Origin of the sequence: Pseudarthrobacter sulfonivorans (genome assembly GCF_024391045.1) — a bacterium.
GTDB classification, from domain to species: Bacteria; Actinomycetota; Actinomycetes; order Actinomycetales; family Micrococcaceae; genus Arthrobacter; species Arthrobacter sulfonivorans_B.
Genome location: NZ_JANFCZ010000018.1, coordinates 1 through 91,949 on the forward strand (window position 1 = coordinate 1; position 91,949 = coordinate 91,949).

Genomic DNA, 91,949 nt, shown 5'->3' on the forward strand with positions numbered 1-91,949 from the left:
CGTCTTGCCCTGATCCACTGCGGCGTTGGCCGGGTCGCTTTGGTCCGTCACCCGGCCGGCCTCGACTTCCGAGTTCTCCACTTCCTGGACGTTGGGTACCAGGCCAAGGTCCTTTAGCGCGGCTTCCGCCTCCGCACGGGTGCGGCCGCGCAGCTCGGGCATGGCCACCTTGCCGGTGGACACCACGATCTCCACCGTGCTTCCCGGGGCAACCGTCTGGCCCGGTGCGGGGCTGGTGGTGATGACCCTGCCCCTGGGCACCGTGGCGCTGTTGGTTTCCGTTGTTGACGGGGCCCCCACCAGGCCGGTCTGCCGCAGGATATCCCGGGCCGCGGCCTCCGTCTGGCCCGGCAGGTTGTCTGGGACTTTCACGGCGGCGGGGCCATCCGAGATATTCAGGATCACTTCGGCATTGGGATCCACTGACGTTCCGGCGGCCGGATCGGTACCGATGGCCGTTCCCGCCGGGACGGTGTCATGTTTGACGCGCTGGCTCCTCGGACGGAGTTTGGCGCCGAAAAGTTCCTGCAGTGCCGCAGATTCCGTCATGGACGTGACCGCGGGTATCTGCACCTTGACGGGTGGCGGCGGAGGCTGGTTCATGATCTGGAACAACCAGAGGCCGCCGCCGGCCAGGACCAGCAGCGTGAAGACGATGAGCGTGGCGATCCACGTACGACGGCGGGACTTCTGCCGTGCGGTGCGCTCACGTTCCGGCGGGAGGCCCAAGGGCATCTCGTCCTCGACCCGCGGCTCAGCGAACGACTGCACGGGAACTGTTATGCCGCCGTCGTCGATGTCCGTGAGTTCATAACGCCCGGTGGGGGCGTCGTCGAGGAAACTGGCACCGGTTACCGAAAACGCCTCGGTGGCGGGTGCGGGCATCGGCGTGGGGACGTGGTCGTTGGGGTCGGTGGGCGCCTCGGAGGCCGGGAGCGCGGCCACCGCCACCCCTGCCCTGGCCGCACGCAGTGCACGTTGGAAAGCTGCGGCATCCTGGAAGCGGTCGTCGCGGTTTTTCTGCAGGGCCTTGGCCAGTACGCTGTCGAGAGCGGGCGTCACGTCGGGGTTCAGGCTGCTGGCAGGCTCGGGGATCTCGCGGACGTGCTGGTAGGCCACTGATACCGGGCTGTCCCCAACAAAGGGCGGCCGGCCGGTGAGCATTTCATAGAGCAGGCACGCCGCTGAGTAGAGGTCGCTGCGTGCATCCACCGTTTCGCCGCGGGCCTGTTCCGGCGAGAGGTACTGGGCGGTACCCACCACGGCCTGGGTCTGGGTCATGGTGGCGGCCGAATCGGCCATGGCGCGGGCAATCCCGAAGTCCATGACCTTGACGGAATTGGATCCCTCGCAGTACATCACGTTGGCGGGTTTGATATCGCGGTGGACAATGCCGGCTTTGTGGCTGTATTCGAGTGCCCCGAGCACCCCGAGGCAGAAATCGATGGCCTGGTCGATGCTGATTTCCTTGGCCCGGATCAGGTCGCGGAGCGTCTTGCCCTCCACGAACTCCATCACGATGTAGGGCACCCGGACACTGTCCTCGGAACCGTCCTGAACGGCGTGCTCACCGGTGTCGTAGATGGCGACAATCGACGGGTGGTTCAAGGCGGCCACGGACTGCGCCTCGCGCTTGAACCGGGCCCGGAACTGCGGATCCCGGGCCATATCCGGGCGAAGCATCTTCACTGCCACGGTGCGCCCAAGCCGGGTATCCAGCCCCCGCTGGACGTCCGCCATTCCCCCGCGGCCGATCAGCCCGCCGAGTTCGTAGCGTCCACTCAGGACACGCTGGTTATCCACCGGGAGGCTGTCCTCACGGTGTAGCGGTGTGCGGGGTGAATCGTTCACGTGTGGTTCCAGCGGTTACGGGGCGCAGGTAGGAGGAGTTCCCGGCAGCTGGCCGGGGTTGCAGGTGGCCAGGGCAGGAGCTGCCGAGGGCGACTGGGCAGTTGTCGGACGGGGCGCCGGAGTGGTCTGCGTCGGGATCGGAGCCGGCGCGACGGCGTAGGTGATGGTCACCGGAGTCCCGACTTCCACCCGTCCGGTCCGGGACAGCGCGATGACGGAATCCGGCGTGGAGTTGGGGTCAATCTGGGACTGGATGGTGACGTCCAGATTCATGGCGGACAGCTGCGACTGCACCGTCCGGTAGTCCTTGCCGAGATATGCCTCGGGAATGATATTCACCGTTTCCGGGGTGGGAGTAGGCGTGGCGCTGGACTGGGTGGGCGTGGGCGTCGCGGACTGTGAGGTCCTGGTGGGGCTGGCACTGGGGGACGGCGCGCTGCTCGATGCAGAGGTTGTGGCGGTGTCCTTGGCCGGGGAGAAAATCCCCTGCTGGGTCAGGAAGAATCCCACCAGGGCGAACAGCACCAGCACGATCAAGGCGATCAGCGGCCAGGTCCAGGGACTGCGCCCGCGACGCTCGGGCTCGTCGGCCGGCTCGTCGTCGTACGTTTCTTCTTCCTGCACCCAACTGCGCTCCGCTGCCAGCGCGTCCGCCCGTGACAGCGTGCTGCCGGCTCCGGTCATGGCGGTGGTGGCGGGGCCGTCTTCAGCCGCGTCGGCTGCACCTGCCGCGGCGGCACCGGCGGCGGCTCCAGCGGCCGCGGCGCCAAGCACCGGAAGTGCGGAAGTCGACGTCGTGCTGTTGTCCTTCTGGCTGATGACACCCGTGGGTGCGGTGGCAATATCCACCGGTGCGGTAATGGGGCCGGTGGCTGCTTCAAACAGCAGCATGCCGGGAACCGCGGCGTGTGCGGCGCTGATATCGCCGTTCCGGATGGCCTCGGCGGCCTCGGAGAGCTTGATTGCGTTGGCCGGGCGGTTCTTGGGATCCTTGGCCAGCATGGACATCAGGAGCGCGCGGACGGGCTTGGGCAGGGACTCAGGCAGCGGCGGCGGGGCGTCATTGACCTGGGCCAAGGCGATGGCGATCTGCGATTCACCGGAGAACGGCCGGTGCCCTGTGAGGCACTCGTAGCCGATCACACCGAGGGCGTAGATATCCGAGGCGCCCGTGGCCACCTGGCCGGTGGCCTGCTCCGGGGCGAGGTACTGCGCGGTACCCATCACCTGACCGGTCTGGGTAAGCGGCACCTGGTCGGCAAGACGGGCGATGCCGAAGTCGGTGACCTTGACGCGGCCGTCCGGGGTGATCAGCAGGTTGCCGGGCTTGATGTCGCGGTGCACCAGGCCCTGCGCGTGGGCTACTGACAGGGCACGGGCGGTCTGGGCGATCATCGACAGCGTGCGGTCCGGAGACAGGACCTGTTCGTGTTCGATGATGCTGCTCAGCGGCTGGCCCGGGACCAACTCCATCACAAGGTAGGCCGAGCCTTCCTCCTCGCCGTAGTCAAAGACGTTGGCGATGCCCACGTGGTTCAGCAGCGCAGTGTGCCGTGCCTCGGCGCGGAAGCGCTGGAGGAAGCCGGGATCCCCCGTGTACTCCTCCTTCAGCACCTTAATGGCGACGATTCGGCCCAGGACGAGGTCTTTGGCCTTCCAGACCTCTCCCATCCCGCCGATCGCGATCCGCGTGGTCAGCTGGAATCTGCCGCCGAGGGTGATTCCCGTTGTTGGCCTCACTTATTCAACACCGCCTCAAAAATCTTCTTCGCATTCGGACTCGTTAGCTTTGCGCCGGTGGCGATGTCCACGCCTTCCATGGCGATGGTGACACTCACCTGCGGGTTGTTCGCGGGGGCAAACCCGGTGAACCAGGAGTTGTTCAGCCCGTTCCCCAGTTCAGCGGTGCCGGTCTTGCCGGCAACCTGGACACCGGGGACGCTCGCGCCGCCGGCGATGCCTTGGCTCACCGCGCTGGCCATCCATTCGGTGATCTGCTTGGCGATCTCCGGACTGGTGGAGGTGCGGAGTGTTTCCGGCTTCGGCTCATCGATGACCCGCAGATCCGGGGACCGCAGCGTCTTGACCAGGCTGGGTTTCATCTGGACGCCGTTGTTGGCGATGGCTGAGGTCATCATGGCAATCTGCAGCGGCGTGACCCGGACGTCCTTCTGGCCGATGACCGATTGGGCCAGTCCGGGTGCATCCAGGTTGTCCGGGAAGCCGTTGCCCTTGGCATACCCGAGCTTGAGCCGATCGCCTACGTCCTGGCCAAAGCCGAACTTGGTTGCCTGCTCGGCGATGGCATCCCGGCCAAGATCGAGGGCGATGCTGGCGAATGGCGTGTTGCAGGACTGTTGCAGGGCGAACGCAAAGGTGGCCGTGTCCCGGGTGTAGCAGTTGCCGCCGGCGTAGTTGGGCAGCGTGTAGCTGATTCCGGGGAAGGGCAGCTGGGCGGGGTTGGGCAGCTCGCTGTCCTTGTTGTATTTGCCGGAGTTCAGGGCCGCCGCGGTGGTCACGAGTTTGAAAACGGAGCCCGGGGCGAGCAGCTCACCCGTGGGGCCGCTGACGTTCTGGTTCAGGTTGATGCCGGGAACCTTAAGCAACGCATTGATGTTGGCTTCTTCCGCGGTGGGGTCCTGCGTGGCGATGAGGTTCGGATCGTAGGACGGTTTGGAGGCCATGGCGAGGATGGCGCCCGTCTTGGGATTGGTGACCACAATGGACCCGCGCTGGCCGTCCGGGATCAGGTCGTATGCGAGTTTCTGGATGGCTGGATCCACGGTGAGCTCCACCGAGGCGCCTTTCGGCTGGTTGCCCAGGAAGAGCTGGCCCACGCGGTCCAGGAACTGTTGGTCGGAGCTGCCGGCCAGTTGGTCGCGCATGGCCTGCTCCAGCCCGGTGGCGCCGTAGTTCTGCGAGAAGTATCCCGTGAGGCCGGCGTAGAGCTGAGGCTGGGGGTAGGTCCGTTGGAATCCGCATTGTTCGGACCCCGGAACGGATTCGGCCACGGGGCTTCCGCCGACGATGATGGCGCCGCGGTCGTTGCAGTAGTCCTGCAGGATGGCGCGGTTGTTCCAGGCATTGGCTTTGAGATCATCCGCGCCCACCACCTGGACGTAGCTAATGGCGCCGAACAGCAGCGCAAACAGCGCGATGGCCGCGACCCATGAGTTCCTGATGGCCTGGTTCACAGGGGTTTCACCGCCTCGGTTGGTTTGTCTTTTGCTTCCGCTTCCGTCTCGTTCCCCGGGGGCAGGGGTGTTGTGTCGACCGGGCCGCGGGCAGAGTGCGAAATCATCAGCAACAGGCCCACGATGATCCAGTTGGCCAGGAGCGAGGACCCGCCGGCCGCCAGGAACGGAGTGGTGAGGCCGGTCAACGGAATCAGCCGCGTGACACCGCCAATGACGACGAAACACTGCAACGCCACCGCGAAGGACAGCCCGCAGGCCAACAGCTTTCCGAACGCGTCCCGCGTACCCAGCGCGGCCCGGAAGCCTCGGGTGAACAGCAGCACGTACATCATCACGACGGCGAAGAGCCCGATCAGGCCCAGCTCTTCGCCCAGCGATGCAATGATCATGTCGCTGTTCGCGAAGGGGACGAGGTTGGGCCTGCCCTGGCCCAGTCCGGTACCCACCAGGCCGCCGCTGGCCATCCCGAACAGGCCTTGCACGATCTGGAAACTGCTGCCGAACTGCCGTCCGTACACCTCATCGGTGAATGCGTTTAGCCAGCCGTCGATCCGGAGCGCCACGTGCGAGAAGACCTGTGCCGCTACAAAGCCGCCGCCAAGCAGCAGGGCGACGCCAATAACCACCCAGCTGATGCGGCTGGTAGCCACGTAGATCATCACGATGAACAGGCCGAAGAACAGCACGGAGGACCCGAGGTCGCGCTGGAAGATCAGCACGCCGATGCTCACCAGCCATGCGGTGATCATGGGGCCCATGTCCTTGAACCGGGGGAACTGCAGGGGACCGATTTTGCGGCCGGCGAGGAGGATGAGGTCCCGGTTGGAGGAAAGATACCCGGCGAAGAATATGGCCAGGGTGATCTTGGCAATTTCGCCGGGCTGGAAAGTCATGGGGCCGAGCCTGATCCAGACGCGCGCGCCCAGGATCTCTCCGGCGGAAATTCCCGGCACCAACGGAAGGATCAGCAGGAGGGCGCTGACAGCGAGGGAGATATAGGTGAAACGGCGCAGCATGCGGTGGTCCTTGAGGAACCAGATCACAGCGATGGCCACTGCCATGGCGATGAGGGTCCAACGCAGCTGGTTGTTCCCTGTATCGTCTCCGGGGGCGTCCAGTCTGTGGATCATGGCGAGGCCCAAACCATTGAGTGCCACCACCAGCGGAAGTATTACCGGATCGGCATATTTTGCGCGAATGCGCAGTACCACGTGGAACGCCAAGGCAGCCATGGCCAGAAGGCTGGACTGGAACCAGAAATCCGAGTCGAACGCTTTTTGCTTGTCCACGCCCACCATCATGTTGGCGCCGATGCCGACGGCAAGGGCAAGCAGGACCAGCAGGAGTTCCACGTTGCGTCGTGGCTTGGGAACGGTGTTGAGCTGACTCACTGACCCACCCCGCAGAGGGCCGTCGGGCTGGCGGATGGGGACGGGGTGGGCGCGGCCGCCGGATTGGAGGTATCCGGAGACGGCGCCGGCGGGGTGGCTGTGGCGGGGGCCGTTGGTGCGGCACTTGCCGTGGGCGATGCGGTGAGGCACTCATCGGCGGGCGCGATGGTGCCGGTGCCCTCGAGATTCTTGACGATCCGCTGCGCGTCATAAAGGTCGCGCGCCGGAACTGTCTGGCGCACGCGCTGCTGGGAGAACTGGGGCAAGGAATCCATCCGGATCTCCGTCACGGCCTCAAGGGTTGAAAGCTGGATGGGTCCGAGCCGCTGCGAGACACCGTTGTAGATGGCGACACGCGAATCGAACTCCCCGATGTAGTAGCGGGTCTGGGTCCAGGCATAGCCCAGCCAGAGCCCCACGGTCAGCACCAGCAGGACCGAGGCCGCGATGGACCAGGTGACCCAGCGCCGTGGCTTGGCCGGTTCCAGGATTTCCTCTGCGTCATCGGTCGCCGGGGTGTCGGCCTTGTGGGTGAGGACGGTGGCCGCGCGCCTGGCCACGGTTCGGCCCGCGATGGTGGGAATGGAGCCGGACGCCGCGGCGGTGGCTGCCGCGCCGACGAGTTCGTGCGGCCGTGAAGACAGCTCCTGGCGAAGCACCTCGGCTGAGAGGTGTTCACCCAGGTGGGGGTCTGTGGATGTCGACTGTTCAGCAGCGTCCGGCTTCCCGGCGGCAGGCTCCGCGGGCCGCGGGGCTTCGCCCTCGGCAGCGGCTGCTGCGGCGGTTTCGACGGCACTATCCGCGGTAGCGGCTTCCATGACCGGAGCGGGAGGTACCACGTCGACGGCGGCAGTACTGACGTCGTCGGGCGTTTCTTCCACAATTTCCACCATGACCACGGTGACGTTGTCCGGTGAACCGGCCTCAAGGGTGAGGTTGACCAGGGTCTCAACGCATTCGCGGAGGTCTTTGGTCTCCCTGACGGTGCGCTCCACCACATGTCCGGCCACGTAGTTGAGACCGTCCGAGCAGAGCAGCCAGCGCTCCCCGGGCTTCACGTCCATGGTGTCCACGTCGAGTTCGGGGCTGGCATCCACATCCCCAAGGACCCGCATGAGGACGTTTTTGTGGGGGTGGGTTTCGGCTTCCTCGGGCCGCAGCCGGCCTTCGTCGATGAGCCGCTGGACGAACGTGTGGTCCACGCTGACCTGCTCAAATACGCCGTCACGCAGGCGATAGGCGCGGGAGTCGCCAATATGGGCGATATGCAGCTTGCCCTCGGCGAGCAGCAGCGAGGTAACGGTGGTGCCCATGCCGGCCAGTTTGGGATTGATGTGCACCAGTTCGGACAGCAGCGAGTTGGCCGTCTGGATTTCGTCGGCAAGAACGGTGACAGCATCGCCGTCATAATCGCCGTGGTCCAGATGCAGCATGTCCAGTACCGTGGCGGCCGAGGCGACGTCGCCGCCCGCGTGGCCACCCATGCCGTCCGCGACCACTGCCAGATGCCGGCCGACGTAGGCAGAATCGTCATTCTTGGCCCGGATGCGGCCCACATCCGAGCGTGCCGCATAGCGCATGATCAGGGGCCGCTGTGCGGGCTTGGCCTCATCTGCGGGGGTTTCATCGGCCATTGGCTATGGCCTCAATTCAATGACCGTCTTGCCGATTCTCACGGGTACGCCAAGCTCAACGGGCAGCGCCCGGGTAAGTTGCTGGTCGGCCAGGTAGGTGCCGTTGGTGGAACCAAGGTCCTCGATGAACCAGCGGCTGCCCTGCGGGAATAGCCGCGCGTGGCGGCCTGACGCATAATCGTCCTCCAACACGAGCGTCGCTTCCTGCGCGCGGCCCAACAGGATGGGGCTGGCGGCCAGGGGGAGCGTGGTGCCTTTGAGGGGTCCCTCGATAACCACCAGCTGGTGCGCCTGCTGTTTGACCGGCTGCGGGGGAGCCTCGGCCAGGTCCGGATTCTTGCGGACCTGACGCGCCGTGGGCGTGCCCGCGGCAGCCTTCCGGCCCACCATAAGATCGCGGCGCATGGTCGAGACGATGCTGAAGATCAGGACCCAGAGCAGGATCAGGAAACCAAACCGCAGGGCGGTGATGGTCAGTTCACTCATGTCGCTCATGGGCGGCCACCAGTGCTGGCGGGGAGCAGGCGGAAGATGATCTTTGTCCGTCCCATCGTGATCGTGGAGCCGTCGGTCAGTTCGGTGCTGCCCGCCACTTTGTGGCCGTTGACGTAGCTGCCGTTCGTGGAGCCGAGATCGACAGCGCTTGTCACGCCGCCTTCGGTGCGGATCTCCAGGTGGCGCCGTGAAACGCCGGTGTCATCAACCAGGATGTCGGCCTCCGAAGAGCGTCCCAGGACGATGGACGGGGCGTTCAGGGAGTATCGCTGGCCGTCAATGTCCAGGACGGGCTGCATCCGGGTGGGTTGGCGGGTGGGCGCGGCCGGGAGATGGGGCCGGGGCGCAGGGGAGCCGGAGCCGCTGGAAGACTTCTCGGTGGACGAGACAATTTCGAAGTCGCCGGCGCGCAGTTCCTCTGCCCGTCGGAACGAAATCCGCACTGGCCCCTGGAGTGTGTAGCCCTGGCTGCGGACGTGGTTGATGACAACATCGCAGAGTTCCTCAGCGAGAGGGGTGCCCCACTCCTGTGCCCTGCTGAAGTCGTTATCGCTGAGTTGGACGTCAAACACGTTCGGGGCCAGCGTGCGGCCGGCCGAAACGGTGAGGGACTTGTGGTCCAGTTCGCGGCGGAGGCGGCTGGCGATTTCGACCGGTTCAACCTGCGCCCGCGAGCCGGTGGAGAAGACACCGCGGACGGCTTTTTCGATGCCACGCTCGACCTTGTCCAGCAATCCCACTGTGCTTCTCCTTTCCCCCCGGCTACGGGGCAGTCTTCGTTCCGGAACTCAACCGGCAGCGCAGGTAAGTACTCGGTGCTCCGCAATGCAGCGGCGGGCACTACTACATCAGATACTACTGGGCAGCCCTGAGAATGACCTTAATCGCCATCGGCCGGGCGGCCGGAAAAGTTCGTTTTTCCGCGGCATCCGGGGCTTGTAGGAAGTGCGTTGCGGGGGCCGTTCGGGCTCAATTAGTGTTTTGCGGCAGACATCCGTTATGCTTGATCTCGCTGCTTTTACAAGGTTGCGGATCCGGGAAACCGGCCGCGATTCGAGGAAAAGAAGTTGCGCGCGAGTGGCGGAACGGCAGACGCGCTGGCTTCAGGTGCCAGTGTCCGAAAGGGCGTGGGGGTTCAAATCCCCCCTCGCGCACGCAATTGATATACAGAGAACCCCGGTCTTCGGACCGGGGTTCTCTTGTTTTTTTGGCTTGCCGACTTGCCGGCTCTGCAGGGCTTCCGACGTCGGCGCATCCCGTTCAGGCGCCGGCGTCGGCGTGACGCGGCGTTCCTTCAAGAAGTAGACCAGCGCAGGCGGGCTCAGGCCTCCACGGCCGTCAGGACCGTCCCGTCAGCTACGAACTGACGCAGGTTGGCCAGGGTGAGTTCGGCCATGGCCGCCCTTGTTTCGTGCGTGCCGCTGCCCAAGTGCGGGAGCAGGACCACGTTGTCGAGGCCCAGGAGGTCTTCCGGCACCTTGGGCTCGTCCGCAAAGACGTCCAGTCCGGCTCCGGCCAGCCGCCCGGCCAGCAGGGCCGCCACGAGGGCGTCCTCATCCACCACCGAGCCCCGGGCGATGTTGATCAGGTAGCCCTGGGGCCCGATCGCTTCGATGACTTCGGCGTTGACCAGCCTGGCCGATTCCGGACCGCCCGCCGCCGCGACAATCAGGACATCGCAGCCTGCGGCCAGTTCCACGGGGGAGGCCTTGTACTCATAGCCAACACCGGCCACTGGATTCCGGCTGTGGTAGCTGATGTCGCAGTCGAAGCCTTCCAGCCGGCGGGCGATGACCCGACCGATCCTGCCCAGCCCGAGGATGCCCACCCGCTTTCCGCTGGCCTTCGTTGCCAGCGGGTAGTTGCCCTTGCTCAGCCAGTCACCGCGGCGGACGAAGCGGTCCGCCGCGCTTACCTGGCGCAGGACGTCCAGGTAAAGTGCGACGGCGGTATCCGCCACGCAGTCGTTGAGGACATCGGGAGTGTTGCTCACCGTGATCCCGCGTGCGGCTGCCTGCGCAACATCGGTGGTGTCGTAGCCGACGCCGAAGTTGATGACCGCGCGGAGGTTGGGCAGCGCGCCCATCAGCTCCGTGCCGACGCCGAACTTCCCGGACGTGACCGCGATCTCGACGGACGCGCCCTGCTGGTGGAGGAATTCCTCCCGTTCGGTCCCGGCGTCGGGGAGCCGGAGGGTGTTGTACTCGCTCCGGATGGAGTCTTGGACGGCTGGCATGAGGGGCCCTACCTGGAGGACGGCGATGTTCTTCATACCTGCACCCTAGGATTCCCATCCATACGCGTCCAACATGCAAATGGCATGGATCGATGCCCATAGTGGATTGATGGTGCGAGTCCGCCGGAACCGCGCGGAATTCCGGACCGAGTGGCAGCAGTCACAGGGACGTTGAGCCCGGGTCCACCTCTCCACGGCGGTGTGGGGGCCGCCCTGAAGCCTTGTGATGCCTCCTGCCCTCAATTAGCTTGAGTCCAGCGCGGCCTGAAGCACCCGTTCCGGCGCCCCATCCAATCGGCACCGAAGCGCCCCGCTGCCGCAATCAGCCAACCGGAGGAATCCAATGATGTCTTCTTCAAAGCCCAAACTGACCGCCGCCCTGCTGAAGTGGCCAGCCCTGGCATCCGTTGCCGTGCTGGGCCTGAGCGGCTGTTCAGTAGCAAATTCCGACGCCGGCGCGGCCTCGAGCACCACGGTGCGCGTGGTGCTCGGCCAGGAACCTCCCACCCTGGAAGCCTGCGAATCGAACCTGACCTCCACCGGTGTGGTGGTGCGCTCGAACATCACCGAGCCGCTGATTGAGCGGAACCCCGCCACCGGTGACCTCGAGCCCAAGCTCGCCACCGAATGGAAGGCCACCAGCGATACGGAGTGGACCCTGAAGCTCCGGGAAGGCGTGAAGTTCCAGGACGGTACCCCGTTCAACGCCGAGGCCGCCGCCTTCACCATCAACCGTGCCGTCAACTCCAAGCTCGGCTGCAACGTGGAGGGCTACGTCTTCGGCGACGCAGACCTCGCGGTAAACGCCGTGGACGCCACCACGCTGACCGTCACCACCCCCAAGCCCGACCCCATCCTGCCGCTCCGACTCTCTTTCCTCGAGGTTGTTCCGCCGTCCACCAGCACCACGGCCAAGGTCCGCGAACCGATCGGCACCGGCCCCTACAAGATCGAGAAGTGGGACGCGGGCCAGAAGATCACCCTGGCAAGCTGGGACGGCTACTGGGGAGACAAACCCGCCTACGCCAAAGCGGAGTACCAGTGGCGTTCCGAGAGTTCGGTCCGCGCAGCCATGATCACCAGCGGCGAAGCTGACGTTGCCATGGGCCTCAGCCCCGACGACAACATCGGCGACCTCGGCGTTGACTACCCCAACAACGAGACCGTGGCGCTGCGCCTGGATGGCAACCAGGCACCGCTCAACGACATCCGTGTCCGCCAGGCCATCAACTACGCCATCGACAAGGAGGGCATCGTCAACTCCCTCTACCAGGGCAAGCACAAGGTGGCCGCACAGCTGGTCCCCGAAGGTGTAGTGGGGCACAACTCCCAACTCAAGGGCTGGCCGTTCGACCTGGACAAGGCCAAGTCACTGGTGGCCGAAGCCAAGGCTGCGGGAGTGGACACCTCCAAGCAGATCTCGCTGGTGGTCCGGAGCGCCCAGTTCCCCAAGATCACCGAGCTGGGCCAGGTCCTGCAGGAACAGCTCAGCCAGGCCGGCCTCAACGTCAAGCTGAAGATGCTCGAAACCAGCCAGCACCTGACCTACCAGGTCCGCCCATTCGCCGCAGATGAAGGCGCCGTGGCACTGATGACCCAACACGGCAACCAGGCCGGCGACGCCGCCTTCACCGTGGACCAGTACATGCTCTCCACCGGAGCCCAGAGCTACTTCGGCACGCCGGAGTTCGACGCCATGATCAAGAAGGCGGACGCCGCCTCGGGTGACGAGCGGCAGAAGGACTTCGAGAACATCTTCGCCTACCAGAACGACAAGATTGTCCAGTTCGCCCATATCTCGCACCAGACCGGCATCATCGGCAAGGCCAAGTCCGTCAACTACAAGCCCAACTCTTCCAGCGGCGACGAGCTGCGTGTCTCGGAAATGACCCCGGCCAGCTAGCCCGGCCCCCCGGAAGAGAAGGACAGCCATGCTGATCTACTTGAGAAAGCGGATTACCTCCAGCGCACTGCCCCTGGTAGTGGTGATCGTCGGAGTGTTCGCCCTGGCACGCATGACCGGAAACCCGGCCAGCCTGTACCTGCCGCTGAACGCCACCCAGCAAATGCGGGACGACTTCACGGCCCGCAACGGCCTGGACCAGCCCCTGCTGGTGCAGATGGCCGACTACTTCGGCGGAGTCCTGCGGCTCGACTTCGGGCAGTCCCTGCGGACAGGCCAGGATGCGGCGGCCATGGCGCTGCGGGCATTCCCTGCAACCCTGCAGCTGGCCGCCACCACCATGCTGCTAGCCATCCTGCTGGCGCTGGTGGTGGGCTGCTGGGCGGCGCTGAAGCCGAACGGCGTCGCGGACCGCATCTCAAGTTTTATCTCGATGGCCGCCGCTTCCATTCCGGACTTCTGGCTGGCGATCGTGGGCATCTGGGTGTTCGCCATTTCCCTGGGCTGGCTCCCGACCTCCGGGGTGTCGGGGGCCACAGCCTGGGTACTGCCGATCGCCACATTGCTCCTGCGGCCGTTCGGGGTCTTGGTCCAGATTGTCCGCGGCTCCATGGTGTCCGCCCTGTCCGAGCCCTACATCAAGCTGGCACGGAGCCGCGGTGCAGGTGAGTTCCGGGTGGTGACCCGCCACGCACTGCGCAACGCCGGGGCGCCGGCACTGACCGTGGCCGGCGACCTGACAGTGGGCCTTGTTAACGGCGCCGTGGTGGTGGAAACCATTTTCGGGTGGCCGGGGATTGGAAAACTGATGATTGATTCCATCCTGCAGCGGGACTTTGCCGTCCTGCAGGCTGCGGTGCTGCTGACCGCCGTCGCCATATTTGCCCTGAACATCCTTATCGACATGGGGTACGCGCTGCTGGACGCACGCGTCCGGCCGGTCACGGTCAAGGCCTAGGAGTAGCCATGCAGAATTCAATGACGAAGGGCACGGCCGCGGAGCAGCCGCCGGAAGCCCGGGAGGCCACAGCCGGCATACCCGCTGCCCAACGGAACAGTAAGGAGAGCAGCGACCAGGACCGGAAGTTGAGCCTCCTCCGGCTCCTGCTCAAGGACCGCTTCGCCACCGTCTCCGCGCTGGTCCTGGTCCTGGTGGGCCTGACCGCGCTGGTTGGCCCCGCACTGATGGGCGACCTGGCCACCAAGCAGAACCTGCTGTTTGCCAACATGGCCCCGTTTACGCTCGCCCACGGGTGGGAGTATTTCCTGGGCAGCGATTCCCTGGGCCGCAGCATGCTGGCCCGCCTGGTGGTGGCCAGCCGGACCACACTGTCCGTTGCGCTGCCGGCCGTGGCCGTGGCCCTGGTGATCGGCTCGCTGTGGGGTGTGTGGGCCGGTTACCACCGCGGGTGGCGCGAGAACGTCTCGATGCGCATCGCCGATGTGATCATGAGCTTCCCGTCGCTGCTGCTCGCCGTCGTGGTCCTCTACGTCTTCAACCCAAGCGCCGCGAACATCGTTCTGATCCTGGCACTGACCCGCATCCCCATCTACCTGCGCACTGCCCGCGCCGAATCGGCGGAACTGCAGAGCCGCACGTTTGTGGACGCCGCGCGGACATTCGGTGCGCAGCCGAACGCGATCATCGTCCGGCACGTCATTCCCGTTGTGCTCCCCACCCTGCTGACCCTGGCCACGCTGGAATTCTGCTACGTCATGCTGGCCGAGTCCTCGCTGAGCTTCCTCGGCATCGGGATCCAGCCACCGGACGTCAGTTGGGGCCTGATGGTTTCCCAGGGCCGGCAGTACCTGCAGACAGCCTGGTGGCTGTCCATCTTCCCTGGTGTTGCCATTGTGGTGACCACCATCGCCGCGAACGTCCTCGCCGCCTGGCTGCGGATCGCCACCGACCCGGCCCAGCGCTGGCGCCTGGCCCTTCCCCGCAAGCGGCTGATCGCCCGTATTCCAGCCAAGGAGGCACAGCCGTGAAATCAGCTACCGAACAGGCCCCGGCCCGGCACGGAGAGTCCGCGGCCGGCACTGCCCCGGTGCAGGCGAAAACCCACGAGGTGGTCCTGCAGGTCCGGGACCTCGCCGTGGACATCCGGACACGCCGCGGCGCTATCCGGGCAGTCAACAGCGTGGCGTTTGAGGCCCGCGCCGGGGAAACCCTCGCCCTGCTGGGCGAATCCGGCTGCGGCAAGTCCATGACCGCCAAGGCCCTTGCCGGGATCATGGATCCGGTCTGCGACCTTGCCGACGGCAGCATTGTCCTCAACGGCACCGACCTGGCCGCGCTGACCGCCAAGGAGCGGCTGAAGTTTGCCGGACCGGAGCTGGGCATCGTGTTCCAGGACGCCCTGACCGCACTGAACCCGGTGTATCCGGTGGGCACCCAGCTGGGTGAGGCGTTCCGGATCCACCGCGGAATGAACGCCAAGCAGGCCCGCGCGGAAGCGATCGACCTGATGAAACGCGTGGGGATCCCCGAGCCGGAATCCAGGGTCAAGTCCTACCCGCACCAGTTCTCCGGCGGTATGCGCCAGCGCATCCTGATCGCCATGGCGGTGGCCCTGAACCCTAAGCTGCTGATCGCCGATGAGCCCACCACCGCCCTGGATGTCACTGTCCAGGCGCAGATCATGCAGCTCCTGCGGACCCTGCGCGAGGAAAGCCAGATGGCCGTCATCCTCATCACCCACGACCTGGCCGTGGTGGCTGAGGAAGCCGACACCGTGGCCGTGATGTACGCAGGAAACGTGGTGGAAAGCGGTCCCGTGGCCGAGGTCTTCACCGACCCCCGCCACCCGTACACCCAGGGCCTGCTCGAATCGGTGCCGGCCCACCTGGAACGCGGCGCCGAGCTCAAGTCCATCCCCGGCAGCCCGCCGGAACTCCACAACATCCCGGCCGGCTGCGTCTACCAGTCCCGCTGCCCCCTGGTCCAGGACATCTGCCGTGCCCAGCGCCCTGAACTGCGGCAGGTGGGCGGGGCTGCGGACGGAACGAACGGAACAGTCACCGCGGGCGCCGCAGCGAACGACCGCGGCGCAACAGTCCGCGCGGCCCGCACCGTGGCCTGCCACTTCAGCGAGGAGATCAGCAATGCCTGAACCGCTTCTGGCCATAAACGGCCTGACCAAAACCTTCCACGTGGCCAAAAGTGCCAGCGGCAACACGAAACTCAAGGCCCTGGACGGCATCAGCCTGAGCGTGGGCCGCGGTGAGACCCTGGGCCTGGTGGGTGAGTCCGGCTGCGGCAAATCCACCCTTGCCCGGACCCTGATGATGCTCGAAACACCCGACAAAGGCACCGTCACCTTCGAGGGGACCGACCCGTTCGGGCTCAAGGGCAAGGAACTCCTCGCCTGGCGGCGTCGGGTACAAATGGTCTTCCAGGACCCGTTCGCGTCGCTGAATGCGCGGATGAGCGCCGGCGACATCATCGCCGAACCCTGGGCCACGCACCGCAGCCTGTACCCCACGGCACGGGACCGCGAAGCCAGGGTTAGGGAACTGCTGGAGATGGTGGGCCTGCGCCCGTCCGACGCCCGGAAGTCGCCGCAGGAGTTTTCCGGCGGCCAGCGCCAGCGGATCGGCATTGCCCGCGCCCTGGCCCTCAACCCGGATGTGATCATCCTCGATGAGCCGGTTTCCGCCCTGGACCTCTCCGTCCAGGCCCAGGTCCTGAACCTCCTCAACGAGCTGCAGAAGGAACTCGGCGTCTCCTACATCTTCATCTCCCACGACCTGACAGTGGTCCGGCACGTGGCAGACAGGGTGGCCGTCATGTACCTGGGCCGGATCATCGAAACCGGCGAAACCGAGGAAGTCTTCGACCACCCCCGGCACCCCTACACGGCGGCCCTGATGTCCGCCTCACCCAAACTCGACGTCACCGGCGCCAAACGCGACCGGATCGTGCTCACCGGCGAGCTGCCCTCACCGCTGGATCCGCCGTCGGGCTGCCGCTTCCGGACCCGCTGCTGGAAGGCCCAGGACGTATGCGCCCAAACCGCGCCCGAACCGCAGGTCCTCACGGCCCCGGACGGGCGGCGGCACCTGGCCGAATGCCACTTCCCGCTCGACAGCATCAAGGGCCTCACCGGCGTCGCGGCAGCCATCACCGGAGCCACACCCGTCGCCGCCCGGTGACGGGCGCCGAATACGGCATCATCGCCGCCGCGATCTTCCTGGCGGCCTGCCTGCAGGCATCCAGCGGCTTCGGCATGGGAATGCTCGCCGCGCCAGTGATCGCCATGGTGGATCCGACGCTGCTGCCCGCCACCCTGATCCTCCTGGCCCTGCTCCTCACCGTGATGGTCACCGTCCGGGAGCGGCAGAGCCTGGACCTGCGGGGGACCGGCTGGGCCCTGGCGGGCAGGATCCCCGGTAGCTTCCTCGGCGCGTGGCTGGTGACGGCATTGTCCCGGGAGGGGCTGGCCTGGGTGGTGGCGGGAGTGGTGCTGGCCGGCCTGGTGCTGGCGCTCCGCGGCTGGGCGCCCCGTCCCGTCCCGGCCACCCTGATCGCTGCGGGTGCGGCCTCGGGAATCATGGGCACGGCAACCTCCATCGGCGGCCCGCCGATGGCCCTGGTCTGGCAGGGCCATGACGGGCCCAGGCTGCGGGGCACCATGAGTGCCTTCTTTATGGTGGGTTCGGCGATTTCGATGGGGATGCTCTGGATCAACGGCGCCGTCACGTCGCACATGCTGGTGCTGGCGCTGTGGATGGTTCCCGCCGCCGTCGGCGGCTACGCGGCCTCCCGCTACGTCAACCGCTTCCTTAATGCCACACGCCTGAAGGCGCTGGTACTCGGGGCATCCGCCGTGGGAAGCCTGCTGCTGGTGGCGCAGCTGATCCTGGCCGCCGCGTAGCGGCAGCCAGGCAGCTACTTTGCCGGGACCGGCCGGCGCACCACGTTCTGCAGTTCCCCGCCGCTGGCCAGCAGCGCGATATTGGCGGCGATGTCCGCAGCCCGGCGCTCGAACGTCATGCGGGCGTGGCCGGAGTGGTGCGGCGTCAGGACGGTGTTCGGCAGGGACCCGAAGGGCAGCTCGGCGGGCGGCACCACACCGTCCGCGGGCAGCCCCCACCAGACGTCCAGGCCGGCGCCGGCGATGTCCCCGCCCTTCAAAGCCGCGTACAGGGCAGCCTGGTCCACCACGGGTCCGCGTGCCACGTTAATAAGGAACGCCGAGGGCTTCATCGCGTCCAGTTCGGCCCGCCCGATCATCCCCTCCGTGCCGGCGTCCAGCGGCACTGTCACCACCACGACGTCGGACGCGGCCAGCAGTGCGTGGAGTTCGTCATGGCCGCCCACCCAGTCGGGGCTGACGCCGGGCGGAAGGGGCGCGGCGGGGTTGCGCCGGACAGCGCGGACCTTCATCCCGAGGCTGCCCGCCACCCGGGCCACTTCGGCGCCAATGGACCCCAGGCCCACCAGCCCCAGCGTCAGGTCGGCAAGGACGGGATGGAAGGGCACGCCGCCGTCCGTGGCGATGGTTTTCCATTGCCCGTTCCGGAGTGCCCGGTCGGAGGCAGCCACGTTGCGGGACAGCATCAGGGTGACCATCAGGACGTGTTCGGCGATGGGGCGCGCGTGGTGGAAGGTGTTCGCCACCGCGGCGGCGGGGGCCAGGTGCGGGAAGGAAATCTTGTCGTAGCCCGCGCCTGTGACGTGGACCAGCCGTGCCCGTTGGGCGGCCGCCGCTTCTGCGGCGTTAAGGGATGAGCAAACCACGACGTCGGCACCCGCCAGGGCGTCCAGCTTCCGTTCCGGAGTCCAGGCCGCCGCCATGTCCCACCGGTGCGCGCCGCCGTCGGACTTTAATAGGTCTTCAAACCTGCTGATGATGGGGTCTGTGACCACCACCCGAAGGGATTCCGTGCCGTCCGCGACGGCAGCACCGGTGCCCGCCGGGGAGCGGACCGCTACCACCGCGGGCTCTGCAGGACGTAGGAGGGGTGCAGCCGCTGCATGTAGCCGGTGTCGTCCCTGCTGGTGAGGCCGCAGTCCAGGTACTGGCGGTGCAGCCGCGCCAGGGCGTCGCGGTCCAGTTCGATGCCCAGTCCGGGGCCGGTGGGCACCTTCACCGCGCCGTCCTCGAAGGTGAACACGCCGCCGGCAATGACGTCCTCCGACGGGTCCTTCCAGGGCCAGTGGGTGTCGCAGGCGTAGTCGAGGTTGGGGGTGGCCGCCGCGAGGTGCACCATGGCGGCGAGGCTGATGCCCAGGTGGGAGTTCGAGTGCATGGACAGGCCCAGGCCGAACGTCTCGGTGATGCCGGCCAGGAACTGGGTCCGGCGGAGGCCGCCCCAGAAGTGGTGGTCCGAAAGAATGACGTCCACCGCGCCCGCCGCCACAGCGGGGGCCACATCCGCGAAGCTCACCACACACATGTTCGTGGCCAGAGGCATGCCCACTTCGCGACGGACGGCCGCCATGCCTTCAATCCCGGGCGTGGGGTCTTCCAAGTACTCGAGGACGCCGTCGAGCTCCTTCCCCACGCGGATTGACGTCTCTACGGTCCAGGCGCCGTTGGGATCGATGCGGAGCGGCAGGTCGGGGAATTCCGCCCGGAGGGCTTGGATTGCCGCGATTTCCTCTTCCGGCGGGAAGACTCCGGCCTTCAGTTTCAGCGCGCTAAAGCCGTACCGCGACACCATGGTCCGCGCCTGCGCCACAATCCCTGCCGGGTCCAGGGCGGCGCCCCAGGCATCGTCGTCCTGGCCGGGGTGCCGGGCCCACTTGTAGAAGAGATAGCCGCTGAACTGCACCGAGTCACGGACGGCACCGCCGAGGAGGTCGCTGACCGGCCGGCCCACCAGTTTGCCCTGGATGTCGAGGGCGGCGACGTCGAACGCGGACAGTACCCGGTCAGCCGTGCTGGAGCCGGTGACCATGCCGCTCATCCCGTGGCCGCCCTGGATGGTGTCCTCGTCCAGTGCCCGGGTGATGAGGTTGCGCATGGCGTTGATGTTGAAGACGTCGGTGCCGGGCAGGGCAGCCGCGGCGAGCCGGAGGCGGGCCAGGTGGCCGGCGTCCCCGTACGTTTCCCCGTAGCCCGAAACGCCGGCGTCGGTGTGGACCTCCACGATGGCGCGCAGGGCGAAGGGTTCATGGACGCCCACGGTGTTCAGCAGCGGCGGATCCTTGAACGCCACCGGCGTGATGGTGACACCGGTGACGGTGGCCTGGTTGATGTGCTGGGCGGGATCGAATGCGTGGTCCACTGCGCTGTGCTCCTCGGTGGGCGGGGGTTGATTTAGCGGCTCTGTTCACCGACCATAAGGGGGGTTATCAATCCAAGTCCAAGCCAATTTATGCACTCAACAATCCAGTAAGGGTATGGATGTTCACACTGCCCCAGTTAGAAGCCTTTGTGGCCGTGGCCGAGGAACTGCACTTCGGTGCCGCGGCCGAGCGCCTCAACATGACGCAGCCTCCGCTCAGCCGCCAGATCCAGATCCTGGAAAAGAAGCTGGGGACGCAGCTGTTCGGCCGCACCAGCCGGAAGGTGGAACTCACCGCTGCCGGGGCCACCCTGCTGCCGCGGGCGCGCCAGATCCTGGACATGTGCATCAAAACCGACCTCGATGTGCGGCGGGTGTCTTCGGGGGAGGCGGGCACCATTACGGTGGGCTACACGGCCATCGCCGGGCAGAGTGCACTGCCGCTGATGCTCCGCCGGGCGGCCGAGGGGATGCCGGGGGTGTCGTTCGTGCTCCGCGAGCTGGTATCCACGGACCAGATGGACGGCCTGGTGAAGGGAAGCGTGGACATCGGCCTGCTGCGGCCCATCGTGGCCCGGCCGGGGGTCACGTCCCGGTCCCTGATGAAGGACCGCCTGGTGGTGGCGCTGCCGGAGGGGAGCACAATGCTGGGGACCATGGGGGCACCGGCCGGCCAGCCCCTCCCGCTCGGGTCCCTGGACCGGCTTCCCCTGCTCATGTACTCCACCAAGGAGGCCCGGTACTTCCACGACCTGGTGCTGCGGCTGTTCGCCAGCGCAGGCGCGCACGCCAACATCACCCAGTACGCCAGCCAGGTCCCAGCCCTGCTGGCGTTCGTCCAGGCCGGCCTGGGCGTCACTCTGGTCCCTGCCTCGGCCATGGGCTTCGCGCCAGCGGGCGTTGAGTTCCGAGAGATCGACGGCCGGCACGGCATGCAGGAACTGAACCGGGTGGAACTGGAGCTGGCGTGGAATGAAGAGACGGCCAACCCGGCGGTCCTGCGGCTGCTGGAGCTGATCGACGTACCCTGATCCACGGCTGCTGGCCCTGGCCCGGCCCCGGGCCTGGCTTCCGGCGCTCAGGCGGGCGGCCGCACCGAAGCCTTGAACCGGCGTCGGGAGTTTGCCAGATGGCTCCGCATGGCGGCGGCAGCGGCTGCCTCGTCGCCGTCGGCGATCGCGGCGGCAATGGAACGGTGTTCGTGGACCACCTGGTCGAAGTGGTCCCGCGCGTAATGTTCGACGCCGGTCATCAGACGGGTGCGCGGCATCGCGATCATCGTCTGGCCCAAGGCAGCCACGCAGTCGGAGAAAAAGGGGTTGCCGGAGGCGGCGGCGATGGCGCGGTGGAATTCGAAGTCGGCCTTCATGGCATGGCCGGGGTGGTCCGCGCTGGCCGCGAACTGTTCCAGGGCCGAGTGCACAGCCCGGAGCTGGCGGTCGGAGTGGTTTCGGGCGGCCAGGGCGGCGGCTTCGGCCTCCACGCCCAACCGGAACTCCAGCAGGTGCAGGCGGTCCTCGACGCTGGCCACCGGGCGGCTGCCCGGAACCGGCTGGGGGCCGTCGTCGGGCGGGGTCAGCGCGAAGCTGCCCCGCCCGCGTTCGGTTTCCACGAGACCCTCGGCCTGGAGCCGCGTCAGCGCCGAGCGCACCACCGTGCGGCTGACGCCGAACTCGCCCATCAGGGCGTTCTCGCTGGGAAGCTTGTCGCCCGGCTGGATGGCGCCATCCACAATGCGGGTGCGGAGGTCGGCGGCGAGGTCCGCGGTCAGGTTCCGGGTCATGGAGTCAAGGTTACTGGCCGAACTCCACCGTCTCGGTGGTCCAGGCGCGTGCCTGGTCGCTGAGTGTCACGCCCAGGCCCGGGCGGTCCGGCACGATCATCCGGCCGTTCTTGGTTTCGAGGCGTTCGTTGAACAGCGGGTCCAGCCAGTCGAAGTGTTCCACCCAGGGCTCGCGCGGGTAGGCGGCGGCCAGGTGCAGGTGGATCTCCATGGCGAAGTGCGGGGCCAGGCCCAGGCCGCGTTCGTCTGCGAGGGAGGCCAGGCGCAGGAACTGGGTGATGCCGCCGACGCGCGGGGCGTCGGGCTGGATGATGTCGCAGCCGTTGGCGTTGATGAGGCCCTTGTGCTCGGCCACGGAGGCCAGCATTTCGCCGGTGGCGATGGGGGTGTCCAGGACCTGGGCGAGGTGGGCGTGGCCTTCGAAGTCGTAGGCGTCCAGGGGCTCTTCGATCCAGATGAGGTTGAACTCCTCGAGCTGGCGGCCCATGCGCAGGGCCGTGGCGCGGTCCCACTGCTGGTTGGCGTCCACCATCAGGGGAACGTCCCAGCCGATGTGTTCGCGGATGCCGGCCACGCGTCGGAGGTCCTCGGCCGTGTCCGGGAGACCCACCTTGATCTTGATGCCGCCGATGCCCTCCTCGAGCAGGATGGTGGCGCGGGCCTTGACCTCGTCGAGGGAGGCGTTGAGGAAGCCGCCGGAGGTGTTGTAGGTCTGGACCGAGTCGCGGTAGGCGCCGAGTAATTTGGCCAGGGACAGGCCGGCCCGCTTGGCCTTCAGGTCGTAGAGGGCAATGTCGATGGCGGCGAGGGCCTGGGTGGCGACGCCCGAACGGCCCACGGAGGCGCCGGCCCAGAGGAGCTTGGTGTAGATCTTGCCGATGTCGTTGGGGTCCTCGCCGATCAGGCCCTCGGCAACTTCCTTGGCGTGGGCATACTGGGCGGGTCCGCCGGCGCGCTTGGAGTAGCTGAAGCCAAGGCCGGTGTGGCCCAGTTCGGTGGTGATCTCGGCGAACAGGAACACCACTTCGGTCATGGGCTTCTGGCGGCCTGTGAAGACTTTGGCGTCGCTGATGGGGACGGCCAGCGGGAGGCGTGCGGTGGAAAGTTTGACGTGCCGGATGAAGTCAACGGTGCTCATGTGGGGGTCTCCTGGAAAAGTGGTGGGCAACATCGCCTGACACTTATTCTATAAGCTGACAACTTGTATTACAAGAGTTAGCCCACCAGCCACGCCACCACCATCAGCGCGCCCACGCTGAGCACGGTGGTGCACAGGATGACGTCCCGCGCCACCGTCATGCCGCGGCCGTAGGGCGACGCAAAGAGGAAGACGTTCTGCGCCGTTGGAAGCGCTGCCATGATCACGCTGGCCAGAAGATGCTGCCCTTCCAGCCCGAAGACAAACCGGCCCAGCACCCACACCACCAGCGGCATACCGACAATTTTGAGGAACGTTGCCACGAGGGTTTCCACCCGGCCGTCGCCCTTCTGCAGCGGCGCACGGCCAGCCAGGGACAAGCCAAAAGCCAGCAGGACCATGGGCACAGCCCCGCCAGCTAGCATGTCAACGGGCTTCTGGAGGAGATCGGGAGCGGTCCAGCCGGTCACGGCCACCAGCACGCCAAGCGCCGAGGCAATGATCATCGGGTTCGCGAACGGGGTGAAGAGCATCTTCTTCCACGAAACCTTGTCACCGGAAGCCATCCCCATCACCGTGAGGTAGAACGGCGCCATCACCAGGAGCTGAACCAGAAGCACGGGCGCCACGTGCTGCGCGGTGCCCACGGCATAGAGGGAAACGGGGATGCCGATGTTGTTCGCATTGGCGTAGCTGCTGGCCATGGCCCCAACAGCGGTCTCCGCCACAGGGCGTCGGAAGAAAAGGAGGCTGGCCAGGGCATACAAAAGCCCCACTACCGCTGCTGAAAGCAGCGCCAGCGGGGCATCGGTGCCCAGGGCGGCGCGGATATCGCTGCCAGCCACCACGGTGAAGAGCAGTGCCGGGTTGGTGACGTAGTAGGCCGTCCGGGTCAGGGCGCCCTGGACTTCAGGCCCGAGGATCTTCAACCGCGCAGCAAGGTAGCCCACAAAAATGACGGCGGAGACAATCAGGATTCCGGATACAACGCCGCCCACAAATGCGCCCTTCTATTCAAATGTTGGAGTTCCGCACGGCCGTCTCCCGTTGGGAGGAGGACCGGCCGTGCGGAAGTATCTTGATGCAGACGGGCCGTCAGCGCACCAGCTTCCTAGCGCACCAGGTCCTTAGCGAACCAGGCAGGGGCGCTTCGGATCGAAGGACCAGCCGTCGATGTAGTACTGCATGCCCACGCTATCGTCCCGGGCGTCGAGTCCGTGCTGCAGGTAGAGCGCGTGGGCCTTGTCCAGGGCGTCCCGGTCCAGCTCGATGCCCAGGCCCCGAGCGTCGGGAACGGCGATGGCCCCGTCCCTGATCTGCAGCGGGTTCTTCGTCAGGCCCTGGCCGTCCTGCCAGATCCAGTGCGTGTCCAGCGCGGTGATTTCGCCCGGTGCGGCGGCGCCCGTGTGCGTGAACATGGCCAGGGAGATGTCGAAGTGGTTGTTCGAGTGCGAGCCCCACGTCAAGCCGAATTCGTTGCACAGCTGTGCCACCCGGACGGAGCCGGACATGGTCCAGAAGTGCGGATCGGCCAGGGGGATGTCCACGGCGTTGCTGCGGATGGCGTGCGACATTTCCCGCCAGTCCGTGGCGATCATGTTGGTGGCCGTCTTCAGGCCGGTGGCGCGGCGGAACTCCGCCATCACCTCGCGGCCGGAAAATCGACCCTCGGCGCCGCAGGGATCCTCGGCGTACGCCACCACACCCTGCATCCGCTTGCCCAGCCGGATGGCTTCCTCCAGGAGCCAGCCGCCGTTCGGGTCAAGGGTGACCCGGGCATCGGGGAAGCGCTCGTGGAGCGCGGTGACCACATCCACTTCGTCGTCGCCGGACAGCACGCCGCCCTTGAGTTTAAAGTCGCTGAAGCCGTAACGTTCCTGCGCCGCTTCGGCCAGGGCCACAACAGTCTCGGGCGTCATGGCCTCCTGCCGGCGCAGCTTCTCCCACCGGTCCGACGGCGCGTCCTCCACCAGGTAGGGAAGATCCGTCCGGGCGTGGTTGCCAATGAAGAAGAGGTAGCCGAGCATGGGCACCGACGTGCGCTGCTGCCCGTCGCCGAGCAGCTCCGCAACGGGAACGCCAAGGAACTGGCCGTGCAGGTCCAGCAGGGCGGATTCGACGGCGGTGACCGCATGGACCGTGGTGCGAAGGTCGAACGTCTGCAGTCCGCGGCCGCCGGCGTCGCGGTCGGCGAACTCCGCCGCGACTTCGCGCAGCAGTGAGCGGTAGCGGGCCACCGGCTTCCCCGCGATCAGGGCGCCGGCTTCCTCAATGGTGGCCCTGATCTTCTCGCCGCCGGGCACCTCGCCGAGGCCGGTTCGGCCCGCGGAGTCGGTAATGATGACCACGTTGCGGGTGAAGAACGGACCGTGCGCGCCGCTGAGGTTCAGCAGCATGCTGTCATGGCCGGCTACCGGCACCACTTCAATACCGGCGATGGTGGGCTGGGCGCTCATGCGCTGACCTCGGCATCTGCAGGAACAACGGTGCCGTCAATCCGGCGGTTAAGCTGCCAGGGGTTGGCGTCCCGCAGTGAAGCCGGCAGCAGTTCCTGCGGCAGGTTCTGGTAGGCGACGGGCCGGAGGAAGCGGTTGATCGCGAGCGTGCCCACGGAGGTGGTGCGCGAATCCGACGTGGCGGGGAACGGGCCGCCGTGGACCATCGCGTGGCCCACTTCGACGCCGGTGGGCCAGCCGTTCACGATGATGCGCCCCACCTTCTGCTCGAGAGCGGGGATCAGGGGAGCCGCCGTCGCGTAGTCCGCCTCGGTGAGCTGCAGCGACGCGGTGAGCTGGCCCTCGAGCCGGCCGATGGCTTCGAGCAGTTCCCCGGTGGAGGCGTAGCGGATCACCAGCGATGCGGCGCCGAAGATCTCCTGATGGAGCACATGGTTGGTGACGAAGTCCCTGACCTGGGTGCCGAAGATGGTGGGCGCGGGGGCATTTTCGGTGGGGCCTGCGGTGCCCTGGCCCACCACGGTGACGCCCTCCGCGGAGCCCAGTGCTATTGCCCCGGCGTTCCAGGAGCCGGCGATGCCTTCCGTGAGCATGGTCTGTCCCGCGCAGGCGGCAACAGCGCGTCCGACGGCGGCAGCGAGTTTGTCTCCCAGCTCGCCTGCGGGGGCGAACAGGAGTCCGGGAGACGTGCAGAGCTGGCCGGAGCTGCCGGTGACAGCGGTGACGTAGGCGGCGGCGAGGGCGTCAATTTTCCCGCCGGCACCGCTCAGCGCACCTTCGAAGACAAACACCGGGTTCAGCGAGGACATTTCCGCGTAGACCGGGATGGGCTCGGGCCGGGCGGCGGCGGTGCGCATCAGGGCGATGCCGGCGGACTGGGAACCGGTGAAGCCGACGGCCTTGATGGCGGGGTCGGCCACGAGGGCCTGGCCGATGCTGGAGCCGGGGCCGTAGATCAGGGAGAACACGCCCGGGTGCAGGCCGTGGTCCTTGACGGCCTTGGCGATGGCCTGACCCACGAGTTCGCCGGTGCCCGGGTGGGCGTTGTGGGCCTTGAAGACCACCGGGCAGCCGGCGGCGAGGGCGGACGCGGTGTCTCCACCTGCCGTCGAGAATGCCAGCGGGAAGTTGCTCGCGCCGAACACGGCCACCGGACCGAGCGGGATCTGCCGCTGGCGGATGTCGGCCCGGGGCAGGGGCGCGCGGTCCGGGAGGGCGGGGTCGATGCGGACGCCGCGGAAGTCGCCCTGCCGGACCACCTCCGCGAAGAGGCGCAGCTGGCCGGTGGTGCGGGCGCGCTCACCGGTGAGGCGGGCGGCGGGCAGGCCGGTTTCCTGGCCGGCGCGGACGATCAGTTCCTCGCCGATGGCTTCGATGTTGTCCGCGATCGCGTCCAGGAACGCTGCGTGGGCTGCGGGGTCCAGCGTGCTGAAGGACGGGTAGGCTGCTGCGGCGGCGGAGGTCGCCGTCGTCAGCTGCTCTTCGGTGATCAGCGAGTACGCGGGCTGGAGCTGTTCGTTGCTGGCCGGGTTGAAGCCGAAGGCTGTTTTGCCGGCGCCGACGACGGTCTGGCCGGCGATCAGGGAATGTCCGGTGAGTGTCACAGTGGTTACTCCTTGGAGTGGGTGGATCAGGAGATGTTGTCGATGAGGGCTTTGAGGTCCGCCAGGTCCTGCGGCGCCAGGTTCTGCAGCGGGGGACGGACGCCGCCGACCGGGCGGCCGATGGCCTCCAGGCCGCCCTTGACGATGGACACAGAGTAGCCCTTCACGCGGTCGCGGATATCCAGGTAGGGGATCACGAACTCGTTCAGCTTCTTGTTGACGGCCACGCGGTCGTTGTTGCGGACGTCCTGGTAGAAGTCCAGGGCGAACTGCGGAACGAAGTTGTACATGGCGCTGGAATAGGTGCTCATGCCCAGCTGCAGCAGCGGGAGGGCGAACGTCTCAGCCGTGGGCAGGCCGCCGAGGTAGAACAGACGGTCGCCGAGCTTGGCGTAGACGCGCGCATCGTGTTCGAGGTCGCCCACGCCGTCCTTGAACCCGATGAGGTTTTCGTGCCGGTCGGCCAGGGTGGCCACGGTGGTGTCCTTGTAGATGGCGTTGGCGCGGTTGTAGATGATGACGCCGAGGGACGTTGAGGCGCAGATGGCGCTGACGTGGTCCACGAGGCCGGCCTGGTCGGCTTCGGTCAGGTAGGGCGGGAGCAGCAGGATACCGTCGGCGCCGGCTGCTTCGGCGGCCTTGGCGTTTTCGATGGCCTGGGCCGTGGAGCCGCCTGCGGAGGCGAGCACGGGGACGATGCTGCCGACTTCATCGACGGCGGCGCGGACTACGCGCTCGGACTCTGCAGGGGTGAGGGAGAATCCCTCGCCGGTGCCGCCTGCGGCAAAGAGGCCGGCCACCGGGAAGCTGGCCTGCCAGGCGAGGTGCTTGCGGTAGTTCTCTTCATCGAACTGCAGGTTGGCGTCGAAAGCCGTCACCGGGAAGGACAGCAGGCCTTCCTTGAGGGTGTCTGCCAGTTCCTGCGGGGTGTACTTTGCCACGATGTTGTCCTCTGTCTGAGCGCCGCGGTGTGAGTGGTGCGCGGCGGCTGGTTGTGGTTCCTGATCAGGGTAGGCAGAGGACACGATGCCTGTCTAAGTGTATTTGTGTATGGATTGATGCACGAATGGCATCGTGCAAAGGGTGCATGTTTTCTTCATTCGGTGCGGAACTCCAGATCCTGCAACAGGCGACGCAGCGCGGGGTTCGATGCTTGCCGGAGCCAGATGGCATGGAGCTCCACCGGCTGCTCGCTTTCCATCCCGGCCAGCGGCAGGTATTCCACACCTTTGACCGCCAGCAGGGTTGCCGAGCGCGGTACAAAGGCCACGCCGCGGCGCGCCGCCACCAACGAAACCATGGTGAGAATCTGGCTCACGGTGTGGATGACATTGCCGTGTTGGATGGGAAACATCCTGACCACCAGGTCATAGAAGTAGGTCGCCTTGGTGGGCGAGTGCATGATCAGGGGTTCGTCGGTGAGATCCGCGGGGCCGATGGGCCGGGAAAGCTCCCCGAGTCGATGGCCGGCCGGGACTGCCAGCATCAGGGATTCGTTGTACAGCAGGTGCGAATCGAAGACCTCCCGGTCGAAAGGGGGCCTGGCGAGGCCCAGATCCAGTTCGCCGGTGAGGAGCCCCTGGATCTGTTCGCCCGTGACAAGTTCCTGGAGGTCGACGTCCACCTCGGGGATGATTTCCGAGATCTCCTCCAGCAGCGGGCCCAGGATGCTGAAACCGCTGGCGGCGGTGAAGCCCACCCGCAGGTGGCCGGAGCGGCCCGTGGCGATCCGTCGGGCGGTGACGGGGGCGCGGTTGGCCAGGGCCATCAGGCGCCTTGCTTCCTCGAGAAAGGCTCCACCGGCCGGGGTGAGCTGAACCTTTCGGTTGTCGCGTTCCAGTAGTTCGGTGCCGATGATCTTTTCCAGTTTCTGGATCTGGCGGCTGAGGGGAGGCTGGGTCATGTTGAGGCGTTCAGCCGCCCGGCCGAAGTGCAGTTCCTCGGCGACGGCGATGAATCCGGCCAGTTGGTCAAAGGTAAACATGATGCCTTCCGGGTATCACCTGATGCTTATAAGGGCTTAGACATGCATCATAACGGCTCCCTACACTCGACTAGCGAGCCGGGGTGATTCGGTTCACACGCCCTCCGGGTCTGCCCCGGAATTCTACGAGGAGTCCCAATGACGCACTTCCCCGCCCGCCGCACCGTCCTCGGAGCGGCATCCGCCCTGACGCTGCTGGCTCTGACCGCCTGTGGAAACGTGGCCGGCGGCCCCGCTGATTCGTCCAAGTTCCCCACCGGTCCCGTCAACCTCACGGTAGGCCAGGCTGCCGGCGGCAGCACCGACCTGATCGCCCGTGCCCTGGCCGAAGGCGCCTCCAAGACCCTTGGCAAGCCGGTCCCCGTAGTGAACAAACCCGGTGCAAACGGCGCCCTCGCCACCAAGGAAGTTGCCGGCAAGCCTGCGGACGGCCAGGAGCTGGTCCTGCTGACAGCCTCCCTGATCACCATTACGCCGCTGGCGGTCTCGGCGGACGAAGCGGTCAACATCGACGACCTGGACATCATCGCCGGCCTCTCCCAGGACGACTACGTCCTCGTGGCCAGCCCCGGCTCGGGCTTCAAGAGCTTCAAGGACGTGACCGCCGCCGGCCGGAACATCACCTTCGGCACCACCGGAGTGGGCACCGGAAGCCAACTGGCTCAGAAAGTGCTGTTCAAGCAGGCCAACGTCACCGGCACCGACGTTCCGTTCGACAGCGGCAAGCCGGCCCTGACGGCGGCCCTGGGCAACCAGGTTGAACTCACCACCATCCAGCTTGGGGAAGCAATGCCGCAGATCACGGCGGGCAAGGTTGCCCCGCTGCTGGTGTTCTCCGAGGCGCGCAACACCTTCCTGCCGGACACCCCCACGGCCAAGGAAGCCGGCTACGACGTTCCGGTGGCGCAGTACCGGGCGGTCGCCGCGCCGAAGGGCACCCCGCAGGACGTGAAGGACAAGCTTCTCGCCTCATTCCAGGAGACGTTCAAGACGGACACCTACAAGGAATTCAACAAGAAGAACATGCTGACCCCCAAGGAGATCTCCGGTGAGGAAGTCGCCAAGGAATGGAAAGGCTACGCAGCCAAGTACAAGGAACTCGTGGCGAAGTACGACATCAGCCTGAGCGGAAATAAGTGATCCCAGTGAAAGAAACTCCCGCAGAGTCCGCCGTCACGGAGGACGCCCCGGCGAAGGACACCCCGGAGGCGGATTCGCCCGAGGTGGACGACCTGACGCCGGAACAGCTCGCCGCCCAATGGGAGGAGGAAAAGCCCCCGGCGGCAGGGGCTCTTGCCAACGCGGCCTCCTCCCTGGTGGTGCTCGGCGTGGGGATCGCCGCCGTCGTCCTTTCCGTCGCTATGGGCCTCGGCACCCCGGCCAGCCCGCAGCCCGGCCTCTGGCCGTTCCTCATCAGCTGCGTCATGGTGGCCCTGGGCCTCTTCCAACTGATCGCGGGCCGGCACAACCGGGACGCAGAGAAGTTCACCCGCATGTCCACGGCTCCGCTCACTGGACTGGTGACCCTCGTGGCCATGGTGGCACTCATGCCGCTCATCGGCTTCGAAATTCCTGCCCTGGTGCTGTGCATCATCTGGATGCGCTTCTTGGGCGGCGAAACCTGGCGCTCCACCCTCGTCGTCAGCGCAAGTGTGGTCATTGCCTTCTATGGCATCTTCGTCCTGGCGCTCGGCACATCAATTCCCCACCTCTTCTAGGAGAACCCCGTGGATTTTCTAAATCCCGTCATTAACGGATTTGTGGTGGTCCTGGAGCCGACCAACCTCCTGTACTGCCTGATCGGCGTTGTCATCGGTATGCTGATCGGTGTGCTGCCCGGACTGGGGCCCGCGGCAACCATCGCCATTTTGCTTCCGCTCACGTACAACGTTGAGCCCGTCACGGCCATCATCATGCTCGCCGGCATCTTCTACGGCGCCCAGTACGGCGGCACCATCACCTCGGTGCTGCTGCGGCTTCCCGGCGAAGCGTCCTCCGTGGTCACCGTCTTCGACGGCTACCAGATGGCCAAACAAGGCAAGGCCGGCACGGCGCTGGGCCTGGCGGCCATCGGTTCCTTCATCGGCGGCACGGCAGCCATCATCGGACTGACGTTCCTGGCCCCGATTGTGGCCGGCTTCGCCCTGGACTTCGGACCGCCCGAGTACACCGCCCTCGCATTGCTGGGCATCCTCCTCGTGGCCACTATCAGCAACGGATCCAAGGCCAAGGCGCTCATCGCCGCGGCCCTGGGCCTCCTGCTCGCCACTGTTGGCCGGGACATCTTCACCGGCGAAAGCCGCTTCACCTTCGGCAACCTGCAGCTGGCGGACGGCATCGACTTCGTGCCCATCGCGATGGGCCTCTTCGGCCTCGGTGAGATCCTCTACAACCTGGAGGAGCGGCACCGTGCCGCGAAGGCGCCGTCGAAAGTCACCAACGTCTGGCCGTCCCGGAACGACCTGAAGCAGGCGTCCGGCGCAATCGGCCGCGGTTCCGTGCTGGGCTTCTTCCTGGGGATCCTCCCGGGCGGCGGCGCAACCATCGCCTCGATGGCTTCCTACGCCATGGAGAAAAAGCGTGCCAAGCAGCCCGAACGCTTCGGCAAGGGTGCCCCCGAGGGAGTGGCTGGGCCGGAAACGGCAAACAATGCCGCGGCGACGTCGTCGTTCATCCCGCTGCTGACCCTCGGCATCCCCGCAAACGCCACCATGGCCCTGATGTTCGGTGCGCTGCTCATCCAGGGCGTGACCCCCGGCCCGCAGCTGGTGGAGCAGAACCCGGAGCTCTTCTGGGGCGTGGTGAACTCCATGTACATCGGCAACATCCTGCTGCTGATCATGAGCCTGCCGCTGGTCGGCATCTTCGTGAAGATCCTGCGCGTCCGGGCCGCCATCCTGGCACCCGTCACCGCGCTGATCACACTGCTGGGCGCGTACACCATCAACAACAGCATGTTCGACGTGACGCTGGTGGTGGTGTTCGGCATCGTGGGTTACCTCATGAAGAAGTTCGGCTTCGAGCCCGGGCCGCTGGTCCTGGCCTTCGTGCTGGGCGAGCTGCTGGAAAGCTCCATGCGGCGCTCCCTGCTGGTCTTCGGCGGGGACCCCACCGGTTTCTTCGGCCGCCCCATTTCGGCCACCCTGCTGGTGGTGTTTGTCCTGGTGGCCGTACTGCCGGTCATCCGCGGCACGCTCGCCAAGCGCAAGGCCCCGATGCAGGCCGTCCCGGCAGCCTCAGAAATCAAGGAGAAGGTATGAGCATCATCGTTGGATTCGTCCCCACCCCGGCGGGTGAAGCCGCCTTGGTGGCGGGCATCGCAGAGGCCACCCTCCGCAAGGAGGACCTGGTGATCGTCAATTCGGCCCGCGAAGGCGCCCTGGTGGACAAGTCCGTGGCGCCGTCGGACCTGCTGGCTGACGCAGCGCGCCGGGCGGAGGACGCCGGGGTCACGGCAACCGTGATGCAGCCGCCCTATCTGAACGACCTGGCCGACGAGTTCCTGGAAGTGGCCCGCGAGGTGGATGCGTCCCTTATTGTGATCGGGCTGCGGCACCGTTCGCAGGTGGGCAAGTTCATCCTCGGCAGCCACGCGCAGCGGATCCTGATGCAGGCCGACCGTCCCGTGCTCGCCGTCAAGGCCGGTAACTCCCACTTCTGAGGGGCATTTGCACCGAATTTTGCTGCCGCCGGGTAGATATGAAGCATGCTTACCAATAGGCTGGGGCGAGGGAACTTCCCTTTCGATCAGAACGAGGTGAGAGCATGACGGACACTGAGGGCATCAGCAAAGTTACGGACATCATCAACGATTCCCACATCGGGATGTTGACCACCATCAACGAAGAGGGTGCACTGGTCAGCCGCCCCCTTGCGGTCCAGGAGGTGAAGGAGGACGGCGATCTGTGGTTCTTCACCGGCCGGGGCACCTCGCAGGTGGCGCACGTCCAGGCCGACCCGCGGGTGAACGTTTCCTTCGGAAAGCGCACCGAGTGGGTGTCCGTTGCCGGCACCGCCGAGGTGGTGACCGACCGCGCCAAGATCCACGAAATGTGGAACCAGACCGTTGAGGCCTGGTACCCGGACGGCCCGGACACTCCCGAAGTATGCCTGCTCCGGGTCGACTCGGACTCCGCCGAATACTGGACCAGCCCCGGCGGCACCGCAGCCACGGTTCTGCAGTGGGTGAAGTCCAAAGTGACGAACAGCCGGATGAGTGTGGGCGAAAGCGGCACCGTAGAGCTGTAGGAACAAGCGCAAAGGCCGCCCTCGTCGGGGCGGCCTTTGCGCTGTCCCCCTGGCCCTACTGCCGCGCCGTTCTACCGCCGCGCCGCCCTACTGCCGCGCCTTCTACCGCCGCGCGGCCCTACTGCCGCGCGGTCAGCGTGGCGAGGACGGCCGGCAGCAGCACGTCATTCCGTCCCCAGAGCGGGTCCAGGATTTCCACGTACCAGGAGTCGGCAAGCAGCAGCGCCAGGGTCTCGTTGGTTTCGTCCGCCCAGTCCTGGATCTGCTCCTCGTCCACCGGATTCTCACTGGAGCCGAGGACGGTGACTACTTCGCCGCCGTCGAGCGTTACCGGGATGGCGGCGCTGCTGGCCTCTCCGGGGGCGTGCGCCACCGTCACCAGTTCGGTACGGGTGGAGAGTGCGAGCAGGTCGGCGGCGACGCCGGCATTGCAGAATGCGGTGACGTACTGGCGCTGGGCTGATTCATCGGTCTGCAGCCCGGGCTGGGATTCCTTGGTGAACAGCCCGTTCCGGTTGAGGGCGGCCAGCTCGACGGCGATCGGCTCGGTTTCGTCGTCATAGCGCACGGTGAAGGTGGCGGCCTGGTATTCGCTGTGGCCCTCCAGCCAGCGCGCCGTCAGTTCCCCTGCGGCTTCCAGGGTGGTTGCCTGCCGCCAGGCCCCCTTGTCCTCCAGGCGCCTGCCGAACTGGTCACGGATGTCCGCTTCTGTGGGTTCCATCCTCGGATGCTACGGCGCCCCGGAGCCGGACTCCAGTGGCAGCGACACAGCAGTTAACGTCCAGTCGGGATGCCTGCGGCCCTTTCCGCGGCGGTCAGGGCAAGGGCAAAGCGTTCGACGGCGGGAGCGTACCCGTGGTGCCGCTCGGCCCGCAGCTGCTCCGCCTCCCGCATGGCCTTGATCAGGGCCGAGGTTTCAGGAAGGCGGACATCGGTCATGGCGGGATAGTCGATGCAGCTGGCAGGGTCCAGTTCGTAGTGGCGCCAGCGTTCCAGCAACCTGTCATGCGTATCCTGCGCGGCGGTGTAGAGGGGACGTGCCCGCCGTTCTTGCCGGACCCGTGAGTGCCAGGCCGTGATCCGGGGGCTGCTCCGGTAGGCCGCCACACCCGCGCCGATGCCAAGCACGGCGAGGACCGCGCCGGTCCACGGCGCCGCGAGGGTGGGGATGAGGATTGCCGGGATGGCCACGGCGGATCCCATAAACACGTCCCAGAACACCGTATCGGGGGCACGTAGTTCGGGCGCCGGCGTCGAATGGTGGCGGACGGCCAGGACGGTGACGGCCACCGCGCACATCAGCACCGCGCCCCAGAACGCCAGCTGGAACGCTCCCACAAGGACGGATTCTGCAAATGCCGGCACCGCGGCACCTCCCCGTATCAGGCCCGGCCCAGGATTCCGGACTGCTCCTTCCATTGCATCCTGTACAGCGGCGGGGGTCAATGGGGAGGTGCCGGGGTCCCGGTACGTGTGCGGGCGGACGGTTCACGGCCCGGCTTCCGGCCGGGTACGTTGGAACCATGAGACTCAAAATGTGCAGCATCCACGTCAAGGACCCGGCCACCGCGCACACGTTTTACACCGAGACGCTCGGGTTTGAGACGCTGATGGCGATGCCCGAACACAACCTCTTCATCGTCAAGGATCCCGGCGCCGATGACAGTTCGGTGGGGCTGCTACTGGAGCCCAGTGACAACCCGATCGGCGCGGACTACATGAACGCAGTGCACGACGCCGGGATGCCGGCCATCGTCTTCGGTGTACCGGACGTGCAGGCCGAGTACCAGCGGCTGGTGGCTGCCGGTGTGACGTTCAAAGGCGAACCGTCGGAGAACCCGTACGGAATAACTGCCGTGTTCGAGGACGGCTGCGGCAACCTGGTGCAACTGCACCAGGACTGAGCTTTCTCCTGACACAACAGAAGCCTGTCCGCGGGTCCTGACTTTGTCGGTTCGGATCCGCGAACAAGCTTCGGATGTATGGCGGCCCGGCCGCGGCGGCTGGGCGCGGGTTACTCCGCCTTTGCGCGGGCTTTCTTTGCGTCCTTCTTGGCGGCCTCGTCCTTGACCCGCTGACCCTCGGCCCGGACGGCGGCGTGCGTGGCACGCTCGGTGACCAGCCACGCGGGGGGAGCCTGCAGCAGCGCGGTGATTTCCGCCGTCGTGAGCGCTTCTTCAACGCCGCCGCGGGCGAGGCCGCTGATGGAGACGTTCAGTTTCTGCGCAACCACCGGGCGGGGGTGCGGGCCGTTGCGGCGCAGTTCCGCGAGCCACTCGGGCGGGTTGGCCTGGAGTTCGGCGAAATCGGCGCGGCTGATGGTTGAATCCTGGAACTCCTGCGGTGTTGCGGGCAGGTAGATGCCGAGTTTCTTGGCAACGGTGGCCGGCTTCATGGACTGGGAGTTTGCAGAGGTCATGCTTCAAGGGTATCCGGGCGGGCGGTACTGTGAAGACGTGCCCGCTGACAATGAATCCCCGCCAAACGCCGCGTCCGCCGATAACAGCCCGTCCGAGCCGGAGGCGCCGCGGGTGCTGCGCTTCGCGTACGTGGCCGGCGTGACGCCGGGGAAGTGGATCCGCCGCTGGGAAGAGCGGGTGCTGGACATCCCTCTGGAGTCGTTTATGTCCGACGACGGTGCGCAGCTGTCCGTATTAAAGGACGGTTCCGCGGACCTCAGCTTCGTCCGGCTTCCGGTGGAGCGCGAAGGCCTCAGCGTGATTCCGCTGTACGAGGAGCAGCCCGTGGTGGTGGCGCCGAAGGGGCACGAGATTTCGGTGTTTGAGGAAGTGGCGCTGGCGGACCTCCCGGAAGAGACGTTCCTGGACGTCACCGAGCTGGGTGGACCGGAAATGGCCATGCAGGTGGTGGCGTCTGGCGCCGGATTGGTCATCCTGCCGATGTCCGTGGCCCGGCACTTCAACGTCAAGGACACGGTGGCCCGGCGGCTGACGGGTGCGCCCGTCACCGAGATTGCGTTGGCCTGGCCCAGCGATTCCACTGACGAGATCATCGAGGAGTTCATCGGGATTGTTCGCGGCCGGACGGCGGCAAGCTCCCGGCAGCCATCCGCCAAGCAGGAGAAACCCAAGAAGGCACCCAAACCGGACCGCCGCGGACCGGCCACCCCAAAGCCCAAAGTGGCCCAGCGGTATGCGCCCAACCCGGACAAGGGCCGCGGCAAGGGATCGCGGAAGAAGGGGAAGCGGTAGGGGCTGGGCGCTTGTCTTGTCTTGGGAGTACTACGGGGTGAAGTTCGCACTGGCCCGCTGTCCAGGCCGCGCTGAAGAGCCGCGCTGAAGAAGTGTCAGGTTGGGCTTTAGGGCTTTCATAAAGGTGTGTCCGGAATATGCAAAATGGACCCTATTCTGGCGGGCTATTGGCCGAGGGCTGACGTCAGGCTGGGGTGTGGTCCAACCTGAGTTGAGAGTATAGATTACCCGTCTCGTAGGAAGGCAGTCCCATCAGATCACGGGCGGAAGCCAAGGTGCGTCTACCTCCCGAGCGCCTGAGGAGCTCTCTTGCCGCCAATTCTCTAGCCTGCTGCGGTGATCATGTTTTCGGAGGCTCTTTGCAGGCAGGCGGCCAGAGAGGTTCAGTCCGGAGCGTGCTGCGGTCGGCAATGAGGTTCAGGTCTCTGAGTTGTTTCTTCGAAGATCCGGCATCTTCGGAGCCCTGATCGAGCCGCCGCGAGGCAAACAGTCAAGGCGTGCTCGACGAACACATGTGGCAGCACCGCTGCGTCAAGTCCATCGGTCCGAGCTGAGCCGTGAGTCCGACCACGCTCTGCGTCACGGCGGCGCATGTTGTTGCTTCCGGCAACAAAACCGTGAAAAGCAGCACTATCTTCGCGTACTGCACTCAAAACTGGACTGGACATGATGGTTGTGGTTGGGCCCCGGGGACTTTCTAAGTCTTTTCATCTCTCCAATTGCAACTCCTGAAAGTCCAGGTGTTGCAATGACCACTGGACACCAAACCCACGAAATGGCTCACTTTTCGACCAGTGCTGACAGTCGGGAAACTCGAGTAGCCGCGCTCCGAGTGCGATTAGACGAATCATTCGACCTAAGACATCGACAGAGATGCCCCGGCGGAGAGGGTGCACGATATGACGGTGGCAGCCAAATCGCTACAGTCGCTGGACTTCCGGACGGTTCGAATTTGATGCAAGCGTCTTGGCGCTCTCAAACCAGTCTTGGTAGACAGGATCCTGAGGATGGAACTGCCCCCAATATGAGGATTCGGGCGCCCTCATGATCGTCCACCCCGGGTCGAATTCGAACTTTTGATTCCAATCCCAGACGCAGACGCGTCGAAGGATCCTCCACTCGCCGTCACGCTTCTCGCATAGGTCCCGGTAGCGGCCACCCAAAAACATCGTGGGCGAGTTGTCTTTATATGTGGTGACCACCATGAACATGCTCTCGCGCTTGGCGCGGTTACCGTCGATTTCGCAGTAGACGTTGCCGATGTGGTGATTGCAACTGACAAGCACCTCACGTGATTTCATTGCCTCCTCACACCAACCATGGGCGGATCCCTCATAGCGGCCATGGGAGTCTGTTCCATCGGGCCAGTAGGTCGACTTCATCAAATCCAGGTCCATCCGGTCGATGCCGCGACAGTACTGCATCAGATTGTCGTGGAGTGCCTGCTTGTCGAGGAGCTCTTGGATCTGTGTTTGCGAAGCAGTCACACTGAAGTCCCTTCATAACATGTCAAGCCGGAGCCTGACTCAAGTAAAAGACGTGCATTCGAAGATCTGCATTACCGGTGAGTTAAGCATACGTTTTTCAAAAAGACAAGGCCGGTGGCAGGCACTTACTGCGCGAGCACATGCAGGCATCGCGACGCATGATTGCATATCCCTTCTTTGAATGTGACCCGTCGACTGGATCACCACGGACCGCGGCAAGGACTACCTCTCGGAGACTTTCGGGTCGGCCTGCTGGCACTTCGGGATCAGCGTCGTCCGGGCACCACCGCACTCCCCGACGTTCAAAGGACACGTCGAACGCGTCTTGGGAACGATCGACACCATGTGGATGCAGAAACAACCCGGCTATGTCGGCAACAGCGTGGCCAACTGCGGCGAAATCGACCTGGGCGAACTCCGCACGGTCCGCGAGCTACAGGAGTCTTTCGAGGAGTGGTGGGTCCGTGTCTACCAGAACCGGCCCCACCGTGAGCTGCGCGATCGCGACGTGCCCTCGAGGATGTTCACGCCCAACCAGATGCATGCCGTCTTGTTCGACGCCGGCGCCGGCATCCCGATCCCGCTCGATCAGGGGACCTACATCCCGCTGACGCCGGTGGGGATGCTCACGGAGTACCCGGTGGCCAGGAAAATGAGGTCGATCGTCTCGCGGGTGCCGTCGACGTACATCCTCGCCTTCCAGCCGATCGATGTCCGGCTTTACCCCAAGCCGTCCGTGGGTCAGATAGTGGGCGATCTGGTCGTTGGAGATGCGATGGTGGACCCGACAGGATCGGTGGGGATGGGCAGACCGAGCCGCTTGTAGTCTCCCAAAGCGTTGAGCACCCACTTAGCGCGGGCCACCGGATCACGGTGCACCGAGACGACCCTCTCGGGTGGCATTGCTGAACCATCGACGATGCCTTGCACCGGGTAGCCGAAGACTCGCTTGGGGAAGAACCAATACGCCATGCGCATCGACAAGGTCGCCGACCGTCCGGTCATCGCGGCGTCGCACACGATATCGACGCCGCTTGCCTACGCGGCGTGACAGAACCCAAAACTGCGAAAGTCCACTAGTCGGTTTTGAGTCCGAGCCAGCGGGCGATGTTCCACTTGAGCAGTTCGGTGCTGCCCTCGTAGACGCGCATGGCGCGGGCGTCGCGGTAGTAGCGTTCAACGCCGCCCTCGTGGGTCACGCCCATGCCACCGTGGAGCTGGATGGCGCGGTCGGCGACACGCGAGAGCATTTCGGTGGCGTAGAGCTTGACTGATGCGGTGAGGCGACGGGCGGTGTGGTCGTCGGACTCGGCACACTCCGCGGCACGGTCCATGAGTCCAAGGCCGGCCTCGATTTCGATGCTGGAGTCGACGATGAACTGCTGCACGTACTGGAACTTGCTGATAGGACGGCCGAAGGCTTCCCGCTCGCCTGCGTAATCGGTCATGCGGCTGAGCAGGTACTCGGCCTTGCCGATTGCGAGGGCGCCAATATTGAGGCGGGCGCGCCCGATGCCCGAGAGCATATAGGGGAGTGCCCGGCCGCGTTCGCCGATCATGGCCGAGGTCGGCACGCGCACGTCTTCGAAGACGAGGTCGACCGGGTGGTCTTCGCCCAGGGTGCCGTAGGTTCCGCCCACGCTGAGCCCGGGGGTCCCTGAGTCGACGATGAAGGCGCTGTGACGCTGTGAGGGAGCGGCATCGGGGTCGGTGACGGCGATGACCTGCACAAAGTCGGCGTGAGCACCGTGCGTGATGAAGCGTTTGGTGCCGCTGATGGTCCAGGTGTCTTGTTCGAGGGTTGCTTTGGTGCGCATGTTGCCTGCGTCCGAGCCCGAGTCGGGCTCGGTGAGGGCGAAGCACCCCTCGATTTCTGCCCGCATGAGGGGGGAGAGGTACTGCTCGCGCTGCGCATCATTGAAGGCGGCCATGGAGAGGTAGGGGCCTTCGACGTTGGGGAGTACGCCGCCGCGGTCGGCGAGGAGGAGGCCGCTGCGTCCGATGGCCCGGTAGGCGGCGGCGATGGTCGCGGCGTTGAGGCCGAATCCGCCGAGCTCGGCGGGCATGTGCGCGGAGTAATAGCCGAGTTCGGCGCTTTGGCGGCGGAGTGCGCGGCGCTCGCTGAGCTGTGCGGTCGGGTCGATGGTGCCGGTGGTGGAGAGTTCGGCGGCGTATCGGGTTTCGACGGGCCTGACTACGCGCTCGATGAAGGTGGTGAGTGCGTCGATGAAGTCGACGTTGATTTCTCGGTCGGCGTAGTGTGTCATGATTTCGCTCCCACTAAGGTTAACTTACGGACTAGTAAAACTAATGCTAGCGGATGCCGCATGGATGCGAGCGTTAGCTGCTGAAGATCGAGGAGGAACAGATGAATCGCGGGATCTATGACGAAGAGCACGTGGCATTTCGGGAATCGGTGCGGGCGTTTTTGGACCGGCTAGTGTGGCCGAGGGTCGAAGAATTCATTGAGCTGAAGACGCTGCCCCGCGACCTGTGGCTGGCTGCTGGCGAGCATGAGCTGCTGGGTCTTGAGGTGCCCGAAGAGTTCGGAGGCGTGGCTGCGCAGGACTTTCGGTTTAATGCGGTGCTGACCGAGGAGCTGTCCGGGGTGAATGTCGCGCTGGCATCGGCGTTCGGCATCCACAGCGACATTGTGGCACCGTATCTCACCGAACTAACAACGCCCGAGCAGCAGGAGCGGTGGCTTCCCGGCTTCGCGTCCGGTCGGTTGGTGGGTGCGATTGGGATGACGGAGCCGTCTGGCGGCTCGGACCTCGCCGCGTTGACGACGACGGCCACGCGGGACGGTGATGCGTGGATCCTGAACGGGGCCAAAACATTCATCACCAATGGTGCGTACGCGGATCTGGTGGTGGTGGCCGCACGCACGACCCCGGGGAGTCGCTCGAAAGGGATCTCACTGTTTGTTGTCGAGGCGGGCATGGCTGGCTTCGAGCGGGGGAAGACGCTCGATAAGGTGGGCCAGCCCGAGGCTGCGACCGCTGAGCTGTATTTCGACAATGTGCGAGTGCCGCACGAGAACCTGCTCGGCGAGCTCGATCATGGCTTTCAGCACATGATGGATCGGTTGCCGCAGGAGCGCTTAAACGCGGCGGTATCGAACCTCGCGCACGCGCGTCGCATCTTCCAGGAGACGGTCGCATACGCGGGAGAGCGTCGCGCGTTTGGGCAGGCGATTGGAAGCCACCAGCACAACAAGTTCATGCTGGCGGAGATGGTGACGCGGCTGGACGTGAGCCAGTCCTTCCTTGATGCCTGCGTGCTGGCGCACACGCGCGACGAGCTCACCGCGGTCGACGCGGCGAAGGCGAAGTGGTGGTCGGCGCAGGTGCAGAGCGAAGTGTTAGATCGATGCCTGCAGCTTTTTGGCGGCTATGGGTACATGAATGAGTATCGAGTTGCACGGGCATGGAAGGATGCGCGAGTAACCCGGATCTGGGCCGGCTCCGATGAGATCATGAAGGAGATCATCGGGCGGGATCTCGGGTTCTAAAGTGCTGGGTGATTTGTCCTGGGGAGGGGTCAAGGTCGGCAGCTGCTTGAAGGAGCGCCGTGAATATGGTTAACTAACCGGCAGGTAAAGCATTGCGCGGTCAGAGTTAATGCCACGCTAAAAGGGTCCGGTGCGGGAGATTTCAAGAATGGCCTTGAGTTCTCCGCAACGCACAGAGTGAGTTCGCATTGTTCGAAAGTAATTTGGAGTTAATGATGACCCAGAAGATTGACTTGGATCCGGCAGCTCGGACCATCGACGGGATCCCTAGCGGCATGATGTCGATCTTTGGGCGGTTCCCGGGAAGCGCGAGCCCCTGGACGGGGCCGGCGTTTGAAGAAACGATGTACACGCTGAATTACCTCACCACGAAGGACGCGATCGCGGCCGCTCTCCCGTCGCCCCTGCAGCCGATTGAGGGTGAGGAGCCTATCGCGACGGTGCTGATCGGTCACAACCGACATTGGCGCACCTTCGATGGCAAGTGGAGCAACTACATCGAGGTTGGCTTCTTTCTCCCCTGCGAGTATGTGAGCAAGTCGGGGGAGAAGTACTCGGGCCTGCACCCGCTATGGTTCCTGATGGACAATCGTTCCGGCGACAAGACCGAGGGTGCCGAGATTGCGGTGCTGGGCTATCGGGAGATCTCGGGCTGGCACAAGCAGATCGGCAACGTTCACTTCGGGGGCACCGGTGATCAGGTGCACGCGACGCTGGAAGCCCGCGGTGTGCGCCTGGCGACGCTGGACATGCAGACCCGTGAGGAAGCTGATGTGTCGGAGTTGCCGATGGCCGGGCGTGATTACTGGCTGCTGGTGAAGGAAATTCCGAATTGCGACTTTACCGGGTACGACGTGCGGAAGGTGATCGGTCGCTCGGCGAAGGGATTCAGCCAGCCCGGGTCGGTTACCAACCTCAAGCGAGGTACGGGCACCGTTGAGTTCGGGTATCTCGAGTCCCACCCGATTGCCGGGCTGGAGTGCATCGAGCCGCGGGATGCGCATCAGTTCACCTTCGGCGGAACCGTTGAGGGCACGTTGCACTCATACTTCGAGATCGACGACCTTCTCAAGGACTGAGTCGACACACGTCACGCCGCGCAGGTAGCCGCAGTGTGGCCAACCCTGGGGCAGGCTCGCGCGAGCACATGGGCACTGCCCCAAGGCGGGGAGAGAATGATTCCCGGCAAACATGACTAGTCGGTTAGGCATATTCTGTCTTTACTGACGATCACCCGCAACTATCAAGTCGGACCATATTGAGGAACACCACAAATGAGTGACCCACGGCTGAGAGAATCAACGTTCAGTCAGTATTGCTTGGACGCGTTCCGTCGGCGCGGAAGCAACATCGCCTTTACCCAGGGCAACCGTCACCTCACGGGTAGCGAATGCCACGAACAGACGCTCGCCATCGCTGCAGTGCTTGAAGATAACGGTGTCGCACGGGGAGACGGGGTATGCCTCCTCTCAGGAAACCGCCCAGAGGCGTTCCTCGCGCAGGTGGCTGTCCAGTTGATTGGCGCGCGCTACACAGGTTTGCATCCAATGGGTTCGTTCGCCGACCACGCCTTTGTGGTTGAGAACAGCGAAGCCCGCGTGCTCATCTATGACCCCACTGCGTACTCCGACCGTGCAGTGGCCCTCGAAGCGGCTGCCGCGGGCGTGTCCGTCTTCTCCCTCGGTCCCGGACCCGTTGGAAACGACATTCTTGCGCTCTCCAAGAGCGCCGCGCTCCCCGTCTCGCGCGCCATGGAGAGCGACATCGCCTTCGTCTTTTACACGGGCGGCACCAGTGGAAAGCCCAAGGGCGTGATTCACACGCAGCGTTCCTGGTATCACCAGAGCCTACTAATTCAAAGCTACTGGCAGTGGCCGAGCGATCCCGTGCTGCTGGTCGCCGCACCGATCTCGCACGCGGCTGGTGCGATGGTGGCGCCAGCTCTTGCCCTTGGTGGCCGCGTGGTCTTGGTGGACGGCTTCGCCCCTACCGAGTTCTTACGCACGATCGAGGCGGAGCGAGTGTCGGTCACATTCCTCGTGCCGACCATGCTCTACCATCTCCTCAACCATCCGGAGACGCGACAGCGTGACCTGTCTAGCCTCCAAACGCTCATCTATGGCGCCGCATCGATCACGCTCGAACGCCTCGCCGAAGCTCGCGACCTCTTCGGCGCGATCCTGATGCAGGGGTACGGGCAGACCGAGATTGGAAACGGTGCGCTGCTCCTCCTGAAGCAGGACCACCGGCTCGACGCCCCCGAGATTCTTGCCTCCGCAGGCAGAACTCCCCCCGGCGTCGAAGCCACCATCCTGCTCGATGACGGCACGGATGCCGCGCTGGGTGAGCCCGGCGAGCTGTGCTTCCGATCGGCATCGGTGATGAGCGGCTACTGGAAGCTTCCAGAGCTCACCAGCGAGACTCTGCAGGGTGGTTGGCTGCACACCGGCGACATCGCGGTGCAGGATGCCGCGGGATATATCACCATCGTCGATCGGAAGAAAGACATGTTGATCTCCGGTGGCTTCAATGTCTACCCGAAAGAGGTCGAAGAGGCGCTGAATCAGCATCCGCTGGTGACCGCAGCCGTCGTGGTCGGCATTCCTGACCCCACCTGGGGAGAGGCCGTGGTGGCGCTCATTAAGACGGTCGAGGGCGCGCACGTCGAGCCCGATGAGCTAAAAGCGTGGGTTCGCGAGCACAAGGGGCCTGTTTACACGCCCAAGCATGTCGCGTTTGTCATTGATTTCCCGATGACCGGGCTGGGAAAGATCAACAAGAAGGCTATTCGTCGCGAGTATTCGCATGTCAGCGACCCAGTCGCGGATCCAAGAGGTAAAGAGTGAACGAAGTATATGTTATCGGCGTTGGAATGACGCCGTTCGCGAAGCATTGGAACCGGTCGCTTCGGTCGCTCGCGACCGAAGCGACCACCGGGGCCCTCGACGATGCCGGCGTTTCGGCGAGTGAGGTTGCCTATACGTTCTTTTCGAACGCCGTTGGCGGGGTGGTGACCGGCCAGGAGACCATTCGCGGCCAGGTGGCACTCCGCGATTCCGGGCTGCTCGGCTCGAGCATCTTCAACGTCGAGAACGCGTGCGCCTCCGGCTCATCCGCAGCGCATCTGGCGTGGATGACCGTGGCATCCGGGCAGTCCGAATATGCGCTTGCGGTCGGGGCCGAAAAGCTGACGCACACCGATAAGTCGGTCAGCTTTCGCGCTTTCGCCTCGGGGGTGGATCTTGACGAGGTCGCGGGAGAGGACTATAACCAGGATCGGCTCGCCATCGCGGTCGGCGACGGATCACACTCGCGATTCATGGATATCTACGCCGAGAACGCGCGTGTATTCATGCAGCGCACCGGGATAACGCAGGAGGATCTCGCGCGTGTGGTCGTGAAATCACGAGAGTTCGGCGCGCTCAACGAGCGCGCCCAGTTCCGTGAGCGTCTGACCATTGAAGAGGTGCTCGGAGCGCGAGAGATCAGCTATCCGCTGACCCTTCCCATGTGCTCGCCGATCGGTGACGGCGCCGCTGCACTCGTGTTTGGCACCAAGGCCGCCGCCATCGCGGCGGGTGGCCCCCTGGTTCGCGTCCGGGCCACATCCATCACCTCGGGCACGCCCATGGGCGGATCCAGCCTCGCGCCGACGGTGGCTCGCATCTATGAGGCCGCGAGCATCTCTGGTGCGGATCTTGATGTCATCGAGGTGCACGATGCTGCGGCTCCGGCCGAAATTGAATTCTACGAATCGCTGCAGCTCGCTGAAGCGGCCGATCTGGGGCGCTTTGTCGCGTCCGGCGCAGCCAGCCTGGGTGGCACGCAGTACGTGAACTCAAGCGGTGGTCTGCTTGCAAAGGGGCACCCGGTCGGCGCATCCGGCTGTGCCCAGATCGTAGAGCTGACCGAGCAGCTGAAGGGGCGCGCCGGTGCTCGCCAGCACCCGCGCGCACGACTAGGACTTGCCGTCAATGCTGGCGGTTCGATCGGTGATGACAGTGCGGCGATTGGCGTCACTGTCTTGGAAGGAGTCAAGAATGACTAGTCAGTCCGCGACCAGAGTGGCGCTTGTTACCGGAGCGGGTCAGGGTGTCGGGCGAGAGGTGGTGCACCAGCTGATCCGCAAGGGTGTTGCCAGCGCGGTCATCGTCAACGATTACGTCGCTGAGAAGGCTGAAGCCGTAGCGCAGGACATCCGCGATATTGGCGGCCATGCGGTCGCCGCAGCGTTCGATGTGGGGGACCATGCCCAGGTCGCCGCGGTGTTGCAGCGAGCGACCGCAGAGGTGGGCCCGATCGACATCCTGGTGAACAACGCTGGCAATGGTGGTGCCGGTGGCGCCACGCAGGACTCTGCGCCATTCTGGGAGAGTGATCCTACTGAGTGGCAGCCCTGGATCGACGTCAACCTCACGGGTGTATTCAACTGCACTCACACGGTGCTCGGCGGCATGGTGGAGCGTGGCTACGGCCGTGTCATCACGGTGATCTCCGATGCTGGGCGCGTGGGCGAGCCCAACCTCGTCGTGTACTCAGCCGCGAAGGCGGGGGCTGCGGGCTTCACGCGGGCCATCGCCCGGGCCGGCGGTCGACATGGCGTGACTGCGAACTGCGTTGCGCTGGGTGCTACGCGCACGCCGACGACTGCCTTGGACGGGCTCTCTTCGGAGGATGAGCGCCGCTTTCTCCGGAACTACACCGTGAAGCGCTTTGGGCTGCCCGAGGATGCCGCTGCCGCGATCGTGTTCCTGGCAAGCGAGGAAGCTGGCTGGATAACCACCCAGACGCTCCCCGTAAACGGAGGCTACTCTAGTGCCCTCTAACGCGCCCGCAGCCATGAATAACGCGCCCGCAGCCATGAATAACGCGCCCGCAGCCATGAATCGATGGGAGGCCACGTCTCACGAGTTCACGACGCTCAATGTTCGCCAGTTCGATACTGGCGTGCTCCTCGTTACCCTCGATCGCGAGCGGTCGGCGAACACCATCAGCGCTCAGATGAGCCGGGAGATTCTGCGGCTCGCCGAAGCGGTCACAGAAGACTCCACAGTCCGAGTGGTTGTCTTGACTGGCTCAGGCCGCTTCTTCTGCGCGGGTGCCGATCTGCGCGACCCCACGCTGGGCACCCCGGAATGGGTGAGCCTTGGCCGGCAAGCGGTCGACAGCCTGGAGGCGCTCAGTGTGCCAGTGATTGCGGCAGTGAACGGTCCGGCCTTCGGCGGTGGAACGGAGATTGCGCTCGCGTGCGACTTCCGTATCGCATCAGAAAAGGCGCTGTTCTCGGTTCCCGAGATCAAGATCGGCATGCTGCCCGGGGCTGGCGGCCTCACGCGTCTGCAGTATCTGGTAGGCCCGGCGAAGGCGCGTCGCATGGCCTACAGCGGGTGCGTGGTGGACGCTGCAGAGGCTCGTGTCATGGGTCTGGCCGATGAGGTCGTGGCTGCCGATGAGCTCGTCGACTATGCGCTTACCCGAGCCTCGGAGCTTGCCGAATTTGCACCTTACGCCCTCGCGGCGGCGAAAAAGATCTTTCTGGACAGTATCGGCATGCCGATCGACGAGGCACTGGCCGCCGATTATTACACGCTCGATCACATGGCGACGCCGGAGCAGGTGCAGGAGTACCGCGAGAAGGCTGCCCAGCGCGACCCCGCATACGCCAAGATCTTCAATAAGAACGGCTAGAGCGTGTCTCGTAAAGATTTCTGAGGGAGCTGGGATCGTCGAGAAATGTCACGATTCCAGCTCCCCTCGGACGAACAATTCGCGCTGATCGCTGATCTCTTGCCCGGTCCAACGGGAAAACAATGGCCCTTTCGGTGATGCCAGGCAGATGGTGGAGGGCATCATCTACCGATACCGACGTGGGATCGCCTGGCGCGACCTGCCAGCAGCATTCGGGCTGTGGCAGACGGTCTGGCGTTGGCATGCACGGATGGCTCGCGAGGGAGAGCTGGGATGTCGTGCAGGCCCGCCTGCACGAACTCGCTGTTACGCGCGGGCTCATTGACTGGTCGGTGTCGGTGGACCCGACGATCGCTCCCGCGCATCAGCACGCGACGAACGTGACACGCTTAAAAAGGACCTCTTCGAATTACAAGAATCTGCTGACCGAGCCGCCTGACCACGCGATTGGTTGTTCCTGGGGCGGCCTGTCGACGAAGACGCATCAGCTCGTGGAGGGGCCGTGGTCTCCCGCTCGTGGCGTATGCACGTCGGGGCAGGACTGCGACTCCCCGATGTTCGTGCCGTTGATGGAAAACGTGAGAGTTGGGCGACGTGCACGCCCCGATGCGGCGCTGGGCGACAAAGCCTACTCGTCGCGAGGGAATCGTTCGTATCTGCGTTGTCGCTGTATTGAACCGGTGATTCTCGAGCCCCGTAACCAGCAGGGGCACTGGAAACGACGTGGCGCAAAGGGTGAGGCCACCGAAGTTCGAGCGGAGAAGTATCGGGTCGAAACGTGATCGAGCGTGGCTACTGCCGATTGAAGCAGTGGCGAGGGCTCGTGACCCGGTACGACAAGCTCGCGTTGTGTACCGGGTCACGGTGGTTCTCAGCGCTGTTGTGGCCTGGCTGAACCATTTACTAGACACTCCCTAAACCGCGGAACGGCTCTGGACATCCGTCAGCGGGTCCGGGTGAAGTGAGTCGGACGGTGGCGGCGGTGTTGCTTGGCCTGTGCGCGCCAGCCAACACCGTACCGTCTGGAGGCTTCACCCCTCACAGGTGCATGCAGGCCGGATGCCTCTATTGCGAACCTAGCGTCCGCGCATTAGAGTAACTAACTAGGCAGTTATGTTTAGTTGGTCTGCACACTTGAGCAGCCAGCGCGGTTGGAGTGGACGGCCACCTGATTCCAATTCATAGCGAAGGAGAATCCGTGACGTGTTCTTTTCAAGCGGAGACGCCCATCAAGGCGGCTCGCCCGGAGCATCGTAGAGCTGTGCTCGATGACTGATTTTCCCCCTCATGTAGTGATGACCGATACAAACACGAAGGCAGTGAACATGAGTAATACGGTCAGCGTTGACCATCTGGATGGGCAGTCCCCGCCCCAGATCCAGTATTCGTCGGTGGGACGCAGGTTCGACGGCCCCGTGGGCTCGTTCCAGGCGGTGACCGACATCGAACTCACGATCGAACGCGGTGAGTTCATCTGCGTCATCGGCCCCAGTGGTTGCGGCAAGAGCACGCTGCTGAACATGGCGGCGGGTCTGTTGACCCCGAGCATCGGTGACGTGAGCTATCAGGGCAAGCCTGTTCGCGAGATCAACACCGATGTGGGGTACGTAACCCAGAAAGACTCCCTGCTGCCGTGGCGAACGGTGGCCGGAAACGTCGCCCTTCCCCTCGAACTGCACAACCTGCCCCGATCCGAACGAGGCGACAGGGTGAGCCGGATGCTCAAGCAGGTTGGGCTGTCGAAGTTCGCGGGCCACTACCCCTCGCAGCTCTCAGGCGGAATGCGCAAGCGGGCCATGCTGGCTCAGACTTGGATCTACGAGCCGCACACGCTGCTGATGGACGAGCCCTTCGGCGCTCTTGATGCGCAGCTGCGCACGAACCTCCAGACTGAGCTTCTCGGGAGGTGTGAGCGAGACGGCACGACCGTGGTGTTTGTGACGCACGATCTCGAAGAAGCGATTCTTCTCGCTGACCGGGTTGTGGTCTTCTCGGCGGCTCCCGGACGCATCATCCACGTCGAGAAGATAGAGCTCGAGCGTCCGCGCGACCTCATGGAGCTTCGCACCACCCCCGAGTTCCTCGATGTGTGGAAACGCCTTTGGAACCTCCTAGAAGAACAGATCAACCCCGCAGAGGTCCGCTAATGACTATGAGCAGTAGACAGAGCCCCGCCCTTGCCGACCGCGTACAGAAGCCCGGCGCGGTTTCAGTCGCTCCTTCGGTGTCTCAACAGAAGAAGAATAAGCGTTTCAAACAGCGAGTAGTGACTATCGTGTCGCAGCTCGTCTTGCTGGTCGCGCTACTTCTCCTATGGGAGTTTGGCTCGGGCCCCCCTGGCCAGCCGGGAGTGTTCATTGACATCTTCGCGATGAGCAAGCCCTCAGAGATCTGGGGTGCGCTGGCCACCTATGCAGAGCGTGGCGTGCTGTGGAGCAACATTGCGGTCACGTACAAGATCACACTCATCGGCTTCGTCATCGGTGCGCTCATCGGCTTCGTGTTTGGGCTCGTGCTGGGCCTGAACCGCTACCTGGCCGCCGTGCTGAGCCCATTCATCGCTGCACTGTACTCGACGCCGCGCCTGGCACTCATCCCGGTCTTCATTCTGTGGTTCGGTATCGGCGACGGCTCGAAGATCGCGCTCGTTGCCAGCGTGGTGCTGTTCCTCGTCTTCTTTGCCACCTTTGCTGGCGTCAAGGACGTCGACTCCGAGATTCTCGACCGGATGCGGTTGATGCGAGCCAACGGCTTCGACATCGGGCGTAAGGCGATCCTGCCCTCAGCAACGAACCACATCATTGAGGGGCTGAGCGTCTCGGGGCCAATGGCGCTTGTGGCCGCGGTAACCGCGGAAATGCTCTCGTCGAACAGTGGCATGGGCTTCTTGCTGGTTCGCGCTGCGGGTCAGTTTGACACCGCGGGCGTGTTCGCGAGCATCACGGTGCTGGCGATTATGGGCAGCCTACTCATGGGTGTGACTAAGGTCGCCGAGACGCGACTGCTGCGCTGGAGGGCAACCCCTCGCACCAACTAGCCGGCACCAACGAGCTGACAGCGCTCGCGGGCAGGCGCGCGACAAATCTGTATGTTCCCTGTTTTCCGATCTACCAAACCGTAATTGAAAGGAAGTCCATACTGTGCTCAAGACAAGTCAACGGCGACTCAAGCGAGCAGCGGGGGCTGTGACCGCAGCCGTGCTGGCCATCTCACTGGCGGCCTGCGCCGGCTCGGCGGAGCCCGCCGCCACGGGATCGGCTGAGGGGGGTGCTTCGGCAACGGAGACGATCCGCCTCGCGAACTTCGGTACCTTCCCCAACGCAATGCCACTGATGTGGGCGATCGAGGGCGGGTACTTCGATAAGCAAAACGTCAAGGTCGAGCTGCTCCCTGCGATGCTCAACGCCACCGACATGGTGAACGCTGTGATGAACGACGAAGCCGATCTCGCAATGACCGCACCCTCCGCAATTGCGTTTGCGCGCTCCGCAGGCCGGCCGGCCGTGAATGTCGGCACCGTCATGATGGGGTATTCGCTTGAGATCGGCTTCACCCCCGAGACCGTCGCGAAGCTCGAGGCCAAGGGCATCACCAAGGACTCGCCCCTAAAGGAGCGTGTCGAGGCGTTGAAGGGGATGACCCTTGGCTCCTTCACCGCGGGCTCTTCGACGGACGCGGCGTTCCGGTATCTCGTGAAGGAGAACGGAGTGGATCCCGATCATGATATGACGCTTCAGCCAATTGCTGATCAGGCTGCTCAGGTCGCTGCGCTACGGGCAAAGCGGATCGACGGGCTCGTCGCGACTGCTCCGGGCAACGTCACTGCGGCTGCCGCGAATGGTACGGCCATTACGTGGGACTTCTGGACCGGTGACAAACTCCTGCCCAAGGTCGGAATGATCATCTTCGCCGGTTCGGAAGAATCGATTAAGAAGAAGCCGGAGGCGATTCAGCGCTTCCTCGAAGCGGTCTCCGAGGCCCGTGCAGACATCGTCGCTGGCTTGAGCGCCGAGGACTCGGCGAAGCTCAAGAAGGTCATGGGTGCCGACATGCCGGATGGCGTCTGGCAGACCACGCTCGACTCCCTGTCAAAACTTATGGGTGAGCCCTTCACAATGACCGATGCGTCATGGGAATCGACCATGACGCTGGTGAACCTACAGTCGGACACGCCGATTAAGGTGCCCGCATCGGAGGCCATCAATAACACCTTTGCGGAGCTGATCAAGTAGCTCTATCCTGAAGTTAAGTTGGACAGAACGTCAGGAACCCTGCCATGGGTGAATTCTGGGGGTCGTTGCAACACCGATGGTGTCTAGTTCGTCAATAGTAGGTCACGCAGGCGCTCGGCTGGGGTATCCCAGCCGAGCGTTTTGCGGGGGCGGGCGTTGAGCTCCTGGGCGACGTGCTCGAGGTCCTCGGGACCGTAGACGGACAGGTCCGTGCCGTTGGGGGGAAGTACTGGCGCAGCAGCCCGTTGGTGTTTTCGTTGGACCCGGCGCTGCCAGGGGCTGGCCGGGTCGCAGAAGTAGACGTCCATGTCGGTGGCGATGCTGAAGGCCTTGTATTTGGCCATTTCGGCGCCCTGGTCCCAGGTCAGGGATCCGCGCAGGTGTGCCGGTCAGGTGACCGTGGTCTTGATGAGCCCGTCGCGTACCAATTCGGCGTTGTGGTCGGTGAGCAGGTGCACGAGCATCACGTACCGCGTGGTGCGTTCCACCAGCGCGGCGAGCGCGGATTGGTTGTAGGCGCCGGTGATGAGTTCGCCCCCAGTGGCCCCGGACTGCACGGTCTTCGACCTCGGGGCGTCGTTCGGAGATATTGATCATCGGGTCCCGGAAACGACTGGTGCGTTCCTCCGGTTTCTTGTGGGGCTTGCGGCGGGTCCGCCCGGTGCGCAGGGCGTCCTTGGCCTGGTAGATCGTTTCGTGGCTCACGCGCATCTGCCCATCATCGCGATATTCCTTGATCAGCAAGTTGGAGATCTGTTCGGGCGAGCACCGGGTGAGCAGCTTGTCCTTCACGAAATCCCGCAGCCGCTCGTTGCCGTTCAGCTTACTGACTTTGGGCCGGGGCCGGCGTGCCACAGCGCCCCGGCGTTGACTGGGCGTCCACCAGGGTCTTGCCCTTCAGGGATGCCCGAAGGTCTTCGATGGCGCGTTGGTGGGGCAGGTAGGAGATGTTGCCCAGGGTCTCGTGCTTGACCTTGCCGTCTTGGCGGTAGGGCGGCGTATCAGGGCGGACCGGTATTCGACCTCCACGCCGGCCTTGTTCACCCGGCGGGTGGTGTTAATGGCTACGTGCATGGGCTTGATGTCCGGTTCCATGGCAGCCAAGTACACCTGATAGGCCGGTATTGGAAGGCTTTTAGTGAATATTTTAGGGGCTACAGTTTTCGGCCCAAAACGCGGATTTACTCCGGAACCATGCGGTTCCGGAGTAAATCCCTAACGTAACTTCCGTCTATCGCCCATGCCATGCAATACCCGGGCGGGGCTCGTTGTGGTCACGTATCAAGCCCTCGACGGTGAACCCATCGAGGGCTTGATACGTAGGCGGATCTGCGCCTCGCCCCCTATACATATTGCGCCGTCGTGAAGAGCCTCTCTGAGGCTAGGATTTACTGCTTGAACGCCGTCAACCAGTCGCGCTCCTGATCGGTCATGGGGCGAGACGCGCTCTTGTCCACGAGCACGACGACAACCTCGGCCTCCGCCGCCATCACGTCATCGACCTTCACGGCGTAGTTCAGCTGGAACGAAGATCTGCCGATTCGGCCAACCGAGCAGTTCACGTGCACGAATTCATGCTCCAGCGTGACTGGCATGAGGTACCGTATGCGGGTCTCAGCGACCACAAACCCGCTCGCCATCAGGTCCGAACCGGTTTCTTTGTGCATGCGGGTGAACATAGCCACCCGATTGATTTCGCAGTAGCTCAGGTAGACGGGGCTATTCACATGGCCAAACATGTCAATGTCATTGAAGCGGACGGGCACGTTGACGTGGAACTCGGTCATGTGTTCTCCTTGGGCGTTCCGGAAAAGATTGAAGAGACGAATGGGGGACTCGCGCGGGCGCCCGTGAGAGGATCTTCCGCGAGTGTCAGTGCACATACAAGGTGGCCCGCCTTCTTCTCGAAGGCGGGCTAGTGTGTGCGGCGAAGCCGACTACTGGGGCGCCATCCGAAGCGCGCCATCCATCCGCACCGTCTCGCCGTTCAGGTAGTCGTGCTCGGCGAGCATCGCCACGAGCTGCGCGTATTCGTCAGGGCGCGCCAGACGTGCGGGGAAGGGGACGCCAGCGGCAAGACCAGCGCGGTACTCATCGCTCACGGTGGCCAGCATGGGCGTGTCGACAATGCCGGGGGCGATCGTGTTGACTCGGATGCCGTAACGCGCCAGGTCGCGCGCAGCGACGATCGTCATCGCGACAACGCCACCCTTGGACGCGGCGTAGGCGGCCTGGCCGATCTGCCCCTCGTACGCGGCAACCGACGCCGTGTTGACGATTAGTCCGCGCTGTCCCTGCTCGTCGGCGGTGTTGGTGACCATCTTCTCCGCAGCGAGCCGCATCACGTTGAATGTGCCCACGAGATTGATGTTGATGGTGCGCTGGAACGTCTCGAGGTCGTGCGCACCTCGCGATGAGAGGATGCGCTGTGCCGGTCCGATGCCGGCACAGTTCACCGCGAGTCGCAGCTGTCCATCCTCGATCGCTGCGATTGCCTGCGTGACCTGCGTTTCGTCGGTCACATCGGCTGGCACGTACGTAACCCGGTCGGCCGTCGCGTCTACCCGTGCAATTGATGAGGCCAGGTCGATGCCAACAACGGTGGCGCCCCGCGCGAGCAGGGCCTCCACCGTCGCAGCGCCGAGCCCCGAAGCGGCCCCCGTCACCAGGGCAGTTGTGTTCGTAAGGTCCATGTCAATTCCTTCGTCTTGAAATGCTGAAGTTGAAGAACCGTATGCGCACCATCTGCGCACACCCGCGGCTCAGCGGTTGATCCCTGAGCGTGCTTTGTGAACTCATCACTCCTGTGAAATGGGGAAGACTCCCGTGAGCTTGGGATCGATCACCACGTTGAGGCATGCTCGCCTGGCACCTGTCCCGTCAGCACATCGATTGCGATATCGAGCTGGTCGAAGCCGAAGACGTGCGTGCGCAATCTGCTCAGCGAGTCAACGTTCTTCACGAGGTAGTCCAGCGCGAGACGGAAGGAATGATCGCTAAGGCCCGCCCACGCTCGCAGTGTTCCATTCTTATAGATGAGCGCCAGCATTGCTCCGATGCCGCGCTGCCCAGGACCCAGAATGAGCACTCGATCTCCCACCTTCATTCCGGCCTGGGTAACGGCCCGTTCGAATCCGCCGGCGATCGATTGCCAGAGAGATGCGTCGTATGCGCCGATATGCGAGGGCCCTGTACAAGATCCGTTTTTGGGCACGAAGGCATGCGTGGCGTATCCGCCCCAGAGGCTCGGGGCGACTTCCGTCGCCACGGCGCCGTCGCGGAGACGTTCCTCGCGACCCACCCAGCCGCCGAAGTCGCCAACCATGCAGCGTGCGCACAGCCCGCAGGGGACGAACGCGTTGGGACAGACGCGGTCACCAAGCTCAAGCTCTTGGCGGTTAAACGATTTGGGGCCCATGTCCACGATTGTCCCTACGATCTCGTGGCCGAGGATGCGCGGGCGCCCTTCCCAGGCAATGTCCAAGGGCGCGATACGCTTCAATATCCGAAGCGCACAGGCCATTCGCCTCTGCTTCGAGGAGAACTTCACCCTCACCCAGAGTGGGAAGTTCGAACTCCTCGACCCTGAGCTTTTCGGGCCCATATTGCACTAACGCGGTTGCCATCTTTTTCATGTATTCCAGCTCTCCTTTGAGTTGATAGCGGTGAATGGTGATTCATGCCTCGCCAAAAGGGAGGGTGACCTGGATAGGCCTCGTGGTGGTGTGGGTGTTATCTATGACCCACGCCCACGCCCACGCCCGTAAACCGCTCACTCAGAGCCGCACACGCACGCAGCAGCGCATCCCGCGCACGCTCCACAACCCCCAGATCCAACTCCGCCGGGAACCCATACAGCGTGGGATACAACACCGCCCCATCCACGCCCATCACCGGCGCCGTCATCGTGCGCACCGTCGACGCGGTCTGCTCGTCGAGCTGGCCCGGGTGATCAAGTCGAGAAAACTGCCCACTGACCGCTGTCAGCCGTCGCCCGAGCTCCGGGGTCGGCCCGTACTGCATCATCGCTGCGATGATTTCCTGCGCCTCACGGGCAACCGCGCTCTCAAACGTCACACCCCACCCGTGCCGGCGGATCTCGTCCAGCGCATCGTCCAGCTCGCGGCGCGCCGCTGCAGACAGTTCACCCGGGAGCGCGTCGATCCACGCCTGGCGCGTTGCCGGGGTCCCCCACGCAGCAATCGCGTAGCCAAACGGCGGAGCAAACGGCAGCATCGCTCCCACTGGATCCGCGCCCTTCGTGGCCCCCGCGCTCGCAACGATGCGGACCGCGTCGTCTTCCTGTGCAAAGACCCGGCACTCTAGCCCGAGCTCCGTAGCCAGTTCTTCCAGCGTTTCACGTGCCGCGTCAGCCATCCGCACCGCCTCGCTCAGCGGGCCACGGTTCGCCCACACCAGCGAGCGGGGCGCGAAGGTGCCATAGCCGCCCTGGAAGAACAGCAGCGGCAGCGTCGGCGTCTGCACCTGCAGGTCGAGCACACGCCCCACCACAATCAAGTGGTCGCCCGCGTCGTGAATGTCCTGGATCTCGCAATCGATCCACGCCACTGCGCCCTCCAAGGTCGGGGAGCCCGTCCCCTCGGCCGGCCGCCACGGGGTGTCGCGGAAGCGGTCGGCACCCTTGGCCGCGAAACGGCGACAGAGCTCTTCTTGCCCGCCCGCGAGCACGTTGATGCAGTACCGTCCGGACTCGCGAATCAGGGGGAAGGTGGACGAGCCCTTCTCGGGGAGGAACGCGACGAGCGGGGGATTAATCGAGACCGCGGTGAAGGCGTTGACGACCATTCCGACGGGGGTGCCGTCGTTGATCGCGGTCACGGCCGCAACGCCGGTGGCGAAGTGGCCGAGCACGTTGCGGTAGTGGCGCGGCTCGATCTGGCGAAACTGCGATTCTTCTAGCACGGTGCATGCTCCTCTGTATCAGACGGTAAGAATGGGGGACAACAGGTCAGTGGTCGTCAACTCCGCATGTTTACCTTACCAGTAAAGATTAACGGTGACGATGCTGCACATCGGCGCACCGCCGCTGTTGCTTCCCGTCGGCTGACCCCGGCCCGCGCAGGCGGAAGAACTCCTCGCGTTTTCCCCTCGTCACGCGGACGCTGCGGATGCCGGCAGCCTTGTCCCAGTTATGACACGTATCTTTGCTCAGGCCGAGCTGCCTGGCCGCTTCGGTGACGCTGCCGAATCTTTCCAACACCGTGAAGAATTCGTCTTTCTGTGCCTGCGTGTGCTTCCGGTTGGGCCCGGTCCTCTTCCTGGCCCGCTTGGGCAACGCCCCGGCCTCGTGGACCCACACGTAGCAGGAGGCGGTGCTCATCCCAGCTCCGACGCCGCGGCCGAGACGTTCCCAAGGCGGTCCAGGAGCGTGAAGAACTCGTCCTTCTGAGCCTGCGTATACTCCTGGCAGGGTGCGGAACCCTTCACACCGTACTTGAACTGGATCCCGGCCTGCCGGACTCACTTGCGGCACGTTGCGGCCTTGAATCCGAGCTCCCTGGCCGCCGCGGCGGCACACTCCAGCCGTTCCAACACAGCGAAGAATTCTTCCTTCTCGGCCTGTGAGTACCGCCTGTTCGTGTTCCTCTGTGGGGGCGTGAGCACAGGACCCGGTTTTCCCCTTAGAGAAGATTCTTGATTTGAAGACGACATGGTCGTTGCAACTCCCGAAAATCCGGGGTGTTGCAACGACCGCTAGAAGTCACCATGGCGGGGATTTCGCACGTCACCACAGACGTAACTTCGGACTAGCTGGCCACACCCGCTGACGTCCAGTGATTTGGGCTCCTGCCGCGCATCTCATGTGCGCGGCAGGAGCCCATTCATACAGTGTCTCTGCTCGTTATCGAAGCTGGTGCTAAACGAGACTGGCAGCAAGAAATCGACGGATCAGCCTGCAGCGTGTGGGCTCGAGGCAGGCGCGGCGATGGTGATACTGAGGTAAACGCAATCCTCGTCGTAGGGGTTGTCCCAAAGATGGGGCGCTCCGGTGACGACCAGCAGATCGCCAGTCTCCAACGTGCGCCTCTGCCCGCAAGGCAGCACGAAATCGATCTTCCCCGAGAGGATGATCTCGTAGTCGACTGTTGCCGTAGCGTGCATATCGGCATCGTTGTCCTCGCCGTGACCCTGCACGTCGAGAAACTCAGAGAGGTTCTTTCTGGTGTCAGATCCTGCAGCGATGCGAACGATGGCCAGCGCCGATCCGCTGTCAGTTGCGGGGCCAGGCACCGTCGCGGGCGCACCGACCGATGAGGGCACCGAATGCTCACCCGCGACGCGCCAGAAGTACGCCGAGCTGCCGATTCCTGGGATCTCGCGAGCGGCCGGGGGCACCTCGTCGCGAAACACCGCAGATCCGTTCTCGTCCAGCCCGGCGGCAACCATCCGATAGGCTGCGGGGTCCTGTTTCATCAGCTTTCCTTTGTCTCAGAGAACCTAGCTATGCCCACGTGGGGGTGATAACCACGTTCACGGCTTTCTCCGTGGTGTTGACGCCACCGAGCACATCTATCGCGGTGCCCAGCTCGTCGAGCCCAAACACGTGCGTGCGCAGTTTGTGAACCGGGAACCGCTCGGAGCCAATCAGGTCGAGTGCCCGCTGGAAGGAATCGTTGCTCTGCCCGACCCAACCCTGGAGGCGCACCCGCTTCATGAGGAGCTGGTCAATGGGGAAGCCGTCGAGCGGGCGGTTTTTGATGCCGATTGCCACGATGGTGCCGGTGCGAGCCACCACTTCAAGGGCATCGACCAGCGGCTGCGTGGCGTGTGGCGTGGTGTCGATGACCACGTCGAAGCCAGCGCCCCCTGTGAGTTCCTTGGCGCGCTCGATGAGGTTTTCCTTCTCAACATTGATGGTCGCATCAGCGCCGAGCTCCATCGCCAAATCAAGCTTGTACTGGTCGCGGGACAAGCCGGTAACGACGACCTGATCCGCGCCCGCATGGCGAATCGCGAAGATTGACGCCAAGCCTCGCTGGCCAGGACCAAGGATGAGCACCTTCTGCCCGGGTTGGATGCCGCCTCGTACCACGGCCCACTCGTACCCGCCAGAAATGGGGTTCCACAGCGTAGCGTCCAAGGCACCGATCCCGTCGGGCACCCTGTAGAGGATGCCGCTCGGCGGGATGTAGACGTGTGTGGCGTAGCCGCCCCAGAGCGCGGGCTCAACCTCCGTGGGCACCGCCCCGTAGCGAAGCCTCACGCGGGTGCCGTTGCACCCTTGTTGGTCGCCGCGGAGGCAAGCCGTGCACATCCCACAAATCACGAAGGGGTTCACCGCAACGCGGTCGCCGACGTTGAACGAATCGCGGATCTTGGTCTTCGCACCCATATCCTCAATGACGCCGACAATCTCGTGGCCCAGGATGCGCTGTCGTCCATCCCAGTATGAGTCGATGCCGTTGTAGGCGTCGATGTCAGAGGCGCACAGACCGTTCGCCTCGACGCGCACCAGCACCGCCCCCTCTTCCAGAGTAGGAAGGGAAAATTCTTGTAGCTCGCACTGTTTCGGTGCGACCTGCACGAGTCCAACTGCCTTGTTCATGTGCTTTCTCCTCCTTGATCACAAGCTGTCCACCTTCGGCCCTCTGGCCATGCCGCGGTGCCTCAGGGTTCACTGCTGTTCAGGCGCAAGATATCTTTCTTCGCGCTCGATGAAACTGGCCAGATTGAGCACCTCGGAGGCCAGCTGGTGGCCCATCCTGTAGTCGCTGGGGTGCTCGTCAAAATACGGCGTGGGCGTTCCCTCGCTGATAATCGTTCGGTAGAGGCGGCTCGTCGCAGTCACGGCCGCCTCCAGCGCCTCGCCAGCGAGAATGACCAGACTGTACCCCGCTTCGATCAGGTCCTCTGCTCGGTAGCCTGCGGGGATCCGTTTATTCGACCAGCACACGGGACCGTCGATCTCCGCAGCAAGCTCGGCGAACTTGGCCATCTGCTCATCAGGTGACATGCTCTCCAACGGCACGCCGTCTGCGCGCAGCATAACTGGCAACACAATATCGGCACCCGAGGCAAGATACAGGTTTGCCCGGGCCACCATTTCACCAAACGACTCGCCAGCGTCATCGGTGCGCCCAATGATGAGCATCTCTCTCGAGCGCCGTGCATCGACGGCAGCCTCGACACGGAGCACCGCTTCCTCGCGGCTCACCCTGCGGATGGCGGCAATGCTCGCGCATCGTTTGGGGCTGGCCTGGTCTTCCAGATGCACGGCGGCAGCACCCGAGGCCTCGAGCGTGCGCACGGTACGCCAAATGTTATTGACGCCGCCAAAGCCAGTGTCGATATCGACCACGAGGGGAAGCTCGGTCGCAGCCATGATCCTGGACGCCTGCGAAGCCACCTCGGTGATGGTCATCAGGCCTATATCCGGTGCTCCGATCTGAGTGGCCTCAATGGCATAGCCAGACTGATATAGGCACTCAAAGCCCGCTTGTTTCGCTAGGAGGGCAGATCCGGCGTCCCACACCCCGGGTGCAACCACTCCTCTTTCGAGCAAATCTCTGAGCTTCATCACTACGCCTCCTGCGACGATTCTTGAATAGAAGAGACTTTCGTCAAGCCCTGATTATTCAGCCTTAAACACGACCATTGGTGCATCCTGCCCAGACGAGCAGGCGCCACGCAGTTTTCCCACGAAGCCGCTTGAAGCCAACGTCGATACCTGCGACCCGGGGGACGACTCACCATTATGGAGGCGTCCCCCGGGTCGAGAACGAGATTTCTCAGCGTTTCAGGGTTAGCTGTCGAGTGAATGCTCGGTGCGGAGGCCCGCCTTGACGAGGAGCGGATGCACATCGCTGATGAAGTACTCCACTGCCTCCGGGTACTCGTGGAACGTGAGCGCCAGGCCGTCCATACCCATATCCGAGTACCCTTGCAGCGCTGCGGCAATCTGCTCGGGGCTTCCGATGACGCTCTCGCCTCCGCCGCTCAGGCGCAGGATGTTCGCGGTTTCGGGGTTTTCTCGCAAGAAGTCCATCGATGCCGAGTCAGAACCGGTAATTCCCTCGACAAAACGGCCAAGCGCCTCGTCGTCGCTGGCTTTTGTCCAGGCATCGGCGAAGTCACGAGCCTCCTGCTCAGTCGGCTTGCAGATGACGTCGAGATTTCCCCAGATGGCAACCTCGCGCCCTGCTGCTGCAGCCTGCGCGCGTATGGCTTCAATTGTCTTGCGGCACTCATCATTGTGGCGCAGCTTAATGTAGATCATGTCCGCGTTCTCGACCGCAAACTTCTGCCCCTCGGGGCTCTGGCCCGCATTCATGATCGTAGGTCTCGTCTGCATAGGCTTCGGAGCCGACTCAGCACCCTCGAGCTTGAAGAATTCACCCTCGAAGTCGAATTCTCCCTTTTCGCTCCACAGGCGGTCAAGGATGTCGACCCACTCCTGGGCGTATTTGTAACGCGATTCGCGATCACCAAGATCCATCCCGAACATCTTGAACTCAGAAGCAAACCAGCCCGGAACAATGTTGAGGCCCCAACGTCCGCCGGAGATGTGGTCCAGCGTCGCCCCAAGCTTGGCAGCCATCACCGGGTGGAACAGCGGGATGGCGCATGTCGTAAAGATCTGGATCCGCTCGGTAGCTTCTGCAAGCGCTGCACCCCAGGCCCAAGTCTCATACGAGCGATCCCAGTGACCGCTTGAGCCGCCCAGGCCCTTCCAGCGAGAAACCGGAACAAGAACTTCAAAACCGGCACGATCGGCCATGATCGCGATGTGCTTTTGCTCTTCCCAGTTGTTAACCTTCATGGGGCCAGGCATGGTGCTGATTCCGCCCGCGCCACCTGCTAGGTTGATGCCGAAGATGCCGAGCTTCAACTTGTTGGGGCTCGTCGCGATCAGCGTTTGTGACTTGGGGATGGTGCCGTCGGCAACCGTGCGGTCTGTAGATGGACTGGGCATCGAAACTTCCTTCTCTTCCGGTCGATATTCGCCTACGCTGCGCGTCGCGACTTGCTGGTCGAACAAATCTTTCCTAGTAAGTTAACCATAACGCAGGCAATCGAGAAATGATTTTTCGTCCTATCGAATGGCCCTTGCTGGGCCACGCGTCCTCACGAGAATCGAAGTTCACGGGCGACCTCGCCGCCTTGCTTGGATGCCTAGTGCGTGCGTCGACGCCTACCTCGTCACCGTTAATCTTTACTGGTAAGGTAAACATGCGGAGTTGACGACCAGGGACCTGTTGTCCCCCATTCTTACCGTCTGATACAGAGGAGCATGCACCGTGCTAGAAGAATCGCAGTTTCGCCAGATTGAGCCGCGCCACTACTGCAAATATCCCGGACGCTTATCGGCACGATTGCCTATGCAGCGTGACCGAACCCAAAACTGCGCAAGTCCACTACGGTGGAAGCCGATTAACTCTATAGTCAACGTATAAGGATTCTGGGAGGAATTTTGGCGCAGAAGAAGGCGACCTCGACCGCAGCACTCGTCAATGTAGCCGCGAATGTCTTCCTAGAGAAGGGCTTCGCGACCAGCACCATAGATGATGTCGCTCGGGCCGCGGGCATCTCGAAGCCGACCGTGTATCAGTACGTGTCGAACAAGCAGTGGTTGCTCGAAGAGGTCGTGCGGGTGATGTGCGGGAAGATGGAGCAGCTTCAGGTTGATTTGTACGCCGAGCCGGTTCCCCCGATCGTGCGTCTGCACTGGTCCCTGGAGCTGCATGTGGAGCTTGCGATAGTTTACCGGAATTCATACCGGCTGACCCTGAGCGAGCAGACTGCGCTTTCGCCAGCGGCGCGGGAAGAGTTCCGCCTCTGGGCGCGTCGCACTACGACCCGTTTTGCCGAGCTGCTCACCGAGTGCCAGCAGGAAGGTTCGTTTACCTGGGACGGGGACACGATGGTCGCCGCGAATCTGATCCTCTCGATGCTGACCGGCACGCACCGCTGGGCGCATCCGCATGAGGGCGAGACCGTCGCCGAGTATTCGCACTCCCTCGCTGAGCAGATCCGAGTGTTGTTGGCCGGTGTGATCGCTGAGGCTGACATGTCGGATTGGCCGCGTTCGGTGGTGTCGCACGCGGCATCCCAGCCTGCAGCTGCTCATTCGGTGGGCGCGTAGTCCGCGGCAACTTGATCGCGCAGCGGCCAGCCTGGCGATAACCGGCTGGACGCTGCTGGTTGGCTAAGGCATCGGCAGCGTCAAATGTGAGCTGGCGCGGTGAGGGTGAAGGCCCATTGCCGCTGAGCTCGCAGCTTGATTGCGCGCGCTTTCCATGATTAACTAACCGGGATGGCAAGCATCGCGCGGCACGAGCGATTGCCGCACGCCATAGGCCGGTGTATGAGATATCGAAAATGACTTTGACATCTTGACTACGTACCCAGTGCGTGTGCAGCAAGCAGGCGCAGCGTGTCGACGGCACTCGTACACGCTCTTCACCGCGGCACAGCTCAATGAACAAAGTGACAGCCGGCCGCACGTGGTGAGTGTGCCGGGCATGTCACCTTAAGGAAGCGAGCAGTACTGTGAAACGAGAAGCCGTGATTGTCGCCTCGGCGCGATCGCCCATTGGGCGCGCCAATAAGGGGAGCCTCGTCGACATGCGGGCAGATGACCTGGCCGTGCAGATGGTCAAGGCGGCTCTGGCGCAGGTGCCTGGGCTGGACCCAGCTGAGATCGATGACATCCTGCTCGGTTGCGGGCTGCCAGGTGGGGAACAGGGCAACAACATGGGGCGAGTGGTCAGCGTGCTTGCAGGCCTCGACTCGGTTCCCGGTACCACGATTACGCGCTACTGTGCTTCAAGTCTCCAAACAACGAGGATGGCGATGCACGCCATCCTCGCGGGCGAGGGCGAGGTCTACATCTCAGCCGGCGTCGAAACGGTCAGCCGGTACGGGCGCGGCAGCGCAGACGAAACGCCGGGCATTTCAGTTACCAACCCGAAGTTCGATGCGGCGATGACGCGCACGCTCAAGCGGTCGAGCGCTAAGGCCGCAAGCTGGTCGGATCCTCGGTATGTCGATGTACTTCCTGATGTGTACATCAAGATGGGCCAGACCGCGGAGAACGTGCAACAGCTTTTGGGGATCACTCGCGCGGAGCAGGATGAGTACGCGGTTCGCAGTCAGCAACTTGCCGCAGAGGCCAAGGCACGCGGGTTCTGGGACCGAGACATCACTCCGGTTCAGCTGAATGACGGGTCAATCGTCGCGCAGGATGATTCCCCCCGCCCCGGCACGACGCTCGATGGCGTCGGCGCACTGGTTCCCGTATTTCGGCCAGACGGCACGGTCACCGCGGGTAACTCGTGCCCGCTGAGCGACGGCGCCGCCGCGCTCGTGATCATGAGCAGCATGAAAGCGAAGGACCTTGGCCTGACTCCTTTGGCCCGCATTGTCGCGACGAGTGTGACCGGCCTCTCACCCGAGATTATGGGGCTTGGGCCCGTGAGCGCTTCGCAACAGGTACTTAAACAGGCTGGGCTCAGCATGGCAGACATGGATCTGATCGAGATCAATGAAGCCTTTGCTGTCCAGGTCATCGGCTCGGCGCGCGAGTTGGGCGTCCCCTACGACCGGCTGAACGTGAACGGCGGCGCGATCGCACTGGGCCACCCCTTCGGGATGACGGGGGCACGCATCACCAACACACTGATGAATGGTCTGCGCGAGCGTGACGGGACCTTCGGTCTGGAGACCATGTGCATCGGTGGGGGTATGGGCATGGCCATGATTCTCGAACGATTGAGCTAGTGAGGCTGCGGCCCGCGCCAGCACCTGCGGACGTCCACACGGCGGAATCCATGAGACGAAGCACAACGCGAGCTCAGGTCGCATCTCGAGCGGCTGTCAGAGGCAGGTCCCTCTGGTCAGCAACATGATGAATGTACGTTTCGAACAAGAGAGAGACATGCCGATGAACATCGTGGTACTGGTGAAGGAAGTCCCAGATACCTATGAGGACAGGAAGCTCAGTCTTGAGACAGGACTTGCTGATCGCGGTGCGACAGCGGCGGTTCTCGACGAGATTTCCGAGCGGAGCCTTGAGGTTGCACTGGCGTATGCGGATGCGCATGAGAGCACGAATGTAACGGTGCTGTCAGTCGCCCCTGAGGGTACGAGTGCCACGCTCCGAAAATGCCTCGCGATGGGTGCCGCAAGCGCCGTACACGTGGTCGATGATGGACTGTTGGGCGCCGACCTGACACTGACGGCCGAGGTGCTTGCTGAGGCGCTTCGTCGCGTTAGTTTTGATTTGGTGATCGCGGGGAATCTGTCCACTGACGGCGCGGGGGGCATGGTTCCCGCAGCGATCGCCGAGCTGCTCGGCGTTGCGCACATGACCGGGCTCAGCACGGTTGACATCAGCGCTGACGCAGTGTCGGGCACGCGCCCGGTCGACGGCGGGGTGCAGACCGTGTCTGCGCAGCTGCCCTCGGTGATTTCTATCACCGAGGCGCTGCCCGACGCGCGGTTCGCTAACTTCAAGGGGATCATGGCTGCGAAGAAGAAGCCGCTTGAAACGGTGAGCCTTGCCGATCTGGGCGTCGACCCGGAGACACCCGGCGTTGCTCGCAGCATCATGCTGACGGTGGCAGAGAAGCCGCTGCGCACGGCTGGGATAAAGATCGTTGACGAGGGAGATGCGGCCGAACAGCTCGCTAGCTTCCTGGTAGAAAATCGACTGGTCTAGGGAGACTGCATATGACGAACGTACCGACTGATGTCATCTTGGTGATCGTCGAGACCACAGCCTCGGGCGAACTGGCGAAATCGGCAGCCGAGCTGCTCGGAGCTGCTGCACTGGTGGGCACACCGGTGGCGTTGGTGCTGCACGCACCTGGCGCTGACCTTGCCTCGCGATTGGCCGAACTGGGTGCTGCCCTGGTGCTGGTAGCTGAGCATCCGGACGCCGAATGGCTGGGCAATGCCGCTATCAACGCGGCGAGCGAGGCAGTGGAGCGCGTGCGCCCTAATGCGGTGCTGATCTCCCACTCGATCGAGGGGCGCGATCTGGCCGCCCGACTTGCGGCGCGCACCCGCTCAGCTGTGTCGGTCGACGCGGTGGGCGTATCACGGGACGAGCTCGGCGTGTTGGCGCATCACTCCGTCTACGGGGGCGCCTACGTCGCCACCTCGACGGCAACCTTCGGGGCGCCGGTGATTACACTGCGGCAGGGATCGATCGACGCTCGCGCGGCAGCCGTGCCTCTGGCCTCCGAACCCCTGGTTTGCGACACGACGGGGAAGCCGTCGGCGCGGATTGAGGACTACGCCGAAGAGGCAACGACTTCGCTGCGGCCTGAACTGCGCGGAGCGGCCAAGGTCGTTTCAGGCGGGCGGGGCTTGGGTTCGAAGGAGCAATTTGCGCTGGTCGAGCAGCTGGCTGACGCGCTCGGAGCAGCCGTTGGCGCGTCGCGCGCCGCCGTTGATGCGGGCTACGTGCCGCAGTCGTACCAGGTGGGGCAGACCGGGGTGTCGGTGTCACCTCAGCTGTACGTAGCGCTGGGCATCTCGGGTGCCATCCAGCACCGTGCCGGAATGCAGACCGCAAAGACGATCGTGGCGATCAACAAGGACGCCGACGCCCCGATCTTTGAAGTTGCCGATTTTGGGATCGTGGGGGACTTGTTTGAGGTAGTCCCGAAGCTGATCGCTGCGGTCGAAGCGAAGAAGCAGTAGCGATGGCGAGCGATGCTGGGCAGATGAGGCAGGGCTTGCCGCGAGTGCCGGGCGGGGCACTCTGGCCCGCTGTGGGAGCTCTACGGGTCGAGGCACCGGTGATCGCCGAAGAGACGGCGAGCTTGTCTCCGACCGTTGCGGTTGAGCAGCCTGTCCCCGCTGAACATCCTGCCGATCACCCCCTTCCGTCCGTTGAGCCAGTGAGCGCGGTGGAGCTCTCGGGGGCGGCCACCCCAAAGTTGCTTCGGCATGGGCTGCCCCGCGTCACCGGCGGAGGGCCCTGGCCTTCCGCCGACCTTGCGGCTCCCGCGGCTCCGCCGCCCGGGGCTCCTGCGTCACCTGTGGTGGAGCGCGAAACTTCCGTGACCGCTTCGGCTGTAGCTACGGTTCCGGCGCCACGAGCCGCCGCGACGGCAAGCGTTTTTGCAGCGGATCTCGTGCCGAGCGGTACTGCGCTCCGGCGCGGGCTCCCCCGCTTGGCAGGTGGATCGCCGTGGCCCGCGGAGGGATACCCACGCCCTTCGGCAGCGGTCTCCGCGGTGAGCCCGCTAGCCTCGGCGCAGGCGCCTGTACCGGCAACCGCGCAGGCGGTGAAACAGGCTGCGGCCGTTGCACCAAAGCCAGCCCTGGCGCCCCTGGAGACGACGCCCGAGGCGCAGAAACAGGCTCAGGACGTGCGCTCCCGCGAGCCGCGCGTGATCGGGTCGCGTACGCTCGGCCAGTGGGTGCGTCTGTGCGTGTTGGGGGTGCTCGGTCTCGTTGTTACAGCTGGAATCATCGTGCTGGCCGCGCGCGGCGTGACCACCCTTCCAGGGGTGCCCGAGTTCATCGAACGATACCCGGGGGAGTATCACCTACCCGCGGTCGCGGAGCCAGGATTCCCTGCATGGGCGCGCTGGACGCACTTCTTGAACTTCTTCCTCATCGTTCTCATCGTCCGCTCGGGATGGCAGGTACGTTCACAACAGAAACCGCCGGCGTTCTTCACCCCTAGGCGGGGCAGCAAGAAAATCAGCATCTATCTGTGGCTCCACACCTCGCTTGATCTGCTGTGGCTCGCTAACGGTGCGGTTTTTGTGGTGCTGCTGTTTGTGACCGGACACTGGGCGCGCATCGTGCCCACGAGCTGGGAGGTCTTCCCCAACGCAGCGTCGGCGATGCTGCAGTATCTGACACTTGAGTGGCCGGTGGAAGATGGCTGGGCCAACTACAACAGCTTGCAGCAGCTCATGTACTTCGCGGTTGTCTTCATCGCGGCACCGCTCGCGGCGATCACGGGTGTGCGCATGAGCGAGTGGTGGCCTGAGCATGCGGAGAAGCTGAACAAGCTGTACCCGGCTCCCGTGGCACGTGCAATCCACTTTCCGACCATGCTGTTCTTTGTGCTGTTCATCATCGTGCATGTGTTCCTGGTGTTCGCGACAGGCGCGTTGAAGAATCTGAATCACATGTTCGCTGGAATACCGGAGGTGAGCTGGGCCGGATTCTGGTGGTTCGCTGTAGGGCTGGTAGTAACGACGAGCGTGGTGATTGCGGCACGACCGCTCGTCATTGCTCCGGTTGCGAGTCTCTTTGGCAAGGTCACCAACCGTTAAGAGATTCCGCCGCTAGGTCAGGGGCGGCGTGCGGGCCGGGCGTCCAGCGGTGGGTGGTCCAGGCTTCGCGGATCAGCCTCCGGACGGTGATGACGGCGTTGGCCAGGGCGATGAACGCCTCGATGACCAGGATGCGTTTCTCGGTGCAGACCGCCAGTTTCCTGAAGCCGCGGTTGTGCCAGGAGTTGGTGCGTTCGACGACCCAGCGGGCGGCGTTCTGGATCGGTGCCGGGATGCCCTTGGCCGCGATCCGCGCCTCGCAGCCGAGCTCTTCGAGAAGCTTCCTGGCCACACACGAATCGTAGCCGGCGTCCAGGTGCACCGTGGTCTCCTCCGGCAGGCGAACCCGAACCGTCCCAGGCCCTCCAGGGTGGGGCGCAGCAGCGGCGAGTCGTGGCGGTTGGCTGCTGCGACCTCGGTGTGCAGCGGGATGCCTTTGCCCTCTGTGAGCAGCGAGCGTTTCGTGCCGCCCTTGCCCCGGCCCACCGGCGACCGGCCGGCCGCTTCACCGCCGCAGGGGGCCTTGACGATGCATCCGTCCACCACCAGATCCTCCAGCTCCAGGCCCACGATCCGGTCATAGGCCTCCAGGGCGATGTGCTCCAGGTCGGTGAAGATTCCTGCTTCGATCCACTCGTCCCTGCGCCGGCGGATGGTGGTCGCCGAACAGGTGCTGTCGGCGATATTTTCGTGGGCGGCCCCGAGCACGAGGACCTGGACGAGCTTGTCGAACACCATCCGGTCGGGCGCCCGCGGCCGGTGGCAGCCCAGCGGGTGGGTGTCCGTCACGGGCGGGATCAGCGCCTCGAACTGGTCCCAGACGGGTTCGATGATGGCTGATGGAACAGCAGGCAAAAGCACTCCTGGTAAAGCGCGAATCTGAACAATCCGTGTCTATCAGGGCTTGTGCCTGCGTCGTTAATCCGGCCCGGGCATCACCTATCGGCGGAAATCTCTAAAGCGTCATTTTCCAGGGCGTGGTACCGGTTGCTGGACCATGACGCGGAAGCCGTGGTCATATGCTGGGCTTGATTGGTGAAGTTTGAGCGTGCAGCACACCACCGTACTCATCTCAGGAATTTGTGTTCTTTATGCCTGGGCCCCTCCTTTGTGCGGCAGATTCATAGGTCTACCGCAGTTGACTGAGTCGCGCGTCGTTGTTGATGATCCACTCCAGAAACATTTTGCGGTCTACTTTTCCTCTGTCTGTCAGGGGAATCTGGCTGAGTAAGTAGTAATGCAACGGCCTCTTGTCTTTGCTAAGAAGTGTCTCCAGACCCGAGTTGAAGGTCGTTGCGGTGAGCCCTCCACAGGAAGGCACGACTCCGGCCACCACGCGGTGGCCGCGCAAGTCATCTGGCATGCCAACAGCCACGGCAGTCTCTACACCCGGGATGGAGGAAAGGGCGAGTTCAACCTCGTGCGGGTAAATGTTTTTGCCCGCAGTATTGATCATGTCCGAGCTCCGCCCGATTATGTGCAATTCACCGTTCTGAAGGTAGCCCTGATCGCCGACAGTGAAGTGGCCGTCCAGGCAACGGAGGGCTTTCCCGTCATCACCCCAAAGGTACCCCTGACACACCATGGGGCTGCTGACACTGATGTTTCCCGGGGTGCTCTCCGGCAAGCGACGCCCAAAATCGTCGAGGATCTGTACTTCCACGCCGGGAAACGGCCGGCCTATGGCGGTGCCTGCGGCATCCAGCGGCGCCCCTGCGGGGAGGCCCCGGCCTGAAACGAAACTAAGCTCTGCTGCGCCGTAGTACTCGAAGATCGTGGCGTTCGGCGCCCAACGCCTGGCGGCTTCCAGTGTTCGGGCATCCAGCTTGGATCCGGCGCAGATGATTGTCCTGATCGCGGAGGCGTCCACTGATGCCATGAGTCCCCGTTCGCTGAGGAGCCGGAGCATCGTTGGGACGAGAACCAATCGGGTGATCCCGTCATGCAGGATCACAGCGTGTGCATCTCCGACATCAAAGCTGCGCAGGGTATGGAACTCGGTGCCGGCGTAGAGGCACTCGGAGAGCGCGTACAGGTTCAGACTTGCCGAGAGCGGACCCGGGGCAAACGTCTTGTCGTCCGGGCGAAGGCCGAAAAAGTCTATGGACGCGTCAAGAGAGGCCTGCCAGGACCGGCGGGAGCGTGTAAAGGCCTTCGGTGTGGAAGTCGTGCCCGCGGTAAAGCCGATGAGGAAGGTTGAGTCCGGGTCGCCGTCTTCCAGCGCAGTACCCGCGTCCCATGACGGGGAGGGGAGCCTCCGGATAATATCTTCCCTGGCCTGCGGCGTCCAAGCGGGATCGAGGACGGCAATTTGCCGTTCCCCGGCTATTCCCGCACAGTAAAGCGCAGCAGATTCGGCCGTGTTGGGTTCGGACAAAATGTACATTTCCGGAGTGGAGGGGAGGAGCTCGCTAGCTGCTCCCCGAAGCTCAGACCAGCTGAAACCGCGGCCGCCGACGGCGACGGCCGTGTCGTCCGGGCGGAGGTCCGCCCACATCTGAATTCTGTTCAGGAATGGCACCGGTTCACGTCCTATTGATGGGTTTGGCTTCCTGCAAAGTTGCAGGAAGGCATGCACCTGCGCGGTGCTGTTCCGTCGTGGGGGCCCGCTGTTGCTGATCCTTCGTGGCGGCGTTGGTTGGTCAACCGCGTTAAGCGGTGCCCCTGCGCAAAGAATAAATTGCAACCCGCCCCAGTTCGGCACTCCCGGGGGAACTTGCTGCTCCTCGCTGGTTGTAGGTCACGGTCCAAAGCCAGGAGGTTTGCTTTTGGGACGTTAACGCCAGCAACAATGTGAGCTGCCGGGTTCAATTGTTGTCATGTCAGCTGTCCCTACTGGGTCGAGGTGGACAGCTTCGTACTAGATGCTCGTGATTGTCCACCAGCCTTCTTTCACCGATGTCTGTGAGAATCCATGCGACCCCCAGCTCTGGCGCCATCTCTTGTATGACACCTCTGCATTGGATGACGTTCTTCTTATTGAAAACCTCTACCGGTTCCCCTGGAGCGAGCGAAAGGAAGGGAATACTCCCGGGTAGCGTGTCTACGTTCATGGGGCTTGTCTCCTTGTTTGCCTCAGAATGCTGTCCTCCTCTGCGATCTGGAGGAACTGCCTAGTACTTCAAGGCGGTCTTAAGTTGCACAGGTACGAGTTCCTGGAGTTCCTCGAGGGTGCAGCCGAAGGTCTCGCGGACTGTGACGCCGTCGGGTCCGGTGAGGAATACGGCTTTGTCCGTGTACACGCGGGTTACGCAGCCGACGCCGGTGAGGGGGTAGGTGCAGGCTTCCACGATCTTGGAGGCACCCTCGCGGGTCAGGAGGGTCATCATCACAAAGACGTCCTTGGCTCCGGTGGCCAGGTCCATGGCGCCGCCCACGGCGGGGATGGCGTCCGGGGCGCCGGTGTGCCAGTTGGCGAGGTCGCCCGTGGCCGAGACCTGGAAGGCCCCGAGCACGCAGATGTCCAGGTGGCCGCCGCGCATGATGGCGAAGGAGTCGGCGTGATGGAAGTAGGACGCGCCCGGGAGCTCGGTGACGGGGATTTTGCCGGCGTTGATGAGGTCGCCGTCGATCTCATCGCCCACGGCAGCAGGGCCCATGCCGAGCATGCCGTTCTCGGTGTGGAGCGTGATGTTCTGCTCCGGCTTGAGGTAGTTCGAAACCAGGGTGGGCTGGCCGATGCCGAGGTTCACGAACGAGCCGGGCTTGATGTCCCGTGCCACGAGTTCGGCGAGGTCGTCACGGCCGAGGGGCTTGTCACTGGTCTGGATGGAAGTTGCGGTGCTCATGCTCAGGCCACCTTCACGATGCTGTTGACGTAGATTCCGGGAGTGACCACGTTTTCCGGGTCGAGTCCGCCCGTGGGGACGATCTCGGACACCTGGACCACCGTGTGCTTGGCAGCGGCGGCCATGATGGGGCCGAAGTTCCGGGCGGTCTTGCGGTACACGAGGTTCCCCACGCCGTCGGCCTTCAGCGCCTTGATCAGCGCGACGTCAGCGTGGATGGGGGTCTCGAAGACCTGGCCGCGGCCGTCGATGATCCGGGTTTCCTTGCCCTCGGCCAGCATGGTGCCGTAGCCGGTGGGCGTGAAGAACCCGCCAATGCCGGCGCCAGCGGCGCGGATCCGCTCAGCCAGGTTGCCCTGCGGGACCAGCTCCAGTTCGATCTCGCCGGCGTGGTACTTCGCGTCGAAGTGCCAGGAATCGGACTGCCGCGGGAAGGAACAGATCATCTTCTTCACCCGGCCTTCCTTGATCAGCAGTGCGAGGCCCTGATCGCCCTGGCCGGCGTTGTTGTTCACCACGGTCAGGTCCTTGGCGCCGCAGTCCATCAGCGCGTCGATCAGTTCGAACGGCTGCCCGGCGTTGCCGAACCCGCCGATCATCACGGTGGAGCCGTCCTTGATGCCGGCCACGGCCTCGGTTACGGAGTCAACAAAATTCAGCATGCTTAGGCCTTTCCGGCAGTAACGTTTTCTAGGACGACGGCGAGGCCCTGGCCCACGCCGATGCAGATCGCGGCGACGCCCCAGCGTTCGCCGGAGGCCTGCAGGGACCGGGCGAGGGTGCCCAGGATCCGGGTGCCGGACGCGCCGAGCGGGTGGCCCATGGCGATCGCGCCGCCGTGGCGGTTCACGATGGCGGGGTCGATGCCCCAGGCGCTGATGCAGGCCAGGGACTGCGCGGCGAACGCTTCGTTAAGTTCGACGGCGCCCACCTGGTCCCAGCCGATGCCCGCCTTCGCGAGGGCTTTGTTCGCGGCCTCGACGGGGCGTAGCCGAAGAACTGGGGATCGTTGGCGTGCGCGCCGCGGCCTGCGATGCGGGCCAACGGCTCAAGCCCGAGCAGCCCGGCGGCGCTTTCGGAGCCGATCCAGGCCGCGGACGCGCCGTCGGACAGGGGCGACGCGTTCCCGGCGGTGACGGTGCCGTTCTCCGTGCGGAACACGGTCTTCAGGCCGGCGAGCTTCTCGGCCGAGGAGCCGGCGCGGATGCCTTCATCCCGGACCAGGTCGGTGCCCGGGACCGTGGTGACCAGGTTGTCGTAGAAGCCTTCGTCCCACGCCGCGGCGGAGAGGTTGTGGGAGTTCGCGGCGAACTCGTCCTGCTGTTCGCGGGTCACGCCGTACTTCTCACGGAGCCGCTCGGTGGCTTCGCCCAGGGAGATGGTCCATTCCTTGGGCATGGCCTTGTTGACCAGGCGCCAGCCCAGCGTGGTGGAGGCCAGGGTCAGGTCCCCGGCCGGGTAGGGCTTCTCCGTCTTGGGCAGCACCCAGGGGGCCCGCGACATCGACTCGGCCCCGCCGACGAGCATCAGCTCGGCGTCGCCGGCGTTGATCTGGCGCGAGGCGATGATCGCGGCGTCCAGCGAGGAGCCGCAAAGCCGGTTGACCGACGTGCCGGGGATGGAGACCGGCAGGCCCGCGAGCAGGGTGCCCATGCGGGCGATGTTCCGGTTCTCCTCGCCGGCGCCGTTGGCGTTGCCAAAGACCACTTCGTCGATCCGTTCGGGGTCTAGCCCCGGTGCGCGCTTGACCGATTCCTTGATCACGTGCGCAGCAAGGTCATCCGGGCGGACGGCCGCGAGGCCGGAGCCGAACTTCCCGAACGGGGTGCGAACGGCGTCGTAAACAAAAGCCTGATTCATGGGGTTGTATCCGTTTCTCGATAGACCTCCTGCGCAGTCTTGAAGACCGTATTGGTTGAGGAGACCCCGCCGTAGATAGCTGTCTGCAGCAGGATCTCCTCGATCTCGTCCCTGCCCAGGTCATTGGTGAGGACAGCGCGGATGCGGCACATGGCCAGCTCTTCCCATTTGCCCGTGCGCCGCCATCGCGGTGATGTTCCTGTTCCTCATCACCACCTGCGCCCAGCGCTTCGTTGTCGGTCCACGTCCGCTTGGCACCGGGCAGGACGACATCCGAGTTGCAGCCCAGGGCCCACTGCTGGCGCTGGCACGCCCTGGGTTGTTAGACCTGAGGCGACCCGTGTGGAGGGGCGTGCGATCAGGTCGGCCAAGACGGGGCGGCGAGGCGCGAGCGTGAGGGACACAGAGTGTCCTTATATACCTGCGGTGGCGTGTGTGGAAGATAGGAGTTCGGCGACGAATGCGGTGTTGAAGTTTCCGCTTACGAACTTCTCGGTTTCGAGGATTTTCTTGTGGAAGGGTGCTGTGGTGGTGATGCCGTCGATGACGAGTTCGTCGAGGGCGCGGAGGGTTCGGGCGATGGCTTCGTCGCGGTCCTTGCCCCAGCAGATGAGCTTTCCGATCATGGAGTCGTAGTAGGGCGGGATGGTGTAGCCAGTTTCGATGTGGGTGTCCATCCTGATCCCGAAACCGCCGGGTGCACGGAAGTTGGTGATCTTCCCGGGGCCCGGGGCGAAATTGTTCTCCGGGTCCTCAGCGTTGATGCGGCATTCGATGGCGTGGCCACTGAAGATGATGTCGTCCTGGCTCAGTTCGAGCGGCAAGCCGCCGGCGATCTGCAGCTGGAGTTTGATGAGGTCGATGCCGGAAACCATTTCAGAGACGGGATGCTCGACCTGGATGCGGGTGTTCATCTCGATGAAGTAGTAGGTGCGTTCGATGTTGTCGAACACGAACTCTACGGTCCCGGCGTTTTTGTATCCGACCTCTTTGCAGAGCGCGACTGCAGCGTCTGCCAGGCCCTGCCTGAGTTCGGCGTCCAGGACCGGTGATGGTGATTCCTCGATGAGTTTTTGGTTGCGTCGCTGCGCTGTGCAGTCACGTTCACCGAGGTGCAGAACGGTCGTGCCGTCGGAGATGACCTGGATTTCGATGTGCCGGATGTCGGTGAGGTATCGCTCGATGTAGACCGAGGGGTCACCGAAGGCGACTTCGGCTTCGGACATGATCTCTGCCAGGTCTTTCTCCAGCGACTCTGCGGTCTCGACGACGCGCATGCCGCGCCCGCCGCCGCCGGCGGCGGCCTTGATCAGGAGGGGGTAGCCGACCTCGCTGGCAACAGCGAGGGCTTCGCTGTATTCAGCGATCGCGCCGAGTGAACCCGGGACGGTAGGAACCCCTGCCCGGCGGGCGATTTTCTTGGCTTCGATCTTGTCTCCCATGCGCCGGATGACCTCGGCTGCCGGGCCGATGAAACCGATCTGCTCCTCTTCACACAATGCTGCGAAGTCCGCGTTCTCGGAGAGGAAGCCGTAGCCGGGATGGATCGCATCAACCTTGTAGGCCAGTGCTGCACTAATGACCGCACGGGGATCACGGTAGCTTGACTTCGCCTGGGCGGGTCCGATGCAGACAGCCTGGTCCGCCAGTTTCACGGGCAGGGAATCGGCGTCGCCCTCGGAGTAGGCGAGCACGCTGCGGATGCCCAGTTCTTTGCACGCCCTGATGATACGGAGGGCTATCTCCCCGCGGTTGGCGATGAGCACGCTTTTCAGTGGTTCACCCATGGCGCTTGATCACCATCAGGGGCTGACCGAATTCGACCGCTTGTTCGTTCTCGACCAGGATCCTCGCGACGGTGCCCTCGACCTGCGCCTCGATGTTGCTCATCAGTTTCATGACCTCCACGATGCAGAGCACCGACTCGGCAGTGACGCTGTCACCGACCGAAACGAAGTTAGGGGCACCGGGTTTCGGGGACGCATAAAAGATTCCCACCATTGGCGCCTTGATCAGTACTTCATCAGCAGCCAACTCGCTGGCGGCCACCGAAGGTGCAGCGGGGGCGGAGACCGCTGCCGGAGCCGGGGCGGCGGCTGGCGCGGCGGCCGGGGCCGCGGTAACAACGGGTGCAGCCGGAGCCGGCGCAGGGGCGGCGGATGCCGGGGTCGACGCCGACGGGCTGCCGGAGGATTGCTGGTCGCGGGAGATGAACAACTCCACGTCGCCGAACTTAAGGGAAAGTTCACGAACGTCCTGGGTGAGGTTCGCCCAGTCGACGATAGCCTTCAGTTCCCGAATATCTGGTGCGTTAAGCGACATTTTTGTTCTCTCCTTTTGTGATGCTGATTCGCAGATTTCCTGCATTCAGTGCTTGCCTGCCGGTCTGGCTCTTCTGGTGGATTGCCTTGATCAGGTCCAGGAGCGGCAAAGGGATTTCATCGGCGTTCCCGCCGGCGGCCACGGCCTTCTGCATTTCGTCGACCTGCGTACCGGCGAACATCGCACGCAGGAGCAGCAGGTCGATACTCTCGGTAGGGTGCCGCTCCCGCAGGTGGGGGAGCATCGGGGCGATCGGGGCGGGTTCGAGGGCGATGTTCGAGGCGCCGTTGGCCACGATTTTGGCGTGCAGTTCCGGGTCGATAGGCGCCAGTAGTGTGCCGTAGTAACCCAGGGCATACTTCTTGATTTCGTTCGGCACAATCGAGTACCGCTCACCAGAGATCACGTTCATCACCGCCTGGGTCCCCACGAACTGGGCGAATGGAGTGATCATGATCGGGAAGGCCAGCTCGGACCGCACCCGGGCCACTTCGTGGAGCAGCTCATCGAAGCGATCGGACAGCCCGGCCGTTGCCAGCTGGGAGTGGAAGTTCGACAGCATACCCCCGGGAAGCTGGTGCATGAAGTGCAGGCCGCTGTACGCGACAGGATGCCCGACCGGCTTGTCCTCTGCCTCAGCGATGGCTGTCAACTTCTCGCTGATCGTATCGATGATGTCGTCATCGACATTGACCGTATATCCGAGCGCCCGCAGATCACGCACAATATCCTGCGTCGCAGGCTGCGCGGCGCCGTTGGCCATCGGCGCGATCGAGGTATGCAGCGCATCACAGCCCAGTTCCACCGCCTCGAGATAAACCAGCGGCGCCAGCCCCGTCAGGCAGTGGCTGTGCAGTTCCAGGGTCCGCTCCCCGATAGCTTCTTTGAGGGCCGGCACCAGGGTGCGGATACGGTCCGGCGTCAAGAGGCCAGCCGCGTCCTTAAGCATGATCGCGTCGACATCAGCCTTCTCGATCAACTCCAGGGCCTTAGCGACGAAGAGCTCGTCGGTGTGCACCGGGCTCTCCGAGAACGAGACAGCCCCGAACGTGGAAGCTCCCAGCTCCTTGGCCCGGATCAGGCCCGGAGCGATATTGTCGATGTCGTTGAGGCCATCGAAGGACCCGATCACACGGAAGCCGTTGGCGTACAGGTTCTCCACCCACGCCTCGATCACATCATCAGCCAGGAAGTCGAACGAAGCAATGTTCTTGGAACGGATCAACGCCCTGAACCTGGTGTTCGGTGCATGCTCATGCGCCAGGCGTACACGCTCCCACGGGTCCTCCTTGAGATAACGGACCGCCACATCAAACTGGATCGGCGCCATAAGATCGACCTGCTCGAAACCAACCTTGTCAAAATCACCCGCCATCGAAACGATGTGATCGGTCCGCATCCTCGTCGCCCACAGGCTCTGATGCGCATCACGCAAAGTCGTATCAATGATCTTGATCTCGCGCCGACTCCCGGCCGGCCGCCCGCCAAGACTCATTACCGACGCAATCGACGGTGGTGTACTGGTCGACATGGCTCTCCTCGTGTCAAGATAGTGAAAGTAAGTTTCAGGATCTGCCATACTATGGAGTGGCTTGGCTAACAAAGTCAAGTATTTTTTCGTGGCAAGCGGAACGGATGAAGCAATGAATGCAGCGTCGATGAGCGAAGTCGAACCCCCCAGACAACGCCAGGTGATCCAATCCGTCGCGCGGGCTTCGCGCATCCTGCTCGCGGTCGCTCGATCGGCGCACGGACTCACCGCAACCGAGGTGGCAGCGGGCGTCGGCCTCGCCATGCCTACGGCCTATCATCTGCTCGCGACACTTGAGGAAGAAAAGCTACTGAGCAAGGAATCGGGCAAGCGCTACACCCTCGGCCCGAGCGCCATCGACATCGCCAACTCACCCGGCCTGCGCGTACGCGTGGACGCCAAACACAGGCAGGCCCTCAGGCGACTCGCCGAGACCACCCGTGAAACGGCATATCTCACCGGCTGGTTCCGCGGGGAGATCCGCATCCTCGCTACGGTCGAAGGATCACAGGCCGTGCGGGTCGCCGGTCTCGAAGTGGGATTCACCGGTGATGTGCACGCACGAGCAAGCGGCAAGGTTCTCCTCGCCTTCGCCGAGGAGGAACAGCGCTCGTCCATCCTGGATAACCACGAGTACACCCGGTTCACGCCGATGACGGTGAGCGACCGAGCCGGCCTCGAAGCCCAAATGGCCGAGATACGACGCACCGGAATCCTCTACGACCGTGGCGAGTACCGGGAGGACGTTCGGTCCTTGAGCGCCCCGATCCGTAGCGACGGAAGGGTCGTCGCTGCCTTGGCAGTGACAGTTCCGTCCAGCCGCTACGAGCGGACCGAACCCGCGCTGGTCGAAGCTCTCCTGTCAGCCGTCACGTTCGCTCAGCAGTAAGCATTGGGCAAAAGTAGCCCGACGCCCTGCATCCTTCTAGGCGATTCGACTCTGCTGGCCCTGCCCAGGTTGTGCCGCAGGAAACAGGACGTTCCGACAATCCGAGCGTGCTTCCCTGCCGCCAGGTGATCTCCTTGCTGAGCGATGGCATGTCTATCGCGGCGCACTCCACAACTGCAAATCAACCGACGGGGGGATCACTACAACGTTCGAGATCGGCGCGTCCTCTGTCTGTTGTTGAGCACGACCCTCTGCTTGATACATTGATCAAGAAACGCGCTGTCCGCAGCTAGGCCCGGGCCCGTCACCTGGTTTCAAGGCAGGCTGCCCCAGGTCACCCCGGTTTCGGCAGCAGGCGTTAACCAGTAAGGGCATCTCCGAGCCGGGGTACGTCGTCCGCCGTTCGGATACGCCTTCTATATCATTGCAATCAGCGATTCCAGCTCGGCGACCAGCCCGGCATTGCTTCTGCCGGCTGCCCGGGCCGCTGCGTAGGGCTCCCGTTTATAAGGGACGCCAGAACCTCCCGAGCGTCGTCCCGCCAGCCCCCCGCACATATACGAGGGCGGGGCTGGCGGGAGGCGCCGCAACCCATTTTGCTGTTTGAGAGGAAATGATGAACCTGCCACCGATTACCCTGACCGGCCACGCGCAGAAGGAAGCGTGGAGGAACAAGGTGCTGCCGCCCGTGGAGCGGCTTGGTACGGAGGTGTGGTCCATTCCCGTGCCGTTTCCGGGAAATCCCATGCGTTACACCCTCAGTTACCTGCTCCTGGGCGACGGTGACGCGGTCCTGATCGATCCGGGCTGGGACAGCGACGCCGGCCTGGAGCACTTGGCTGCCGGCGTGCGGCAGGCCGGGCTGGGCCTGACCGATCTGACGGGCATTGTCGCCACCCATTTCCACTCGGACCATCTGGGCATGGCGGCGCGCCTGCGGAAGGCATCGGGGGCGTGGGTGGCCCTGGGGGATAAGGAGGTGCGCCGGCTCAGCGCCGCCGGGGACCCTGACCTTGTCCTGCAAAACGACCGCGAGGAGCTGACGTTCTGGGGCGTGCCGGCGGACCGGCTGGCCGAGGTCGCCATGGACCACCTCCACCTCGCCCATCTGCGGAACCTCGCCGATCCGGACCTGCGGCTCACCGACGGCAGCCTGGTGCCCGCCCAAGGGCTTAACCTGCAGGTGGTCATCACCCCCGGGCATTCACCGGGGCATATCTGCCTGGTCGATGAGTCGCACGGGCTGATCTTCAGCGGGGACCACGTCCTGCCGCGCATCTCCCCGCACATTGCCTTGGAACTGCCCGGACCGGCCAACCCGCTGGCGGACTACTACGAATCCCTGGACCTGATCGGGTTCGAGGACGAGATGGAGGTCTGCCCTGCGCACGAGTACCGGTTCAGCGGCATGCATCGCCGGGTCGCGCAGCTGATCGAGCACAACCGGGAACGCTCCGCCGAGGTCCTGCGGGTGCTGGAGGCGCACCGGCCCGACACCGTCTGGGACATCGCCCGGCACCTGACCTGGTCGCGTGGCTGGGAGTCCCTGCAGGCCTTCTCGCTGCGCCTGGCAGTCTCGGAGACAGCCAGCCACGTCGTGTACCTGCGCTCCCAGGGCCACGACATCGACGTGCCGGTGACGGAACCTCGCCCGGCCGTGCTTCGGTGACGGCAACCCGCCGGGCAGGCTCCCGATTGGAGGTCAACCGCTTGATGAGAAACAGCACTGGCTACCCAAGATCGCCTCCGGTGAACTGCTGCTCGCCATTGGCATGACGGAGCCGTCAGGGGGCTCCGATCTCGCTGCGATGAAACCACTGCGACGCGCTATGGTGCCGAGTGGGTGATCAATGGATCCAAAATTTTCATTACCAAAGGCTACTCGGCGGATTATCGTGGCCGCACGAACCAGCCCGGAGAAAAGAGCTAGTGGCATCACGCTCTTCGCCGTCGAGTCAGTCACTTCAGGGTTCAGCTGGGGGCGCAAACCCGACAAAGTGGGACAGGATCAGTCGGATACCGCGAAGCTGTTCTCCGACAACGTCCGCGTGATGGACGCCGAAGTCCTCGGCGAAGTTGAAAGCGGATTCATTCACATGATGCAGCAACTGCCTCAGGAGCGTCTGAGCGCTGCCAGCTCGAACGTCGCGCATGCCAAGCAAATCCTGCTTGAGACGATCGAATACGCAAACCCGAAAGGCATTCGGATCAGCCATCGGATCTCTCCAGCACAACAAGTTTCAGCTCGCCCATCTCATCACCCAGATCGAAGTTGCTGAAACGTTCGTGGATCGTTGCATCGCTACCCACAAGGTAGGAGAACTCACTCCAACACCCAGAACTCTCCTCAATCATTGCGTGCAACTGGATGGCGGCGGTGGAACTAAAAAAACTTTTCGAAGACCCTGTCCGGATCGAGGGGATCCGTCGTGCGCCTTGAACGCCCACCGCACCCTCTTCGCGGCCCAGCCATTCTCCGCCATAATGACCGCACAGTTCCCACCGACACCCCGATGCCGGTGGTGGCAAGTTTCGTATGGACCATACGGTGTCCGAAAATCCCGTCGGAGGAATCGAACATGATCTTTTACGTGTGTTCTTTAAGTTCCCGGTGCCGGGCCGCTGCGGGGCCTCTTGCGCGGCCAGACACCGGTAATACGAACTGGAAATGCCAGGGCGCCCGCACATCCACTGGACGTTGTTCTCTGGCGAAGAAGGCTGAAACGTTTTTAGGAAGTCATTTTCCCGCTCGACTTTCCCGCAGCCGGGCTTCCAATTGCCCTGTATTTTGCCTGGCTCCACCGGAGCATCCGGGTTGCCCCCTTCCGATTGCCCCCTCATTTTGCAGCCGCACCCATTCGCTTTACCGCGGTTACGCACGTCGCCGGCTTCGGCGCGACGCGACTGAAGCCGGCGGGCGTTCCGCGAAAATCACCAGCGCATCGGCGTCCGAACCCACAGGAATAGGTTGGTCGAGCAGACACAGGCACAATCCTTCAAACATCAGTAGTACACCTCAGAAGATTGGCGCTGATTCGTCGGTGGCTTGGCCGTTTAAGACAGGGCCTTCGGCGTTGTCGTGACAGCGGGGTAAATTTTCGCCTGCCCGTGGTGGGAACCGCAGCCGAAATCGGCCATCTTGGTCACGGGTGCCGAACAGGCCCAAGTGACCTGCTTCATAAACTGCGGAATCTATGATTGACTCACCGATAAGGCAAGTTTGCCGGCCTCACCTCTTGTCGTTGAACCAAGGGACATCAGCGCGCTTGACCCCCCCCTCAAAGAAGAGCCAGGAAAGTTGCTGTGAGCAAGACACCTAAATTTGGAAATCCGGAGAATGCCACGGGACTGATGTCCTCCTATCGTGCTCAGCCTGAGCGCCTAGATGCGAGGGGCGAGGTGCCCTACGCGCGTGGGAAACGTTTGCTTTGTCGTGGGGGACTTCTGAACGCAACGTCCCTCGAAGTCGTGGCAGCCATAATTCGCCACCATCCAGTCCGGTCAGGCCAACGCGTTGGTCGGAATCTTTCATTTCCAGTGGCATGTACACAACGACGGAATGAAGACCGCTTAGCTTCCCGCCGGGAAACGTCCCGGTCTACGGGTTGGTGCACGAGCCAACTCAGTCGCGCTCCCAAGGAGCCGGCACTCAAGGTACAGCATCCCCTATCCCATTGATAATGAGGAGCACTGAGTATGTCCAGTCAAAGAAGCGCTACAGCAGGAGAGTCCGTTGCTGGTAAGCCTCAGGCCCGGCGCGCCGCCACGGCCAGCATCGCCGGGACGACGTTGGAATTTTACGACTTCACCATCTATGGACTGGCTTCAGCCCTGGTATTTTCACAAGTCTTCTTTCCCACGGTAAGTCCAACCATCGGATTGCTATCCGCATTCGCAACTTTCGGAGTGGGCTTTCTAATGCGACCGATCGGCGGATTCCTATTTGGACACATCGGCGACCGATTTGGGCGCAAGAACGCCTTAGTTACTACGCTACTGATGATGGGCATCTCCACAGTCCTAATCGGCTGCATCCCATCCTTCGACTCCATTGGGTACTGGGCGCCAGCCCTCCTCGTCATCTTGCGACTGTTCCAGGGCCTCGCCTATGGCGGCGAGTGGGGCGGGGCGGTACTCATGGCTGGCGAACACGCGCCAAAAAACAAGCGCATCCTATATTCCGCGCTGCCGAACGTCGGGGTTTCTGCCGGATCGCTGTTAGGCAACCTTGCATTCTTGCTAGTAGCCTCGCTCGGCCCCGACGTCATGAACCAGTGGGCCTGGCGTTTACCGTTCTGGCTAGGGGCCATCCTTGTGATTGTCGGGCTGATGATTCGCGTCGGCGTCGATGAAAGCCCGGAATTCCTCAAGACCGTGAAGAACGACGGTCCGGCGCGCCTCCCGATAGTCGAATGCTTCCGTCGCTATCCCCTCCAAATTTTGCTGATCACGGGAGTAATGGCAGGAGGCGCAACAGCCGCCTACATCAACATCGCATACAGTGTCAGCTTCGCTACCGGAGCGGGCGTCGATCGAGGGATTCCGCTGCTAGCTATTATGATCTCCAACGCCATGCAGCTTGTCCTGATCCCATTGTTCGCAATATTGGCCAGCCGGGTTGGTCTCGGTAGAGTCTTTTTCTTCGGAACGCTTGCCTGGGCAGTACTGATGCTTTTCCTCTTCCCGGCCCTTGGATCAGGAAACATCACCCTTATTTTCTTGGCCTACTTAATTCCTTACGGAATTGGGTTCTGTCCGATGAATGCAACAATTCCTTCACTATTTGCAGAGTCCTTCGATCCACGAGTCCGATACTCTGGGCTGGTCGGTGCGCAGCTGGGAACGGCGATCGCTGGATTCACGCCTTTCGTCGCAGTTCTGGTCAACACCGCGGCCGGCCCAACAGCCGTTGGCCTAATGGGCAGTGGCATGTTGCTGCTCGCCGCTATCTGCGGCATGATTCTCGCCCATGGTTTGGTCAAAGCTAAGCAGATCATTCCCGACAAGCTTCCAGCACGAAGCCACACAAGTATCTGACTGACCGGACCCGTTGTCGATGAGCACCCACAGGGGCGGCGATGCCCAGGAAGTACGGGTTATTGCTGTAGGCCAGATGGGAGTGGTCCCGGAGGCAGGCGCCGAACGGCCGGGCCGGAACAGCGGCTGCGATGTAGTGAGCGTAGGACGCTGCTGAGTCGGTGGCGTGGCGTCCGATGGTCGTGGGGGAGTAGCCGAAGGTTTCGGCGGTGATGGCCCGGGTGCGAGTTTGGTGAGTTCGTAGAGTGTTCCCTGTCGCGCGGCCCGGGTGCTGAACAGCTTGCTGAGGCGTGTTGAGAGGTGCCCGGGGTGGATGTGACGCCCGGGTGAGGCCCCACGGAATACCCAAGCGGTGTTGTGATGTAAGGCGGTCAGGTCGTGGCCTGGGTTTGCGGCGAGTTCGCGCATGGCCGGCCCAGTCAGTTCCGGCGGGCTTGATCGTGCTCGTGGATGAGTCCGAACGGAACGTCTGGCGAGAGGGCCACAGAGAAATGGTCAAAATCGTGTCGGGTCACGAGAACTCCGGGGCTCCGGTCGTCCAATTCATCATCATAAGCAGCCGCGACGGCGGCATTCAGTGTTTCGTACAGCTCTGTCTTGCGTTCAACCCGGAAGTCGGCGATAACCTGCTTCATCTCGTATCCTCTCGAAGTAGTTCGAATGTGGGTGGAAGCGCCAGCCCCCGTCGTTATGCTCTGCGGGCACCGTTATGCGGCGCCCGCAGAGCAATATGTTTCAGTCGTCCTGTGACGCCGTTTCCCAGTCGGGACCGATGATCATGCGCCGGCGCCCGGCGTCGTAGGCCGGCCACATCGGGATGCCCGTGTGGCAGGGGTTCCGGGTCCGCGCGAAAGCGGTCCAGGCCAGAGCCATGTTCCGGGACGTCTCGTGACGGGACTCGGCAGTCCCGGCGAACACGGCCCGATCGACGTTGTTGAACGCGAATGGCAGATCGAGGCTGTGCGTGGCGCCCAGTAGCCCGTCCAGGACGTCGCTCGTGTGGGCGAATTCGTACAGGAAAACGGGCGCAGTCTGTGCCGCCTTCGTTTCAGCGATAGCGATTGCAGCTGCAGCGAAAGTGTGGCTGTTCACTACCCTCGCATACTGAAGGCGTACGGGTTCGTTGGGGTGCTCCGCCATGATTTTCTGGAGCAACACCGTACCGGCCGGACCGAAGTTGGCTGCGGCCAGCTCCAGGGCGGTGGCCTCGTTCAGAGTCGGGAAGGCGGGGTTTCCCACCATCAGGAGGCTCGGGTCGTGGCTAGCAAAGCCGAGCAGCATAGGGATGCCGTCTGCCGCAGGCGGAGCGCCGTCACTGAACGGATGGGCGGTGACAAATTCGCCGTCGAGCACCGGAGCCCAGCCAAAGGCCAGCGTCGCGGGAGCCTGGACCATCTCCATGCCAAACGCTGCCCCGAGAGGCGGCGAAATCCTGCGCTGGATCTCCAGCAGCTCACGCAGGGGCATATCCCGCCAGGCCTCGACATCTCCTGCGCTGATGCCAGCTGCCTCTGCAGTCTGGGCTGCCAGTTGCGCAGCCGCCGCGGGTTCAGTCACCGCCAGGACAGGCCCGCTCATGTTGATAATCCTGTGGAAAAGTCCTTGAGCCGACGGCATGCCCAACAGCACATTTGCTTTCCCTCCGCCACCGGACTGCCCGAAGATGGTCACATTTTCGGGATCACCACCGAAGGCCGCAATGTTGTCCCGCACCCACTGCAGAGCCGCCACCAAGTCGAGCATTCCGGCGTTGGACGCGCCGCGGAAGCCATCGCCTTCAATGAAATCGAGGGGCAGGAAACCCATCAGCCCGAGACGGGCGTTGACGGTCACGACGACGACGTCCCCAACATGCGCCAGGTGATCTCCGTTGTACAGGGCGGACCCCGCGGAGCCGTGGACAAAACCGCCGCCGTGGAACCACACCATAACGGGCCGCTTGGCGTCATCGGTCGAAGAGGGGGTCCAGACGTTGAGGTTCAGGCAGTCTTCGCTCATCCGTGAGCCGTCCAGCGGGTGGCCGCCCTTAACGTACATCAGGTCATGGACGTCCTGGGCGCTGTTTGCCGAGCCGAGCCGCGTGTCCACCTGCGGTGCGGCGTCACCGAAGGAGAGTGCTTCGCGGACACCGCTCCACGGCTCAACCGGCCTGGGCGGGGCGAAGCGGCCATTGCCCGCCGTCGTCGCCCCGTAGGGGACTCCCAGGAATGATTCGATGCCGCGGAAGCGGATGCCGCGCAGGGTCCCCGCTGTAGTCCCGGTTACGACAAAGTCATTTTCGAGGACGGGCATCAGACTGCAACCTCGTCGATCTTGCGAAGATTCATGCCCTTGGTCTCTTTGCCGCTCCAACCCGCTACAGCGGCGACCAGCATGCACGCGGAGGCGAAGATGGCTATCGGCAGCCAGCCGCCGGGTCCCTGGCCCTGGATGGCCTGCTCGATGGCGGGGGCGAAACCGGCGACCAGGAAGCCCAACTGGGTCCCTATGGCAACACCGGTGTACCGGACCTTCGTGGGGAACATCTCCGTGTACATCGAGGCTCCGACAGCATTGGCGCCGGATGCCACGACGGAGAAGACGCACAGGATCATGACGATAAGGCCGAAGTTGCCGGTGCTGACGATCCCGAACGTCGGGAACCAGAGGATTGCTGCTGCGATCATGGTGCCGGTGAAGACGGGACGGCGGCCGACGCGGTCGGACAGGCTGGCCCAGAGCGGCTGGGCGACAAGGCCGACGACTCCGGCCACCACCGACGCGATCAGCATCTGGCTGGCGGGGATCTTGACGGTTCCAACGGCGTAGCCGAGAAGGAAGACGCTCAAGGTGCTTCCGCCGACAGCCAGGAAACTGCAGCCGACCACACGGAGCACGGAGCGCCAGTGGTCGCGGAAAACTTCGAAGACCGGGACCTTGGCCTCGTTTCGGGCTTCCTTGGTTTCGAGGAACGCGTCGGTCTCATCCACGCCCTTGCGGATGTACAAGCTGATCAGCATCAGCGGACCGGAGAGAAGGAACGGGATGCGCCAACCCCAGGACATTAAGGCCGACTGTTCCATGCTGGAAATCATGATGAATACCACCGAGGCCAGCAGCGTGCCCAGGGCCGTGCCCTGCATGGTCCAGCTTGTGTAGAGACCACGCTTGCCTTCGGGGGCGTGTTCCAGGGAGAGAGAATTTGAGCCTGCCTGCTCGCCGCCGGCAGAGAGTCCCTGCAGGAGGCGCAGGATAACAAGGATGATGGGAGCCGCGATGCCGATCGTGGCGTAGCCGGGAAGAAGGCCCACCAGGAAAGTGGCCGCGCCCATAAGGTTCAGCGTGATCATCAGCGTGCGCTTGCGGCCGATTCTGTCGCCAAGGCTGCCAAAGAGCAGTGCCCCGGCGGGTCGGGCAACATAGGCCACGCCGAACGTCGCAAAGGACGCGAGCAGCGCGCCTGTTGTGCCCAGCGGGGCGAAAAACACCTGGCCGAAAATGAGAGCGGACGCCGTGGCGAAAAGGGTGAAGTCGAAGTACTCGACTGTACTGCCGAACAGGGCGCTCAGTGCGGCGCGCTTGGCCATTCGGTTCTTTGGCTTGAGGGTGGCAGGCTCGGTGCCTGCAGACTGGACGCCTTGGCTCATGGGTTTCTCCTTCGAAACGCTGGACGGACTGTGGCAATCGCTTGCCAAAAGTGATTCAACCCACTGTCCCAAAGCAGATCCATAAGCGTCCAATGGCGATTTCTTATGTGTTCGATAAGAGTAGCTAATAGACGGCGGTAGGAAACTGCTGGTCAATGACCTCCAGGACCCGACTCAACGCCCCGAACCTTTGGGCTGACCGCCAGGCCACCACCGTGTAGAAGTACCGCTCCACGTCCGTTAGGCCCAGGAATGCCAAAGCTCCAGGTGATTCGTCCGTAAAGCGTGACGGCAGCACGGTGATCCCGCTACCTGCTGCCACCAGGGCCATCACGGTCAGCGTGTCCGGGACCTCTTGCACGACGCGAGGCCGGAAGCCTGCATCAAGGCAGGCCTCGATGGCTTGGTCGCGCAACTGCAGTCCCGAGGCCAGATCGGTGAGGATAAAGGGCGCGTCAGAGAAATCGCTAAGCCTCACCATTTCCTTTGTCGCCAGCGGATGGTCGGAGGCAACGACGACACAAAGCCGCTGTGAGGTGAGCCGCCGGGTGGAAACCCCCGGCACGCTACGTTGCATCGCGGTGAAGCCCACGTCCAGGTTGTCCGCCTGCAGAAGGTCCATAATGCCGGAGCTCGAATGTGACGCAGTAATCCGCAACTCTATCTCTGGGTATAGTTCCCGCACCGCTCTCGCAAGGCTGGCCACCGTCGCCGTCGACAATGTTCCCGCGAACCCGACCCGCACGACACCCCGGTCCGTATCGCCGGAATTGCGCGCCGCGCGCACGGCGTTGTCCGCTGTCCTTAGCGTCTCCACGCAGAGCGGCAGAAAGCCCAAACCGGCGGGTGTCAGCCTGACGTTACGGCCGGTGCGGTCTACAAGCTCAACGCCCACATCCTTCTCCAGCTGATGGATTTGCTGGCTGACCGCAGGCTGCGTCAAGTGCAGCGTTTGGGCGGCACGGCCATAGTTAAGTTCAGTAGCTACTGCCACGAAGGTGCGCATCCATCGAAGTTCCACCGGCACAGCCTAAACCCCGCGCTCCCTCCCGAGCCAAGAAACTGCGGAGGAATTCTCGTGCTGCTACGAACGCTTTGACCGCCAAAACTTACGGCTTCATCAACCTCACGGGCGGGCGTGACGAAATCTGCTCGTAGTGCACCGCTGCTGGAGACCGCGGATGGACCGCGATTCAGCCGGCTGTCTCTCGCTGTCCGTTCTCAATGTAGTTGTCAGTGTGACGTGGGAACTGACAGATTGGATGAGACAGATCTGGTCGGATTCTTTCTCATCCCTGTTGTCAGTTCCGTAATGCGTTAACGGGCCTAGCGGATGTCCAACCGGCTACACCGGAGCATTCCGGCCATCCCACAACGCGAGAATCCGCGCCGCATGAGTCATATTCGTCGGCAGGGACCTCAAAAACTTCGCACGCAGCCGCGCTGACATCTTAATTGAGAATCGTCCAAAGCCGTACACTGACGCGTTGAATGCGAAAACTGACATCTGGAATGAGAACGGACATGTGCCCCTGCAAGGCCACTCCCCCAGCGGTTTTTAACTGGCATGCACGGGTATTCATGGGGCGGGAGTAGCACCCCGGGGGCACAAGCAACATCGAGTCGTATCTCGGACCGGCCTTGAACATCGCCAATATGGACTGGGAAGAGTTCGCCGACATGGCCGAGTGATGGGGTTTTAGGGGTTTTGCCTGACAGCTTTTGCTGCAGCGACGTACTGGGCGTAAGCGGCGGCCGAATCGGTGGCGTGGCGTTCGATGGTGGTAGGCGAGTAGCCCAAGGTCTCGGCGATGATGGCCACGGGTGCGAGTTTGGTGAGTTCGTGGAGAGTACCGAGCCTCGCAGCCCGTGTGCTGAACAGCTTGCTGAGGCGCGTTGTGAGGTGTCCGGGATGGATGTGACGTCCGGGCGAGGCGCCGCGGAATACCCACGTGGTATTGGGATGTGAGGCGGTCAGGTCGTGCCTTGGGTTTGCAGCGAGTTCGCGCCAAGGCTTGTCCAGTGGATCCGGCAGGGCGATCTGGATTGTCCCGAGCTGGATGGTGACCAGTTCTTCGGTGATGCTCACGTCGTTCCAGGTTAGCCGTGCGATGTTTTCGGCCTGTTGTCCGAAAACGAGGATGAGGATCGCGGCGGCTCTGTCACGCGTTTCTAGTCCGTCGTCGATGACTCGTTTGAGCGCTTCGTCCTGTCCGGGCTTGGCGAGTCTTGGGCTGGTGCCGCGGCGGTGCGGAACGATTGTGAGCCCGGCTGGGGCGGCTTTGGTTTTGATGGCCCATTTGAGGAAGCGCTCGGCGATGCGCCGGGTTGTGGGCCCTTCTGCCTGCCATGCGTCGAGGTGGGATTGCTGCAGCTCGGGCAGTTTGATGTCGTGGCCGGTGAGCCAGTTCAGCAGGTCGATGGCGACGGTGACTTCCTGTTTGGCACGCAGGAAGGTGCCGCGGGCGACTTCGTCCATGTGGTTCATTCGTCGTTGGTGGTGCCAGCGGATGTAGCGGCGGATCACGTCAAGATGCTGAGGGTCCTTCACGCGTTCGATGGCGTCTGCCGCCCAGCTGTCGTAGCGCATCCGCAGTTCGTCGCGTTGGGGGAGCACCCCGTGTTCTGTGAGGAGTCCGCGGACGTATTCGCGGGTGCGTGAGGCGGGCAGTTCGTCGAAGGTTTCGTGGGTGATCTCGGGTGCGACCGCGAGGTTGGAAAGGAACGCGGTGACGTGCTTCTGGCGGATCCAGGTCAGGCCACTGTTGGCCCGTTTCATCGACTTCAGCGCGGCCGCCAGCGGGATCAGATCGTTGGCCATGGATCCGGTGGCCGGGTCGGTGAGCAGGTCATCTACGACATTGCCAAGGACGCAGGTCCAGCATCGCCCGCCGCTGTGAAGCTCGTCCTCGGCTCCGCAGGTCTCGCAGCATTCGCGGGACAAATCCCGGAACGGCACCAATCACTGCAACCCCTAAACCATGGAAACATGCATTAGATGCAGGAAACCTACAGCGACAAGGGATCCGCGGGCAAATTCAGTCTTGAGGCTAAGGCGGCCTCGTCCGTCACGATCCCTATCTGAGCTGCAAAAACGCCGAATTAGTCACGGAACGGGAGTTCTCGCAGCTACTTCTACTCCCGCTGTTTAACTGCCGATAATGAACCTTTCGTAAAGCTGGCCCGGGCCCGACAACACCGTGCTTGCTGGGAGCGGCCGGAACTGGTGGCCACTTTGATCCGTCCATGGTCGGAGCCAATTCAGGGTTATCCACGCCTGGAACTAGGCCAAGTTGGTTGATGGATAGTCTTCGTCGCTTCGCCATTGGTCGTAGCGGACGACGACCAGAGGCTTCCTGCGATTTCCAACCAACCAACGACCAAGATGGGCTTGGGCCTGCTCAACGTAGGTGTAGCCGATGTCCCACCAGTGTGTGTCGAAGGTCCTCATCTCCAAGTCTTCAATCCGAGGGTCTGCCGCTATCGATGCCGGCGGCCCAAAGCAGTTGGCCATTGCGTGGCGAACGCTCATCCGCAGATGTTTCACTCCCGTCGGAAGCAGTTGCTCCCAACGCCGACACGTTCGTTCGAAATCGAGTATGACTCTACTGATTTCCCCCTTGGCTGGAAGCCTTGCGTCGGCGTGTTCCAGGACTGCCAAGACTCCTTCCAGGGCTTCCCTGACATGTTCCACCGCACGCTGTTGAGCCTCTTCAGAGACACGACGGCGCTGAAGAATTTCGCCGCGTACAAGCGCGAGTGCAGACAATGCCAGCGCCATGGCCGCGATAGTTGTTTGCATATCCATAGGCCAGACCCTAGTCCACGAGAATCCGTCGACCGGCCTCTGCACGCGGCTCCTTTGCTTCTGCGGAGCTTCGGTGTCCGTCATGGCGCCCCACTGGGCTAAATGGTGGCCTGGCCGCGTTCCGCATGTTGGGCTGAACCGACCCTCATCTGTCGGGACCGTGCGGTGAAGTAGTCCAGCTTCGATATTCTGGCAACTAAAGTCTTAGGGAAGTTGGGGAAGTTGGGGAAGATGGACAGGGCCACCCAAGCTCACGACAGTGCGATTTGTTCGTGACGAACTGCAAAGGTTGGATTGGGAAGATCAGGCCCCTACATCTAGCGACGTTCGGTTTTTCGACACCAGAGCACATGACCGTTCAGGACTGCTTGTTGGAAGGTGAAGAGACGGGGCTCCAGGAACTGGCTTCCTATCTGCGCGGTGAGCAGGACGAAGCTGACCTCGTCGCCGGAGCAAGCGCCCAGCAGCCCATTCCTCTGAAGGTTTTCGCATCGCATCTCGCGGCTCACCGTGGCGTCGTGAGCACCTACGCCGCGGAGTTCCAGAAGTACGGCATCGAGCTGTTCGTGGCCCACGACTCCATCGAGCCAGACGCAGTCTGGGCGGACGAGATTGTGCTGAGTCTTCGTACAGCAAATTGCGGAATCGTGTTCCTTCACGACGGGTTCAATGCCAGCGGATGGTGTGACCAGGAAGTTGGCTGGCTGCTAGGGCGCGGAATACCTGTTCCAGTGCTCAAGTTCGGAGCCACCGCACCATATGGTCCACTCGGCTTCAAGCAAGCCATCAATGTGGCCGGACGCTACCACGAGCCGGTGGTTGCCGAGACCCTTACTGTCCTGCGGAATAGTCCTGCGATTGCTCCCAATCTCATTGAGTCCCTAGTCGTCGGACTGGAGCGCTCACCAAACTTCCACACCACCGACCTGATTTGGATGCAGCTACAGACCTACCGAGAGCTGACGACGGAGCAGACGGAGCGGGTACTGCAGGCTGCCACCGGGAACACCCAGGTTCGGAACGCCTCCTGCCCTGGCGACGCCATGGGGCGGACTTAACCTTTAGTCTTTCAAGAGTTCGTGGAATCTCAGGCGAGCTACAGTGTTCCGATGGCGGAAGTACGTCCTTGGGTGCCGGGGCAGCCGCCGTTTTAGGCGCTATGAGTTGCGCTCCCACAGCCGGGCTCCTTGCCCACAAGCGGATCATGGAAAATCCTCCAAGCGACGAGGTGCTTACGCAGTTACTGCAGCTGCCTCTACGGCCGACCTACTCCGTCCGGGCGCACTCTAGCTCTCGTGAGTGCAACCGACGTCACGAGTGCGCGACTGGAGAGTCGGTCCTTTGTACCGCAGGCACCAGCGGCTTAGATTCACAGTTCAGCACAAACGTTGTCCTGCCCCAGCTGGTGCCGTTGTCGTCACGGCGCACGCCCAGCGGCGGCTACTCGTTCACGCTCCCGCCTGATTGAAAACCGAGCAGCACGGGTCCACCACCGCCTCGAACGACTGGACTACTCGCTACCCTTATTACCGGC

At 63.7% G+C, this 91,949-nt stretch carries 78 protein-coding genes, 1 tRNA gene and 5 pseudogenes; 37 read left to right on the forward strand and 47 right to left on the reverse strand.

Annotation, left to right across the window (positions count from 1 at the left end; genetic code table 11):
• The 7 genes from pknB to NQJ30_RS12550 form a co-directional block, all read right to left on the reverse strand.
• Positions 1 to 1,851 (reverse strand): Stk1 family PASTA domain-containing Ser/Thr kinase (pknB, locus tag NQJ30_RS12520; protein WP_308215222.1); only part of this gene is annotated, 1,851 nt, incomplete at its 3' end.
• 15 nt (positions 1,852 to 1,866) lie between these two features.
• Positions 1,867 to 3,591 carry a serine/threonine-protein kinase gene (locus NQJ30_RS12525; protein WP_255770257.1) on the reverse strand — a complete coding sequence of 575 codons (1,725 nt, stop codon included), beginning with the start codon at positions 3,589 to 3,591 and terminating at the stop codon, positions 1,867 to 1,869.
• Positions 3,588 to 5,045: a peptidoglycan D,D-transpeptidase FtsI family protein gene (locus NQJ30_RS12530; protein ID WP_255770258.1), complete on the reverse strand. Its 1,458-nt coding sequence runs from the start codon at positions 5,043 to 5,045 to the stop codon at positions 3,588 to 3,590. Before NQJ30_RS12530 ends, NQJ30_RS12525 begins: the two co-directional genes overlap by 4 nt.
• Complete coding sequence (locus NQJ30_RS12535) at positions 5,042 to 6,439, reverse strand: FtsW/RodA/SpoVE family cell cycle protein (RefSeq protein WP_255770259.1); 1,398 nt, start codon at positions 6,437 to 6,439, stop codon at positions 5,042 to 5,044. The genes NQJ30_RS12530 and NQJ30_RS12535 overlap by 4 nt, the downstream gene beginning before the upstream one ends.
• Positions 6,436 to 8,073, reverse strand: coding sequence for a PP2C family protein-serine/threonine phosphatase (locus NQJ30_RS12540; protein WP_255770260.1), 1,638 nt, complete (start codon positions 8,071 to 8,073; stop codon positions 6,436 to 6,438). The genes NQJ30_RS12535 and NQJ30_RS12540 overlap by 4 nt, the downstream gene beginning before the upstream one ends.
• A gap of 3 nt (positions 8,074 to 8,076) precedes the next feature.
• Positions 8,077 to 8,559 carry an FHA domain-containing protein FhaB/FipA gene (locus tag NQJ30_RS12545; RefSeq protein WP_255770339.1) on the reverse strand — a complete coding sequence of 161 codons (483 nt, stop codon included), beginning with the start codon at positions 8,557 to 8,559 and terminating at the stop codon, positions 8,077 to 8,079.
• A 5-nt stretch (positions 8,560 to 8,564) separates the two neighbouring features.
• Positions 8,565 to 9,308: an FhaA domain-containing protein gene (locus NQJ30_RS12550; protein WP_255770261.1), complete on the reverse strand. Its 744-nt coding sequence runs from the start codon at positions 9,306 to 9,308 to the stop codon at positions 8,565 to 8,567.
• Positions 9,309 to 9,639: 331 nt separating this feature from the next.
• Here NQJ30_RS12550 and NQJ30_RS12555 point away from each other — a divergent pair.
• Positions 9,640 to 9,722, forward strand: a tRNA-Leu gene (locus tag NQJ30_RS12555).
• 167 nt (positions 9,723 to 9,889) lie between these two features.
• Here the strand turns inward: NQJ30_RS12555 and NQJ30_RS12560 are convergent.
• A complete protein-coding gene (locus tag NQJ30_RS12560; protein ID WP_255770262.1) occupies positions 9,890 to 10,840 on the reverse strand; it encodes a 2-hydroxyacid dehydrogenase in 951 nt (316 codons plus the stop codon).
• A gap of 307 nt (positions 10,841 to 11,147) precedes the next feature.
• Between NQJ30_RS12560 and NQJ30_RS12565 the strand changes: the two genes are divergently transcribed.
• From NQJ30_RS12565 to NQJ30_RS12590, 6 genes are read left to right on the forward strand one after another with little or no spacing between them, the layout of a single operon-like run.
• On the forward strand, positions 11,148 to 12,707 hold the full coding sequence (locus tag NQJ30_RS12565; protein WP_255770263.1) for an ABC transporter substrate-binding protein: 1,560 nt from the start codon (positions 11,148 to 11,150) through the stop codon (positions 12,705 to 12,707).
• A 28-nt stretch (positions 12,708 to 12,735) separates the two neighbouring features.
• Positions 12,736 to 13,665: an ABC transporter permease gene (locus NQJ30_RS12570; protein ID WP_255770264.1), complete on the forward strand. Its 930-nt coding sequence runs from the start codon at positions 12,736 to 12,738 to the stop codon at positions 13,663 to 13,665.
• A gap of 8 nt (positions 13,666 to 13,673) precedes the next feature.
• The gene (locus tag NQJ30_RS12575) at positions 13,674 to 14,696 is read left to right on the forward strand and encodes an ABC transporter permease (RefSeq protein WP_255770265.1); all 1,023 of its coding nucleotides are present in this window, start codon (positions 13,674 to 13,676) and stop codon (positions 14,694 to 14,696) included.
• The gene (locus NQJ30_RS12580; RefSeq protein ID WP_255770266.1) at positions 14,693 to 15,820 is read left to right on the forward strand and encodes an ABC transporter ATP-binding protein; all 1,128 of its coding nucleotides are present in this window, start codon (positions 14,693 to 14,695) and stop codon (positions 15,818 to 15,820) included. Before NQJ30_RS12575 ends, NQJ30_RS12580 begins: the two co-directional genes overlap by 4 nt.
• Positions 15,813 to 16,862, forward strand: coding sequence for an ABC transporter ATP-binding protein (locus NQJ30_RS12585; protein ID WP_255770267.1), 1,050 nt, complete (start codon positions 15,813 to 15,815; stop codon positions 16,860 to 16,862). Before NQJ30_RS12580 ends, NQJ30_RS12585 begins: the two co-directional genes overlap by 8 nt.
• On the forward strand, positions 16,859 to 17,584 hold the full coding sequence (locus NQJ30_RS12590; RefSeq protein WP_255770268.1) for a sulfite exporter TauE/SafE family protein: 726 nt from the start codon (positions 16,859 to 16,861) through the stop codon (positions 17,582 to 17,584). Before NQJ30_RS12585 ends, NQJ30_RS12590 begins: the two co-directional genes overlap by 4 nt.
• Before the next feature lie 14 nt (positions 17,585 to 17,598).
• On the opposite strand, the gene NQJ30_RS19060 is transcribed toward NQJ30_RS12590, so the two are convergent.
• Together NQJ30_RS19060 and NQJ30_RS12600 are read right to left on the reverse strand one after the other, a co-directional pair.
• A complete protein-coding gene (locus NQJ30_RS19060; protein ID WP_255770269.1) occupies positions 17,599 to 18,648 on the reverse strand; it encodes a 2-hydroxyacid dehydrogenase in 1,050 nt (349 codons plus the stop codon).
• Positions 18,642 to 19,943, reverse strand: coding sequence for a glucarate dehydratase family protein (locus NQJ30_RS12600; RefSeq protein ID WP_255770271.1), 1,302 nt, complete (start codon positions 19,941 to 19,943; stop codon positions 18,642 to 18,644). The genes NQJ30_RS19060 and NQJ30_RS12600 overlap by 7 nt, the downstream gene beginning before the upstream one ends.
• A 119-nt stretch (positions 19,944 to 20,062) precedes the next feature.
• Between NQJ30_RS12600 and NQJ30_RS12605 the strand changes: the two genes are divergently transcribed.
• Positions 20,063 to 20,974 (forward strand): LysR family transcriptional regulator, encoded by a 912-nt coding sequence (locus NQJ30_RS12605; protein WP_255770272.1) that lies wholly within the window; start codon positions 20,063 to 20,065, stop codon positions 20,972 to 20,974.
• 47 nt (positions 20,975 to 21,021) lie between these two features.
• Here NQJ30_RS12605 and NQJ30_RS12610 read toward each other — a convergent pair whose 3' ends face one another.
• From NQJ30_RS12610 to NQJ30_RS12640, 7 genes are all read right to left on the reverse strand, one after another.
• Positions 21,022 to 21,726, reverse strand: coding sequence for a FadR/GntR family transcriptional regulator (locus NQJ30_RS12610; protein ID WP_255770273.1), 705 nt, complete (start codon positions 21,724 to 21,726; stop codon positions 21,022 to 21,024).
• 10 nt (positions 21,727 to 21,736) lie between these two features.
• Positions 21,737 to 22,864 (reverse strand): L-talarate/galactarate dehydratase, encoded by a 1,128-nt coding sequence (locus tag NQJ30_RS12615; protein WP_255770274.1) that lies wholly within the window; start codon positions 22,862 to 22,864, stop codon positions 21,737 to 21,739.
• A 77-nt stretch (positions 22,865 to 22,941) separates the two neighbouring features.
• Positions 22,942 to 23,862, reverse strand: a complete 921-nt coding sequence (locus tag NQJ30_RS12620; protein WP_255770275.1) for an AEC family transporter — start codon at positions 23,860 to 23,862, stop codon at positions 22,942 to 22,944.
• 129 nt (positions 23,863 to 23,991) lie between these two features.
• Complete coding sequence (locus tag NQJ30_RS12625; protein ID WP_255770276.1) at positions 23,992 to 25,320, reverse strand: enolase C-terminal domain-like protein; 1,329 nt, start codon at positions 25,318 to 25,320, stop codon at positions 23,992 to 23,994.
• Complete coding sequence (locus tag NQJ30_RS12630; protein WP_255770277.1) at positions 25,317 to 26,924, reverse strand: aldehyde dehydrogenase (NADP(+)); 1,608 nt, start codon at positions 26,922 to 26,924, stop codon at positions 25,317 to 25,319. The genes NQJ30_RS12625 and NQJ30_RS12630 overlap by 4 nt, the downstream gene beginning before the upstream one ends.
• Before the next feature lie 26 nt (positions 26,925 to 26,950).
• Entirely contained in the window at positions 26,951 to 27,865 is a 915-nt protein-coding gene (kdgD, locus tag NQJ30_RS12635; protein ID WP_255770278.1) for a 5-dehydro-4-deoxyglucarate dehydratase, read from the reverse strand.
• 155 nt (positions 27,866 to 28,020) lie between these two features.
• Complete coding sequence (locus NQJ30_RS12640; RefSeq protein ID WP_255770279.1) at positions 28,021 to 28,908, reverse strand: LysR family transcriptional regulator; 888 nt, start codon at positions 28,906 to 28,908, stop codon at positions 28,021 to 28,023.
• A gap of 138 nt (positions 28,909 to 29,046) precedes the next feature.
• Between NQJ30_RS12640 and NQJ30_RS12645 the strand changes: the two genes are divergently transcribed.
• From NQJ30_RS12645 to NQJ30_RS12665, 5 genes are all read left to right on the forward strand, one after another.
• Entirely contained in the window at positions 29,047 to 30,048 is a 1,002-nt protein-coding gene (locus NQJ30_RS12645) for a tripartite tricarboxylate transporter substrate binding protein (protein WP_255770280.1), read from the forward strand.
• A gap of 5 nt (positions 30,049 to 30,053) precedes the next feature.
• The gene (locus tag NQJ30_RS12650) at positions 30,054 to 30,626 is read left to right on the forward strand and encodes a tripartite tricarboxylate transporter TctB family protein (protein WP_374113258.1); all 573 of its coding nucleotides are present in this window, start codon (positions 30,054 to 30,056) and stop codon (positions 30,624 to 30,626) included.
• A gap of 9 nt (positions 30,627 to 30,635) precedes the next feature.
• A complete protein-coding gene (locus tag NQJ30_RS12655; RefSeq protein WP_255770281.1) occupies positions 30,636 to 32,168 on the forward strand; it encodes a tripartite tricarboxylate transporter permease in 1,533 nt (510 codons plus the stop codon).
• Positions 32,165 to 32,569: a universal stress protein gene (locus tag NQJ30_RS12660; protein WP_255770282.1), complete on the forward strand. Its 405-nt coding sequence runs from the start codon at positions 32,165 to 32,167 to the stop codon at positions 32,567 to 32,569. The genes NQJ30_RS12655 and NQJ30_RS12660 overlap by 4 nt, the downstream gene beginning before the upstream one ends.
• Before the next feature lie 104 nt (positions 32,570 to 32,673).
• Positions 32,674 to 33,156 carry a pyridoxamine 5'-phosphate oxidase family protein gene (locus tag NQJ30_RS12665; RefSeq protein ID WP_255770283.1) on the forward strand — a complete coding sequence of 161 codons (483 nt, stop codon included), beginning with the start codon at positions 32,674 to 32,676 and terminating at the stop codon, positions 33,154 to 33,156.
• A 118-nt stretch (positions 33,157 to 33,274) separates the two neighbouring features.
• Here NQJ30_RS12665 and NQJ30_RS12670 read toward each other — a convergent pair whose 3' ends face one another.
• Positions 33,275 to 33,877, reverse strand: a complete 603-nt coding sequence (locus NQJ30_RS12670; RefSeq protein WP_255770284.1) for a DUF6919 domain-containing protein — start codon at positions 33,875 to 33,877, stop codon at positions 33,275 to 33,277.
• Between the two features lie 53 nt (positions 33,878 to 33,930).
• On the reverse strand, positions 33,931 to 34,521 hold the full coding sequence (locus tag NQJ30_RS12675) for a hypothetical protein (RefSeq protein ID WP_255770285.1): 591 nt from the start codon (positions 34,519 to 34,521) through the stop codon (positions 33,931 to 33,933).
• A 158-nt stretch (positions 34,522 to 34,679) separates the two neighbouring features.
• On the opposite strand from NQJ30_RS12675, the gene NQJ30_RS12680 reads away from it, so the two are divergent.
• The gene (locus tag NQJ30_RS12680) at positions 34,680 to 35,060 is read left to right on the forward strand and encodes a VOC family protein (RefSeq protein WP_255770286.1); all 381 of its coding nucleotides are present in this window, start codon (positions 34,680 to 34,682) and stop codon (positions 35,058 to 35,060) included.
• A gap of 110 nt (positions 35,061 to 35,170) precedes the next feature.
• On the opposite strand, the gene NQJ30_RS12685 is transcribed toward NQJ30_RS12680, so the two are convergent.
• Positions 35,171 to 35,575, reverse strand: a complete 405-nt coding sequence (locus NQJ30_RS12685) for a DUF5997 family protein (RefSeq protein ID WP_255770287.1) — start codon at positions 35,573 to 35,575, stop codon at positions 35,171 to 35,173.
• Between the two features lie 37 nt (positions 35,576 to 35,612).
• Between NQJ30_RS12685 and NQJ30_RS12690 the strand changes: the two genes are divergently transcribed.
• On the forward strand, positions 35,613 to 36,368 hold the full coding sequence (locus NQJ30_RS12690; RefSeq protein ID WP_374113259.1) for a LysR substrate-binding domain-containing protein: 756 nt from the start codon (positions 35,613 to 35,615) through the stop codon (positions 36,366 to 36,368).
• Between the two features lie 920 nt (positions 36,369 to 37,288).
• Here NQJ30_RS12690 and NQJ30_RS12695 read toward each other — a convergent pair.
• The gene (locus tag NQJ30_RS12695) at positions 37,289 to 37,855 is read right to left on the reverse strand and encodes a nuclear transport factor 2 family protein (RefSeq protein ID WP_255770289.1); all 567 of its coding nucleotides are present in this window, start codon (positions 37,853 to 37,855) and stop codon (positions 37,289 to 37,291) included.
• Between the two features lie 349 nt (positions 37,856 to 38,204).
• On the opposite strand from NQJ30_RS12695, the gene NQJ30_RS12700 reads away from it, so the two are divergent.
• Positions 38,205 to 38,681: a hypothetical protein gene (locus NQJ30_RS12700; RefSeq protein WP_255770290.1), complete on the forward strand. Its 477-nt coding sequence runs from the start codon at positions 38,205 to 38,207 to the stop codon at positions 38,679 to 38,681.
• A 250-nt stretch (positions 38,682 to 38,931) separates the two neighbouring features.
• On the opposite strand, the gene NQJ30_RS12705 is transcribed toward NQJ30_RS12700, so the two are convergent.
• Positions 38,932 to 40,122, reverse strand: a complete 1,191-nt coding sequence (locus tag NQJ30_RS12705; RefSeq protein WP_255770291.1) for an acyl-CoA dehydrogenase family protein — start codon at positions 40,120 to 40,122, stop codon at positions 38,932 to 38,934.
• Positions 40,123 to 40,223: 101 nt separating this feature from the next.
• Between NQJ30_RS12705 and NQJ30_RS12710 the strand changes: the two genes are divergently transcribed.
• The 11 genes and pseudogenes from NQJ30_RS12710 (at position 40,224) to NQJ30_RS12755 (ending at position 51,289) form a co-directional block, all read left to right on the forward strand.
• Entirely contained in the window at positions 40,224 to 41,369 is a 1,146-nt protein-coding gene (locus NQJ30_RS12710) for an acyl-CoA dehydrogenase family protein (RefSeq protein ID WP_255770292.1), read from the forward strand.
• 215 nt (positions 41,370 to 41,584) lie between these two features.
• A complete protein-coding gene (locus NQJ30_RS12715) occupies positions 41,585 to 42,448 on the forward strand; it encodes an acetoacetate decarboxylase family protein (protein ID WP_255770293.1) in 864 nt (287 codons plus the stop codon).
• Between the two features lie 195 nt (positions 42,449 to 42,643).
• A complete protein-coding gene (locus NQJ30_RS12720; RefSeq protein WP_255770294.1) occupies positions 42,644 to 44,215 on the forward strand; it encodes an AMP-binding protein in 1,572 nt (523 codons plus the stop codon).
• Positions 44,212 to 45,417 (forward strand): thiolase family protein, encoded by a 1,206-nt coding sequence (locus NQJ30_RS19065; protein WP_255770295.1) that lies wholly within the window; start codon positions 44,212 to 44,214, stop codon positions 45,415 to 45,417. Before NQJ30_RS12720 ends, NQJ30_RS19065 begins: the two co-directional genes overlap by 4 nt.
• Complete coding sequence (locus NQJ30_RS12730) at positions 45,410 to 46,195, forward strand: SDR family NAD(P)-dependent oxidoreductase (RefSeq protein WP_255770296.1); 786 nt, start codon at positions 45,410 to 45,412, stop codon at positions 46,193 to 46,195. Before NQJ30_RS19065 ends, NQJ30_RS12730 begins: the two co-directional genes overlap by 8 nt.
• Positions 46,196 to 46,208: 13 nt before the next feature.
• Positions 46,209 to 47,057, forward strand: a complete 849-nt coding sequence (locus NQJ30_RS12735; protein WP_255770297.1) for an enoyl-CoA hydratase/isomerase family protein — start codon at positions 46,209 to 46,211, stop codon at positions 47,055 to 47,057.
• Positions 47,058 to 47,102: 45 nt separating this feature from the next.
• Positions 47,103 to 47,295: pseudogene (locus NQJ30_RS19165) on the forward strand (transposase); the annotation flags it as partial.
• Between the two features lie 40 nt (positions 47,296 to 47,335).
• Positions 47,336 to 47,839 (forward strand): hypothetical protein, encoded by a 504-nt coding sequence (locus tag NQJ30_RS19170; protein ID WP_441339096.1) that lies wholly within the window; start codon positions 47,336 to 47,338, stop codon positions 47,837 to 47,839.
• Positions 47,840 to 48,382: 543 nt separating this feature from the next.
• On the forward strand, positions 48,383 to 49,204 hold the full coding sequence (locus NQJ30_RS12745; protein WP_255770298.1) for an ABC transporter ATP-binding protein: 822 nt from the start codon (positions 48,383 to 48,385) through the stop codon (positions 49,202 to 49,204).
• Positions 49,205 to 49,323: 119 nt separating this feature from the next.
• Entirely contained in the window at positions 49,324 to 50,094 is a 771-nt protein-coding gene (locus tag NQJ30_RS12750; RefSeq protein WP_255770300.1) for an ABC transporter permease, read from the forward strand.
• 148 nt (positions 50,095 to 50,242) lie between these two features.
• Complete coding sequence (locus NQJ30_RS12755) at positions 50,243 to 51,289, forward strand: ABC transporter substrate-binding protein (RefSeq protein WP_255770301.1); 1,047 nt, start codon at positions 50,243 to 50,245, stop codon at positions 51,287 to 51,289.
• A gap of 83 nt (positions 51,290 to 51,372) precedes the next feature.
• Here NQJ30_RS12755 and NQJ30_RS12760 read toward each other — a convergent pair.
• From NQJ30_RS12760 to NQJ30_RS12805, 10 genes and pseudogenes are all read right to left on the reverse strand, one after another.
• Positions 51,373 to 52,153 (reverse strand): annotated as a pseudogene (locus tag NQJ30_RS12760) (IS30 family transposase); the annotation flags it as partial.
• A gap of 524 nt (positions 52,154 to 52,677) precedes the next feature.
• Positions 52,678 to 53,076 (reverse strand): acyl-CoA thioesterase, encoded by a 399-nt coding sequence (locus NQJ30_RS12765; protein WP_255770302.1) that lies wholly within the window; start codon positions 53,074 to 53,076, stop codon positions 52,678 to 52,680.
• A 150-nt stretch (positions 53,077 to 53,226) separates the two neighbouring features.
• On the reverse strand, positions 53,227 to 53,982 hold the full coding sequence (locus NQJ30_RS12770; RefSeq protein WP_255770303.1) for an SDR family NAD(P)-dependent oxidoreductase: 756 nt from the start codon (positions 53,980 to 53,982) through the stop codon (positions 53,227 to 53,229).
• 149 nt (positions 53,983 to 54,131) lie between these two features.
• Positions 54,132 to 54,773, reverse strand: a complete 642-nt coding sequence (locus tag NQJ30_RS12775; RefSeq protein WP_255770304.1) for an alcohol dehydrogenase catalytic domain-containing protein — start codon at positions 54,771 to 54,773, stop codon at positions 54,132 to 54,134.
• A gap of 248 nt (positions 54,774 to 55,021) precedes the next feature.
• The gene (locus tag NQJ30_RS12780) at positions 55,022 to 56,212 is read right to left on the reverse strand and encodes a flavin reductase (protein WP_255770305.1); all 1,191 of its coding nucleotides are present in this window, start codon (positions 56,210 to 56,212) and stop codon (positions 55,022 to 55,024) included.
• Between the two features lie 88 nt (positions 56,213 to 56,300).
• Positions 56,301 to 56,630, reverse strand: coding sequence for a hypothetical protein (locus tag NQJ30_RS12785; protein WP_255770306.1), 330 nt, complete (start codon positions 56,628 to 56,630; stop codon positions 56,301 to 56,303).
• 569 nt (positions 56,631 to 57,199) lie between these two features.
• Entirely contained in the window at positions 57,200 to 57,724 is a 525-nt protein-coding gene (locus NQJ30_RS12790) for a hypothetical protein (RefSeq protein WP_255770307.1), read from the reverse strand.
• A 28-nt stretch (positions 57,725 to 57,752) separates the two neighbouring features.
• Positions 57,753 to 58,856, reverse strand: a complete 1,104-nt coding sequence (locus tag NQJ30_RS12795) for a zinc-dependent alcohol dehydrogenase (protein WP_255770308.1) — start codon at positions 58,854 to 58,856, stop codon at positions 57,753 to 57,755.
• Positions 58,857 to 58,925: 69 nt separating this feature from the next.
• Positions 58,926 to 59,828 (reverse strand): isocitrate lyase/PEP mutase family protein, encoded by a 903-nt coding sequence (locus NQJ30_RS12800; protein WP_255770341.1) that lies wholly within the window; start codon positions 59,826 to 59,828, stop codon positions 58,926 to 58,928.
• 225 nt (positions 59,829 to 60,053) lie between these two features.
• Positions 60,054 to 61,289, reverse strand: a complete 1,236-nt coding sequence (locus tag NQJ30_RS12805; protein ID WP_255770309.1) for an LLM class flavin-dependent oxidoreductase — start codon at positions 61,287 to 61,289, stop codon at positions 60,054 to 60,056.
• A 432-nt stretch (positions 61,290 to 61,721) separates the two neighbouring features.
• Between NQJ30_RS12805 and NQJ30_RS12810 the strand changes: the two genes are divergently transcribed.
• From NQJ30_RS12810 to NQJ30_RS12830, 5 genes are all read left to right on the forward strand, one after another.
• Complete coding sequence (locus tag NQJ30_RS12810; protein WP_255770310.1) at positions 61,722 to 62,393, forward strand: TetR/AcrR family transcriptional regulator; 672 nt, start codon at positions 61,722 to 61,724, stop codon at positions 62,391 to 62,393.
• Positions 62,394 to 62,800: 407 nt separating this feature from the next.
• Positions 62,801 to 64,030, forward strand: coding sequence for an acetyl-CoA C-acetyltransferase (locus NQJ30_RS12815; RefSeq protein WP_255770311.1), 1,230 nt, complete (start codon positions 62,801 to 62,803; stop codon positions 64,028 to 64,030).
• A gap of 163 nt (positions 64,031 to 64,193) precedes the next feature.
• The gene (locus NQJ30_RS12820) at positions 64,194 to 64,970 is read left to right on the forward strand and encodes an electron transfer flavoprotein subunit beta/FixA family protein (protein ID WP_255770342.1); all 777 of its coding nucleotides are present in this window, start codon (positions 64,194 to 64,196) and stop codon (positions 64,968 to 64,970) included.
• An 11-nt stretch (positions 64,971 to 64,981) separates the two neighbouring features.
• Entirely contained in the window at positions 64,982 to 65,959 is a 978-nt protein-coding gene (locus NQJ30_RS12825) for an electron transfer flavoprotein subunit alpha/FixB family protein (RefSeq protein ID WP_255770312.1), read from the forward strand.
• A gap of 539 nt (positions 65,960 to 66,498) precedes the next feature.
• Positions 66,499 to 67,554 carry a cytochrome b/b6 domain-containing protein gene (locus NQJ30_RS12830; protein ID WP_255770314.1) on the forward strand — a complete coding sequence of 352 codons (1,056 nt, stop codon included), beginning with the start codon at positions 66,499 to 66,501 and terminating at the stop codon, positions 67,552 to 67,554.
• Here NQJ30_RS12830 and NQJ30_RS12835 read toward each other — a convergent pair.
• The 9 genes and pseudogenes from NQJ30_RS12835 to NQJ30_RS12880 form a co-directional block, all read right to left on the reverse strand.
• Positions 67,541 to 68,409, reverse strand: a pseudogene (locus NQJ30_RS12835) (IS5 family transposase). The gene NQJ30_RS12830 and the pseudogene NQJ30_RS12835 sit on opposite strands and share 14 nt — an antisense overlap.
• Before the next feature lie 274 nt (positions 68,410 to 68,683).
• Positions 68,684 to 70,075, reverse strand: a complete 1,392-nt coding sequence (locus NQJ30_RS12840) for a class I adenylate-forming enzyme family protein (protein WP_255770343.1) — start codon at positions 70,073 to 70,075, stop codon at positions 68,684 to 68,686.
• Positions 70,076 to 70,667: 592 nt separating this feature from the next.
• Positions 70,668 to 71,342 carry a 3-oxoacid CoA-transferase subunit B gene (locus tag NQJ30_RS12845; RefSeq protein WP_255770315.1) on the reverse strand — a complete coding sequence of 225 codons (675 nt, stop codon included), beginning with the start codon at positions 71,340 to 71,342 and terminating at the stop codon, positions 70,668 to 70,670.
• Between the two features lie 2 nt (positions 71,343 to 71,344).
• Entirely contained in the window at positions 71,345 to 72,004 is a 660-nt protein-coding gene (locus NQJ30_RS12850; RefSeq protein ID WP_255770317.1) for a 3-oxoacid CoA-transferase subunit A, read from the reverse strand.
• 2 nt (positions 72,005 to 72,006) lie between these two features.
• A pseudogene (locus NQJ30_RS12855) lies at positions 72,007 to 73,202 on the reverse strand (thiolase family protein).
• Positions 73,199 to 73,397 (reverse strand): annotated as a pseudogene (locus tag NQJ30_RS19130) (carboxymuconolactone decarboxylase family protein); the annotation flags it as partial. The pseudogenes NQJ30_RS12855 and NQJ30_RS19130, both read right to left, overlap by 4 nt.
• 218 nt (positions 73,398 to 73,615) lie before the next feature.
• Positions 73,616 to 74,989 carry an acetyl-CoA carboxylase biotin carboxylase subunit gene (accC, locus tag NQJ30_RS12870; protein WP_255770319.1) on the reverse strand — a complete coding sequence of 458 codons (1,374 nt, stop codon included), beginning with the start codon at positions 74,987 to 74,989 and terminating at the stop codon, positions 73,616 to 73,618.
• Positions 74,982 to 75,524: an acetyl-CoA carboxylase biotin carboxyl carrier protein gene (gene accB, locus NQJ30_RS12875; RefSeq protein WP_255770321.1), complete on the reverse strand. Its 543-nt coding sequence runs from the start codon at positions 75,522 to 75,524 to the stop codon at positions 74,982 to 74,984. The genes accC and accB overlap by 8 nt, the downstream gene beginning before the upstream one ends.
• Positions 75,514 to 77,055 (reverse strand): pyruvate carboxylase subunit B, encoded by a 1,542-nt coding sequence (locus NQJ30_RS12880; protein ID WP_255770323.1) that lies wholly within the window; start codon positions 77,053 to 77,055, stop codon positions 75,514 to 75,516. Before NQJ30_RS12880 ends, accB begins: the two co-directional genes overlap by 11 nt.
• A gap of 61 nt (positions 77,056 to 77,116) precedes the next feature.
• Here NQJ30_RS12880 and NQJ30_RS12885 point away from each other — a divergent pair, with 61 nt between their 5' ends.
• From NQJ30_RS12885 to NQJ30_RS12900, 4 genes are all read left to right on the forward strand, one after another.
• On the forward strand, positions 77,117 to 77,944 hold the full coding sequence (locus NQJ30_RS12885) for an IclR family transcriptional regulator (protein WP_255770324.1): 828 nt from the start codon (positions 77,117 to 77,119) through the stop codon (positions 77,942 to 77,944).
• Positions 77,945 to 78,560: 616 nt separating this feature from the next.
• Positions 78,561 to 79,613 carry an MBL fold metallo-hydrolase gene (locus tag NQJ30_RS12890; protein WP_255770325.1) on the forward strand — a complete coding sequence of 351 codons (1,053 nt, stop codon included), beginning with the start codon at positions 78,561 to 78,563 and terminating at the stop codon, positions 79,611 to 79,613.
• A 181-nt stretch (positions 79,614 to 79,794) separates the two neighbouring features.
• Entirely contained in the window at positions 79,795 to 80,223 is a 429-nt protein-coding gene (locus tag NQJ30_RS12895; RefSeq protein WP_255770326.1) for a hypothetical protein, read from the forward strand.
• Between the two features lie 1,417 nt (positions 80,224 to 81,640).
• Positions 81,641 to 82,981: an MFS transporter gene (locus tag NQJ30_RS12900; RefSeq protein ID WP_255770328.1), complete on the forward strand. Its 1,341-nt coding sequence runs from the start codon at positions 81,641 to 81,643 to the stop codon at positions 82,979 to 82,981.
• Between the two features lie 419 nt (positions 82,982 to 83,400).
• On the opposite strand, the gene NQJ30_RS12905 is transcribed toward NQJ30_RS12900, so the two are convergent.
• The 6 genes from NQJ30_RS12905 to NQJ30_RS12930 all read right to left on the reverse strand — a co-directional run bounded on the left by NQJ30_RS12905 (position 83,401) and on the right by NQJ30_RS12930 (position 90,415).
• On the reverse strand, positions 83,401 to 83,616 hold the full coding sequence (locus NQJ30_RS12905; protein ID WP_255770330.1) for a hypothetical protein: 216 nt from the start codon (positions 83,614 to 83,616) through the stop codon (positions 83,401 to 83,403).
• Positions 83,617 to 83,716: 100 nt separating this feature from the next.
• On the reverse strand, positions 83,717 to 85,273 hold the full coding sequence (locus NQJ30_RS12910) for a carboxylesterase/lipase family protein (RefSeq protein WP_255770332.1): 1,557 nt from the start codon (positions 85,271 to 85,273) through the stop codon (positions 83,717 to 83,719).
• Positions 85,273 to 86,607: an MFS transporter gene (locus tag NQJ30_RS12915; protein ID WP_255770333.1), complete on the reverse strand. Its 1,335-nt coding sequence runs from the start codon at positions 86,605 to 86,607 to the stop codon at positions 85,273 to 85,275. The genes NQJ30_RS12910 and NQJ30_RS12915 overlap by 1 nt, the downstream gene beginning before the upstream one ends.
• Before the next feature lie 124 nt (positions 86,608 to 86,731).
• Positions 86,732 to 87,613, reverse strand: coding sequence for a LysR family transcriptional regulator (locus NQJ30_RS12920; RefSeq protein WP_255770334.1), 882 nt, complete (start codon positions 87,611 to 87,613; stop codon positions 86,732 to 86,734).
• Between the two features lie 693 nt (positions 87,614 to 88,306).
• On the reverse strand, positions 88,307 to 89,566 hold the full coding sequence (locus NQJ30_RS12925; RefSeq protein WP_255770335.1) for a Fis family transcriptional regulator: 1,260 nt from the start codon (positions 89,564 to 89,566) through the stop codon (positions 88,307 to 88,309).
• A gap of 324 nt (positions 89,567 to 89,890) precedes the next feature.
• Positions 89,891 to 90,415 (reverse strand): hypothetical protein, encoded by a 525-nt coding sequence (locus NQJ30_RS12930; RefSeq protein WP_255770336.1) that lies wholly within the window; start codon positions 90,413 to 90,415, stop codon positions 89,891 to 89,893.
• Between the two features lie 350 nt (positions 90,416 to 90,765).
• Between NQJ30_RS12930 and NQJ30_RS12935 the strand changes: the two genes are divergently transcribed.
• Positions 90,766 to 91,473 (forward strand): toll/interleukin-1 receptor domain-containing protein, encoded by a 708-nt coding sequence (locus tag NQJ30_RS12935; protein ID WP_255770337.1) that lies wholly within the window; start codon positions 90,766 to 90,768, stop codon positions 91,471 to 91,473.
• Positions 91,474 to 91,949 lie beyond the last annotated feature (476 nt).

What these genes read in the sequence shown, in the direction of transcription:
- NQJ30_RS12540 (WP_255770260.1), bottom strand. Translation starts at nt 8,073, where the DNA reads ATGGCCGATGAAACCCCCGCAGATGAGGCCAAGCCCGCACAGCGGCCC.
- NQJ30_RS12545 (WP_255770339.1), bottom strand. Translation starts at nt 8,559, where the DNA reads ATGAGTGAACTGACCATCACCGCCCTGCGGTTTGGTTTCCTGATCCTG.
- NQJ30_RS12560 (WP_255770262.1), bottom strand. Translation starts at nt 10,840, where the DNA reads ATGAAGAACATCGCCGTCCTCCAGGTAGGGCCCCTCATGCCAGCCGTC.
- NQJ30_RS12565 (WP_255770263.1), top strand. Translation starts at nt 11,148, where the DNA reads ATGATGTCTTCTTCAAAGCCCAAACTGACCGCCGCCCTGCTGAAGTGG.
- NQJ30_RS12570 (WP_255770264.1), top strand. Translation starts at nt 12,736, where the DNA reads ATGCTGATCTACTTGAGAAAGCGGATTACCTCCAGCGCACTGCCCCTG.
- NQJ30_RS12575 (WP_255770265.1), top strand. Translation starts at nt 13,674, where the DNA reads ATGCAGAATTCAATGACGAAGGGCACGGCCGCGGAGCAGCCGCCGGAA.
- NQJ30_RS12585 (WP_255770267.1), top strand. Translation starts at nt 15,813, where the DNA reads ATGCCTGAACCGCTTCTGGCCATAAACGGCCTGACCAAAACCTTCCAC.
- NQJ30_RS12605 (WP_255770272.1), top strand. Translation starts at nt 20,063, where the DNA reads ATGTTCACACTGCCCCAGTTAGAAGCCTTTGTGGCCGTGGCCGAGGAA.
- NQJ30_RS12610 (WP_255770273.1), bottom strand. Translation starts at nt 21,726, where the DNA reads ATGACCCGGAACCTGACCGCGGACCTCGCCGCCGACCTCCGCACCCGC.
- NQJ30_RS12615 (WP_255770274.1), bottom strand. Translation starts at nt 22,864, where the DNA reads ATGAGCACCGTTGACTTCATCCGGCACGTCAAACTTTCCACCGCACGC.
- NQJ30_RS12625 (WP_255770276.1), bottom strand. Translation starts at nt 25,320, where the DNA reads ATGAGCGCCCAGCCCACCATCGCCGGTATTGAAGTGGTGCCGGTAGCC.
- NQJ30_RS12640 (WP_255770279.1), bottom strand. Translation starts at nt 28,908, where the DNA reads ATGTTTACCTTTGACCAACTGGCCGGATTCATCGCCGTCGCCGAGGAA.
- NQJ30_RS12645 (WP_255770280.1), top strand. Translation starts at nt 29,047, where the DNA reads ATGACGCACTTCCCCGCCCGCCGCACCGTCCTCGGAGCGGCATCCGCC.
- NQJ30_RS12660 (WP_255770282.1), top strand. Translation starts at nt 32,165, where the DNA reads ATGAGCATCATCGTTGGATTCGTCCCCACCCCGGCGGGTGAAGCCGCC.
- NQJ30_RS12665 (WP_255770283.1), top strand. Translation starts at nt 32,674, where the DNA reads ATGACGGACACTGAGGGCATCAGCAAAGTTACGGACATCATCAACGAT.
- NQJ30_RS12670 (WP_255770284.1), bottom strand. Translation starts at nt 33,877, where the DNA reads ATGGAACCCACAGAAGCGGACATCCGTGACCAGTTCGGCAGGCGCCTG.
- NQJ30_RS12680 (WP_255770286.1), top strand. Translation starts at nt 34,680, where the DNA reads ATGAGACTCAAAATGTGCAGCATCCACGTCAAGGACCCGGCCACCGCG.
- NQJ30_RS12685 (WP_255770287.1), bottom strand. Translation starts at nt 35,575, where the DNA reads ATGACCTCTGCAAACTCCCAGTCCATGAAGCCGGCCACCGTTGCCAAG.
- NQJ30_RS12700 (WP_255770290.1), top strand. Translation starts at nt 38,205, where the DNA reads ATGCAGAAACAACCCGGCTATGTCGGCAACAGCGTGGCCAACTGCGGC.
- NQJ30_RS12705 (WP_255770291.1), bottom strand. Translation starts at nt 40,122, where the DNA reads ATGACACACTACGCCGACCGAGAAATCAACGTCGACTTCATCGACGCA.
- NQJ30_RS12710 (WP_255770292.1), top strand. Translation starts at nt 40,224, where the DNA reads ATGAATCGCGGGATCTATGACGAAGAGCACGTGGCATTTCGGGAATCG.
- NQJ30_RS12715 (WP_255770293.1), top strand. Translation starts at nt 41,585, where the DNA reads ATGACCCAGAAGATTGACTTGGATCCGGCAGCTCGGACCATCGACGGG.
- NQJ30_RS12720 (WP_255770294.1), top strand. Translation starts at nt 42,644, where the DNA reads ATGAGTGACCCACGGCTGAGAGAATCAACGTTCAGTCAGTATTGCTTG.
- NQJ30_RS12730 (WP_255770296.1), top strand. Translation starts at nt 45,410, where the DNA reads ATGACTAGTCAGTCCGCGACCAGAGTGGCGCTTGTTACCGGAGCGGGT.
- NQJ30_RS12735 (WP_255770297.1), top strand. Translation starts at nt 46,209, where the DNA reads ATGAATAACGCGCCCGCAGCCATGAATAACGCGCCCGCAGCCATGAAT.
- NQJ30_RS12745 (WP_255770298.1), top strand. Translation starts at nt 48,383, where the DNA reads ATGAGTAATACGGTCAGCGTTGACCATCTGGATGGGCAGTCCCCGCCC.
- NQJ30_RS12765 (WP_255770302.1), bottom strand. Translation starts at nt 53,076, where the DNA reads ATGACCGAGTTCCACGTCAACGTGCCCGTCCGCTTCAATGACATTGAC.
- NQJ30_RS12770 (WP_255770303.1), bottom strand. Translation starts at nt 53,982, where the DNA reads ATGGACCTTACGAACACAACTGCCCTGGTGACGGGGGCCGCTTCGGGG.
- NQJ30_RS12785 (WP_255770306.1), bottom strand. Translation starts at nt 56,630, where the DNA reads ATGAGCACCGCCTCCTGCTACGTGTGGGTCCACGAGGCCGGGGCGTTG.
- NQJ30_RS12790 (WP_255770307.1), bottom strand. Translation starts at nt 57,724, where the DNA reads ATGAAACAGGACCCCGCAGCCTATCGGATGGTTGCCGCCGGGCTGGAC.
- NQJ30_RS12795 (WP_255770308.1), bottom strand. Translation starts at nt 58,856, where the DNA reads ATGAACAAGGCAGTTGGACTCGTGCAGGTCGCACCGAAACAGTGCGAG.
- NQJ30_RS12800 (WP_255770341.1), bottom strand. Translation starts at nt 59,828, where the DNA reads ATGAAGCTCAGAGATTTGCTCGAAAGAGGAGTGGTTGCACCCGGGGTG.
- NQJ30_RS12820 (WP_255770342.1), top strand. Translation starts at nt 64,194, where the DNA reads ATGAACATCGTGGTACTGGTGAAGGAAGTCCCAGATACCTATGAGGAC.
- NQJ30_RS12825 (WP_255770312.1), top strand. Translation starts at nt 64,982, where the DNA reads ATGACGAACGTACCGACTGATGTCATCTTGGTGATCGTCGAGACCACA.
- NQJ30_RS12845 (WP_255770315.1), bottom strand. Translation starts at nt 71,342, where the DNA reads ATGAGCACCGCAACTTCCATCCAGACCAGTGACAAGCCCCTCGGCCGT.
- NQJ30_RS12850 (WP_255770317.1), bottom strand. Translation starts at nt 72,004, where the DNA reads ATGCTGAATTTTGTTGACTCCGTAACCGAGGCCGTGGCCGGCATCAAG.
- accC (WP_255770319.1), bottom strand. Translation starts at nt 74,989, where the DNA reads ATGGGTGAACCACTGAAAAGCGTGCTCATCGCCAACCGCGGGGAGATA.
- accB (WP_255770321.1), bottom strand. Translation starts at nt 75,524, where the DNA reads ATGTCGCTTAACGCACCAGATATTCGGGAACTGAAGGCTATCGTCGAC.
- NQJ30_RS12880 (WP_255770323.1), bottom strand. Translation starts at nt 77,055, where the DNA reads ATGTCGACCAGTACACCACCGTCGATTGCGTCGGTAATGAGTCTTGGC.
- NQJ30_RS12890 (WP_255770325.1), top strand. Translation starts at nt 78,561, where the DNA reads ATGAACCTGCCACCGATTACCCTGACCGGCCACGCGCAGAAGGAAGCG.
- NQJ30_RS12895 (WP_255770326.1), top strand. Translation starts at nt 79,795, where the DNA reads ATGGATCCAAAATTTTCATTACCAAAGGCTACTCGGCGGATTATCGTG.
- NQJ30_RS12900 (WP_255770328.1), top strand. Translation starts at nt 81,641, where the DNA reads ATGTCCAGTCAAAGAAGCGCTACAGCAGGAGAGTCCGTTGCTGGTAAG.
- NQJ30_RS12905 (WP_255770330.1), bottom strand. Translation starts at nt 83,616, where the DNA reads ATGAAGCAGGTTATCGCCGACTTCCGGGTTGAACGCAAGACAGAGCTG.
- NQJ30_RS12910 (WP_255770332.1), bottom strand. Translation starts at nt 85,273, where the DNA reads ATGCCCGTCCTCGAAAATGACTTTGTCGTAACCGGGACTACAGCGGGG.
- NQJ30_RS12915 (WP_255770333.1), bottom strand. Translation starts at nt 86,607, where the DNA reads ATGAGCCAAGGCGTCCAGTCTGCAGGCACCGAGCCTGCCACCCTCAAG.
- NQJ30_RS12920 (WP_255770334.1), bottom strand. Translation starts at nt 87,613, where the DNA reads ATGCGCACCTTCGTGGCAGTAGCTACTGAACTTAACTATGGCCGTGCC.
- NQJ30_RS12930 (WP_255770336.1), bottom strand. Translation starts at nt 90,415, where the DNA reads ATGGATATGCAAACAACTATCGCGGCCATGGCGCTGGCATTGTCTGCA.
- NQJ30_RS12935 (WP_255770337.1), top strand. Translation starts at nt 90,766, where the DNA reads ATGACCGTTCAGGACTGCTTGTTGGAAGGTGAAGAGACGGGGCTCCAG.